Raw genomic sequence first — 115,343 nt, 5'->3', positions numbered from 1 at the left:
CTCATCAATTTCTACCATATCAACAACTTCCACACCTGGGTATCGAAGTACTTCACGAGCGGTACCACCGTCGCCACCACCGATAATTAGTACTTTTTTAATGTTTGGATTCACGGCCATTGATACATGCGTAATCATATCATGGTAGATAAATTCATCCTTTTCAGTCACCATCATATAACCATCTAGAGTAAAGAATGTTCCAAATGTTTCACTTCTAAAGAAATCGATTTGTTGAAATTCACTTTTTTCAGAATGAATATGTTCTTGAACCTTTATGGAGAACTTCGTATCCTCTTGGTGATTCTCTGTATACCATAAATCCATTAAATTTTCCTCCAAACTTCGATCGACGACCTTTATTATATAAGGATCATCATCATCGTTGATTGTGATCGTTCCTTCTGATTTTAAATAAAGATAATGCTGAATCAATTCGGTTGAAATTAGTTCACCAGGTATACAAAGAGGGATACCTGGAGGGTAAATCATGATTGATTCACCACTAATTAATCCACTAGCATCATGAATTGAAATAATACGTTTAGGATGATAGTAGGCTTCTCTAGGAGTCATGACCATTTTAGGATTTTTTAATGCAACGCTTATATCTGTTTCAAGTTTCGGAAGTTTACCGTAATATCGGTCACTAATATCTCTTAATGCATCAATTAAGGTTCGAATGGTGTCTTCATTATCACCTAGCGAGATAATTGCTAAAATGACATTAGGTTCGGCAAGTTCGATTTGAATTTTATATTCTTCTGCAAGCATGTCATATACTTTAAAACCAGACATTCCTAAATCTGAAACTTTCACAACGAGTTTTAACTCATCGTAATCGAATACCCCAACTCCATTTCGATATGAATCTTGTGTAATACATTTTAATCCTTTTATGGAGTTAATTTCTTCTTTAGCTTTTCTTGTTAAATTGAGTAATTTTTTAAAACGCTCTTGACCTTCTAAAACTAATTTCTTTCTTGCAACATCGATTGAACACATAAGTAAATAGGAAGCAGATGTTGTTTGAAATAAATTTATTGTAGATCGAACCCTATTTTTTGTAATGATCCCATCATTATGTAGTAGAACTGATGCTTGTGTTAAAGCACCACCAGTTTTATGCAAACTAAGGGTAACAAGGTCAGCACCAAGAAGGGCAGCATTAGTTGGTAAATCAGGGTGAAACGAAAAGTGAGCACCATGTGCTTGGTCTACTAAAACAGGAATCCCTCTGGAATGACCGATGTCGATAATTTGTTTTAAATCTGAAGTTGCTCCAAAATAGGTAGGATTTATAATCAGGATGGCTTTAACATCAGAATTTAAATCTAGAGCATGAAGAACAGATTTTACTGAAACGCCATTTACAATTCCATACTCATAATCGATTTCTGGTTCAATAAATACTGGTTTAGCACCTGCTAAGATTAATGCATTTATTGCGGATTTGTGTACATTCCTTGGTAGGAGAATTTTATCTCCATGTTCAAGGGCGCTCATAATCATATATTGAACTCCAGAAGTCGAACCATTTACTAACATATAAGCGTTATCTGAATGAAAGGCATCTGCTAATAAAGTTTCGGCTTCTTGGATTACACCTGTTGGATGCGATAAGTTATCAACACGCTTTGAAGAATTGACATCCATTTTAAGAGCCATATCACTCCAAAGCTCTCTTAATTCCTCCAGTGAATTACCTCTTTTATGCCCGGGTACATCAAAGCTTGTTATATCTTCCTTAGCATAACGGACTAATTCAGTTAAAAGCGGTGTTTTACTGTGATCCATCATCCATCAATATCCTCCACATCAGGACCATTCCATAAATTTTTACCGTAAAAAATTTCATCCATCTCATACTTCACTTTTTCTTCTATTTGTGAAATTTCATCCTCATCTAATTTTTCTTTTGTGTAGCCAAAAAGATAATTATCTAAATTAAATTGTTTCAACTTACATTTCGTATGAAAAATATTTTCTTGGAACACATTCACATCAATCATTTGATACATTTCCTTTATTTTTTGAGGAATGTAATTTTGGATTGAGTTTATATCATGATCAATAAATAATTTATAACCGCTAACATCACGAGTAAATCCTCGAACACGATAATCAATTGTCATAATATCGGCATCAAATTGGTGTATTAAATAGTTTAAAGCTTTTAAAGGAGAAATTTCTCCACAAGTAGATACATCAATATCTGCTCTGAACGTACTAATTCCATCATCCGGATGATATTCTGGGTAGGTATGAACAGTAATATGACTTTTATCTAAAGCTGCTACTACTAACTCTGGTAATGGGCCAGGTGATTCGGAAAAATTTTCAGATGAAGGATTATCAACCGGACCTTCTGAGACGAGAATCGTAACACTTGCTCCTTGAGGATCATAATCTTGTTTTGCAACATTTAAAATGTGGGCTCCGATTATATGCGTAACTTCAGTTAAAATTTTTGTTAAACGGTCAGCGTTATATTGTTCATCGATGTACTGAATATATGCTTCACGTTCTTCTTTCGTTTTGGTAAAGCAAATATCATACATATTGAAACTTAAAGATTTCGTTAAATTATTGAATCCATAAAGTTGAAAATTATTTGACGATGAAATATTCATCTATTGTCCTCCTAATTTTACAAAGTAAAAAAGTACGTACGAAAAGTAAAAGCGACTGTATAATAGTCGCTAGTGTAACTACTCAATATATATTGTTTGTTTTTGAATTATTCATTATTCACATAAGTTGATGATTGAGGAGTTACTGATCAATCATGTTTTTTTATTGTTTTATTTAAAATATTCAGAAAATAAAAAGCCTAAAAATTACTAAGCCTTCTTAGATATGAGGGTTGGTGGTTGTGGTGTGAAAATTAGTTCAAATTCCAGTACTAATTTATTAAAGATACTATTCCAATCCTGTGTTAATGCATAATCTCTTGCTTTTTTTGACATATGCTTTAACATCTCGTTTCCATGTAAGCAATCCTCAATTGCTTGGCAAAATGAAGAGGTATTTTGTGGCTCACAAAGGACGCCAGTTGAATAATCTCTAATTATATTTTGAACTCCGCCTGCATTTGCACCAATCACTGGTGTTCCACACGCCATTGCTTCGAGTACTACATTTCCAAATGTTTCAGTATCAGAAGGAAAGACCATTAAATCTGACACTCCGTATATCTCAACTAAGTCCTTTTTTTGAAGGTAGCCTGTATAAATAATTTGATCCGTACCAGTTTTCTTAATCATTTCTTCTTTTTTTGGACCATCTCCAACGATTATCCAAGTTAAATTTTTGTTAAAACGCTGTTTAGTGTAGTTTATTATTTTCGATAAGGTTTCTAAATCCTTTTCAGGTGCAATTCTTCCGACAAAACAAACCGTATATTTAGAAGTAATATTATATTTTTGTTTTATTTCATTATGATTCAAAGTTGGACGAAAGATTGAACAGTCAACGCCATGGGTCCAAATAGAGAGATTGTTAAAACCTTTTGTCTCTAAATGATTGAATGTATCCTTCGAAGGAACAAATATTTTTTGAGTAGGTCTATGAAACCAATCTAAATACTTCCATAAAATATTTTCTAAGAATGTTAAGTTATAGTACTGAAGATAATGATCAAAATTTGTATGGTATGAAGCAACTAAAGGAATTTTCATTTTTTTAGCAATATGGAGCCCACTTAATCCAATCGTAAATGGCGTTGCGATATGAATAATATCCGGATTAAATTCTTTAAGCGTCTTTTTCATTTTAGAAAGGTTTGGAAATGAAATTTTACATTCAGGATAAATTTTAAATGGTACAGATTTTAATCTTGTTACATCTTGCGTTGATGATAAACCGTAGTCCTCAGGAGCAAACACATGGTATGAATGGCCATAATCTTTTAAGTAATTTGTAAATCGATTTAAAGTTTTGGCAACACCATTCACTTGAGGAATATAGGTGTCTGTAAAAATAGCGACTCTCATAACTTCTCCTCCTCACAAATGATAGATAAAAAACTGTGAAATAAATGTAGTAAATATACCAAGTAATATTCCGAAAAACACATCTGATGGATAATGTAAGCCAAGATAAATTCGAGAGAAAGAGACGCACAAAACTAAAGGAAGTAAAATAAATGACGTAAATGGTATATAAATCATTATAGGAAGTGCAACAGAAATAATTGCCGTTGTATGACCAGAAGGGAAGGAATGATCTTTTAAAGGATTTTTTAGCACAAACGTACCTTCTAGTTTAAGATAAGGTCTTTTACGTGGATAAAAACGTTTAAGAAAATGAACAGGAATATGGCTAAGAGAAAGGGTACAACAACATAAGATTGATGCTTGATGCAATTCACCTTTGGAATAAAGTAATAATAATAATGCTGATGAAATTGTAAAAGTAGCTCCGCCAAGATGTGTAATATTACGAAAGAAAAAATTCAAGTAACGCTTCTGGAACAATGAATTAACGCGATAAAACAGTTGACATTCATATGTGTGTATCTTTTGAAGAATAGCGCTCATTTTTCATCCTCCATTATGCTGATCTTTTTAACTTCATTATAAAAAGGGTTTATGGATTTAAATAGAAGCTTTTGTAAATGAATAATTTAGATATGTAAATTTTTATTAAACAAAATTGGAGCGGGGATGAATAAGGTATGCTGGGATCGTCAAATCTGTCTGAGAGTGCAAATAAAATCGGGATAATAGAAATAAACGTGAAAGTGCAAATAAAAAGGCTAAAACAGCAAATAAATCCTTGAAGGTGCAAATAAAAAAGTTGAACTACAAATAAAACTATCAAACCTACCATTAAAAAAGTCAAAACAGCTAATAAAACCCGTAAAAACTGCAAATAGGACCACAAATCATAAATAACCTGGGCCAATACAAAAGTAATTACATGACATTCTCATAAAATAGATTTAGAATAGACCGAAATTACTAAATTTATCAATAAAACAAAAAGAGAAGGCTTCAATCCAGTCCTTCTCTTTTGCACTTTTATGTAAATAAATCCTCAAATTATTTTACTTGATTTTCTTCTTCTACCTTTTTATAGAATTGTCCTTTTTCAATATATTCTCTACGAATTCGATCCATATCAATGATGTCTTCCTCTGTTAATTCACGTACTACTTTAGCAGGTCTACCAAATGCTAATGTGTTAGGAGGTATTACTTTTCCTCCTGGAACTAAGCTACCTGCACCAATCATTGCTCCTTCACCGATTTCGGCACCGTCTAAAACGATTGAACCCATCCCAACTAATGCATTCTTTTTAACTATACAACTATGTAAAATAACACTATGTCCAATTGTTACGCCATCTTCTAAAATTAGAGGGCATTTTGGACTTTGGTGAAGAACAGATAAATCTTGAACATTAACATCATTTCCAATGATTGTATCATTAACGTCGCCACGGATTACTGCACCAAAAAATACACTACTATTTGCTCCAATTGTGACAGAACCGGTAACAGTTGCAGTTGAAGCGATAAAAGCTGATGGTTCGATTTTGGGTTGCTTCCCTTTGTATGGTAATATCATACTATACCGTTGCCAAGCATATAAAAAAAATACGATGATTGTTTAGTTGAAATTGTCTAAACACTCAAGGCAACATAGTTCACCTCCATAATATTTACTTCAATATGAGTATAACTTATTTTACCAATATGTAATTAATGAAAAATAGGGAGGAGTGAAAAAATGTCACTACCTAAAAATCCGATCCAATTAATGCCGAAAGTTTATAAAGCTGTTTTTCCTTTAGTGCATCAGGAATTGAACTATTGGAGAAATTTTGCAACGACAATCCCAGATCCAGAACTTAGAAAACAAGCATTAATGAGTATTGATACAAAAACATTCCATTGTGAAGGTGGTGCAATTTTAGCATTACTTTCTGAAAAGAATTTAAAACCAGTAATAGAATTTATCGTTGCATATCAAACAATTAGTGATTACTTAGATAATTTATGCGATCGTAGTACCTCGCTAGATCCAGTTGATTTTGAAGCACTACATGAGTCAATGATTGATGCAGTAAAATGCCAAAAATCCGATCAAATGTATTATCGCTTCAGAGAAGAACAAGACGATGGTGGATATTTACGTGCACTAGTTTCAAAGTGTCATAGTAGTTTAAATCAATCGAAGCATTATGAGGGAATTAAAGATTACCTAGTTCAACTTGCTGATTATTATTGTAAATTACAAATACATAAGCATGTAAAAAAAGAAGAGCGAGTGCCTAGATTAACAAATTGGTTTGAAAAATATCAACCAGAACTTTCTGACTTAGAATGGTATGAATTCTCTGCGTGCGCAGGTTCAACACTTGGGATTTTTTGTTTAGTTTCTTATTCATTTAACGAAATGATTTCTGAAAAATTATTTGAACAAGTCTATAAGAGTTATTTCCCTTATGTACAAGGACTTCATATACTACTAGATTATGTAATTGATCAAAAGGAAGATGAAGAAGGCGGAGATTTAAACTTCTGCAGTTATTACCCGTCTAAAGATGTCATGTTAAATAGGATTGAGTATTTTTCAACTAAAAGTGATCAAGCCTTAAAAGATTTAAAAGACTATCGTTTTCATCGAATGATATGCCAGGGATTACTAGGCATTTATTTGGCTGATAAAAAAATGGCAGGACCAAATGAGATGAAAAGAATTAGAAGAGGGATTGTTAAGAACGGTGGCTTAACATCATTCTTTTTCTATGGCAATGCAAAGTTATATTTTAAATTAAAAGAGTTAAAGGCGAGTAATAGAAGGGTCAGGGAGTCAGTTTAAAAAAGAATAGACAGGTAAACACGAAAAAGGATAGTAAATAAAACTATCCTTTTTCGTGTTTACACATTTACATTAAAAACTTCACTTTTTTCTGTGAAAAATAACTTCATAAGTGGTGGAGTTACAATAGTTGTGATTAGTACCACAATAACAAGGATCGCAAACATTTCCTTACTTAAAAGATTATTTGCTAAACCTGTTGATGCCATAATCAAAGCAACTTCCCCACGAGATATCATTGCTGAACCAATTCCGAGTGAATTTTTAGTTGGAAATCCAGCCAGTTTTGCTCCTAATGCTCCACCAATTAGCTTCGTTAAAATGGCGATAATACTTATGATAATAATAGTCGGAATCGAATGACTTAACCCAGTGAATTGAACTGATACTCCTATTAAAGTGAAAAACACAGGTACAAAAACAGAGTAAGCAATCGTTTCGACCTTTTCAAAAACCTCTTGTTTAAACTTAGTAACGGATATCGAAATTCCTGCGATATAAGCGCCGATTATTGCAGCAATACCTGTTTGGTCTGCAAAGGCTGAGAATAAGAAGCAAACGATTAAAGCAGCAGAGATTAATGTTTCTGAAACGTTTAACTTTATAAACTTTTTTAGGAACCAAGGTACAATCTTCCAACCGATTAATATGGCAAATGTAAAAAATATAAACTTTTTAAATAATAGAATTGGTAAACTAACGGCGCTACCACTGAAACTCATAACAAATGCTAATGCTATGATGACAACAATATCATCAATTACGGCAGCTCCTAAAATAGTTGCTCCATCTTTTGTTTTAAGTTTACCCATTTCTTTTAATGTAGCTACCGAAATACTTACACTAGTTGCAGAAAGAATCAGCCCTAAAAAAATGGCCTCAAATTGACTTAAGTTTATGGAAATACCATAAAGATAACCTGAGAATAATGGGAATAGTATTCCGAGTAACCCTACATAAGAAGAAGCTTTCCCAGTTCGTTTAAATTCATTAAGATCAGTTTCTAAACCTGCAATAAACATAAGTAAAATGACACCAATTTCGCTCATTTCATGTAATGTTTCTGTTTCAGTAATGATTCCAAGAACAGCTGGCCCTAGTATAATTCCTATTAATAGCTTTCCTAAAACTGCAGGCTGACCAAGCTTTGTACTTAAATCCCCAAAAACTTTAGAGGCAATCAATATAATTGCAAGTTGCACATAAAGCATAAATTCATCTCCCGTCTGAACGCATAAAAAAAGAACCTGCCACGATAGGGGAAGTAAATTACATACTTATCCCAATCGTGACAGGCTCCTCCGAACAATGCATTAAATTTAATCTAAGTATAAACTAAAATTGAATTAAAAACCAGCTTAAGTATTAGATTTGGACTATTTAAATAGAAACTTAGTTTAATAGAATTAAAAAAATAAGCGAAATAAAATAAGCAAAATGAAAGAGTATAAACGAAATGGCACTTTTAATTTTTCGAAAAAACAACATATATTTTAGGACGAAAGAGTGTACATAAATTAAAATCATACTCCCAAAGAATCCATAAAAATATCCATAAATTACCCAAAGGGTCATCTGATTGACTTGTGAAGATTCTGTATGAAATCCTCGATATAATGAAACAAGGTAAAAAACTGACCAGTAATTGATGAATGCAATTAGTCCAATTAATAATATTATCCAATTCGAATTCCGTAAAATGAACTGAAAAACATTACGAAGTATTCTATTCAAATTGTTTAGGTTTGCAGTCAACTCTTCACGCCCCTAGAGTTGGTTTATCTCATTCAACTACGAATTGGTTTGTATGAACAAATCAATTAAATTGGTATATCTTTACATAATATTCAATTGATTCCATGAATACGCCGTAATTAGATATTATTAATAATTTTTTGTAAATTTTTATAGGTAGATAAAGTTACTAGATATATAAATTTTATGTTTTATCAAAGGGGATATGTTCTTAATAAAAAACTTGATCGTCTGTTTACTAAACTTCATTACAAAACAAGTAATTTAAACAAAAAAAGAGGCCCCATAAGTACAATGACTTAAGGGGCGCTCTGTTTAATTTAAATTAATTTTTAGTTGGTTCAATTTGAGTAAATATATCTCGGTGAACTCTTTTCATTTCTTCAAAAAATTGCTCACGTTTAATATTATTATTATCTAATATTTCTTTAAATGAGTTTGTTTTACCTTTCTGAGCGATGATATTTTCCAAAGGTTTATTTGAAAGCTTTGATACAACTGCGATAAATATTAATTTCTTCATTTCCATTTTATGTTGCTCTACAGCTTTATTTATATTAGCTTCAGGTTGGTTTAAGTAATTAGAAATATACTTAACAACTTCTTTTTTGTGGTTTTCTAACATTTTATTTGCTTTGTGGTGATGATGTCTATGGTGTTCACCATCATCTGTTGTTACATCGTGATCATGATGTGGATGGACATAATAATTTGCTGCCGCGATGTTTTCGGCATTTACTGTAATTGTACTTAGCGTAAAAAGACTAACTACTGCACCTGCAAAAATAGCTTTTTTCATTTTGATTACCTCTTTTCTTATTTTGATTTTTTTATCTTTACCAATTTACAAAGAAAAATTTACCATTAATGAATTTTTAATGAATTTTTATGGTATTTATAATGATTTTGAGGAAATCAAACAATATGAGAAATTGGGGTCAAAATAAAAAAACTGTCTAAATTAGACAGTTTTTCTTAAGCTCTTTTTTCAATAGCTAATATAAAAGGAGGATTATTTGCTTGATTAATAAATCGATAAGTTAATACATGTGCCAAGTCTTGAGGGATGTTTTGAGCAAAGTTCATTAATTCATCTTTTTCAATTTCTCCGCCCTCATGACCATGATAAATTACAACTACGATAATTCCTTCTGGTGCCATCATTTCAAGTATTTGTCCTATTGCTGAAATGGTAGACTCGGGTACAGTTACAACTGATTTATCACTACCAGGTAAATAACCAAGATTAAAAATTGCACCTTTTAATTTCTCTTGTGATGAAGCTGGGATTAGTTTTTTTACTTCTGCATGACTTCTTTGGAATAGTGTAACTTGTTTGCTTAAATTTTCATTATCTATTCTTTCAGTCGTCTTTTGAATAGCTAGTTCTTGGATATCAAATCCGTATACATGTCCAGTTTCACCAACCAATTTTGCTAAAAATACTGTATCATGACCATTACCTATTGTGGCATCAATGGTATGATCACCTTCATTCACAGTTGATTGGAGAAGCTTTCTAGCGTACGGTAAAATGCGATCTAGAATCATGTTAATTGTACTCGATTATTTGCGTATTTACCTTGCCAACTATTTCTACGTTCAAACTCGCGATCAATTGCATTCAGTACTTCCCATTTTTTTAAGCTCCACATTGGTCCGATTAATAAGTCAGGTGGACCGTCTCCAGTAATACGATGTACGATTACATCACTTGGAATGATTTCAAGCTGATCAACGACTAAGTTAATATAAGCGTCAAAATCCATGAATTCAACTAGTCCTTTTTCATATTGCTTCATCATTGCAGTACCTTTTAGTAGGTGAAGTAAGTGAATTTTAATACCTTGGATATCAAGTTTAGCAACCTCCATCGCTGTTTCCATCATCATTTCTGGAGTTTCAAGAGGTAACCCATTAATAATATGTGAACAAATACGGATGTTGTGCTTTCTTAATTTTTCTACGCCTTCTACGTAAGTTTTATAATCGTGTGCACGATTAATAATATTTGCCGTTTTTTCGTGAACAGTTTGTAATCCTAATTCAACCCATAAATAAGTTCGTTTATTTAAATCTGCAAGATATTCAACAACATCATCTGGTAAACAATCTGGTCTTGTTGCGATTGATAAACCTACAACGCCTTCTTGCTCTAATATTGGTTCGAACTTTTGTTTTAATACTTCTACTGGTGCGTGAGTATTTGTGTAAGCTTGGAAATAGCCTAAGTATTTTCCATTTTGCCATTTCTCATGCATTTTATCTTTTATTTTATGAAATTGAGTTACAACATCTTCAGCTCGATCACCTGCAAAGTCGCCCGAACCAGATGCGCTACAAAAAGTACAACCTCCAAACGCAACTGTACCATCTCTATTTGGACAATCAAATCCAGCGTCAATTGAAACTTTAAAAACTTTTTCGCCAAATTGTTGTCGTAAATGATAATTCCATGAGTGATATCTTTTATGATCTATTGTATATGGAAAAGGATTGTTTTTTGTCATTCCTCATCCCTCCCTTAATTTAAGTCAATATTATCGATTTTATCATGCTCTAAAAAGAAAACCAAATGGAAAAACCTTTCTTATTTGTAAAGAAATAATTGTACTCTGATTGTAAGGTTCGGAAATACTATCCTTGAGGTAACCTACATAGCGGATACTTCATTAAAGTCTCAAAGGAGGTATTTTCTTGGGAATAACAGATCGCAATTTCGGACAAGACCAAGTACAACAAGCGAAACAAGCCTATGATTATGCAGTGCAACAATTAGAAATTGGCATGCGACAAGAGCATTTTAACGGAATCGAGTATTCTGAAGCACAGGCAGGGCTTGAGCAAGCAATTATGCAGTTAGAAAAAGTTGAAAACCTTGCAAATTTAGAAAATAGAGATGAATTTAATCGTTTACGTAGACAATTAACACAGCTACAACATCAAATGATTATTACTCCGCACTAAAGGAGACTAGAATATGCAAGAATATGTTCAAGAATATGCAATCCTTAGGAGGAAACCAAAAATGGTTAAAAAGAAATCAAAAAGTAGTAATCCCGAACAAACAACAAAGAATAAAACGATAACAGAATTCTCAGGTGAACTTTCAGCAGTAGATCAAGTCAAAATGAATAACGCTAAAAAAGGTCAACCACAGAGATCAAAGCAGGGGTAAGGTAGAAAAGGGAATAGGGTGTAAAGGAAAAGGAAGGTTTGCCTTCCTTTTTTCTTTTTATTTTGGTAATTTTAGGGATTATATGGTGCTTCTCTAATACCTTCTAGGTTTTTTGTCCTTCTTATCTATCTCCACTTAATGCGTGCCTCTTGAAACTAGGAAGATTCTCCTCTACAATTAATGAGTTAACGAGATAAAAATAGATAAAAAGGGACAGCTTTGAGGGGAGTAAGGGATGCCAAAAAAACTATGGTTTTTGTTAATCGGTATGATTTTAAATGTAACAGGTAATTCTTTTTTATGGCCATTCAATACAGTATACATCCATATTCATTTAGGAAAGTCCTTGTCTGTTGCGGGGCTTATTTTAATGTTTAATTCAATGGCCGGTGTATTTGGAAATATGCTGGGGGGCTTGCTTTTTGATAAATTTGGGGGATATAGGTCAATCCTTACTGGTATTAGTATTACGTTTTTGTCGATATTAGGTTTGGTTATTAATCATTCTTGGACATATTACAGTTGTTTCTTCGTAATATTAGGGTTTGGTGTTGGTATTGTATTTCCATCAATGTATGCGATGGTTGGAGCGGCATGGCCAGAGGGTGGTCGTAAAGCTTTTAACGCAATTTATGTAGCTCAAAATCTTGGTGTTGCGATTGGTACGTCTTTAGGTGGAGTTGTTGCGGCCGCTAATATTAATTATATTTTCTCCGCTAATTTGCTATTATATATTATTTTCTTCTTAGTAGCTTTATTTGGATTTAAAGATATTGGTGAACCTAAGCAATTAAAAGAAACCCATGTAGAAAAAGAAGAGAAACAAAAATTCTCATTTACTCCTTCAATGAAGGCTCTGATGATTGTTTGTATTGCGTATGTTTTATGTTGGTTAGTTTATGTTCAATGGCAAACTACGATTGCTTCAGAAATGCAAAATCTACACATTGGATTAAAAAAATATAGTCTGTTATGGACTGTAAATGGTGCACTTATTGTCTTAGCTCAACCTATCGTATCAAATGCGATACGTAAATTTGAGTTAAGTATGAGAAAGCAAATGTTGTTTGGAATTGGATTCTTTATCGCTTCGACTATTCTCGTGAGCACTGCTGATCATTTCTCAATGTTTATGACGGGTATGGTCATTTTAACAATTGGAGAAATGTTCGTCTGGCCTGCAGTACCAACTATTGCAAATATGCTTGCTCCAAAAGATCGTATAGGAATGTATCAAGGGATTGTAAATAGTGCAGCAACGGTTGGAAGAATGCTTGGACCAGTTATTGGAGGAGCACTTGTTGATACTTTTAATATGAGAGTATTATTTATCATATTAGTTGTCTTTTTAGTAATAAGCATGGCCTTTTCTGTACTTTATGAAAGATTAGCAAAAAGAGTAGTAAAAGCTGATAATCAAACTTTTGCTTCTTAAAAATAGGCAATGTATAATTGACCTTTTTCTTTGGTTATAATAAAATGGTATAAATTAAATCTAAATGATCGGCAATGATTGGGAATAGTAGTGAATATGAAGAGGTTTAGAGAGTTGACGGTTGGTGAAAGTCAATCCATTCTATTCATGAACTCGCCCATAAGCCACATTTGTGAACGGTTTTTTACCAAGTAATAAATGTCGTGTTCCACGTTACGGAAACAAGTGAATGTATTTTTACATTAATTTGGGTGGTACCGCGGGAAATCCTCTCGTCCCTTTTGGGATGGGAGGATTTTTTTATTTGTAGACCGCTAGGACCACAGCCGAGCCATTTATACATGAAAAAAGGAGGCAATAATATGAGTTTTAATCATGGTTCTATTGAACAGAAATGGCAGAAGTATTGGTTAGAAAATAAAACGTTTAAAACAACTGACGATACAAGCAAGCCGAAATTTTATGCACTTGATATGTTCCCTTATCCATCTGGGGCGGGATTACATGTAGGTCATCCAGAAGGGTACACAGCAACTGATATCCTTTCAAGAATGAAAAGAATGCAAGGCTATAATGTACTTCATCCAATGGGTTGGGATGCATTTGGTCTACCTGCAGAACAATATGCATTAGATACAGGTAATGATCCAGCTGAGTTTACTGAAAAGAATATAAATACTTTCCGTAATCAAATTCAGGCATTAGGATTTTCATATGATTGGGATCGTGAAATTAATACAACTGATCCTGATTATTACAAATGGACTCAATGGATTTTCCTAAGAATGGTTGAAAAAGGATTAGCTTATGTAGATGAGATCCCAGTTAACTGGTGCCCAGCTCTTGGTACAGTTTTAGCTAATGAAGAAGTAATCAATGGAAAAAGTGAGCGCGGAGGACATCCAGTTGAGCGTCGCCCAATGAAGCAATGGATCTTAAAAATCACAGCTTATGCTGATCGATTATTAGAAGATCTAGAAGAATTAGATTGGCCAGAAAGCTTAAAAGAAATGCAACGTAACTGGATTGGCCGTTCTGAAGGTGCTGAAGTTTACTTTAATGTTGATGGATTCGATGAAAAAGTAACAGTATTTACAACTCGTCCTGATACATTATTCGGTGCAACTTATGTAGTATTAGCTCCAGAACATGATTTAGTTAATCAAATTACAACAGCTGATCAAAAAGATGCTGTCGAAGCATACATCGATTCAGTTAAATCGAAAAGTGATCTAGAGAGAACTGATTTAGCGAAGGATAAATCAGGTGTTTTCACAGGAGCATATGCAATTAATCCTGTAAATAACGAAAAGCTTCCAATTTGGATTGCTGATTATGTACTTGCAAGCTATGGAACTGGTGCAGTTATGGCAGTACCAGGACATGATGAGCGCGATCACGAATTTGCAGTTAAATTTAAATTACCAATCGTTGAAGTTGTTGAAGGTGGAGACGTTCAAAAAGAAGCTTACGCTGGAGATGGCAAACATGTTAACTCTGATTTCTTAAACGGTTTAAATAAACAAGAAGCTCTTGAAAAAATAATTGATTGGTTAGATTCTTCAAAAGCAGGTGAGAAAAAAGTTACGTATCGTCTACGTGATTGGTTATTCTCTCGTCAAAGATATTGGGGAGAGCCAATTCCAGTAATTTTCTGGGAAGATGGTACGATGACAGTTGTTCCTGATGAGGAATTACCATTAATTCTTCCGAAAACAGAAGATATTCGCCCAAGTGGTACTGGAGAGTCACCATTAGCGAATATTTCTGATTGGGTTAATGTAGTTGATCCAGTAACAGGTAAAAAAGGAAGACGTGAAACAAATACAATGCCACAATGGGGCGGAAGCTGCTGGTATTACTTACGTTATATTGATCCAAATAATAACGAAGCAATCGCAGATACTGAATTACTAAAGCATTGGTTACCAGTTGATGTATATATTGGAGGAGCAGAGCATGCAGTTCTTCACTTACTATACGCTCGTTTCTGGCATAAATTCCTTTATGATTTAGGTGTAGTTCCTACAAAAGAGCCATTCCAAAAGTTATTCAACCAAGGAATGATCTTAGGGGAAAATAATGAAAAAATGTCTAAGTCTAAAGGAAACGTTGTAAATCCTGATGATATCGTTGCTAGCCATGGTGCTGATACGTTACGTTTATATGAAATGTTCATGGGTCCATTAGATGCATCAATCGCTTGGTCAGAAAATGGATTAGATGGTTCTCGTCGCTTCTTAGACCGAGTATGGCGTTTATTTGTTACTGATAATGAAGAGCTTTCAGATAAAATTGTAGAAGGTGTTACTTCTAGCAGTCTTGAAAAAACATATCACCAAACAGTAAAGAAAGTAACAGAGGACTTTGAAGGTTTACGCTTTAACACTGCAATTTCACAAATGATGGTGTTTATAAACGAAGCATATAAAGCTGATCAATTACCAAAAGAAATGGTTGAAGGTTTTGTAAAATTAATAGCACCAGTTGCTCCTCATATCGGTGAAGAACTTTGGAGTAAGCTAGGTCATAGTGATTCAATTGCATATGCTACATGGCCAGCATACGATGAAGCTAAGCTTGTAGAAGACGAAATTGAAATCGTAGTACAAATTAATGGTAAAGTAAAAGCAAAATTACTTGTTGCAAAAGATGCTTCTCGTGAGCAAATGGAGCAAATTGCATTATCAGATGATGCAGTTAAGGAACAAGTTGAGGGTAAAACTGTTCGAAAAATCATTGCTGTACCAGGTAAATTAGTAAATATCGTTGCTAACTAAATAGTTAATTTGAAAAAACCTCTTTTGAGGTTTTTTCTTTGTTATTTCTTATTTTTGCTTTTCTACTAACTCATCCTCCCCCTTTAAGGTGGATAGAATTAAACTTACTTTTTGCATAGAAAATAATTAGTTGTTAAGATGTTGCTATAAAGAAAGGATGAGCAATGATGAATACGATTTCTGCAAATGAAGTTAAAGAGCGTTTAGATTCAGGAGAAACGCTATTTTTAGTAGATGTGCGAGAGGACTATGAGGTTGAGTATGGGAAAATTCCTGAAGCAGTGCATATTCCAATGGGACAAATTCCGAGCAAATTAGATGTTTTTAATAAAGAATTTGAATACATTTTTATTTGTAAGGCAGGCGTTCGTAGTGAGAATGTTTGTGAGTATTTAAATGAGCTAGGCTATAAGGCGATCAACATGGAAGGTGGAATGATGGCCTGGGAAGGCGAGGTCAAATAAAAAATTTTTATCTGTATCGATATTTTGTCTACCTACTGAAATCCAACGTTTTTGTTGGATTTTTTATTTAATTGTTTTAATTTAGGCTAATGTTTTTTGTCATAAGGAATATTAACCATGGAGTTGTGACATATATTAAAGTAGAACCTCATATATTTTTTCATTGAGGTCTTTGCTTGTTAGAAAGGAGGGGGTTGATTTGCCTAAAACATTAAAAATTGACATTACCGATAAAATAATTGGTAAATTTAAAGATGGGCATATGGAGTTGTATTCTTCAAAGTATTTAATTGGAAAGTTTTACTTTAAAGACTTAAAACAATCTTTCCAATTGGCAGATGGGTATGTTGAAGAGGATGGACGATTCTATTTATTAGTGAACTTGCAACACGAACAATCGAACGCTCGCCTTTGACCTTAAATTAGGGACGGTGGATTTGTGCCAAAGAAAAATATAATAAGCGAAAAGCATAAGTTAAAACTAGAAAATCAGTTTGATTGTTTTTCGAATACAACTATGGCAATAAGTTTGTGGAATAACAGTTTAACTTTTATAAAGTTTCTTAAAAATCAATCCTTATGCTTTTCCATATGTAAACATTATAGGACCTAGCGAAACAATGTATTCGTTCGGTCCTTTGTTTATTTCTTAAAAATTCGTTTGAGAATATTCCGCAGCTGATCCTCCTGCTAATCTGCCAGTTACCAATGCAGCGGTTATGTTATAGCCACCAGTGTAACCGTGAATATCTAATATTTCTCCACAAAAATAAAGACCATTCATGATTTTAGATGACATTTCTTTTGGATGAACTTCCTTTGTTGAGACGCCCCCACCTGTAACGAATGCTTTTTCAATTGAAAGAGTTCCGTTTACTACAAATGAAAAACCTTTAAATAATTGGACAAGTTCTCTTAATTTCATCGTAGCAATTTCATTACAAGGAGTTGCCTCATCAATTCCACATTTTGAAAGCAGAAATAGTAAATATCGTTCAGGTACATAACCTTTAAGAACGTTCTTAATCGCTTTTTTAGGTTCATCTTTAAGAATATTGTTTACGTCTTGAAAAAGTGATTCCTCGTTTTGCCCCGGAAAACAATCAATCGCCATCGATACATTTTTTGTTTTAAACTTTTGTTGTACTTTGTATACAAATTGGCTACAACGTAGTGCGGCAGGGCCCGAAATTCCAAAATGAGTAAAGAGCATGTCCATTTTATGGGCTATCACTTTTTTGCCTTTCGGATTTAGTACACTTAATTCTATGTCTCTTAAAGCAAGGCCTTGTAATGATTTAGTTTGAATAAAATCTTCACTTGAAGTAATAGGTACCTCTGTAGGAAAGAGTTCAGTTATTGTATGACCAGCTTTTTTTGCCCAAGCATATCCGTCACCTGTCGAGCCTGTGTGTGGAACAGATTTACCACCTACTGCAAGGACAACACTTTTTGAGTGAATGACTGTTCGATCATCCAATATGATTCCTACTACTTTACCATCTTCATAGAGTACGTCTTTAACAGTTCGATTGGTCTGAATATCTACATGATGTTTTTTTAGTTTTTGCATTAATGCATTTAATACTGATTTTGAGTCATTTGATACAGGAAACATTCTCCCGTGATCCTCTTCTTTTAAAGCGACACCCATGTTTTCAAAAAACTGTATGATATCCTCGTTATTATAAATAGAGAATGCGCTATATAAAAATCGGCCATTTCCAGGTATATGTTTAATAACTTCCTCTATAGGTAAGCGATTTGTTACGTTACAACGACCACCACCTGATATAAGGAGTTTTTGTCCTAATTTAGTTCCTTTTTCAAGTAAAAGTACTTTAGCTTTGTTTTCAGCAGCGCTAATTGCAGCCATCAGACCAGAAGTTCCGCCACCAATTACAATCACGTCATAAACCATTATTTCACTACTTTCGTTACAAATTTCTTTTAGTAAGTTTACCATTATTTCAAGTAAGCTCCAACTTCTTATCATTTTTTAATTTTTTCTTTTTAGATGATATGGTAAGATAGATTAGTTAGTTTGATCGAGAATTGGTAGGAGGCAGTTTATGTCAGATTCAAAATTGCTACGAGGTACCTTCATATTAACTGCTGGTACATTTTTAATAAAATTTCTAGGAATGATCTATACATTCCCTTTTTATGCGTTAGTTGGTTCAAAAGGGTCTGCATTATATAACTATGGTTACGTTCCATATACATTGTTCATCAGTATAGCTACTGCAGGTGTTCCGTTAGCTGTAGCAAAGTTCGTTTCAAAGTACAATGCGATTGAAGAATATGAAACAAGTAGAAGGCTTTTTCATGCAAGTCAGCTACTCTTAATATGTACAGGTATTTTTTCGTTTTTAACGTTATATATCATTGCACCTTATATCGCACCTCTTATGATACCTAAAGATACAAAAGGTAATAGTGTAGAGGATGTAGTTTCAGTTATGCGAATAGTAAGTACTGCTTTAATATTAGTACCTTCTCAAAGTTTGTATAGAGGTTTTTTTCAGGGGCATCAATCAACAGGCCCAACTACTGTTTCACAGCTAATTGAACAAATTGTACGTATTGTATTTACATTAGTTGGAAGTTATATCATTTTAAAAGTTATGGGTGGAACAATTACTCAAGCAGTAGGGTTATCGACGTTTGCAGCTACAATTGGTGCTGTAGGTGGTATTTTAAACTTACTATGGTATTGGAGAAAGCGAAAAGTTCATTTAGATGAACTTCTTCCAAAATCAAAAGGATTAATCTATCCTACTAAATTAGAAATGTTTAAAGAATTATTTTCTTATTCAATTCCATATGTGTTTGTCGGACTTGCTATCCCGTTATATCAATTGGTGGATCAGTTTACTTACAATAGAGCAATGGAAGCAATTGGATTAAAAGATATTGCAGAGAATACTTATGTAATGTTTTCATACACAAGTCACAAGCTAGTAATGATTCCAGTTTCATTAGCAACGGCATTTGGTTTAACACTTGTTCCCGCTATAACTGAAGCATTCGTAAATAAAAATCATAAAAAGCTACAAAGTCAAATTACCCAAACCTACCAGGTTGTATTTTTCTTAACACTTCCTGCTGTAGTAGGGATATCAGTTTTGGCTGAACCGATTTATAGTGCTTTTTATCAAAAAAGTACACTTGGTGGAAGTATACTAGGTTTTTATGCTCCAGTAGCTTTATTGTATTCACTTTTCACAGTAAATGTAGCCATTTTACAAGGTTTAGATAAACAAAAATATGCGATTATTGGTTTAATAGGCGGAGTAATATTAAAAATTATATTAAATGTACCATTAATTCATCTATTCAAAACTTATGGCGCGGTATCAGCGACCGCATTAGGCTATTTATTTTCAATCGTTTACAATTTCTATTATATTCGTAAAAATGCGGAGTTCTCTTTCAATAAAGTGTTTAGAAGGATCATCTTTATGATTATCTTATCTGGCTTAATGGCCGGAGCGGTTTATGCTGTAGAATACTTATTAGGATTCTGGTGGACTTATAAAGATGGTCGAATGATTTCAATGTTCCTTGTCATCATTGGAGCAATTGTAGGGGCCATTGTTTATTTAGGTGTCGCATACAAATTAAACTTATTTGAAATTATTTTAGGAGCTCGTTTAAAGAATCGTTTTAAGTTTGGAAAAAGAGGATAAAAATATATGGTGAACCTTCTTTTGTAGTGGTTCACCTTTTTTTACACATTAAGAGTGTATAAATTGACAGCGGAGAAGAAAAACGACGTAGAAGCTCATTTAAGGAATTACCTATAAATGCAACTACGCCTTTGGCTTCGCTAAAAAAGCTCGCTAATCGGCGAGTTTTCTTAAACTTTTATTTTAGAAAGAAAAGGTGCTAATTAATGAGAATTGATAAAATTTTAGCCAATATGGGATATGGCAGTAGGAAAGAAGTAAAGTCTCTTCTAAAACAAGGTGTTGTAAAAGTTGGAGATAATATTGTAAAAAGCCCGAAAGAGCATGTTGATATTGAACAGCAAGTTGTAACGGTAAATGGTGAAGTAGTAGAGTACAAAGAGTTTGTTTATATAATGATGAACAAACCACCAGGTGTTATATCTGCTACAGAAGATTCTGAGCATGAGACTGTAATCGGATTATTAGAATATGAAGATATCATTTTCGAGCCATTTCCAGTTGGACGTTTAGATAAAGATACGGAAGGATTGTTATTAATTACAAATGATGGTCATTTGGCACATCAATTACTTTCTCCTAAAAAACACGTACCAAAGAAGTATTATGCAACGATTGATGGAGTAGTAACTGAAGCTGACATTAAAGCATTTGAAAAAGGCGTAACACTAGAGGATGGTTATTTAACGAAACCTGGTTATTTAACAATTCTTAAATCCGGTGAAGAATCTGAAATCGAACTAGTTATTATGGAAGGTAAATTCCATCAAGTTAAAAGAATGTTTGAAGCAGTAGGAAAGAAAGTTACTTACTTAAAAAGACTTGAGATGGGTCCTTTAAAGTTAGATGAAGAATTAGAGTTAGGTGAATATCGAGAATTGACTGATGAAGAGATTGACCTATTAAAGTCGGTAAACGAAGAGAAATAAAGTGTTACTTATAAATAGGTTAAGATGAATCAAAATGTAAATATAAAGTTAATCGGATCCCTAATAGAGAGCCAAAAGAAAAACAAAAACCCTTGATTAGACGTCAGACAAGACAATCATAGGTTTTTGTTTTTCTTTTTTTACGAAGAAGCTTTTACTTTTTTCCCTGTTACGGCCCATTTTCCCCTACTTGGACTATAAACTAGATTATTAAACTCTAAAATGTTTAAATCTCGTTGGATTGTTCTAGGTGTAATACCAAACTCCTCCACTAGGTCTTTTGTAGAAACGGTGCCATTTTCACTAATGTACATGTAAATGGCTTTAATTCGAGTCAGCATTCGAGAAGTTCCAGAATTCAAAAAACCACTCCTTTACCTACCGCATTGTTTCATAACAGGTTAGTTAAGTATATTACTAGTTAAGCTTATATTTTCATTTTACTCTTTTTCAGTAGTTTCATAACGAAATTTATGAAAAAAATACAAAAATTTAATGAAAATTTGCGCAAACGTAATCATTTTGCAAGTTTAAGGTAATATATTCTACAAAGAGTGTCATATTCCTTCTTTTTTCGTTCCATTAATGAATAAATTATGTTTAAATTTTAAAAGGTGATAAACTATTTATATTAAAGGAGGTATTTCTATGACACAAATTAATTGGATGGAAGAAGTTTTAAAACGTAAAGATGATTATTTAAAGCAAACGATTGAACTTCTTAATATTGAAAGCGTTTATGATGAAGCGACGATTACAAAAGAAGCACCTATGGGTAAAGGTATTAATGAAGCACTTACATACATGTTAAATTTAGGTGAAAAAGACGGGTTTATTCCAAAAAATGTTGATGGATTTGCTGGTCACTTAGAAATGGGAAGCGGCGAAGAATTAGTAGGAATTCTTTGTCACTTAGATGTTGTACCTGCTGGAGATGGCTGGTCTCATGATCCATTTGATGCAATTATTAAAGATGGAAATATTTATGCACGAGGCGCAATTGATGATAAGGGTCCTACAATGGCTGCTTATTATGCAATGAAGATTGTTAAAGAATTAGGTTTACCAATTAATAAACGTGTACGTATGATTCTCGGAACAGATGAAGAAAGCCAATGGCGTTGTGTTGATCACTACTTTGAAAAAGAAGAAATGCCAACAATGGGCTTTGCACCTGATGCAGATTTCCCAATCATTTACGCTGAAAAAGGAATATTAGATATTAATTTCAAACAAATGCAGTTAAATGAAGATAACGAGAGTGAATATAAATTAGTTTCATTCTCTTCAGGTAGAAGAGTAAATATGGTACCTGATTATGCAAAAGCAATCGTTTCAGGACCAAGCTTTGATCAAGAAGCATTTACAAAACATATTAGTGAGCTAGGATGTAAAGCTCAAGTTTCTGAAGAAAATGGACACCAAGTTTTAGCAGTAGAAGGTGTTTCAGTACATGGAATGGAACCTGATAAAGGTAAGAATGCGGGTATTGCATTAGCAAGCTTTTTAAATCAATTTGAATTTAATGTTAATGCTGATCGATTCTTAAAGTTTATCGTTGAAAACTTCAAAGGTGACTCTCGTGGTAAAAACATGGGCGTTGCGTTTAATGATGATATTACTGGAGATTTAACTATTAACTTAGGAATTATGCAATACGAAGAAAATAATGGTGGCTCATTTGGGTTAACTTTACGTTATCCAGTGACTACTGATATTGACTTTGTTATCACAACACTTACTGAACGTGGAAGTAAATATAGCTTTGAATTTAATGAAATTAAAAATTCAAAGCCTCACCATGTTCCAAAAGATCACCCATTAATTCAAACTTTACAAAAAGTATATGAAGAGCAAACAGGTGAGGAAGCAACATTGTTAACAATCGGTGGTGGCACATACGCACGTTCATTAAGTGCAGGTGTAGCTTTTGGACCATTATTCTTAGGAAAACCAGAAGTAGCTCACCAAAAAGACGAATATGCTGAAATTGATGATTTATTAAAAGCAATTGCAATTTATGCACAGTCGATTGCTGAATTAGTTAAGTAATATAGTTTTAGACTGATTAAACGACTCGATTTTTTGAGACAATAAAGTTAAGGTTAAAGCGAGCGTTTTTCGTCAGTAAGGGGAGAAAATTTCCTCCCCTTTTTTATGTATTTTTTTGGGAGTTGAGAATAATATTGAACACATTACATGCACGTAAAAATAGCATCTTACTTATTTTTAAGGGCTATTATTTTTGTTTATTTTTTGCAATAGGATCGCTAGGACCTTTACTTTCTTCTTACTTTAAAAATGTGTTGGATTTATCAACTTCACAAATTGGAATATTAATGTCTTTAACACCAATCGTTGCTATTTTTTCACAGCCTCTATGGGGAATGGTTAGTGACATGACGCTTAATCCTAAAAAAATGTTGCTTATAGCGCAAATCTCCACAATTATAATTGCACTTTTCTATTCTTCAATCACTTCGTATGGCATGCTTTTATTTGTTGTCATCATGTTATCGATGACACAAAGTGCTTTAATTCCTCTTTCAGATAGTATTGCACTGAATTATGTCCAAAAAATAGGTGGGAATTACGGGGCTATTCGATTATATGGCTCAATTGGTTTTGCATTAGCTGTATTAGTTTCAGGAAGATTAGCTGAAGTTTTTGGTTTAGTCATTATATTTTTCGTATTTGCTTTTTGTATTCTAGTCGGCTTAGGTATTTCAATTTTTATTCCTAACGCTACGACAATTAGCAAAAGGGAACCAATCTTAAAAGGAGTCCCAATTTTGCTATCTAATAAAAGATTTTTATTATTTTTAATTTGTGCCTTTTTAGTTTTTGGACCAATTAGTGCAAATAATACTTACTTCGGTTTATATATTCAATCTTTAGGTGGAACATTAACAGGTGTTGGTATTGCATTTCTAATTTCTGCAGGAAGTGAAGCACCATTTTTGCAAGTAGCTAAGAGATTAATTAATCGTTTTGGGATATATAATATATTAATTGCAACCGCTTTAGTATCGGCTTTAAGATGGTATTTTTATTTTACAAATCCTCCGATTTCGATTCTTTTTTTATCTTGTCTTACACAAGGACTATCGGTTGGATTATTTATTCCAGCAGCTCTCCAGTTTGTAAGAGATCAAGCACCGGATTCATTAAAAGCAACAGCTGTTACAATTTATTCTGGATTAGGCTTAGGATTGGGAGAGTGGTTCTGTACTTTCATAAGTGGATTTTTATCAGAGGCATTTTCAATTAAAGCAATTTATATTTTATTTGGTTCTCTAAGTATAGTTGCAGTTGGAATCATGCAATACTTAAAAAAGGATTCCAACATAAAAGATAAGAAGGAGATTGCGTAATTTGAGTGAACATTATTTTCTTGCTGTTCCTTTGCCAATACAAATAAAAGAAATTTTAGATGATTATTCAAAAAGATGGTATTCAAAATTACCATTAAAGAAATGGACATTTAAAGATGATTTTCATATTACTTTATCATTTTTAGGTCCAGTTACATATACAAAAAGTGTAGAGCTTATGGATCAACTACAAAAAGAGCTGAACAATTTTAAAAGTTTTGATTTGTCTATTCATCAGTTAGGTATTTTTGGGAGTAAAGTACAGCCACGTGTATGGTGGTTTGGTTTAGAGAATAGTGTTGAATTATTGGAGTTACAAAATAGAATTAGTAGGAAATGTGAAGAAAGCGGTTTTTCAATTGATAAACGACCATATAATCCGCATATTACAATCGCAAAGAAATATAATGATAGGTTTGATAAAGAATTTGAAATCCCACTTAGTTGGGAAGAAGAACCGTTAAAATTTAAAGTGAATGAAGTCATTTTATATAAGATTCAACCTTCCCAAAAACCAAGTTACCATATTGCTGAATCCGTTTCATTAAAGTAGAGAAAATAATATTTAAAATCTTGAACAATTTGATGGAATATAAGAAATATTTGAAGAAACTAACGAATACTTTCAGAAGAAGCATGAAAGCGTTTTGAATCCATTTTAACTCTTTGTGAATAGACTAATCATATCGATTTAATAAATAACGAAATGCGTAGTTATTATGTAAAAGTTCTAAATTTATAGTCTGGATGGTGAATAGCGTTGTTTCATATTAAAAGGGCTTTTGAAGCTTATATAGATGGATTTCAAGAAATAACAATGATTATTCCCAAATCGAACAAACATACAGTGCAGTCATATTTTGAACTAATTGAAGAGGATGGTCGGAAAACTAGGCTTCCTGTCGTATCTCGAATAGAGTTTGATAGATTTTTTAAATATACTGTTTTGACTACTGAAGTCCTTTTGTTAGAAAAAAAGTATGTGATAGAAGACGAATTTGGTATTCGCACAGATTTACAAGTAGGTGGAGTTATTCGTTCGAAGGACTTTGATGAAAAATATGCCTATGATGGGGAGGATTTAGGTACGGTTTACACAAGTAAATCTACACAATTCAAATTATGGGCACCTACTGCTTCTAAGGTTAAGTTAAGAATTTATCAAGAATACGGTGAAGAAGAAAAGTTTACTGAAATGTCTATGGTTCGAGATGGAAAAGGGACATGGAAAGCAGTAATCGATCGTGAATGTGACGGATTAGTTTATAATTTCTTAGTATGTGTGAATCTGATTTGGCGAGAAGCTGTCGATCCTTATGCAAAAGCAGTTACTGTAAATGGTAAACATAGTGTAGTAATTGATTTATCCAAGAGTAGCAAAGTTAGTAAGGTAAATAGTACACCACCAAGTAAGTATACTGATTGTATTATTTACGAGGCCAGTATTCGAGATTTTACTTCACATCCACTAAGTGGGATTCAAAAAAAGGGGTCTTTTCAAGGATTTCATGAAAAAGATACGATGTACAATGGTTTTCCAACAGGTTTGGATTATCTATGCAAGCTAGGAGCTACACATATTGAATTATTACCATTTTTTGATTTTGAAGGAATAGATGAAAATAACCCTTTCCAAAGCTATAATTGGGGCTACAATCCATTGAATTTCAATGCACCAGAAGGTAGTTATAGTTTAAAACCGGATGAACCAATCGAAAGAATAAATGAATTAAAGAAACTTATTTCAGTTTATCATGAACATGGTTTACGGATTATTATGGATGTTGTTTACAATCATGTTTATGAATTACAAACTAGCCAATTTGAAAAAATTGTACCAGGATATTATTTTAGACAAGATGAACGTGGTTTACCATCGAATGGAACAGGAGTAGGGAATGACTTTGCATCTGAAAGATTGATGGCTAGACGATTTATTCTACAATCAATAAAATATTGGACTAAAGAATATGACATCGATGGGTTTAGGTTTGATTTAATGGGAATATTGGATACGGATACAATGAATGAAATTGTAACGGAACTGACAATCTTAAAACCAGAAATAATCATTTTTGGAGAAGGTTGGGATTTAAATACATCATTAAGTCCATCTTCTCGAAAAGCAACGATAAACCAAAGTCATCAACTTTCAATGGTTGGGTTTTTTAATGATAAATTTCGCGATGGAATAAAAGGAAGTACTTTTTCATTTCAAGAAATAGGGTTTATACAAGGCAATAATATTCATAATGATTACTTGTCCGATTTACTTTTAGGAAGTGTTGGGATTAATAAACAAGTAAATTTATTTAAAGAGCCATATCAATCGATCAATTATGTTGAATCACATGATAATCACACTATGTGGGACAGATTAAAGCTTTCCAATCAGAAAGAGAATGAGGAAATACTTAAGAAAAGGCATTTACTTGGAACTAGTATTGTATTATTTTCGTTCGGTGTACCGTTTCTGCATAGTGGCCAAGAGTTTTTTCGAACAAAAAAGGGGATCGAAAACAGTTATAATTCAGGCGACACAATAAATAGTATTGATTGGGCAAGAGCAGAACGTGAAGCGTCATCGATTGAAATAGTTAAAGAATTTATCGCAATTCGAAAGCGCTTTAATAGTTTCCGTTTTTCTTTAAAAGAAGAAATAGAAAAGTATGTAACGCCAGTCAATATTCATCGAGATCTAATTGGGTACCGAATTAGCGGATTAGAAGAAATCGACCAAGTTAAAGAGATAATGGTGTTATTTCATAATGGTCTTACTGATATTTATATTGATTTAGGAAATGAAGAAGACAATTGGGAATTTATATGGGATGGTCATAATCATTATGTTAATAAAGGGATGAAAGTGGATTGTAATAAATTACCAATGCCATCGCTTTCGACAGTTGTATTAGTAAAATACTAGCAACTACTTGCAGATTCTAATTAAACAATGTAAACTTGTAAAAGATGGCTTATTACAGCTGATTGTAATAGGCTATCTTTCTTTTTGTAATAAAATAATTTTAAATACAAACATATATAACAACAAGGAACGGGACAATGGATAATCATATACAAGAAATACTCGGAAAAGAATGGACAATCTCGCCAGCCGGTGGATTTACTGGTGAAGCGTATATAGCAGAAAATAATGATAAGAGATTATTTCTAAAACGAAATTCTTCTCCTTTTTTAGCAGTTTTATCAGCAGCTGGCTTTGTTCCAAAATTAGTTTGGACTAGAAGACTAGAAAATGGTGATGTACTTACTGCTCAAGAGTGGGTGATTGCACGTAGTTTAGAACCTTATGAGCTCTCTGTGAAAGGGGTTGCGCAATTTTTACATCGTATCCATTCTTCCAAAGAATTGTTATATATGTTAACGAAGCTAGGGATTAATCCTTTAGAACCTCAGGATTTACTACAAACAATCGTAGGTAATCTTACTGAAGAGTTTACACAAAGCCAGATCATAGTAAAAGGTATCGAATATTTAGAGGAAAATATGCCATCTTTTGATTCAGAGGATTTAGTCGTTTGTCATAGTGATTTAAATCATCATAATTGGCTACTTACTGAGACAAATAATTTATATTTAATTGATTGGGATGAGGCAATCATTGCTGATAAAGCATTTGATTTGGGCATGTTTTTATTCACCTATGTAGAACAGAATGATTGGGACAAATGGCTTCGAAATTATGGAATAAAATTAACTGATGACCTATTAAATCGAATGACTTGGTATGTAGTCGCTCAAACAATTATTTGGATTAAATGGTATACTCTTCGAGAAAATGAAAAGCAGACTCAAAAAATGAAGAGCCTGCTAGAGAAGATATTAATTAAATAAAAATTTCCTCGGAAATTGTCATATAGATTAGGAATAAGTATTGAAATCAGTCACCCATTGAGAGAGTTGATTTTGGTGGTTTGTAATGTGCTGATCTAAATCAGCAGAATACTTTCCAGACTGACTATAATAATAAACGTCATTTAACATGCTTTTTACATCATCTGTTATTTGGTCGTTCGTTAATAAGGATTGAACAAGTCTTTCTAATTGCTCACATTCTGATATAGTTCCACAACAGTCAGATTGATGATTCATTAAAATATCTCGTAATATTGTTAATTGATGTTCATGATTTAAAGGCATAAATTCACATCCTTTTTTTATTAGGTACACTTGAAATAGTTTGTGTTACAAGAAATGATTTTATACTATACGTGAATAACCGAGTGCCATCGTGCTTGGTTTTTTCTTTGAGTAAATATAAATTGCAAAATCGAGAGGGAGTAAAATCTTATGAGATTAAGACATAAGCCAGGTGCGGCAGATCAAGTTAAAGAAAATGCTCATTATGTAATTCAAAATCCGTCTGAACAAAAAGGGAAATGGCAAGAAGTTTTCCAAAATGATCAACCAATTCATATCGAGGTTGGTACGGGTAGAGGTCGTTTTATGGTCGGTATGGCTAAAGCCAATCCTCATATTAACTATATTGGCATTGAGAAATATACAAGTGTAATTTCGGATGCATTAGAAATATTAATCGAAGCTGAAGTTCCAAACTTAAAGTTGTTAAATGTAGATGCTCAAAAATTAACGGATTTCTTTGAGGACGGGGAAATAGATCGAGTTTATTTAAACTTTTCTGATCCATGGCCAAAGGTTCGTCATGAAAAACGTCGATTAACATATAAAACATTTTTAAATATGTATCAACAAATCTTGAAAAATGATGGGGAAATTCATTTTAAAACAGATAATCAAGATTTATTCGAGTTTTCAATCATGAGTATGGCGAACTACGGAATGACTATGCATTTCTTAAGCTTAGATCTTCATAAAAGTGATTTTGAAGGAAATATTATGACTGAATACGAAGAAAAGTTTTCTTCAAAAGGTAACCGTATTTACCGAGTTGAAGCTGCTTATAGAAATTAATCTAATCAAAAGGACTATCGTGATATATTTATCATGATAGTTTTTTTATTTTGCTACAACACACGAAGTTTTAATATGATTGTTGATTTTTAGGCGATCTAAAACGAATTTACATTTCATATTCACTATTGTTCCCTTTCTTTTGCCTATTCCTGTTCTTAAAATATTCAGTAAATTCGTAAAAGTGGTATAATATTTAAGTCTAGTAAAAAAGAAGGGGGATAAGTATGGAACAGTTAAAAATTGGAACTTGTACAATTCAGTGGCTTACTGGAGGAAATACCCATTTAGATGGTGGAGCAATGTTTGGAGTTGTTCCAAAGGCGCTTTGGTCAAAAAAATATATTGTTAATGAGAAAAACCAAATTCCTTTACGTACTGACCCGGTATTTATTCAAACAAATGGTTTAAACATTATCATTGATAGCGGCATCGGTGTTAATAAATTAAATGAGAAACAAAAAAGAAATTTTGGCGTTACCGAGGATTCAGCGTTAGAAGAATCATTAGCGAGGCACGGATTAAAACTAGACGATATTGATTATGTCATAATGACACATCTGCATTTTGATCATGCTAGTGGATTAACTAAATTTGAAAATGATGAATTCAAATCTGTATTTTCGAATGCAAAAATTATCACATCTCAAATTGAATGGGATGAAATGAGAAATCCGAATATTCGTTCAAGTAATACATATTGGAAAGAAAATTGGGAAGCAATTCAGCACCAAGTAATAACATTTGAAAAAGAATATTCTTTAACAGATGAAATAACAATTATTCACACAGGTGGACATAGCGATGGGCACAGTATTATAAAAATTGAAACTGAAGATGAGCTATTATTGCATATGGGGGATTTAATGCCTACACATGCACATCAGTCGCCATTATGGGTTATGGCATATGATGATTACCCAATGACATCTATTTACGCAAAAGAAAAATGGGTTAATTTTGGTGTGCAAAAAAAATCTTGGTTTACGTTCTATCATGACGATGTATTTAGAGCAATAAAATGGAGCGCTGAAGGACAAGTATTACAGTCGATCGAACGCTCCAAATAAATTGGCTATTGTTTTTAAACAATTTGAGCAGAAATTAGCTCACCATTTACAGCATTAATGATGAATGAATAGTTTGTAGTGTCATTATCTGATTCTACTACTGTAAAACCACCTTCATAAACATCACCTTCATAATCAGGTAAATCTGCCCACTTTGGTTCAGAATGAATCCAAGTTCCAGTTACATTACCATATGAAAGAAATACTGGTTTAATTGTTTTTAATGCTTTTTCTGCTGGAATATATTGTGAAGATAATTTTTTTTGTAAATATAGTCCACCAGCAACACCTAAACCTAAGCCGATTAAGACGCGTTTAAGTTTCATTTGTACCACCTCTATTTATGTATTATGCGCTTGAAAAAATATTCTACTACTTATCTTAGTCAAACTGGGGCAACATTTCAACGGTTAGCATTGGTATTATGTGTTATTTTTAGATAAAATAAAAAAAGAAGATATGATTTGTACAGAGAGGAACTTTAATTATGGATCAAGACACTCTACAGCTTTTTAAATTTTTAACAGAATTACAAGGTGCACCAGGATTTGAGCATGAAGTGCGTCACTTCATGAGAAAAGAACTTGAAAAATATACAAATGAGATTGTGCAAGATCGTTTAGGAAGTATTTTTGGAGTGAAACGTGGAACTGAAGATGGACCTACTGTAATGGTGGCAGGTCATATGGATGAAGTTGGTTTCATGGTTACTCAAATTACAGAAAACGGGATGTTAAGATTTCAACCACTAGGTGGCTGGTGGAACCAAGTATTGCTTGCTCAAAGAGTTCAAGTAATGACAGATCAAGGACCAGTTATTGGTGTGATCGGTTCAATTCCACCGCATTTATTAAGCGATGAGTTAAGAGCTAGACCAATGGATATGAAAAATATGCTAATCGATATTGGTGCAGATAACAAAGAAGATGCACTAAATATTGGCGTTCGTCCTGGTCAACAAATTGTACCAGTATGTCCGTTCACTCCTATGGCTAATGAGAAAAAAATCATGGCAAAAGCATGGGATAACCGTTACGGTTGTGGACTTGCGATTGAATTATTAAAAGAAGTTCAAAACGAAACATTACCAAATATTTTATATTCAGGTGCTACTGTTCAAGAAGAAGTTGGACTAAGAGGGGCACAAACAGCTGCAAATATGATTAAACCTGATATTTTTTACGCATTAGATGCAAGCCCAGCTAATGATATGTCAGGCTCGAAATCCGAGTTTGGTCAATTAGGTAAAGGTGTTTTATTACGAATTTTAGACCGAACAATGGTTACTCATAAAGGAATCCGTGAATTTATTTTAGATACTGCAGAAACGAATAAAATTCCATACCAATATTTTGTTTCACAAGGTGGAACAGATGCTGGACGAGTACATGTTTCAAACGATGGCGTACCATCTGCTGTAATTGGTATCTGCTCTCGTTATATTCACACTGCGGCATCGATTATTCATGTTGATGATTATTTAGCTGCAAAGGAATTACTTGTTAAGCTAGTTAAAGCGACTGATAAAACAACTGTTGAAACATTACGTAATTATTAAGAAAGTAAAAAAGAAGTCTTAAAAAGAGGCTTCTTTTTTTATTGAAAATTCTTACCTTGCCTTCCCAAATCCCTACACTTCACATCTTTTCTTATCTATTACCTAGAACCTTAACTCTACTTTCAATTAATGTTATTAATAAATTCTTAACATACAGTTAATGTGGGTTTTACGATGTTGTTTTATGATAAAACCGTAATAACCAGTAACAAACATTAAACAAACCACATTAATGTGAGGAGATCTAAAATGAAAACTGAATTTAAAAAGAAAAGTTACAAGGCAGTGCAAGTTGTCGTTTTGGGTATGACAGTTCTAGGACTAACAGCATGCGGAAAAACCGTAGAAACGAAAAGTCAATCTGTATTAAATCCAAATTCATTAACACTTGAAGAAATTGAAACAAAAGCAAAAAAAGAAGGTGAAATAAATAGTGTAGGTATGCCAGATTCATGGGCTAACTGGGTTGAAACTTGGAATGAAGTTAATAAAAATTATAATTTGAAACACACTGACACAGATTTGTCTAGTGCGGAAGAGATTGCAAAAATGGAATCTGAAAAAGAGAATGCTACTGCTGATATTGGGGATGTTGGAATGTCTTTTGGTCCAATCGCTGAACAAAAGAAGTTAACTATTCCATACAAAACATCTTACTGGAACGAGATTCCTGATTGGGCAAAGGATGACAATGGTGACTGGGTAGTCGGATACCAAGGAACTATTTCTTTTCTGACAAATAAAGAACTAGTAAAAACACCTCCTAAATCTTGGGACGATATTTTAAAGGGAAATTATAAAGTAACAGTTGGAGATGTTCAACGTGGTACACAAAACCAAATGGCCGTACTTGCTGCTGCTATTGCATACGGTGGAGATGAAAAAAATATCCAACCAGGGATCGACTTTTTTAAAAAGCTTGCTAAGCAAGGGAGATTAAGCTTAACAGATGCTAAACCAGCAAATATCGAAAAAGGAGAGGTTGAAGTAGCACTTGTTTGGGACTTTAATGCGCTTGGTTATGCTGAAGCAATTAAGCGTAGTCAATTTGATGTATCTATCCCAAGTGATGGATCAGTTGTTAGTGGATACTCAACTATTATCAATAAATATGCTAAACATCCTTATGCTGCTATGGCTACAAGGGAATATATTCTAAGCGATGAAGGACAAATAAACTTAGCAAAAGGATTTGCTCGACCAATTCGTAATGTTGAACTTCCAAAGGATGTAGCTGAAAAAATGGTTCCAAAAGAGGAATACAAAAATGCAAAGCCAATTAGAGATTTTAAGGCTTGGGAAGAAACTGCAAAAACTTTACCTCAAAAATGGCAAGAAGAGGTGTTAGTAAATGTCAAATAAAGTTATAGCTATCGTTGTTGATGGAATGAGATATGACAAAGCATGCGAAGCGCTTGGATATGTTCAGCATTTAGTGGAATTAAATCAAGCAGCACTATACAAGATGAAATCAGAGCTTCCGAGTCTTTCTCGCCCATTATATGAGGTGTTATTAACTGGAACACCTTCATCTGTAAATGGAATTACTTCTAATCAAGCAGTTCGTTTATCGAATGAAAAAAGTATCTTTCATCTTACAAAGGAAAATGGTTTAAGAAATGGAGCGGTTTCGTATTATTGGGTAAGCGAGCTATATAATCGAGCACCATTTAATTTTATTGAAGATCGAGAACAAGATGATCCATCTAAAGCGATTCAATACGGAAAATTCTATTGGGATGATGACTATCCAGACAGTCACGTATTTATGGATGCAGAAGCTTTACGTAGAAAATATGATCCACACTTTTTATACATTCACCCTTTAGGTGTAGACGTTAAAGGAGAACTATTTGGATCGGAATCGAAAGAATATCGTGAACAAATTTTAAAAATAGGCAGTTTGTTAGCGCAACTTCTTCCAATTTGGATGTCAGAAGGTTATCACATTTTAATTACTTCTGATCATGGAATGAGCGAAACTGGTAATCACGGTGGAATAACAGCGGGCGAACGAGATGTACCACTTTTTATCATCAGTCCAAAAGTTGAGCCTGATGTTTATAAAGAAGTAATCCCTCAGTTAGCTTTTGCTCCACTTGTTTGTAAGCTCTTAAATATAGAGCCATCAAATAAGATGATTTCATATCAGTTACCCGGATATAAAGAAATTAATTGAAGTTTTAATGATATGAAGATTTTTATGGAAGGGGAATTGGTTTAGTGAAAATTTTACCAATTCTCTAACGTTTAAAGAATTTTAAGGAGCGAGAAGCTTTGCAAAAAATAAAAAATCATAAGATTTACTTACTAGCTCTTTTATTGCCATTTGTATTGTTTGTAATAGGATTTGAATTAGGGCCAATGATGGCAATGTTTAAGAATAGTTTTTACGCAGATGACGGAATCCATCTAACTATGAATCAATATATAACTATATTTAAAAGTAAGTTTTACTTACAAGCTATCAAAAATAGTATAGTTATTTCAATTATTTCGGCAGTGATTTCGATCCTAATAGCTGTTGTCACAGCTTATTCCTTTACAAAGTTTTCACGTAAAATACAAAATCGTCTATTAATGATTGCTAATGTGACTTCAAATTTTGAAGGAATCCCTCTTTCTTTCTCATATATTATTTTACTTGGAAACAATGGATTATTTACTTTGCTTTTTGCAAAACTCGGTTGGAATATATTTGCGGATTTTAATTTATATTCTTGGACCGGACTGATCCTTGTCTATATTTATTTTCAAATTCCATTAGCAATTTTGTTGATATATCCTTCTTTTCAAGGAATAAAGCAACAATGGAAAGAAGCGTCTGCATTATTAGGAGGATCAACAATATCATTTTGGCTAAGAATTGGAATTCCAGTACTATTACCAAGTATAGTAGGCACATTTAGTATTTTATTTGCTAACGCTATGGGTGCTTATGCAACAGCCTACGCATTAGTTGGTAGCAATTATAATTTATTGTCATTACAAATTGCTTCACTAGTCTCAAGTGACGTTACATTAAAGCCACAATTAGGAAGCGCACTAGGAGTCCTTCTAGCAGTTACCATGATTGGAGCGATGTGGATTAATGAAAGAATGATGCGTCGGATTAGGAGGGATTTACGATGAAATTACAAACAACATTTTTTAAAGTAATAGTTGGATTACTTGTAATCTATTTATTAATTCCAATAGTCGGTACATTTTATTTTCAATTGCAACTAAATGGGATCATTCAATCTTACCTGAGAGCTATACATTAAATTGGTATATTGAATTATTTCAAGATGGACGATTTTTTGAGGCCTTTCAACGAACATTATTGTTAATTATCATAACTGTCACTTTAAGTGTTTCAATCATGATTCCAACAATCTTTATTATAACTGTATATTTTAATAAATTTGAAGGAATTCTCCAAGCAATTGCGATGCTTCCGTATGGTATCCCACCTATTGTAGGAGCAGTTGGGCTAATTAAGCTTTATTCTAGTGGACCATTTCAAATTGCTGGTACTCCATGGATACTAGTTGGAGCTTACTTTATAACCATTCTACCTTTTATGTATCAAGGTATTCGTAATAGTCTTAGAACAATAAATGCCATACAACTTGTAGATGCAGCTGAATTACTTGGTGCAACTAAATTTCAAGCGTTTAGAACGGTTGTGCTTCCGAATATTTTATCTGGAATATTAGTATCAAGTTTATTGTCCGTAGCTCTTTTATTTAGTGAGTTTGCATTTGCAAATTTACTAGTAGGTGGAAGATTTGAAACCCTTCAAATCTATCTTGCGGATAAACTAAATAGTAGTGGTCATTTAACAAGTGCCATAGTTATTACTTATTATTTGGTGATTTTACTTTTAACTGGAACAGTCTTAAAACTCTCGTTTAAAACTAAAAAAAATCCTGCCGTGTTAAATAAGAGGCGGTCTAATTTAAAAAAACAAGGTCATATAAAAAATACTGCAATAGAAGGTGAAGTTAAATGAGCTACGTAAATATTGATCAAGTGACTAAAAAATATCAAAATCAAGTCGTCTTAAATAATATTTCATTAACATTAAATAAAGGAGAATTCGTAACGCTTTTAGGTCAAAGTGGATGCGGGAAAAGTACTTTATTACGTTCTATTGCAGGACTTGAAGACGTCGATATAGGAAATATATTAATCGATGGGAAGAACATAACTAATTTATCTCCGCGTCAACGCGAGGTAGGTATGGTATTTCAGTCATATGCACTTTTTCCAAATATGACAGTATTTGAAAATATTGCATATGGTCTAAAAATGAAAAAAGCAAAAAACATACATGTAAGAGTAAAAAAGATGATAGAAATAGTTGATTTAATAGGAAAAGAAGGATCTTACCCTCACCACTTATCAGGAGGGCAACAACAAAGAGTTGCTTTAGCTCGAGCGCTTGTCATGGAACCAAAAGTACTATTATTAGATGAACCGTTAAGTGCATTAGATGCAAAAATTCGAAAAAGCCTACAAAAGGAATTAAAAAGAATACAGCAAGAACTAAATATTACGACTATTTTTGTTACACATGACCAAGAAGAAGCAATGACAATGTCGGATCGAATTTTTGTTATGAATAATGGAAATGTAGTACAAGAAGGTACACCTACCGAGATCTATACAACACCAGTAAATAAATTCGTAGCAAAATTTATCGGAAATTATAATGTTTATGAGATGGAAGCTTTCCATAAACTTGTACGTAGTAATGAATTAATTGGAAATGATGTAGCAATTCGACCTGAAGTATTAAAATTAGTGGCTGTAGGAAATGACAGCATGGATTTACAACAAAACTGGGGAATAAAGGGGATTATTTCAGAAGTTACTATGACTGGTAATGTCTTAAGGTACGAAGTTGAAACCGAAGAATCTGCATTTCTTGTAGACAACCTTAACCACCGAGGTGAATTGTTCCAGCAAGGAGAACATGTGAACATTATTGTACCTAAAAAAGAATGCGTTATCTTATAAAATTTTAAAGTTTCTGGAGGATTAAAATGTCTGTTTTACCTGAGGAAAGAAAAAACGAGATTTTAAAAGAACTTAATAAAAAAGGAAAAGTTAAAGTTATCGATTTAGTTGAACAATTTAATGTATCAGAAGAAACCATTCGTCGAGATTTAATGATATTAGAGGAAAAAGGTCTTTTAAAAAAGGTGTATGGTGGAGCAATTAAAACAGTATACCAAAATGAGGAACCTCCTTTTATGCAGCGTACGACTGTGAATCAGGAAGCGAAAGTAAAAATTGGTAAAAAGGCCATGGACCAAATTTCCAATGGAGATGTCATTGCGATTGATGTAGGCACAACAATGCTTGAATTTGCTCAGTGTATTGAAAATAAAAAAGACATTACTATATTGACTAATTCATTACCGGTATCTTCCCTGTTAACAGAATCATTAAATCAAAATAAGTTTACCGGACAAATATTATTACTAGGTGGAATAGTTGATCCAAAACAACAGTCAATGAGTGGGAGTATAACAGAACAATTACTAAGTCAATTTAATGTTGATAAGGCATTTATTTCAGCGGGTGGTGTCTCAGCTCAAAATGGAGTTAGCAACTATCATTTCCATGAAACTTTAGTTTCTCGAAAAATGGTGGAAGTGTCGAAGCAAGTGATTTTATTAACAGATTACTCTAAAATTGGTGTAGATACATTTTGTAAAGTTTGTTCTCTTGAAAAGGTTGATGCAATAGTATGTGACCATTCATTTCCAGAAGAATGGAAAGAGCATTCAATATTAGAAGAAATTGAATGGATTCAAGCAAATTAAAAACGACGGAATATATTCTATAAATTCTTTTTTGTTAAGTAGACAATAACGTAATGAATGAATCGTTATTGTCCTTCTTAAGCTTGCCATTTTGGTGATGACCGATTACTGTACACTATAAAACTAGATGAAAAGCATAATAAATTAAAGGGGATATAATCAATGAGTTTCATTGCAATAGATTTAGATGGAACATTATTAAATAATGAGAATGAAATTAGTGAAGAAAATATTAATGCAATTAAATTTGCAGGGGAAAATGGAATTGAAATCGTTATTTCAACTGGTCGAGCTCATTTTGATGCCAAAAAAATTTGTGAAAGATTCAGGATTTCGCCATATGTGATCGGAACAAATGGGGCAACAATCCATTCAAAATACGGAGAATGTATCTCATCAATTACAATCTCAAAAACGAATGTTGAACAGATATTAAGGTGGCTTGATGAACGAAATTATTATTTTGAAGTTTTTACAGATAAAAGCATTTATGCTCTTAAAGAAAGAAGAGAAATTTTTCAAAATGAGATTAATAGCCTTAAAAGAGTTGAGTTAGATGAAGAAATGAAAGAATTAGTTAATGTTGCGGAAAGACAATTCAATCAGTTTGGGTATGTATTAGTTGATCATTGTCAAGAAATCATACAACGAAATGAGGAAGTTAATAATATTTTAGTATGTACGTTTGATATGAAAAAATTAGAAGAAGCCAGAAATCGGTTTAATAAATGTAAAGAGTTAATGGTTGTTTCTTCTGCGGAGCATAATCTTGAAATTACGAGTTGTTTTGCATCAAAAGGATTAGCATTAGAAAAATTAGTTTTTTTATTGAATGGTTCATTAGACCAATCCATGGCTATTGGCGACAGTAATAATGATATTTCAATGTTCGAAAAAGTCGCATATAGTGTTGCAATGGGGAATGCAAAAGAAGATATCAAAGAAATTTGTACAGCGGCAACTCTAAATAATGATGAAAATGGTGTTGCCCATGCTATTTATCGATATATTGATACTTTTGTAGTTAAATGATAACTATTTTTTAGGGCATGTAATGTTTTTATGTTAACTTAGTAAAAAATTTTAAGGCATGAATGAGGTAATAGTTGATTAAAAATGGAAATATGTCATAGATTTTATTTGGTGAGATAATTGGAAAGATGCTTTCATTTTGAAAGTGTCTTTTTTATTGTATAGTGAACCACTCCCACCTACCGTTGGACTAAAGTCCTTCACACGCTTGAGGAAGGAGATTTTTTGCCTGATTATGTTAAAATTGAATATAACTTAATAAAGCGTTTGACTAGTGAATGGAGTTAAAACAATGAAAATAACTATTGGGTCTTTAAATCCTACTAAAGTAGGTGCCGTACAAAATGTCTTTAATCAGTATAAAGTTGAGGGACTAAATGTTCCATCAAATGTTTCGAATCAACCTTTGACTGATCAAGAAACTATGCAAGGTGCTATAAATAGAGCGCATAATGCTAGAATCGCAGGTGAGTCGAAAATCGGTATTGGTTTAGAAGGTGGAGTCATTATAGAAAACGATCGGCTTTTTCTTTGTAACTGGGGAGCACTTGTATATGAAAATGAAGTAATACTAGCAAGCGGAGCAAAAATTTTATTACCTAGCGAATTTATTAATGAGCTAAGAAATGGAACTGAGCTTTCAGTATTAATGGAACAATATACGAATGAAAAAGATATACGAAGTAAAGAAGGGGCAGTAGGAGTATTTACAAATGGTCGAATTACTAGGACAGAAATCTTTGAACATATTTGTGAATTACTATTTGGACAATATGAATTCAAGAAACGAAAAGAAGAAAACAATTGAGGTCGTCCTTTTTGCATATCGATAAAAATAAGATAAAATAAAAGAAAACGAATTAAGCGAGGGAAAAAGAATGGAAAAAATTACATCAGTTGAACAATTCGAACAAGCGAAACAAGGAGAAAAAGTGGTTTTCCAATTTTCAGCAGATTGGTGTCCAGATTGCAGATTTTTAGATATGTTCTTCCAAGAAATAATTGATGAAAATAAAGATTTTACCTTTTATTATGTAGATCGTGACCAATTTATTGAGTTATGCCAAAATCTAGATATTTTTGGCATACCAAGCTTTGTAGCGTTTAATAATGGTGAAGAAATTGGTCGTTATGTAAATAAGGATCGTAAAACAAAAGAACAAGTAGAAGAGTTTCTTGAAGGATTAAGAGGCTAATAAGGTAGGTAAAACAATTGGCTAAAAAAACAACACTAGACATAAAAAAAATGATAGAAAACCGCCTTGGAAATGAAGATTGGCGTTTTATCTATGATCGTGAAAAAGAAGACCTTCGAATTGAAGGGATTGAAAGTAATAAAGGGATGAGTGTCTCTTTAAATAGTGCAGTAGCAAAGTATGAAGCTGAAGGTGAAGAGGCATTTAATGAATTAATTTATTATATAAAAGAAGCACTTTCTGCTATGCACTCTGAAACTGTATTTCTTGAAGAACAAATTCGTCCAGTTATTCGAGCTACATCGTTTCCGACTGAAAAGGAAGAAGGAAATTTATTTGTAACTGATGAGCATACTGCAGAAACTAGAATTTACTATGCTATTGATTCAGAAAAAACGTATCAACTTATCGATGAAAAATTATTAGTAAAGTCAGGTTATACAAAAGAGCAACTCCATACTATTGCTTTATTTAATTTAAGAAAAATGCCTGTTCAAGTAAAAGAAGATATTGTTGCAGAAAATACTTTTTATTTTGTACGTACAAATGATGGATACGATGCGAGTAGAGTACTAAACAGTACTTTTATAAAAGAAATTCAATCAAAAGTAAAAGGTGAATTATTAGTAGGAATTCCTCATGGAGATGTACTAATCCTTGCTGACATTCGAAATAACATAGGTTATGATATAATGGCGCAAATGAATATGAGTTTCTTTGCAAGTGGGAAAATACCAATTACATCATTGTCATTTGCTTACGAAAATGAGAAGCTAATGCCAGTATTTATTTTAGGGAAACAAAAGAAGCAATAGAGAGGAAGAAATAAGTGAATATTTTTTATAACAAAGAAGGAATCGGCGATACGCTATTAATTACATTAAAACAAATTCCATCAGAAGATCGTAAAGTTGAACGAAAAGGGAATATAGCACGCGTATATAGTATAGTTACGAATGAAACAGTTGCTATTAATGTGTTTGATGCATCTACTTATGTAGATGTTCAAGAAAATGGTATCGTTACGATTACTGAACATATTGTTACTTCGGTTAATGAATTACTTGCAAAAGAAGGGTTTGAAGATACTTTAGTATTAGACCTTTCACCTAAATTCGTTATTGGATATGTAATCGAAAAAGAAAAACATCCAAATGCTGATAAATTAAATATTTGCAAAGTTGACGTTGGAACAGATACATTACAAATTGTTTGTGGTGCTCCGAATGTTGAACAAGGACAAAAGGTAGTTGTTGCAAAAGTTGGTGCAGTAATGCCATCAGGATTAGTCATTAAGGATGCTAATTTACGTGGAGTGGATTCATTTGGTATGATTTGCTCTGCACGTGAACTTGATTTACCTGATGCTCCACAAGAAAAAGGAATCTTAGTTCTTGAAGCTGATGCTGAAGTTGGAAAAGCTTTTTTTAACTAAATAATATATATTTTCGTATAAATACTAGGCCATGAATTGGTCTAGTATTTTTTCTGTTTTTCAATAAAAGAATTATTATTTTAATATTAATTTGATTAAATTATATATTTGATATCGAAATATGATTGAACTAGCGCAATTTGTAATAATAATGTGTTTTTTGTCATTATGTCACATGGTAAAATAAAAGGTATGAAAAGAAATAGAGAGAGTGAGAAAAATGAAAAAATGGTTAAAAAGCCTTTTTAAGGCGAATAGCCTTAATGAGATTGAAGAAGAGTTTGAAGAAGGGTTTGAAGAAAAGCCTGTTGAGGAGAAAGTATATCAATCACACTCTATCGAAAAAAAGAGAAACGCTTTACAAGAGCGTCCAAAATTTAGATTTCCCATTGAATTAGATGAAGAATTACCATCACCAAAGCCAATAAAGGAAACAAAAATTGAACCAGTTTTTAAACAAGAAAAAAATGATGATATTTGGAAAAAGTCACTAAACAATTTAAATAAAGAATATAAACCTACATATAACCAGAGTAATAAATTTGTAAGCAATACTTTTCAAAGTAATCAATTCGATAAAAGTAATTTATCTAGTCGCCTTGAAAAAAATCAGGTCTCAAAAAGTGAAGAAGAACCAGCAAAAGTGGAAAAAGAAGAAAAGGTTGATATTGTATTTCGTCCAAAAAGAAAAACACCATTTCGACCAAGTGAATATATTTCACCAATTTATGGTTATCAAAAGCCTCCGATAAAGGGAGAAAATGCTACTGATTATGACATTTCATCAACTATAGAAGAAATGAGAGTTGAATCTTCTAATGTACTTGAAAATTTGTTTGAAAAAGTTGAAAGCAACATTTTCGAAAAAGGAAGTTTCGGCAATCAAAATCAAGAAATAATTGATGTGTTTAATCTAGTAGAAAAAGAAGGACTTCAAACTTCAGCTAGTCAATTTGAAAATGAAGATTCACAAGCCGAAGTACATCAAAATGAAATACAAACTGCGTTGAAAGATGAAGAAGTACAACTTGAAACTCCAGAGATTGAAGCTGAAGTTCTTCAATTAGAAACTGAGGTTGAAGAGACGAATGAAGTTGTACAGGATGATGCGCATCAAGTTGAAACAGCAATGGAAGTGAAAGATGAAGAAGTACAACTTGAAACTCCAATTGAAGTTGAAGCTGAAGAGAAAAATGAAGATTTAGAAGCTGAAGTTTTTCAATTAGAAGATGAGGTTGAAGAGACGAATGAAGTTGTAAAGCAAGGTGCCCATCAAATTGAAACAGTAGTAGATGTGAAAGATGAAGTACAACTCGAAACCCTTAAAATCGAAGTAGAGGCTGAAGTTGAGATTGAAGAAGCACAGCCTGAAGTATCTATTCATGAGTCGAATGATCACAAAGTTGATACTTTGGTCCAATTTAATGAAAACGAAGACAAAGGTATTGATCTCGTTCAAAATAATGAAGAGAATGATGTTGAGTCGGGATTAACAAACGAGTCAGATGTGAATCTAAAAGAGATTAAGGAAGAAGAAGTACAGCATGAAAATTCAATTGTAGAAGCAAAAGTAGAAGAATCCGTTGAAATAAATCAACATGCTGTTACCAATTCAAATGAACAGATAAAGATTGAAAATGAAGTTAATAAAGAAGAATCTGACCCTAAACCAATCGAGAAACGTCAGAAAAAACGCCATTTTCCTTTTAATGTAATGATGCTTCGAAGTGATGTAGAGGCTTCAAGAAAAGCAAATATAATGAGACAACTTCGTGAATTACAAAATGAATCTGCTGCAACAGTAGAAAAGGTAAATGAAGAAGTTGAGATAAAACAAAATGAACAGTTGATCGAGAATGCTAGTTTATCTGAACAAAGTGAAATTTTATCTTCAAAGAAAGTTCAGCCAAGTGAAATAATTGCTGAACCAATCACAAATGACAAGACTCCTGAAGGAATTCAAGATCAGAAGGTTCTTGAACCTGAAGAAAGTAAAATAGAAACGAATTTAACTATGGAGACTAAAAATCAGATTGATCAAACTAATGAACCTGAAAGTTTAGTTGAACAACCACCAGTACTTTATGAATTACCAGAATTAGATTTATTAGTTGAACCCCCAATTGAACAATTTAATGATGGGGATTGGGTTGAAGATCAAAAGCAACTACTACAAGAAACATTACATAATTTTAATGTAGGAGCTAAAGTAATTGCTGCAACTCAAGGTCCAACAGTAACTCGTTTCGAAGTACAGCCTGATCCTGGCGTGAAAGTAAATAAAATAACGAACTTACAAGACGATATTAAATTGAGCTTAGCTGCTAGAGATATTCGTATTGAAGCTCCGATTCCTGGTCGAAGTGCAATAGGCATAGAAGTACCAAATAAAGAAAGTAAGCCTGTTTACTTAAGAGAATTAGTTAGCCAGGATAAATTTTTGCAAAGTGAATCACCTTTGACTGTTGCTCTTGGTCTTGATATAGGTGGAGAGCCTGTCTATGCAGATATTTCAAAAATGCCACACGGCTTAATTGCCGGGGCAACAGGATCTGGTAAGAGTGTGTGTATTAATTCAATTTTAGTTAGCATTTTATATAAAGCGAAGCCTCATGAAGTGAAATTAATTTTAATCGATCCTAAGATGGTTGAGCTGGCACCGTATAATCATATTCCACATCTTATTTCGCCAGTTATTACTGACGCTAGAGCCGCGACTGCTGCTTTAAAGTGGGCATGTGAAGAGATGGATCGACGTTATGATTTATTTGCTCATGCTGGAGCAAGAGATATTAAGCGATTCAATGATTTAGCGAAGAAAAAAGGTGCTTATAATGATGAGTTACCTTACTTAGTCATTATTATTGATGAATTAGCGGATTTAATGATGGTATCTCCAGGGGATGTAGAAACTTATATTTGTCGTATTGCCCAAAAAGCAAGAGCATGTGGAATCCATTTATTAGTTGCAACCCAAAGACCTTCAGTTGATGTCATTACAGGTATTATTAAATCAAATATACCGACGCGTATTGCGTTTACAGTATCTTCACAAGTAGATTCTAGAACAATTATTGATATTGGCGGAGCTGAAAAGTTACTTGGACGAGGAGATATGTTATTCTTAGATAATGGAAAATCTCAAGCAATTCGATTACAAGGCGTTTATGTTTCGGATGATGAAATCGAACATGTTGTAGAGATTGTTAAAGACCAACAAAAACCGAATTACTTATTTAACCAAGAGGAACTTGTAGCAAAAGCGGATGCACAGGATGTTGATGATGAACTGTTTGAAGAAGCAGTGGAGTTTGTCATTGATCAAAAAGGTGCTTCTGTTTCAATGTTACAAAGACGTTTTCGAATTGGATACAACCGTGCAGCTAGATTAATTGACCTAATGTTTGATCACGGGATTGTATCGAATCAAAATGGAAGTAAACCTCGTGATGTTCTGATTACGTCATTAGAGGAGATTCGTTCTGAGTGATATATTAGAAATTCGATAAAAATTAAGTAACGAATGTTAAAGTTTTTTTAACCCATACTAGAAAAAAAAGAACGATACTTTTCAGCAGGTGAAGATTCATGGAAAAAGAATTAGATTTAAAATTACAAGGTAAAATAAGCCGATTAACGAACCAAACATTTAAATTTGATGAGAGAATCGGAGAAGGCTGGTTTTCAGCTGTATATTTTTTAAAAACTAGAGAAATCATTCGAAAAAAGAAGCCAGATACTGAAGTAACTATGCAATTTTTCCAAAGAGAAAGTGCAGTATTATGTGGAACGGATGAAGCAATTGCGATTTTACAAACTTTTGCCGATCATCCAGAAAATCTTATTGTTCATTCATTAAAGGATGGAGATATGATTGAACCATTTGAAACTGTCTTAACAATTAAAGGTAAATATGCTGATTTTGGCTATTTAGAAGGAATTATTGATGGTATTTTAGCTAGACGTACTTCTGTTGCTACAAATGTATACAATGTAAAACATTCTGCAAAATCCGCAGGCATTAAAAAGCCTGTTATTTTCATGGGAGATCGTGATGATCATTTCACGACTCAAGCAGGTGACGGTTATGCTGCATTTATTGGTGGTGCAACTGCACAAGCAACTCATGCAATGAATGAGTGGTGGGGCAATGAAGGTATGGGTACAATGCCTCATGCACTAATTCAAATGTATAATGGCGATGTTGTGGAAGCTGCGCGTGCATATACAGAAGTTTATCCACAAGATGATTTAATTGTCTTAGTAGATTATAATAATGATGTCATAAACGACGCTTTAAAGGTTGCACGAGAATACGGTAGCAAATTAAAGGCTGTACGTGTAGATACATCGAAAACAATGATTGATCAGTATTTTATTGGTAATCCAGAATTATTAGGAAGTTTTGACCCTAGGGGTGTAAATCCTCCTTTAATTTTTGCTTTACGAAATGCACTAGATCAAGAAGGGTATCAGCATGTGCAAATTGTAGTAAGTGGTGGATTTACTGTAGAAAGAATCTTAGCTTTTGAGAAGCAAGGTGTACCAGTAGATTTATATGGTGTAGGCGGAAGTTTATTAAAAGTTAATATAGGCTTTACAGGTGATAATGTCGAGTTAAATGGTGTGCAACAAGCGAAAGTTGGAAGAAAGCTTCGTGAAAATCCTCGATTAGAAAAAGTAGAAATGAGCCCTAGACGATAAAGGGACAAAAAATCAATTTAAGATTGATAGTATTTTAATATAAACAGATGACATAAAGTATTTACTTTTCCATCTATTACCTCATAGTGGGATTTAAAATAAATAGTCCTATGGGAGTTTAAGTGATATAATACTAATTGCGTAAAAATTTAAGTTAGTTATCATTAAAAAAATAACTAGACTCGGCAAAGTAACAATGCATCAAATTTATAAAATATTGATGCCATTTCTTTTATTCACACATATACTGTCTAAGAGATAGGCCGTTGTATTAGTGATCGATTTTGGAGGTTCTTTTAATATGACAGTTTACCATTTTGTAGGGATTAAAGGTACTGGAATGAGTGCTTTGGCACAAATTTTACATGATTCTGGTTTGACCGTTCAGGGATCAGATTATGAAAAGCACTTTTTCACTGAAAATGAATTACGAAAAAAAAATATTACGATTTTACCATTTGATAAAGCAAATATTAAAGAAGGCCAATTCGTTATAGCGGGTAATGCATTTCCTGATACTCATGAAGAAATTGCAGCTGCTATTGAAAAAGGAATTCCGATGGCACGCTATCATAAATTCCTAGGGGAATATATGAATAAATTTACTAGCGTTGCAATTACTGGAGCACATGGTAAAACCTCTACGACAGGTTTATTAGCCCATGTAGTTTCTGGTGCTCGTCCAACTTCTTTTCTAATTGGAGATGGTACTGGTAAAGGTGAAAAAGACAGCGAGTATTTCGTGTTTGAAGCTTGTGAATACCGTCGTCATTTTCTTTCATACTTTCCAGACTATTGCATCATGACTAATATTGATTTTGATCATCCGGATTATTATAAGAGTGTAGATGATGTATTCGATGCTTTCCAACAAATGGCTGATCAAGTAAAGAAAGGTATTATTGCATGTGGAGATGACGAACATCTTCAACGAATTTATGCAAAAGTACCTGTAATGTATTATGGATTTAACGAGGACAATGATTTCCAAGCTCGAAATATCGAAAAACATACAAATGGTACAACATTTGATGTATTCGTCCGTAATACGTATTACGCTACTTTTGATATTACTGGATATGGTGATCATAGTATTTTAAATGCTTTAGCAGTAATTGCGCTTTGCCATTATGAAGAAATCGATGTTAATATTATTAAAGCTAGATTATTAACATACGGTGGCGTAAAGCGTCGTTTCAGTGAAAAACGCTTCGGAGATCAAATGTTAATTGATGATTATGCTCATCATCCAACCGAGATCCAAGCAACGATTCAAGCAGCACGTCAAAAATATCCTGACCGTGAAATCGTAGCAGTTTTCCAACCGCATACATTTACACGAACAAGTAAATTTTTAGATGAATTTGCTGGTACATTAGAAAAAGCAGATAAAGTTTACTTATGTGATATTTTTGGTTCTGCACGAGAAGATAAAGGTACTTTAACAATTGAAGATCTTTCTTGTAAAATTGCAGGTGCTGAACTATTGAATGATGACAATATCAGCAATTTACAAAACCATAAAAATAGCGTATTAATTTTTATGGGTGCTGGTGATATTCAAAAATATCAAGCAGCATACGAAAAACTATAAAAACTATTGAACCCGTTTATGAATGATCATAAACGGGTTTTTTGTTATTTTGAAAAAGCTTGTTTTACAAAAATTGCTTATAAAGAAGGTAAATTGTAAAGACAAAAAGAATATGTCATACGAATGAACAGGGTAAGGAGTGAAATGATTGAATAATCACTTTGATGTAATTATTGTTGGAGCAGGCGCTATGGGAATGGCAGCAGGATATTATTTATCAAAAGGAAATCAGAAAATATTATTAATAGATTCTTTTGATCCACCACATAGTTTTGGTAGCCATCACGGCGATACTAGAATCATTCGTCATGCATATGGAGAAAGTAGAGAATACGTACCTTTAGCATTACGGGCACAAAAATTATGGGAAGAGTTAGAACAATTGTCTGGAAAACAATTATTCTCGAGAACAGGCGTTTTATGTGCTGGTGCACCTGGCTCGACTTTTACGAATGAAGTAATAAATAGTGCAAAAGAATTTTCGTTGCCGCTTGAAATAATGGATTGTAACGCGATCAATGCAAGATGGCCCGGTTTACGTTTACCGAAAGGATTTATAGGTTGTTTAGAAACGTCTTCCGGCATTCTTTTTAGCGAAGAATGTGTTCGGGCGTATAAAGAACTATATATCAAGAAAGGAAATAGTCTTCAAACAAACTCACCTGTTGTGGATATTGAGGTAGGTACTAATAAGACGCAAGTGCGTACAGAGAATGCTGTTTACACAGCGGATAAACTTGTAGTATGTGCAGGCGCATGGTCTGGCAAAATTCTTGAAAAGACAGGTATTCATATACCTGTAAAACCTACGCGTAAAACTGTTGCTTGGTTTGAATGTGATCATCAACTATATGATTCTAGTTCGCTACCAGCTTTTACGATTGATCTAATTGATCGACATTATTACGGCTTTCCAAGTATTCATAATAGCGGACTAAAAATTGGTCGACATGATGGAGGGCAAATTGTAGACCCTGATCAATTTAATCGAGAATTTGGAGAGTTTATTGAAGATGAAACGGATTTGAGAAATTTCTTAAGTGAATATATGCCACTTGCAAATGGTAGATTAGTAAAAGGGAAAACATGCTTATATACAATGACTCCGGACGAACACTTCATCATTGACCAACATCCAGAATACAATAATTTAATCATTGCCACAGGTTTCTCAGGCCATGGCTTTAAGTTTGCAAGCGTTGTAGGCGAGATTATTGCTGACCTAGTAACAAATCAGAAATCTGCTTTTGATTTGAGTATGTTTTCATTAAACCGATTTTTAAACTGCAAATAAAACAGGCAAATCTACAAATAAAATTATGAAAACTGCAAATAAGACATCCGAATCATGTAGAAACGCTGTGAATGGATCAAAAAATAAATGGAATAACACTAAAACAGATTGAGTTACGGTCAAATCAAATGAAAATGGATAAAAACTATAAAAAATCTTTTAAATTAATCTTAAAATAATGATTCGCAAATATTTCACCTAAGTTCAACTTTAATACGAAGTTCACTTTGTGTTCGTCTTTCTCGATGTTGAGTATGTTAGAGTGATTATGATCGATTTCTGAGAGATAGCCAATAAGCTATCTCTTTTATTTTCTACTTACCTTCATCATACTCATCATTCCGTCATCCCCTACACTTAATATTTCAGCAATATTGTGCTAGTAATCCGAAACTTTATCTAGAGATAATTTAAGGTGTAATAATTATAATTTATTAAAAATACTGAAAATTTTGGAAGCGCTTTAGAAACGGTTAAGTAAGTAGTTATTTGATTACTTACTATTTTTTACAATTTTTATATCTGAAAAGTAAAAAAAGGGGGTATTCTTTTGAAGGAAAAAAAATTTATGATGGATGATGCACCGCTTAATAAGTTCCATATTCGTATTACTGGACTTACTTTTGGATCGAATTTTTCGGATGGCTATGCTTTAGGAATTATAGGTATGGCACTTTCGCTACTAGGTCCTCAAATGAAATTAAATTCTGTATGGGAAGGATTAATCGGTAGTTCCGCATTAATCGGACTTTTTTTCGGTAGTCTGTTTCTTGGTGGATTGTCAGATCGCATTGGGAGGCAGAAAATCTATTTAGCAAACTTTATTATTATTACAATCGCATCTGCCCTGCAGTTTTTTGTTCACGATCCATATACGCTTTTTGCATTAAGGATTTTAATCGGTATTGCACTAGGAGGAGATTATGCAGTAGGATCTACTTTACTTGCGGAGTTTGCACCTAGAAAGTATAGAGGTATGTTATTATCATCATTAAACGTTTTATGGACAGTTGGATATGTAGCTTCAAATCTAGTTGGTTATTATTTAGAAAAAACAGGTCCAGATGCATGGCGTTGGATGTTAGTGAGTGCTGCACTTCCTGGTTTAATTGTCTTACTTTTACGTTTTGGCACACCGGAGTCTCCACGTTGGTTATTAAAGATGGGCCGTGTTGAAGAAGCACGTGCTATTGTAAGAAAGTATATTGGTGAAAATGCTGTAATGGATGAAACAGTTGACGTTCATTCTACACATGCATACAAAATGACTGATTTATTCAATAAGCAGCTTTGGAAACGTACAACATTCGGATCACTTTTTTATATGTGTCAAGTAGTTCCATATTTCGCAATCTATACATTCCTACCAACTATTTTAAGTAAATTGGGATTTGAAGAAACATTTGGTGTAGACATGGTTCTAAACCTGTTCCTTCTAGTAGGAGCGTTAGCTGGTGTATGGTGTACTGAAAAGTTAACTCGTAGAGGGTTTACAATTAATACATTTATTATTTTAACGATTTCATTGTTCGCATTAACAGTTTTACCACAAGGTCTCCATACAATCGCAATTATCGTGTTTGCAATCTTTACATTTGTCATGTCAGCAGCTTCTAATTTAACATTAGTGTATCCTGCTGAACTATTTCCTACCGAGGTACGTGGAACTGGAGTTGGCTTGACAACAGCAGTTAGTCGAATTGGTTCAGCTGTTGGTACATTCCTATTACCGATAAGTGTTAGTTCAATGGGAATGGCACCTTCTATGATCGGAATGTCTATTATTCTATTCATTGGTACAATTGTTTCGATCGCTTGGGCACCGGAAACAAAATCACTTTCATTAAATGAAGCTAGTAATCCATTACTTGAAGGCGATCAGCCTGAACCAAATAAACGATCAGTATCAAGTCACTAAACTTAAGATATTCAATGTTAGAGGTGTTTTGATGACAAGGAACGATTTTTTTCAACCAAAAAATATAAAAGAGGTTATTCTTGGAGACCATGAGTTATCAGTTAATGAAGTAATTGCTGTTGCACGATATGGTGCAAAAGTATCATTTACAGAAAACTATTATCTTAGAATAAATAAGTCTCGTAATCTAATTGAAAAGTTTCTTGAAGAAGAAAGAGCGGTTTATGGGGTAACTACAGGATTTGGAAGCAATGTAACTGAAGTTATTTCAAAGGAAGATGCTCATACTCTTCAACGAAATATTGTCCGTTCTCATGCCGTTTCTGTAGGGGAACCACTTGAAAAAGAAGTGGTAAGAGCCATTCAATTAATGGTTTTAAATAATATAGGTCAAGGTTATTCAGGCGTTAGAATAGAAGTGTTAGAGCTAATAGCATCCATACTTAATCATGATATATTGCCGTTTGTACCTGGCGAGGGATCTGTAGCATATTTATCACCTGAGGCTCATATGGCGCTAGTGTTAATGGGAGAGGGAAAAGCTTGGTATAAGGATGATTTATTAAGCGGCCACGAGGCGTTGGAACGGGCCGGTCTAAAACCAGTAACCTTCGAATGTAAAGAAGGACTTGCACTATTAAGCGGTACTACATCAGCCACAGCATTTGCTGTACTCTCGATATATAATGCTATTCAAGCTGTTAAAACAGCAGATATTGCTGGTGCTATGTCACTAGAAGCATTGAAGGGAACGATAAAAGCTTTAGATCCTCGACTGCACTCGGTAAAAAAACATGTGGAACAAGCAAAGACAGCTCGAATCGTTTCAAAAATTCTAGATGGAAGTGAGATTGCGGAACAGTATAAAGACTATCGATTACAAGATGCACTTAGTCTTAGATGTATACCGCAAGTTCATGGGGCGGTTAAGAAGGTATTTAAAAATGCATTGGAAAATATTCATAATGAAATGATGTCTTCTAGTGATAATCCGATTATTTGGCCGGAGGAAGAAGACGGTTTTGCATTAATGGGTGGAAATTTTGATGCTTCCTATGTGGGAATTGATGCAGATACAATTTGTATAGGTATGGCAAACTTAGCAAAAATAACAGAACGTCGTATTGATCGATTAGTAAATTATCATGTAAGTGAACTCCCTAGTTTCTTAGTTGTCAATCCTGGTTTAAATAGCGGCTATATGATTCCGCAATATACCGCAGCAGGATTACTCAATGAAATAAGGGTTCTGTCGCATCCAGCAACGATTGATAATACATCTACATGTGCTAATCAAGAGGATGTTGTTAGCTTTGCTTATTTCGCTGCTAGGAAAGCCTATCAGATTTCAAAAAAACTTGAACATATTTTAGCAATCGAACTAATGGTTGCCACTCAAGCACTAGAATTCCATGATACACTAAAACCGTCACCGGTAACGGAAAGTGTATATCAGTTAATTAGAAATCAAGTTCCAGCAGTTGAAGAGGATCGCTATTTTTATCATGATATTGAAACAATTCGTAATCAAATTCATGATGGAGATATTGTTGAACTTGTTGAAGAGAAAATAGGCGCTATGGAATTATGAAAATTATAAGGGAGCAGTTATACTCTAAGAGTAGGACAGCTTCTTTTTTTATTGTTCAATCATTTTGATACTTACTACCAAACGTTCAACTAAGAAAAATCATAAGCTAAAAAGGGGAAATTAAGATGAATCGAGTTGCTACTCAATCAGCTTTTTCAAATTTGTTACTTTCTGGTACACTCGTCCATATAGGAAATTTTGATGAAGTTCAAAAAACATGTGGCATTAATACTTTTCCAAATATTGTAATGGTGATTTCGATTGATCGCTATCCTGATTTAGCAGTAGAAAACCCAAAGCAGTGGAAACAAGAAATTGGCCATGAACTAATCAATCAAATTGATCAGACGATCGGAGTTTCTTATTTATGGAACTGGGTAGAAGAGGGTGTGCTTGCTCTTCTAATTGAACTAGATGAAGTAGATAGTGAAATCGAGTTCAATAAAAAGATTTATAGTATGGCAGAAGAAATTCAAAATTCATTGGATAAGGTTCAGATTTCAGTTTCAATTGGAATAGGTAAAAAATATAGTGATCCTTATTTGTTATATCACTCTTTTGAAGAGGCTAGAAAGTCAATGTCAGGTCGTTTTTTTCAAGGGAACAAACTGATATTTCATAGCGGTATTAAACCAGTGGAAGAAACTACACTAAGAGCATTATCAACCGAAGACCGTATTGAATTATTAGCACTTGTTCGAATTGGTGATGAAGAAGGTGTAGTCAAGCGATTAAAAAGTTTCCTTGATAAGGTAGCAAATGCATGCCGATTAAATGAAGACGTATTTAAGACTGAAGTAGTCGATTTAATTATGTTAATCTCTAGGGTTGTAGTCGAGTCAGGCGTGAATGCGACACTCATCATGTCAAAAAATGCTCAAATAATTCAAGAACTATATCATATTATTCGCTATGATAAATTCGAAAAAAAGGTTTGTGAATATGCTTACTGGTTAACGCTTCAAATAGCCAATTCATTTATTAATCAGATGACTCCTGTTATTCGTAAAGCAACTAAGTATATTCAAGAAAATCATCAAACTAGTATAACACTAGAAGAAATCGCTCAATATTGTTGCGTAAGTAAATATCATTTCAGTCATCTATTCAAAAAAGAAATGGGTACTAGTGTGATCGATTTTTTAAATAGAATAAGGATTGAAAAATCAATGTTTTATTTAGAAATGACTGATTTAAGTATGCAAGAAATTGCTACACGAATTGGTTTTCAAGATTCAAATTATTTTAGTCGTATATTTAAAAAATACATAAAAAGTAGCCCTTCTGAATATAGGGCTACTAAATATCCACAATTAAATTTAGTGTTAGAAAATTAAAATGTGGATGCAGGGTTTAAGGTTAAGGAGAAGGTTCTAAAAGACGCTTCTTATCCTTAATCCTGCCTTTCTAATCTTGTTGCATAAGGGTAAAGTGGATCTAATAATTGGAATTCATAAGTAATTCCATCGACTTTTCCTACCACCTTTTCACTGTCATAAAGCTCCAACATGAAACCGGCCATTTCTTTTGCAGTATGATATTTTGGTAGAACGCCTTCGAATTTAATGTTTTCTTCTAAATCATAGGATACTTTTGCAAATTCTGTTTCAGTTGCAGCTGGTGCTAATACTTTCGCTTGCATTTTTGCACCTTTTTCTTTTAATTCATGAGCTAGCCCTTCTGTAAAGGCACTTACATAGAATTTTGTCGCACAATATGTGATGGCATTACCAATAATTGTATACCCTCCACCAGATGACACATTGATAACTTGTGTACCTTCGACTGTTGAATAATCGCGTACGTATAGTGAAGTTAAAATCGTTAAAGCTTCAATATTCAAATTAAGCATACTTTCAATTTTTGCTAAATTTTGTTCACCAACAGAAGCGAAATTACCAAAACCTGCATTATTAATCCAAGTTTCAATCTCATATTCTTTAAGTCCTTCATATAAATTATAAGCATTTTTAACAAGAGATAAATCAGCTGCTTTTATAATCACATCAAGATCTGAATTCAATTTACCGATTTCTGATTTTAATTTTTCAAGTTCTTCCGTTCTACGAGCAACGATGATTAAGTTCTTTCCACGTGCGGCAAACGCAAGAGCTGATTCATAACCAATTCCAGAACTAGCACCTGTAATGACAGTATATTTTTTCATCTAAATTCCTCCCAATAATTTGGTTTATACTAAAATTATATTAATTGTGTATCAGTTACGGATTCATTATACTGGTTAGAGTAAACTCTAAGTCAAACTGTTTTTATTTTAGACTAAAAACTGGAGGTACTTATGTATTCAATTGGTGAAGTCGCTCAGATGTTAGGAATAAGCACACATACATTACGTTATTATGAAAAAGAACAAATCATTCTTCCTGATCGAAATGCAAATGGTGAGAGGCTGTATTCTGAATCACACATTCAGTGGTTAAGATTTGTCCTTAAGCTAAAAGAAACGCAAATGCCAGTTAATAAGATTAAAGAGTATGCACATTTATATACAGAAGGTGAGCACACTTCATTGGCTAGGTTGGATTTATTAGTTGAACATAAACAGTCCATTGAACATCAGCTTAAAACATTAGAAGAAACGAATAAAATGTTAGAGCAAAAAATCAATTTTTATAAAGAGGTAATTCAAAATAAAAACATAGTCCATAAATAAAACCTTATTGGGAAAATCCAATAAGGTTATTATTTTTATTCGACTCTTTCCTTTTTTCGAAGACCCGCAAATCCTAATAATCCAAGAAGCCCAAGCCATCCATAATTGAAATGATTATTATTGGTATTGTCAGTAGTATTTAATGTGTTAGTAACAGGTGTAGGCGTTACACTTACATTTCGTCGATAATAATTCCCATCATTATTTACTGGATTATTTACTCCATTATTGGTATTTAACATGTCATTTGTTGTATTTTTTATATTATTTTTAGTATTATAATACCCTTCTTTAACCGTATTTTTTGTGTCATTTACAACGTGGTTTGGATCATTAAAATTATTGTTGAAATCTCTTTTGATATGTTTACCATTATGATCATAGCTTGGTTCTAATTGTGTAGCGTCAGGTCCAGTTGAAGCAGCATGAACATTGGCTGAAATGATAAATGATAATGAAACTGTGCATAATGTAAGACAAATTTTATTCATCTTTAACCCTCCTTCTTTATGCAGTAATATTTTGTGCATCTTTAGAAGGAATATATGTGGGAAAAAAGTCCATTAAATAATTGCGCTAGTTTTATTCGAATTTGCTGAATGATACCAGAAATAACAAAGCGTGGTAATCAATAACAAATCAACAAAGTCCCCTCCATAATACATTAAGACCGCACCATTTTGAACATCATTAAAACCGAAACGGTCTAATGGATTTGAAAAAAGAAACTTCGATAAAATATCATGACCTGCTAATGCGAGTATCATAATTAATGAGCGAAACAAATAGCTGAATTTATGGGAAAACGGTTCAATCGCAATAATTGAGATTGTAAAAAGATATCCGGAAAAAAACAAATGAAGATGAACAAAGTATAACAAAAAGGTACTCTCATGAATTAAGTTAAACACTGTGGAGGTATATAATACCCAAAGTCCTCCGATATTTAAAAGCATTGTTGTAATAGGATGAGTTAATAGTCGAACTGGAGCACTTCTTAAAATACGTGTCACACGCCTTGCATGTTGAGTTTTTAATGTTGTTAATAATAATGTAATCGGTCTAGATAAAGCGATAAAAAATGGAGCGAGCATACCTAGTAACAAATGCATAATCATATGGAAAACAAAAAGGTGATGGCTTAGTTTTGCAATTGGTCCAATAACCGAAACGAATATACAAACAAAACCAGTTACCCATAATATAGAGCGTAATTTTGGCCAGGGCTTTTTTTTATGTTTTTTCGAAGCAACCAAATATCCAACAATAAAAATTAAAATTAATAAAATAATGAGTAGATCAAACGAATAATTATCTCTCAAATTGACAACCTTTATTTCGAGTTTTAAAAATTAGAATGCAACCGATCAATGTCATAATAGAAGCAGTAATATTCCAAGTTAAATCATAGGGCATAATATCGACGTTATATCTAATTTGATGAAGCTTCATCCATTTATGCTGAACTGTTCCGTCATAAAGTTGAAACAAACCTGCTCCGAGTAAAACTCCGCCGATCCATCTTTTAATAAAGAGTGACTTTTTTCTCCTTAAATTCGCAAACATAAATAAGGAGCCAATCGTTGCGAACCAACTAAAAGCATGAAACAGACCATCAGAGATCAGCCCCAAACTTGTTGTTGATTTATCGTAAAAATGATGCCAATGGAGAAGTTGATGGAAAACTGCTTCATCAAAAAATGCCACCAATCCAAGGCCAAATAAAATTCCAGACCATAAATTTAAATAAGAATAATTAGCTGAATTCTCTTGAGTAGTCATAAAGACATCTCCTTTCGAAATGGTATATTTTTCATTTTGCCCCAATTTTATCTGTCAAATCGTAATTAGTAAAAATTACAATTCAACCAAAAACGTTACATGGGAAATATAAAGATTGTGATTGTTTTTAGTTATACAAAACACGGAGGTTATATGGATAAAAAACAAACGCGGAGTTTATGGGCGCTATCTACAGTACCTCTTGTAATGACTTTAGGTAATTCAATGTTGATCCCCGTACTTCCACAATTAGAACAACAATTAAATATATCTGGCCTTAAAGTTTCGATGATTATTACTGTTTATTCAGTTTTTGCAATCATTCTTATCCCTATAGCTGGTTATTTGTCGGATTTATTTGGAAGGAAAAGAGTAATCATTCCAAGTTTAATTATTGCGGGAATTGGAGGAGCCTTAGCCGGCTTTGTTTGTTGGAAATTAGAAAATCCTTACGCTTGGTTAATTGTTGGGAGAATCATTCAGGGGATTGGTTCTGCTGGGGCAATGCCCGTTGTTATTCCGTGTGTGGGAGATATGTTTAAGGATGAAAATGAAGTGAGTAAAGGATTAGGCTTAGTTGAGACATCGAATACTTTTGGAAAAGTACTAAGTCCAATACTTGGTTCAGTATTAGCAGCGGTTGTTTGGTATTTACCATTTTTATCAATACCGTTCCTTTGCTTAATTTCAATTATTTTAATATTAATTTTTGTAAAACCACCAAAACAACCTATGAGGTCAAAAAGAAAAGATAAAAGAAAGAAAAAATTTAAAATGTTTATTAGATCAATTCGAAAAATATTTCGAAATAATGGCAAATGGCTTTATACGATATTTATACTAGGTGCGATTATCATGTTCATATTATTTGGTATGCTTTTTTATTTATCAAAAATATTAGAAAAACGCTATCACATAATTGGCATATGGAAAGGATGTGTGTTAGCGATCCCACTCGCTGCTTTATCATACACATCTTATAAGACTGGTAAAAAAATTGGAAATCAAAAAAATGCAATGAAAAAATACATTGTCATCGGATTTATCTTAATAAGTATTTCTTTTATCCTGCCGATAATCAATAAAGATATATATATGATTATCACGAGTTTATTGATTAGTGGGATTGGAATCGGAATGTCTTTACCAAGCTTAGATGCATTAATAACAGAGGGGATTGAGAAGGAACAAAGAGGGACTATTACTTCTCTTTATAGTTCTTTACGGTTTGTGGGGGTAGCAGCGGGACCTCCAGCTTTTGCCTATTTAATGAGTAAACCAGATAATTATATGATGTATTTTTCCATAATTTTAGGAGTTCTTGGTCTTATATTGTCAATTAAATATATTAAGCCTAACGAAGATTCAGAAACCGCTAAATCCACTTAAAACAAATCTAGAAATGGCGGAGACTTAAACATAACCGAAACTACAAAATGTTTTCCAGTTCCAGAATTTCCTAATATGCCGAATGAACATAGCCCAGGTTTATATGATTTAAATAATTAAATTTAAAAACTCCTTACAAAGTAGGGAGTTTTAAATTTACCTGTATATTTGCTGACTAAGTAACGCTATTTTTTAAACATATCGTCCATAATCAGGTTTGGCGATTGTGTTGAAGTTTTTAACTAAGTAGTCTAATTTCTCATTTAAATCGTCTTCTAGCAATGGAAAGCCGTGACCTGTTATTGCTCTTTTAGGGTGTAAAGCCTGCAGTTTTTTTACAGAATTCAATGCTGCCTCCCAATCTGTCGTCAAATATCTAGGTGGACCATTTATTTCTCTTGGTTGAGTTAGAACGGAATAAATAGAGTCCTGTTTAACATTAACAAAGGCGTCTCCAGCAATCAATAATTGATCATCATTTCTAAAAAGTGAAATATGTCCAGGTGAATGACCCGGTGTGTGGATCCATTGCCAATTTGGCATTTCAGGTACAGAACCATCTGCAGGAAGAACATGGATATATTCTCCTAAATTAATTCCTTCGTTTGGGAACAATGGAGATAACTTTGCTATTAATCCACCTTCAACAGTGCCATCTGGTTCTGGGTAATTCTTTTCTCCTGTTAAATATGGTAACTCTTTTTCATGTGCATAAACAGGAATATTGAATTTTTTTATTAAGTCAAAGATTGCCCCGATATGATCAAAATGTCCATGAGTAAGGATGATTGCTTTTAATTTGTGTTTTTCACCGAATCGTTTTTTAGCTAATTCCATAATATTATCAAATGATTTTGGCATACCGGCATCAATTAATACCCACTCATTTGATAAATTAGGATTACCGTATAAGCAAAAATTCACAATTTGATTTGTTTCATAAAATAAATCATTCGCTAATTCCATCCCATTACCACTCGATATCGATGTAATAGGCATATAATGAAATTCCTTATTCATTTTTTGTAAATCATCTGAGTTATTCATACGATCCTCCATTTAAGACTTATGTTGATTAACTTTTTTAGTCTTCTTTTCTAAGAGTTTTTTATTCTGATGGAGATAAAAAGCAAATTGAATTAAACCCATTCATTTAACAAAAGCTAATTATAAAAATAAAAAAGGTAGTGAATATATGCATACAGTTTGGAAAGGTACAATCAGCATGGGACTAGTTACAATCCCTGTAAAGTTGTTTTCAGCAGTTGAGGATAAGGATTTAAAGTTTCGTCAATATCATAAGGATTGTAAAACACCGATCTCTTATAAAAAAGTGGCTAGTTGTGACGATGAAGTTACTCCCGAAGAAATTATTAAAGTATTTGAAACACCAAATGGTAGAGTTGTGGAAATTACAGAAGAGGAAATGAATAAATTAAAAGAAGAATTTGAACTAAAAACTGTATCAATCATTGATTTTGTCAAACTAGCAGAAATTGATCCAGTGTATTTTGATCGAACTTATTATATTGGTCCGGATTCTGGTGGAACAAAGGCATATGCTTTACTTTCGGAAATATTGAAGAAAAGTAAGAAAATCGGTCTTGCAAAAATTACAATTCGTAGCAAACAGCATTTAGCTGCTATTCGTCCATATAAAAATGCGATTATTCTTGAAACATTACATTTTCCAGATGAGATTAGAGCAATTGAAAATCTGCCAGGTGGTGTTCCTGAAAAGGCTGGATTGGCGGAGCGTGAACTACAGGCTGGTATGATGCTAGTTGAACAGCTAACGACAACGTTTAATCCAGAAAACTATACCGATACTTATCGTACAGCTTTAGAGCAATTAATTTCGGAAAAAGTTAATAAAAATGATTATATCGCGACAGGGCAGGAGAAACCGGCAGAACAAAAAAATGTTGTTGATTTAATGTCTGCACTACAAGCGAGTATCGATCGAACAAAAGGACAAGCAACACCTCCGAAAAAGCCTAAAACTAAAGCGCCTAAAAAAGCAACGAGTTAAATAGGAGGTAGTAATGGAGCTAGATCCAATTTTTCCTTTTGAGCCTATTTCTTCAGATATTGTACCAAATGGTCCTGAATGGATTTCGCAAATAAAATGGGACGGTGTTAGAATCCTAACCTATTTTGATGGGAAAGAAGTTAAATTATTTAACCGGAAATTAAATGATCGTACAAATATTTTTCCAGAGCTAACAAATATAAAATCCTATTCGACTGCTCAATCAATCATTTTAGACGGGGAGGTCATCGCTCTCGATCAAAATGGCAATCCATCGTTTCATGAGGTAATGCGAAGGGATGGAATTAGACGCATGGATCGGGTTGATTCCGCTATAGAAGCTGTACCTATTTACTATATGATTTTTGATATTCTTTTTTACAATGGAAAATGGGTTACGCAATTATCTCTCCAAGAGAGACAAAATTTATTAGTAGAAGAAATCCAACCTAATAATCAAATTCAGTTAGTTCCAAATAATACTGATGGAGTTGCTTTATTTGAAGTTGCGAAACAACATAACTTAGAAGGTATCGTATGTAAAAATTTAAAAAGTAAATACTTGGTCAATGGTAAGCACAATGCGTGGCAAAAAGTAAAAAATTATAAGGACGTTATTGCTGTAATCGGTGGGGTAACGTATCGTTCTGGAATTGTTAATTCTATTTTAGTAGGACTTTATAACGAAAATAATCAACTCGTGTTTATTGGACATGTTGGAACAGGAAAATTAACGAAAACAGAATGGAAAGACCTAACTACAGTCATTAATACGATAAAAATAGAAAACAATCCATTCAGTAGCCAACCAAAAAGAATAAAGGAAATTCAATGGATTCAACCATTGTTAACTGTAAAAGTTCAATTCATTGAATGGACAGAAGGTCATTCATTAAGACAACCAAGTATCCAAGCTTTTATCGAAAAAGATCCTAAAGAATGTACTCTTACAGATTAGGGGATTTTGATATGAATCATTATTTTTTTCAAAAACGTAATAAAATTTATACAGGCAATTTCTTTATTTTAGGTTTCAATATAAAAGAAGAATCCTTTTTAGTAGGACTTAAAAAAGAAAATGATATTTTGCAAATGGGGTCCTTCTCAAATGGACTTAGTGAGGAAGAAAAGGGGATATTGATTAAAGCAATCGAAGCAAATAAAAAAAGCAAAAAAGGTAATATAAAATTTGTAGAGCCTGGGATTTGTATTGAACTTGAGTTTCAAAGTATAGAAGACAAAGACAATCAATTAACAAATGCAAAATTTATATCCTTTCAATTAAAGCATGCATGGAATGAATGTACTTGGGATGGCTTACTATTAGGTAATCTTGATTTGGAGGAAGAATTAACGCTTACCAGTCCTGAAAAAGTAATATGGAAGGATCCATATATAAATAAAGAGAGCTTTGTTTCGTATTTAGCTCAAATATCAACATATATGCTTCCATTTCTAAAAAATCGTTTATTAACATCGATTCGTTTTCCAAATGGAATAGACGGTGAATCTTTTTTTCAAAAAAACTGTCCAGATTATGCTCCGGGTTTTATTAAAACCGAAGAACATGAGGGAAATAATTTTATTATCTGTAATGATGTATCTACATTGCTATGGTTAGGAAATCAATTAGCGATCGAATACCATATTCCTTTTCAAACATATAAAGCCAATAACCCGATTGAAATCGTATTCGATTTAGATCCACCTAATACAGATGCATTTCCTTTAGCAATAAAAGCCGCATTGGAAATGAAATTAATCTTTGATTCTTTTCAAATAAAAAGCTACCCAAAGGTATCAGGAAGTAAAGGAATTCAAATTCATATTCCGATTAAAGAAAATTCTCTTACCTATGATGAAACAAGAGTATTTACATCTTTTATTGCACATTATTTAATTGAAAAGTTTCCAGATGATTTTACGATTGAAAGATTTAAAAAAAATCGAGGGAATCGTCTTTATATTGATTATGTACAACATGCAAAAGGAAAAACCATTATTTCCCCATACTCTACAAGGGGAAAGGAAAAACCAACAGTTGCAACGCCTCTATTTTGGGATGAGGTAGATGATCAATTAAAAATTGAAACTTTTACAATCCCGTTTGTACTAAAGCGGTTAGAAAATAGTTCTTGTCCAATGAATGATTATTTTGATCAAGAAAACAATTCTTTAATTGACTTAATTTCAAAAATTAAGGAAAACGAATCAAAGTAAAAACTCCCTAATTATATTGAATAAGGGAGTTTTTTTATTTTCTATATTTCAATGATTATTGGTAAAATCATCGGTTTTCTCTTTGTTTTCGTAAATAAAAATTGTCCAAGAGACCTTTTAATATTTTGCTTCATAACTCCCCATTGGAGTTTGTTTTCATCAAGTAATTCGTTTATGGATGATGTGACGATTTGGTTTACTTCCTTCAATAAACTTTCTGAATCACGCGCATAGACAAATCCTCTTGAAATTGTATCAGGACCTGATATTATTTTTCTTTCCATTTTATTAATGGTGATGACGATTACAAGCATGCCATCTTCAGCAAGTTGTTTTCGATCTCTAAGAACAATGTTACCAACATCTCCTATACCCATTCCATCAACATAAATATTTCCTGCTGGAATTCTTCGGCTTTGAATTGCTTCTGATTGTAGTATATCGACTACATCACCATTTTTAATAATAAAAATATTATTTCGTTTAACACCAACAGATTCAGCAAGTGAACGATGATGGTGAAGCATTCTGTACTCACCATGAATCGGAATGAAATATTTTGGCTTCATTAATGTAAGCATGAGCTTAAGCTCCTCTTGATAAGCATGACCAGAAACATGCATTCCAGTCGAGCTTCCTGACCCATAAATGACATTTGCTCCGAGATTGTAAAAATTATCGATAATTTTAGAAACGCCGCGTTCATTACCAGGAATAGGTGAAGCAGCTAAAATTACAGTATCACCAGGATAAATGTCAACTCCTCTAAAGGTGGAGCTAGCTAGTCGAGCAAGTGCTGCAAGGGGTTCACCTTGACTACCTGTGCATAAAATTGTAATTGCTTCAGGTGCGAAATTATTAATTTCATCTTTATCAATTAACATACCTTCAGGGATTGATAAATATCCTTGCTCCATCGCAACCTGAACAACATTCACCATGCTTCTACCTAGTAGAGCTAATTTCCGATTTGTGATAATCGATGCATCAACTATTTGTTGAACGCGATGTACATTCGAAGCAAATGTTGAAATAATGACCCTTTGTTTTGCCTTCATAAAAGCATCTACTATATGCTCTCCAACAATCCGTTCGGATGGTGTAGAACCTGGCCGTTCAGCGTTTGTGCTCTCTGATAAAAGTAATAAAACACCTTTGCTACCTATTTCGGCCATTTTATGAATATCTGGATATTGATTGTTAACAGGAGTTAAATCAAATTTAAAATCTCCAGTATGTACTACAGTGCCTTCCGGCGTTTCAAATACGATACCTAAACAATCAGGTATACTATGATTTGTCTTGAAAAATGAAATCGAAAAATGTTCAAATTTAATAACTGAATCGGAATCGATTAAAATTAGTTCAGTTTCCCCTAATAATCCATGCTCTTTTAATTTAAGCTCAATTAGTCCAAGCGTTAATCTCGTTGCATAGACTGGAATATTTAATTGTTTCAAGAGATAAGGGATTCCACCAATATGGTCTTCATGACCGTGCGTAACAAATAAGCCTTTAATCTTTTCTTGATTTTCCTTTAGATACGTAATATCTGGAATGATTAAATCAACACCTAATAAACTCTCATCAGGAAACTTAGAACCGCAGTCTATTAGAATAATTTCTTTTAAGTATTGAATAGCATACATATTTTTTCCAATTTCATTAATACCACCTAAGGCAAAGACCGATAGCATACTTTTTGTTGGACTCAAAATCGTATTCCTCCTAGTACATTGAAAAGTATAAACATTTCCCTTAAAGAAATTGCCATATATTTCTTAGTATGTACGTATGCATTAAAATCATTCAATCGTGGTTTTGTATAAAAAAATGAGCCGCGGTATTAACCGAGCTCATTTTTGGATCATTCTTCGAAATAATTTTTAAATGGTTTTTTAGGTGTATGTGTTTCGTTACGATAATAAGGATTATCCACAATAGAATCTTTAGGATCCAAATTTGTTTTTATAACTAATGACGGTCCCGTTGTACCATGTTCAGCAATAATCCGATCGTTTAATTCATTAAAATCAGGAAGTTTTTTATTCCCTGGTTGTAATGGTTCAGACATAAAACCACCTCCTGACAATAGGATGGTTTCTCCAAGGAAAATTATGTATTTGAGTAAGAAAAAAGAAGAACTTAAATAAGAATCAAAGGATGTGTACTTAATTTTGCAATGTACATACTGATTAAAGAGTTAGGTCAACTAAAAAGGGTGGAATTAGGAATGACAGTAATAGAGAAATTAGCAAGTTCTTTAGGTCGTAGAGATGAGGAGCCTAATATTGAATTAGCGATTCAAATTGTGGATCATAATGATGAAAATGCTGTAAAAGAGCTGATCGAAAATCTTACCAACAAAAATAAAAACATCCAGAATGATTGCATAAAAGTTTTATATGAAATCGGTGATCGCAAACCATCTTTAATATCTGATTATACTAATGAATTGTTTTCTCTTTTAGAAAGTAGAAATAATAGGATTCAATGGGGAGCAATGACTGCTTTAAACAGTATTACAAGTGACGTTCCTGAAATAATCTATTCAAATATCCAAAAAATCATTGTTGCAGGTGACAATGGTTCAGTCATTACTAAAGATCAAGTTGTAAATATCCTTATAAAATTATGTTCCATTAAGCCATATGCTGAAGAGTCATTTAATTTGCTTATTAATCAATTAGTTAAAAGTCCAACTAACCAACTCCCGATGTATGCGGAAAGATCGATGTCTATTATTAATGAAGAAAATAAAAATTTATTTATTGAGACACTAACTTCTAGGTTGGAAGAAATTGAAAAAGAAACAAAAAGAAAACGAATCGAAATGGTCATAAAAAAAATTAGGTAAGAATGATGAATTTGAATCAAACAAAATGTGTACTTTTGGTAAAAGTTCTAGAATGAAAGAAAATTACCTTTAATCAAAGTATTAGAGTAGGACTAAATGAATTTAACAGTTTCACAAGATTATAGTTTTAATAAGTCAATGGAGAAAGTATGGCATGCACTTACGGATGAGAAAACTCTTTCGAAATGGGTACTACCTAATGATATTAAACTTGTCATTAGACATAAATTTAACTTTCGATTGGAGCAAAGTTTTTAGATAACATCGATAAAAGCGAACGGATCAGTTTAGAGCTGGTCCGTTTTTTTAGATTGATTATTAGGATATTGTAATAGGAAAGAAAATCACTTGCGATAAAAATCGACAGGATTTCTAGTTTTATTTTTGTTTCCCTATCTTTTTTTGAAGAAAATGTTCGAATTATAAAAAAACTTTTATTTGATAAAATTTATGAAATCTAAAATTCTGTCAAATCTCATTATAATAAAACTATCAAAAGAGAGAGGAAGATGGGGGAAATGAAAAAGAGAATCAAAAAAAATGTTACGACCCTAGCAGTAACAACTGGTCTTGTAACTAGCGTATTTAATCCAATTTCTATTCAACACAGCGTACATGCACAATCAACGTCAAAAGTTGAACAAGTTTTATCGGCTCTTACACCAGCACAACGTGAGGCGATTAAACAATTAAAAGTTAGTGACAAAGAAGGACTTCAAGTATCTCCTGATTTGGATTTAACAAGTGAAAAGTCAACTTCTGTAATTGTTGAATTTAAAGACAAGCCAGCAAATACAGCAGTTATGGTTGCAGAAGCTGATGGAACAACGCTATCAAAAGCAGATGCACAAGCGAAAGTAGACGCTTCACATGACACATTCCAATCAGATTTAAAAACGATTTTTAGTAAAGAGTTAAAAGAAAAGAAAAATCCTTATAATATTAAGCGTTCTTACAAAAAAGCTTTTAATGGGGTTTCAATGACACTCCCAGCTAATAAAGTAAAATCATTGCTTAAATCAAGTGCAGTACAAGCTGTATGGAGTGATTTACAAGTTCAGCTAGATGATCCAACTACTAAAGAACTAGGGGCTACTGAACAACAATCTTCAACTCATACGATGGTAACATTCCCTGGTGTTGAAAAGCTTCATGCAGAAGGCTTCACAGGAAAAGGTGTAAAAGTTGGTATTATTGATACTGGTATTGATTATAATCACCCAGATTTAAAAGGTGCTTTTAAAGGCGGATACGATTTCGTTGATAATGACAATGCCCCCATGGAAACAACGTATGCGGATTGGAAGAAATCTGGTCAACCTGAATCTAATGGTGAAGCTTATTATACTGAGCATGGAACGCATGTAGCTGGGATTATTGCTGGACAAGGTAAGAATAATGCAGACTACTCAGTAACAGGAGTTGCCCCAGACGCTGATATATACGCTTATCGTGTTCTTGGTCCATATGGATCTGGTCAAACTTCAGCAATTTTAGCTGGAATTGACAAAGCAGTTTCAGACGGAATGGATATCATTAGTATGTCACTTGGAGCAAACTACAACGATCCATTATATCCAACAGCAATAGCGGTTAATAATGCGGTACTTTCTGGAGCAACAGCAGTTGTTGCAGCAGGAAACTCAGGAAATAAAATGTATACATTAGGTACTCCAGGGAATTCACCTTTGGCAATTACAGTTGGAGCAAGTGATACTGCGAATACGATTCCAAGCTATTCAGCAACAGTGAAATCATCAACTGGTGATTTACCAGCTAATCTGAAAGTTGCAGCACAAGGACTTTCTGATAATATTGCGGATTTCCAAGGAAAAACGTATCAAATGGTAAATGTTGCAACCGGGGCTGAAACTGCATACTTTAAAAGAGATTCAAACGGTAACTATACAATTCCAATCGACGTTAAAGGAAAAATTGTCATTGCACAACGCGGTAGCTTAGGTATTGAAGAGATTGCTAAACGAGCGAAATCTCACGGAGCAATTGCTGTTGTATTAGTGAATACATCTGGAGATTCATTACAAGATGTATTTTTAGGAAACGTATATGGATATATTCCAACATTTTTAATAGGCAGCGTACAAGGTACGAATATACAAATTAAAATTCCTTCAAATGAAGCAAATAAAGGAAAGACAGTCGATTTTACATTTGGCAATATGAGCCAAACTGTGACGACAGGTAATAAATTAGCTAACTTTAGTTCAAGAGGTCCTTCTCGTGTGTTATACGATATTAAACCAGAAGTAACAGCACCAGGAGTGTCTGTATTCTCAACTGTACCTTCTTTTATGCATAAAGATGATAATGGTAATCCATTAACTGATTATCAATATGCGTATGAACGTTTGTCTGGCACATCGATGGCAACACCGAATGTATCAGGTGTTGCAGCATTATTAAAACAAGCTCACCCAGATATGACGCCTGCAGATATTAAGGCGACACTTATGAATACAGCAGATCCATTAAATGATAAATATAGTGTATATGAAGTTGGTGCAGGTCTAGTAAATCCTTACAAAGCTGTTCATGCTGGGACAGAAATTCAAGTGAAAGACAAGACGAAAACATTAAGCAGTGATGCTAAAGATGCGGGTAGTGCTACTCTTGCAAGTAAAGGAATTAAAACAATTAAAAACATTACTGGAGCTTTAAGCTTTGGCGAACAAGCTGTTGATGGTAAGGATCTATCAGATTCTCGTTCAATGACTTTATTTAATAAAGGCTCTGAAGATAAAACATTTGATGTAAAAGTTCAATTCCAAACATTGGATGCACGTTTTACAAATGACTCTAGAGCAGACCAAGATGCTACTGCGAATGGAGTTACATTAGATGTTAAATCATCTATAAAAGTAAAACGATATAGCAGTGCGAATATGGATGCAACAATCAACGTTCCTAAGAGTGCTAAACTGGGTACTTATGAAGGGTATGTAGTGTACACAAATCAAAAGAACCCTGATGAAACGTATAAAGTACCGTTTGCCATTCATACAGTTGATGAAGGAATTGATTATGTGAAAGGAGATCCAGCTGCTTTCACTTTACCGTATGAAGCAGGAAGCAATGCAACAAAGTGGTCAATTGGCGTGGACTTTAAATTAAAATCTCACATGCGTACGTTTGATTTCTTCCTTGTCGATCCAAAAACAAACGAAGAAATCGGTTACTTAGGCACAGCGGATGGAATGGGTGCAGATGAGGGAATACAGTATTATTTCCGAGGTGTATTAAACAATGGTCAATATTATCCATTAACAGGAAACCCGGATAGCCCAATTACATTTGATTATAAGGAAATTGACCCAGGATTATGGAAAATACGAATGGTTGGTACAAATGATAAAGGTGTAACCTTTACTAATGACGCTCCAGTTTATTATGGAGTAAAAGAGCCAAAGGTTACAATGAACTACGAGGCAGGTCAAATCGTTGAAACTGCTAATGCAACTGACAAAACAGTTACAGTAACAGGTGCTGCATTTGATAAAGACATAGCTGAAATGCAAGCAGCAGGTATTGATGCTTCACAAGGCGAAAATAAAATGTATTATTACAATCCAAATAATTCGAATGAAATTAATATTCCTGTAGACCAAAACGGAAACTTTAATTCGACGATTCCATTAGCTACAGCTGGCCCAATATCGTTACCAATTACAGAGTATGATTTCTATGACAGAGATAAATCAACTGTAGAAAATTATGGAAGTTTTAAAGACGTATACTTTGTGAAAAAAGGTACTGCTTATTCTACAGCAATTGCCGAACAACAAAGAATCAACATGGGAGATTCAACTACAGTTACGTTCTCAACAAAAAACATCGCAACGAAAGTGAAAAAAGCTGAATACTCATTCTTATATCCAGTTCAGTTCCTAGATGTTGTGAATGTTAAGCCGCATGGAACTTATAATGGAAACTTAGATGTTCAATATACAACTACATCCTTTAACAGTTCATACAATAAAATGACGATCACAGCAACAGCGCTTGGTGATCTTGCGACTACGGGAATTACTGGAGATACTTCTTTAGTAGACCTAACGTTTAAAGCAAAAGACAAATATTACAAAGGTCCAATGCAGTTTGAAGATCCTGCAGGTGCAACTAGATTCTTTAAAGCAGTTTATACAAATGTAGATAATAGTACAGTAACAACGCAAGGTATTCAACCGTATTTCTATATTACTCCTACTTATTCCCTTATGAGAGGAGCGGTTCTGGCAGAAGGATTAGTTTCTGGAATTGGCACTGCTGGAGAAATTCTTGCGAAAAATATTGATTATAATAAAGCGGGAACAAAAATTAGTGTGAAAGATTCCGATGGAAAAGAGTATGGAGTATCTGATCCTTTAGGATATAGTAATATCGGACCAAATGCTTTTAATACTAGACTACCGATTACAGATGAGCCATTTACATTGTCAATTGACGTACCAGGACATTTCACATTCAAGAAGGACTTTACAGTTGGTATTAAAGAAGACGGTAAAGTTACTGCAGGATCTAAACCAGTTGATTATAGTTATATCCCTGGTGGAGATGTTAATAAAGATAATGTAATTGATGTGAAGGATGCTCTATATATCCAAACATATTGGGGTACAAATAAACGTGATGCAGATATCAACTATGATGGTGTAGTTGATGAGAAAGATATGCAGTACGTAATTAATAACAACTTAATGCAAAACCCATGGGATGACAATGCTGGTAAACCTGTTAAGAAATATAAAGGTGAAACTTTAGATGATGTTTTAACGGACCTTGGATTAGAGTAATTGAATAATAGTTTTATAGTAATATCGGTAACGACAATAGTTGTTACCGATTTTTTTATTCCCTTTTAGAAAGGAGAGTTTTAAATTAATTAAGCATTTAGCCACTAATTAAAAAGAGTTTTTTTATGTGAAACTTATTTTTTATTATTAGGCACATAATCAATCCTTCATTCATAATACTACGATAAAGGCTTTTTTATCGGGTTGGTGGTTTATATGGGAGGCGAATCAAAAGCAATAGTGGGCTCTGTGATTGTATCAATTGGAACAATTATAGCTGCAATTGGTTCTACGCCGTCCAATTATATAAAAAGTAGTGTTCGAGATGACTTATCTCTAATCGGAAACGTTTTGCAGGCTACAGGAAATGGTATTGATGCTGAAGCAGAGGGGACAGTACTTAGAGCAGTTGGAAAAGAAACTACAGCAAGTGGGAATATTACTGTTACCTCAGGACTTGTATTTGACATTCCAAAAGAAGCATCCTACAAATTATTCATTGCAGGTAACTTGTTACAAGCTTTAGGGTTAGGCGTTAATGTTGGAGAAGCGATAGAGCTTGAACCATTTCCTGGTCAATCCGAAAGTATTGTAGGAAGCATAACACAAATTATAGGAAACACCTTACAAGCATTTGGATGGTCAGAGGCACTATTTGAACTTAAAGAAGAAAATAAACAAAAAAATATTGGCTTTTATGAAGGCTATCTTAGAAAAAGTAATGGCCAATCAGAATCCGAAACAATAGTAGCGACGGGAAGCTGGATCCAAGCAATTGGTTCTGTTATTTCAGTGATTGGAGCAATAAAAGAAGTAGAAGAGGCCACTTAAGTGGGAAGAGAGCATGACGAATTTAAATATAGACTAAAAGCGGGGAGAAAGTATTCCCGCTATTTTGTTTCTAGAGATTTCCGTAATTATGTTAAAATGCATTAAAAGTAGCAAACTAAGGATATTTATAGAAGAGTTTTTATATAAATTACATAAATTAAATAAAAAATCTTTTTGACCCGTATCTTTTTATACTGATTGAACGTTTATAGGTTAGAGAGTGTTTATAAAGGAGTGAACATGAATGTCTAGTAAGCTTAGTCTACACAGTGTCGAAAAGGGAAATCCGGATAAAAAGTCTGATGAATTCTATTGGAAGGAGTACTATCCTAAACTGCAACGCTATTGTCGTTTTCTAGCCCAAAATGAATGGGACGGTGACGATATCGCTCAGGAAGCTTTTTTAAAAGCAATAAAATACTATACGAATGAAAAAATGAACTCGGCTTTATTAAATAAAATAGCTTACAATCATTGGATCGATACTTTAAGAAAAAGAAAAGAAGAAACAGCAATTCCTGATTTTGAGCTTTCCCAATTTGCAGCTAATCATCCAGTTGATCATAAAATCACTAGTGTGGAACTCTTACTAAAACATTTTACTCCAAAACAAGCAATTATCTTTTTTCTAAAAGAGGCATTTCAATTTAAATCTAAGGAAATTGCAGATATCTTAGGAACAACAGAAATAGCCATAAAATCTAGCCTGCATCGAGCGAAAAAGCGTTTAGATAAAACGAACAGTGAAGGGGAATCCTTTTCTGTTGAAGATTTTTGGAATGAGGAAGAACGCGAGAAGCTTGAAGAAATTTTTCATATCGCTTTAGAAGCGCAAGATCCTACGGTATTAATTCAAGCGATTCCTTCCTTAGAGCGTATTGTTGAAAGTCCTAAAATGGTATTCCGTAATTTCGAGTCAACTCGAACTCAATCTCCTTCAAGCACTCTCTGTATGGCTGCATAGCCAATTATCGCTTTTAAGGAGGATTTTAAATGACAACTGTTCCTTATGTAATTGAACAATCAAATCGTGGCGAACGTTCATATGATATTTATTCCCGTTTGTTAAAAGATCGGATCATTATTATCGGTGATGAAATAAATGACCATGTAGCAAATAGTGTAGTTGCACAATTATTATTTTTAGCGGCAGATGCACCTGATAAAGAAATTTCACTTTATATTAATAGCCCTGGTGGATCGACTTCAGCTGGATTTGCCATTTATGACACAATGCAGTATATCAAGCCTGATGTTAGAACGATTTGTACAGGAATGGCAGCATCCTTTGGTGCGATGCTATTGTTGGCGGGAACAAAGGGTAAACGTTTTGCTCTTCCGAACAGTGAAATCATGATTCATCAACCATTAGGTGGGGCAAGAGGCCAGGCAACAGAAATCGAAATATCTGCTCGCCGAATCTTAAAATTACGTGAGCATATTAACCAAATAATTTCTGACCGAACAGGACAGTCAGTCGAAAAGGTTGCTAAGGATACAGATCGAGATTATTTTATGAGTGCAGAAGAAGCGAAAGAATATGGAATAATTGATGAGATTCTGTATCCTAATAATTAAAAAAACTATCTAATGAAAAAGGTTAGCGATGCTAGCCTTTTTTTGCATTTAGACGAATTTCGGTAATACGATAAATTTTTATGAATAGCATTAATTAGTACGTTAAAAGTTCAAAATCAACCTACTTATGTCTAAGTAGAGGGGGTTAAAAATGACATTCGAACAAAAGAGTATAGCTGGCTTTATGCACCGAGGTATAACAGAGGAGAATACTTACTTCTTTTTGAATGACTTTACTTCCATCTTAGTAAGCGGGGAAGAGACAAACGGAGCTTTTTGCGTCTTACATTGCAACGGTAAGAAAGATGGTGGCCCCCCTCTTCATGTACATGAATTAGAAGATGAAACTTTTTATGTATTAGAAGGGGAAATCACTTTTTTTGTTGGTAATCATAAAATTTTGGCAAAGGCAGGAGATTATGTATTTGCTCCTCGTGGAGTTCCTCATACATTTAAAGTTCACTCTGAAGAAACACAGTTCATTGTTACTGCTTATCCATCAGGTTTTGACCAATTTGTAAAAGAACTATCTGTACCATTTCAAAAGGGATTCATAAAGCCTGAAGGACCTCCCTCAACTGAGAAAATTCAAAAGTTGATTGAGATATCAAAAAAATATAAAATTTCTTACCCTCATTTATAAATTTAATTGAAGACTATGTTCTCCTTGGAATCTCATGTATTCTTAATTAAATGGTTTTCTTAGGAAAAGAGGATACGATCATGAATTACTTAAATAAGCTAAATCCAATTGAAGTAGCACACCACTTTGTAAATAAATATTTTCCAAGCTGTCTGGGAGCATTATTAGCAGGTAGCGTAGTCCGCAACGAGGCAACAGAAACATCTGATTTAGATATCGTTATTTTTGAGAAAAGCCTTAGTTCTTCATATAGAGAGTCATTAAAAGAATATGATTGGGATATAGAAGTTTTTGTGCACAACTTAACATCTTATAAACATTTTTTTGAAAGTGATTATGAGAGAGCTAGACCTTCACTGCCAAGGATGGTTTCAGAAGGAATCATCTTAAAGGATGAAGGAGTAATTGAAGTGATAAAAAAAGAAGCAAATGATTTATTAGATAAAGGTCCAAAAAAATGGTCAGAGGAAACAATTAGGATAAAGCGATATTTTATCACAGATACACTAAAGGATTTTATAGGTTCTTCTAAAAGAGTGGAAGAATTATTTATCGCAAATACATTAGCTGAACTAGTAAGTGAATTTGTTTTAAGAACAAATCGTAAATGGATTGGTTCTTCGAAATGGATTATACGTTCATTAAAACAAAATAACGAAGACTTTGCAGAATGTTTTGTAGAAGCTTTTGATGTGTTTTATAAGACTGGGGAAAAGAAACGTATAATCGAAATAGTTGATGAAGTTTTGCAACCATTTGGAGGACGATTATTTGAAGGTTTTTCTTTAGGAAAAAATGTAGATTTTTAATTTAAGCATAAGTTTGTTAAAGGAAAGGAGTCATCTTTTTGGCTCTTTTTGTATTTTAGAAAGGATTATGCTCCGGAATATTAAAATTTTCCAATAAAATAACAAAACGTTCGGCAAAATACATAATTTTTAGATATTTACCTTGCGATTAGATAGGACATTTTTCCTGTCTTTTCGTCAAGGATATAGAATTTCAGATAAAAAACACCTTGTTTTGTTTGAATTTACCCAATTTTCAATATATTTTTTTTTACCAAAAAATAGAAAATCCGACAAAAAAATATGTTTTTTTTCATGATATAACATTTTTCTATATATATTTGACATTGTTTTGTAAGAATTTTATAAAAAAATTGTTAATCAACAAAGTAGAATTCCCCCAATACACGTTTATTTATGTCAGATGTATGATTTAAATGTATTTAATTAACAGCCACGAAAACCAGGTGAATAGATAAACTTAAGTTTGTCATTATATTTAACTATTACTCTATAGATCCAAGGTGGATTTAAGCAAATACAGAATAAAATTGTAGGAGTGTTGTTATGAAAAACGGAAAATTTAAAGCGTTTAAAGTTATGTCTACAACTGCTTTAGTATCATTACTTTTTACATCATTAGCTTTTGCGGACAATGATAACGTTACACCTCCAACTGACTCAACTGAAGGAATGGTTGAACAAGGAGCCTTTACTAAGAATAATTTAGATTTATCTCAAGAAAATTCAATGTATAAAGAAAACAACAATCAAGAAGTTACAAACACGTTTAAACCAGATGATGAAGTGCATTTAATTGTTCAGGTAGACGAGCCAGCTAATAGCGAGCAAGCGACACCTGAGCATAAAAAAGCAATGTTTAAAGAAAAGCAAGACAATGTAATTGATGAAATTTCAAAAGAAAAAAATTCTAAATCAAATGCAGATTTTAAAGTGAAGCACCGCTACTTTGAAGGTTTTAATGGTTTCAGTATTGAAACAGAATATAAAAATTTAAAAGATATCCAGTCGATTCCTGGCGTTAAGCATGTTTCAGTTGCTAGAACATTCCACGAAACGATGGCAGCAAGTAAAGAATTAGTACAAGCTCAAAAGGTATGGGAGCAATACGGTTATAAAGGGGAAGGCTTATTAGTAGGAGTTGTAGATTCTGGTATTGATTGGAAACATAAAGATATGACACTATCAGATGCAGCTAAAGCGAAAGAAAAATGGACTAAAGATAAATTCGATCAGTTTGCAGGAACAACAGATGTAAATGAAACTTGGTATTCAGATAAAGTACCGTCTGGATTTGACTGGGCAGACAACGATACAAATGTTATTCCTGGACCAAAGGGTAGCCCTCATGGTACTCACGTTTCAGGAACAATAGGAGCAAATGGTGATGATGCAAATGGCGGAGTAGCTGGTATTGCACCTGGAGTTCAACTTTTAGCAGAAAAAGTATTTTCTGATAATGGCGGTGGGGCTGCAGAGGATGATATTATCGCAGGAATCGAGCATGCTGTTACAATGGGCGCAGATGTAATTAACATGAGTTTAGGTAGCGATGCAGGTTATGTAGACGAAAGTTATGATCCAATCCAAAAAGCAATCAGAAACGCGACAGAACAAGGTACACTAGTTGTAGTTGCTGCTGGAAATTCAGCATTCAGTTCAGAAGCTTTCCTAACGCCAGCAACAGTAAAACCATTTGCAGAAAATCCTGATATTGGAACAGTTGGATCACCTGGAGTCAGTCCATTTGCAATTTCAGTTGCTTCCTATGAAAATACTAAAATTCATATGAATGCAATTTCGGATGGAAGTCTAGCGGTACCATTTAAAGACCATAGTTATGGGCCAACATATAATTTTGAAGTATCTAAGAATTTATTACCAAATACAAACTATGATTTGGTATATGTAAATGAAGGTAAAAAAGCTACTGATTTTCCAAAGGGCAAAACAAATTACATTGCGGTAGTTAAACTATTAAATTCATATAGTACTGTTTCAAGTATTCAATTCAATGCAAAAGCTGCAGGAGCAAAGGCAATTATTATGATTCCTCCTACTAATCAACCAGATTTTGCATCGCAACCAGTAACACCAACAGCAACACCAACAGCTGAAACAAGTAAATCGATCGGTCAAGCATTATTAGATAAAATGAGTCAAATGCCTACTGGTCAATATTTAAGTATGAAAAATATCGGCGATTATTGGGTAGATAATCCAAGTAAAGACACAATGTCTTATTTCTCATCAATGGGTACAACACCTACATTAGACTTTAAACCAGAAATGTCAGCTCCGGGTGGAAATATTTATTCAACAGTTCCTGGAAATGGTTACCAAGTGATGAGCGGTACATCAATGGCTACACCACATGTTGCAGGTGGTTCAACATTAGTATTACAGTCACTTTATGAAAAGGGATTAAAACACTCAGAAGATACAGTTTTAAAAGCGAAAGTTGCATTAATGAATACATCTAAAGTCATTATGGATCCAAGAACAAATAGTGAAGTACCATATTCACCAAGAATCCAAGGGTCCGGTTTAATGCAAATTCAAAATGCTATTAATACACCAGTTGTTGTAACAAATCGAAACGCTCCTTTAGAACAGGCTGGTTCAGTAGCATTAAAAGAAATCGGACAAAATACAAGCTTTAAATTAAACGTAGATGCTTTTGATGCACCTAAAGGGAAAAATAATAGTGCAGATATTGAATACAATGTATATGTTGATTTATTAAAAGATAAGACAGAAACAAAGCAATTTGATTTTGATCATGATGGCCAATTAGATTCAAAAGATTATTTAACTTTATCAAGTGAACAAATTAAAGGAGCAAAAATCACTGTAAATGATAATATCGTAACAGATAAAATCGGATCTACATTAAAAATCAAACCTGGTCAATCAAAAATGTTAACAGTTAATATATCATTACCAGATTCATTAAAGAAAAATGGTTTTGTAGAAGGTTATGTACGTCTTGTACCAGTAGCAAAAAATCAAGATAAAGCTGTACCACTAACTATGCCTTATATGGGCTTCTATGGAAAATGGGATGAGCCACGAAACATTGATGCTCCAGCTTGGGAAAAAGATTCATTTGCAGGTCATACAGCACTTTGGAATGATAATACAGAGGGCGGCGCACCATTAGGATACAATGGAGTAGGCTTTAATATGAACCATATTGCTTTCTCGCCAAACGCTATTGATAAAGGTATCTTTGGAGGAATGTCGGTTTTACGTAACTTAGATAAAGCTGAGGTCTCTATTGAAGATTCTGCTGGAAAACAACTCAGATACTTAGGTGACTTCAGTGAGTATACTGGAACTGGTGAGCCTTGGAAATTTAATAAAAACATTATGTTTAATGGCGATTATAATGTTAATTTATATCAATGGGATATGAAAGACGTAGACGGAAACTTTGTTCCAGACGGTACTTATTATTACGTAATTAAAACAACTTTAGCATATCCAAACGCTAGACCACAAACAGTAAAAATGCCAATGATCGTAGATTCAGTTGCACCAAAAATTTCTGATATTAAAGTAACACCAAACAACGGTAAATATGATATTACATTTAATGCGACTGATAATGCAACTGACTTCAACTATGTTGATGTTTATGTAAATGGAACATTTTATGAACTAAAACCAGGCGTAACGAAACTAACGGTTAATACAGAACCAAAAGGTATGGTAATCCGATCTTGTGATTATGCAGGAAACAATGCTTGGACAACATGGGGAGACCAAAGTTATAATAAACAAAGTATGGCGATGGTAACTTGGGGTATTTCTCCATCTACTGGTGTAAGCGCAATTAAGCCTGCGAGAATTTCTCTATATGGTTATAGCAGAGTAGACTGGACGATTAATATTAAAGATGCTAAAGGAAATCTTGTAGATTCATCTACATTCGAAAATGAGCATACTTTTAGTACACAATGGGCTCCAGAAAAAGATCTTCCAAGTGGCACATATACAGTAACAGTAGATGTTGTCACGAAAGATGGTTTTAAAGTAACAACAACACCTAAAACGATAACGGTTGTTCAATAATACTAAATTACAAAAATACAACAAAGGCTCAGTTGAAAACTGAAGCCTTTTGTTTTTTTGTTTTTAATTTTCGTTAATTGTAATTCAAGTCTTCTTTATTACTTTTTAGTTTCCCTTGGATTAGGAGAACTAGTAATAAACTAACCGGAATAATGATTTGAAGTGGTATGTGAAGTAAATACGGCACTAAATGGATTCCTTCTAAATGATGCTCAAGAAAACTAGAAGCTACCCATAAAGAAGTAAGAACAGTAATAATGCCGATAGGATAGACTAGCTTTTCACTTTTCTTTACATTAAATAAATCTGCAGCCCCAGATACAGCACAATAAAAGTAAATTGTAAGTTTTACAAAGGCATTGCATACAGCAATTACAACAATGAAAGTATCCAATCTTTGGATGAAGTCGGCAATATTAATATAGCTAACTGAAGTTAGAAGTGGGTAGGTTGTTCTTTCAATAACGGAAGCTCCTAATATTGCTGTATTTAAAACTGCAAATAAAGTTAAGATCAGTCCCGAAAATAATAAGGCTGGTATTCCTACTTTTATTGCTAAATTTTGTTTAGGTAAATGTGGCATAATCATTGTAAATGTAAGGATTTCACCAAAAGGAATGGTTAAAGAGATTGGGAAAGCCTTTAATACTGGCGTCCATCCGTTTTCTAAAACGGGTCTTAAATTATCAATCTTTATTAATTTTGAAATGATTTCAAATCCTATAAAGATAACAACAAGAAACATGATCATGATAAAAATAAATTCACATGAACGAGCGAATGTTTCTAGTCCTTTAGACATTGCATACATGATTAATAACATCATAATTAGCCCAATTGAAATTAGAGAAGAAGCATTATAAAGTGTAATTGTTAATAAATCCTCAAAATCACGTAAAACACGTGCAGCAATATAAAGAAAATATAAGATATAGATTAATGCAAAAATTTTCCCTACATATTTCCCTAAAATAATTTGAATATATTTTGTTAAGGGAAGTTCAGGAAATATTGAATATAACTTAATATACACAGCAAAGACAATACAAGCTGAAATGAGTCCGATCAATAAACTAATCCATCCATCTTGTTTAGCTCTTGCAAAAATTTCAACTGGTGGAGAAGCACCGACCCCAAACATAAAAATCATACAAAAGAATTGAAAACCACTTATATTTAATTTACGATTCATTTGAATTCCTTCTTTTGACTTCTAATTTTTCTTCTAGATGATTATTTTTTCCATAAAATTCTATTTTATTTAAGAGTTATTAAGTTAATTTTTTTGACTAAAAAACTAGCTAGAAGTTTATCCAAATTTAGTATAATAATAGCAATCATAAAAAAGGAATGAGGTGGTCATTTCGTGGATATTAAGGTTGATGATTTAACTGGGACTGAAGTTGCTAATTTAATTAGTGAGCACCTACAAGGTATGACACAACATTCTCCACTTGAAAGCATACATGCTTTAAATCTTGAAGGATTAAAGAAATCAGAAATTACGTTTTGGAGTGTATGGGAACAAAATGAATTAGTTGGATGTGGAGCGCTAAAAGAACTTGACCCATTACATGGGGAAGTAAAATCAATGAGAACTTCTTCAGCTCATTTAAGAAAAGGTGTGGCAAGGCGCATGCTAAAGCACATCATCGAAGAGGCGAAAAGTAGAGGCTATAAGAGAATAAGTTTGGAAACAGGTTCTATGGAAGCATTCGATCCAGCAAAAAAACTATATGAACGCTTTGGATTCAAGTATTGTAAGCCTTTTGCTGATTATAAAGATGACACTAATAGTGTTTTTATGACACTAGAATTGTAATATTTTTTTAGTAAAGTTGCTGTTTTAGCAACTTTATTTAATTTAATCCCCCATAAATTAAAAGAATGAAAAAATATTAAAATAAAATTAGTACCTAGTATTAATATCTGGTGATATAATATGAAAAAGATATAAAAAAATATGACTGAGGTGACCAGAATGCAAAATTCGAAAGCACGTATCACTGCAATAGGTTCATATGTACCAGAAAAAGTATTAACAAATAAGGATTTAGAAAAAATAGTTGAAACAAATGATGAATGGATTGTAAAACGAACTGGCATAAAAGAGAGAAGAATTGCAAATGGAAATGAATATACAAGCGACTTAAGCTTTAAGGCAATAAAAGACTTGATGGAAAAATACAATAAGTCTGTTGAAGATGTTGATATGATTATCGTTTGTACGTTAACACCCGACTTCAAAACGCCGAGTGTTGCATCAATTATTCAAGCAAAGCTTGGAATAAAAAATGCTGGGGCATTTGATTTAAATACTGCTTGCGCAGGTTTTACTTACGGCTTGTATATGGCAAATGGATTAATTACATCAGGTTTAAATCGAAAAATTCTAGTAGTTGGGGCAGAAACTTTATCTAAAATAACCGATTATGAAGATCGCACTACTTGCATTTTATTTGGTGATGGCGCTGGTGCAGCTCTAGTAGAATATGATGAAGAACAACCTAGCTTCATTTCCTCATACTTAGGATCAGAAGGTGAAAAAGGGAAACATTTATATTGTTCAAATTTATCAAATCAAATGTTCGGTGAAGAAATAATTAATAACAATAATATCATTCAAAATGGACGCGAAGTATACAAATGGGCAGTTACCACAGTACCAAAAGGAATGCAAGCTGTACTAAACAATGGATCCACTTTATTAAATGAAGTCGATTGGTTTGTTCCACATAGTGCAAATTTAAGAATGATTGAATCAATCTGCGAAAGAAGCGAATTTCCAATCGAAAAAACATTATATAGCCTAGTAGATTGCGGAAATACATCATCAGCCACGATTCCATTATCTTTAGTTAAAGGAGTAAAAGAAGGAAAACTTAAATATGGAGACAAGGTTTTACTGTATGGATTTGGTGGTGGGTTAACTCATGCAGGATTACTAATTAATTGGACTTTGTAAATAGCAATAGGTTCCTCATGAAGGGTTATGAGTAAGTAAAAATTCATAAAGAAGAAAAAGGTTCCTCATGAGAGGTTCATGAGGAAGTAAGAATGCAAAAAGAAGAGAAAAGGTTCCTCATGAGGGGTTCATGAGGAAGTAAGAATGCAAAAAGAAGAGAAAAGGTTCCTCATGAGGGGTTCATGAGGAAATAAAACAGCAAAAAGAAGCAAAATGGTTCCTCATAAGAGGTTCATGAGGAAGTAAAAAAGCAAGATGAAGAAAGTTAGTTCCTCATAACAGGCTCCAGTAACAACCGACTTTAATTAAGAGGCCAATTGACAAACTAATTTTTCAACAATCCGAAGAAGTCTAATAGGTAACTAATTAGACTTCTTGTTTGTTTTTTGTTTAGTCCAGTTACTCGATAATAAATTTTGGAAGGAAGAGCAATGTATGAATGTATCTGTCTTAGGCTGCGGTAGATGGGGAACTTTTTTAGCTTGGTACGCTAATCGAGTTGGCCACGATGTAATTTTATGGGGAAGAGAAAGCTCTAGAAATTTCATAGGCTTAAATCAGACAAGAAAAAATGACTATTTAAGCCTATCAGATGGAATTGAGTTAACGAGCTCTTTAGAAGGTGCATTATCATTTGCAGAAATCATTATTATATCAATAAGCGCCCAAGAGCTAAGAACATTTGCAAACCGCTTAAGTCAATATAATGAAATACAAGGTAAAACTTTTATCCTCTGTATGAAGGGCATAGAATCTACTACTGGAAAAAGGCTTACACAAGTCTTTTGTGAAGAGGTTGGGAAATATAGCAATGTAGCGGTTTGGGTAGGACCTGGCCATGTACAGGATTTTGTAAGAAATATACCAAATTGCATGGTTATTGGTTCGGAGAATATTGAAGTAACAAAACAGATTGCTAAAGCATTTAACAGCGAGTTAATACGATTTTATTACGGACAAGATTTAATTGGTAATGAACTTGGAGCTGCAACAAAAAATGTCATGGGAATAGCTGCAGGAATGCTGGATGGATTGAAATATAGTAGTTTAAAAGGCTCACTGATGGCTAGAGGCACAAGAGAAATTTCTCGTTTAATAAGAGCAATGGGTGGAAATGATTTAACAATTTACGGTTTAAGTCATTTAGGAGACTACGAGGCAACACTTTTTTCAATGCATAGTCATAATCGAAAGTTTGGACAGGTATTTGTTGAAGGAAAACCTTTTGATAAATTAGCGGAAGGGATTTCTACAATTAAAGCTTTAAAGGAACTTTCTGATCAGTATGATGTTGAACTACCGATTTGTAAAGCATTATTTGAAATTATTTATGAACATAAAAATGCGAAAGACACTTTAGAGGAATTATTTTTAAGACCAATAAAATTCGAATTCTAAAAATTGAAATTTCATTTCAGTTTTTTTAGAAAAAGATAATGGAAACATTGTTTTACACAAGTTAAATCTTATTTTTTGCTGTAAAACACGAACAATATTATATGTTTTTTAAAAAAAGTTCATATTTTGTATTGAAAATATATTTCGAGTTTGATATATTAGCAGTGTAATCATTCATAAACATTACTCGTATATGCTCAGTAATATGGTCTGAGCGTTTCTACCTGGTTCCCAATGAAAGAACTAGACTACGGGTTAAAGTATACTTGGTTTCGTTTTTTGTAACCAATAATGATGGTTGGCATTTATTGCTGATCGATACTTTAACTTTTGTAGGTCTAGAAGGTAGAGATTGTTCTACTTTTTCTAGACCATTTTTTTTTGACTAAAACATCGAGTGTGATCATCATCAAGGGGGAAAAGACATTGTTAAAAAAATACGGTTTATTAGGTATCATTTCGGCATTATTAATATCAGTATCTGTAGGTTATAACTCTAAATCGAACACTGCAGAAGCAAAAACTAAACATCTAAAACCAATTATTATTGAGGGGCCAATGCCAATTGAGGCTGAAAAGTTTGCAAGTCAGCTAAAAAATGTAAAAATTGAAAAATCAGGTAGTTTCGTATTTTACAAAGGTACTTTAGATAATTATCCAGTTATTGTAGCAAAAACAGGTAAAGGTATGGAAAACACTGCTGCTGCTACAGCGATTGCAATTGAAAAATATAAACCAATCGCAATTATTAACCAAGGGACATCTGGTGGTCATGATCCAAAGTTAAATGTTTTTGATATCGTATTAGGTAAAAATACAACTAATATTGGTTCTTTAAAAACAGAAACGAAGGACGAAAACCAAGGAATTGATGCAACTCAATGGAAACCAATGGACTTAATGGCTTCAGAAGGTAGTGCAGGTGAAGATCCAAATGCTGAAAAACCACGTTTTTACGAAGGTAATAAAGATTTATTAGCAGCTGCAAATGCTGTGAAAAACAAATACACTAAAGGTAAGGTTGTAGAAGGTACAATCGGATCTGCAGACGTTTGGAACAATGAAGTTGATCGCATTAAATGGTTCAATACTAAATACGGAACTTCAGTAGAAGAAATGGAAGGTGCAGCTGCAGCTCAAATCTCTCAAGCATATAATGTAGCTTTCTTAGGAATTCGCGTATTATCAAACAATAAAACAAATGGCGGTAAATATGATCCAACTACAGCTGATGCTTGTCAGGGGTATGTAATGGAAGTAGTTAAGAAATATATTTCTACAAATCCAAGTAAATAATTAGTTAGAAAAAGAGATATTTTAAAGTATCTCTTTTTCTTTTTTTAGATTCTGTCAATAGATTTTATTTTACTTAAATGCTAGTTTTTCTCTTCTTTTTTACCCAATTATTTTAACCACCATAATTCAACTGGATTTAATTCATACTGATTATTTTCGCGATACATGTATTGACACATAATGAGCTCTCGTCTCAAAGTAGCGTAATCTTCATGATATTCCTTCAAATATTCATTGATTTCTTTTTCTTGATAAACTCTACCAAATTCTAAACCTTTAATCATATGCTCTAAAACTACAAGCTTTTTCTTTCGCTGAGCAGGATAAATTTTAAGTTTGCCTTCCTTAGTAAAGAAATTATTGATAATGCTTGAACGTTCACTATCAGTAACTGACATTTCCATATTGGAATCTCCTCCTGTTCCTACTGTAAAAATTGCTTTCGCATTCATTTCTAAAATTTTTGTATTTAGAGAGAAATAGATTGTATTTTTATCTCGGCGCTCTTTAATCAGACCAACCTCTCTAAGCTTTGACATATGATGGGTAATTGTTGAGGGTTTAAGACTTAATTTACTGGCAATTTCTTGCCCACTTAAATGACCTTGCTGGAGTAAAGCAATAATGCGTACACGAGTAAGATCACCTAAAGCTTTATGAAAATCGACAATTTTACTTAATTGCACTTAATATACACCTACTTTCATACTTATCTAATTAGATGATAGTCTAATTGCAACTTCTTTTCAATAAGTAGTACTCACGATACGTAAATTTAGTTATTTTTTACTAAATTAGATACGAAATTTTGTTGGACTGTATGTGAAAGATCAGGAATCTTACTATTTTACTTCGAAGGCACTAAAGTAAAGAAATGTGGTGAAAATAGTGAGGCTGCCATCATATCTGAACTGTGGCATTACAAAATGATACTCAACAATTTTTTAAAACAAGTCAAATTAGTTTGCTTTAGGTATTCCAAATTTTCTCATTTATATAGGGAAAAAGTATTAGGTTTGCTTATTGGCATAAATGAAAATAACTGCTATGCTAATTAAGTGAAAAGTTTAAAAAGGGGGAATTTTCATGCAAATAATGGGTTTATTTGGCACTAGTTTAAACGAAGGGGATTTAATAGATAAAGAGAGGTAGATAGAGCGTGGGGATACTAAAGTTTCACAAAAATATTAAAATTCGATTACTAGAATCGTTCTTGAGTTCGTCAATTGGAAGTATGATATTTCCATTTATGGCGATTTATTTATCTAAGCATTTTGGGGTAAAACAAGCAGGATTACTTTTGCTTGTAAATGTATTTATAGGCATTATTATGAACTTTTTTGGGGGATATTTTTCGGATCAGTTTGGTCGGAAAAAGGCGATTGTGTTTGCCGAAACACTTCGATTACTTGCGTTTATTACGATGATGCTTTCTAATTCACCTTGGTTTACATCACCTCTTATTACATTCTTTATGATGACTTTGAATAGTATTTGTTGGGGACTAGCAGGGCCAGCTAACCAGGCAATGTTAATAGATGTGAGTAAGCCAGAGGAACGAAAGCTTATGTACTCAATCATGTACTGGTCGAACAATTTATCAATTGCGATTGGTGGCATGCTTGGAGGATTTTTATTTAAATCATATTTATTTGAACTATTATTAGCACTATCAGTTGCTTCACTTGTTACATGGGTCTTAATTACGTTCTTTGTTGAAGAAAGTTTAGTTACTGAAAAGACGGAAACAAAGACGATTGCTCATCATGCTCAAAAAATGATTTCAAATTATCGTGACGTTTTTCAAGATAAGCTCTTTATTCTTTATGTACTGGCAGGTTTGCTAGTACTTTCAATGGAATTCCAATTAACAAATTATATAAGTATTCGATTAGCAAATGATTTCCACACACAACATTTATTGAACTGGACATTTGGTGGAATCGAGATGAATGGTTTTCTGCGTACAGAAAATACGTTATTAGTAGTTGTAATGGCACTTTTCGCTTCTAAAATAGTAGGAAAATTGGATGATAGAAAAACGTTAATTTGGAGTTGTATTGCATTTGTTGGTGGATATGCAGTGATTTCATATAGTAACTCTATTTGGCTATTATTTATAGCAATGTTCATCGCAACAGTTGCGGAAGTATTAAGAGTACCGGTTCAACAAAACTATATGGCTAACTTACCAGCTGACGAAACAAGGAGTTCCTATATGGCGGTTGCAGGTTTAACATTTAATTTAGCGATGTTTATCTGCTCGATAACCGTTTCTCTAAGTGCATACTTATCGAATTTCGCGACCTCTTTCTTTTTAACAAGTTTAGGTGTAATCGGTATTCTTATATTTGTACGAATTACTCCTGCATTAGAAAGAAGAATTAAGGGAGAAATAGTGCAGGATCAGGGACAGACTGCTGGAATAAATTCTTAAGTTACAGGGAGTTGCCTTTTGCAGCTCTCTTTTTTTTGTGGAGAAGGTGAATAGGCATAGCCTTTAGCTTGAGGTTATATTTTCCATATTAGGACAACTTAATGGTAAAGGTGGTGTTTTTATGAACCGACGTTTAATCGTTGTTTTAATCAGTACTTTTACATTTTTTACTTGTTCTTCCGTAAGTGCGAGACAAGCTGAACGAGTGGTAATGAATGGGATTCCAAGTGATGTGTGGCAGGAAAATATCTATTTAATCGCTGACCGAATTGATCAGAAAGAATACCGAAATTTTGATGTTCAAATTGGAAATGAAGGTTTTTTATATCACTTCCCAACATGGAAAAGTGGGAAGTATGGTACGAAAATGTTTAGTGAAGATTTAAATAAAGATAAACAAAATGAAGTAATGATCGTATTGGATAATTTTAATGATCCGATTCATTTATTGCAAATTAGTACTAACGATGACCAAAGCGAAGAATATAAGGAAGTTCCAACTGAATCGGTGCCTGAAGCCGTTAAACGTCTTGTGGAAATGGAGAAAAAAGGGGATATTGTAACGATATCAACTAAACAAAAAACTTATAAAGTTAATTTGAAATCGTTAGGGTTTAAAGATACGTCTTCTGACGATAGCGTATATACCCACGTACCAGTTGACTATATGGTGGAGAAGAAAAAACTAGTTGCCGATGCTGTCGTAATGATTTCAACCGATGGTGGAGGAGCAATTGGAAATTTGAAGCTTTTATATGATTGGAATGGAAAGAAATATGAGGTTCAGACGATTACTTTTGAGAAGTATAATCGGAAAAGGTAGTAAATAGCATCTGTTGAGGTGCTTTTTTTTGTTAAAAACAAAGAATCGCAAATAAAAAAGAGTAATCGCAATTAAAAATGGCAAACCCACAATTAAATCCTCGAAATGCTCTTATAAGTAGCTAGTTTAATTAGGAGATTACTACTTTTTAGGTCAATACAAGGAAAACTCAAGAAAAATTGAAGGACTTTTCATCACTATGAAGGTATATATATTTTAAAAAGAGTGGTGCGAGGTGGAAGATTTGATTATTAGGAAAGCTACAATGTCAGATGCGAAAGGCATTGCTAAAGTTCATGTTGATAGTTGGAAAACTACTTATCGAAATATAATACCTAACGAGTTTTTAGAGAAGTTGTCATATGAGCAAAGAGAAAAATTGTGGAATCATAATCTTTCAAAAGAGGGGGATTATGTAGTTGTTGCTGAAATTGATGGAGGGGAAATTATAGGTTTTGCGGATTGTGGAAAAAGAGAGAGGAATCAAGTCGAACACTCTGGTGACTTAACATCTATTTATCTTCTTGAGGAATATCAAGGTAAAGGAGTAGGAAAGCAATTAATGAAACAGCTGTTTCTTCAGTTTCAAAAATGGGGGTATAATCGGGTATTCGTCGAGGTTTTAGAAGACAATAAAACACGATATTTCTATGAATATTATGGTGCTGAGTTGTTGAAAACAGATAAGATTACATTTTCTGGAACTGAATTGAAATTACTAACTTATGAGTGGGGAAATGTAAATCAAGTATTAGCTAAATTGTAATAAACTCTAATTTTACTATTCAATAAAACACAATAAAACTACCAACTATTCAATAAGAATAGTTGGTAGTTTTTATGTTATTTTGGCCCTAATTGGCTCATAAGAGTGGGTGTATCAAATAATCCACGATGAGATAAAATTTTACCATTTTCTACTTTGAATTCTCTAAATAAAGATACATTTACCGAATTTCCGGTTGGGGCATTTCCTCTAAAAAATCCTGAGTTTGTTCCTGTGAATTCCAGTCTTGTGATAACAGTTTCTCCTTGGGAGACAATTTCTTCAATCGTGTAATGGCTATCTGGGAAGCCTGTGAAAATTACGTTAGCGAATTGTTTTAATCCTTCTGTTGAACCGTAAGAGTAATCTTTGTAATCAAGTGATAAATAATTTGTGGTACTGTCTAGTTTGTTCTGATTCCAGAAAACCTCAATAAACTCTTTTACTAATTCTTTATTATTCTGTTCGATTGATTGCATAGCATGATTCTCCTTATTGTTTGGCTTAACACATATGATAAATTATAATAGTGACAAAAACTGTCATAGTTATAAAATAAGGTGAGAATATGTCTGCGAAATCAAAACGATTAATTGAACTATTGATGCTCGTCAATCGGAAGCGTAAGTTTACAGTTAAGGAATTAGCTTATGAATTTAACGTTTCTACTAGAACAATCTTAAGAGATTTAATGGAATTAAGTGAATTAGGGGTTCCTTTATATTCTGAGGTTGGTCCTCACGGTGGATATCAGGTGCTGAACGAAAGAGTTTTACCTCCAATTACTTTTACAGAAGAAGAAGCAGTTTCAATATTTTTTGCTAGTCATGCATTACGACACTTTTCCACACTTCCTTTTGAAGCGCAATCTAAATCCGCTTTGAAGAAATTTTATGCCTACTTACCTACTGACGTTAAAGATCATATTGATGAAATGAAAAATCGGTTTGATTTTTTCATACCAACAAAACAAGCAAAATCCCCATTTCTGCCAATACTATTAGAGACCTCAATTCGTCAAAATGTACTTAGTATTGGATACGAGTCGTATAAAGGAAAGTCAATTAGAGAAATTCAGCCACTTGGAATTTATGCGAGCAATGGTTTATGGTATTGTCCTGCATATTGTTTTACTAGTCATGACTATCGATTATTTAGATGCGATAAAATTGTTTCGATAAGTCATGAAGTGGAAAATGAGCCGCTTGATTTGCCGGAAATACCACTTGGAAAGAAATTGAAAAGTATGAAAGAAGAAAAATTAATTATGTTTTACGTGGAGCTTAGTAGGGAAGGGGTACAAAGATGTGAAACAATAATTGATCCGAGGTTTAAGGTACAGACCCGGGAGGACGGAACTGGGTGGATTAAAGATTGGATTACACAAAATGAAATACCTTTTTTAGTTCAAATATTCATTGCCATTGGAAAAGATGCGTCTGTGAAGGAACCGACCGAGCTAATCCAAAGTATAAGGGAGAAGCTTTCTGAAGTTTTGGAGTGGTATAAAATTGAATCATAAAGTCTTATATAAATATCAAAAAAACTGTAATAAAGCTATCGCCTTATTACAGTTTTTTAATCATGTTATACCATTTTACTCCACCATGTGTTGAGCTAGAAATACCGTTATTGATGAAACCATGGTTTTCGTAAAAATGAATTAAGTTTTCTTTACATGTAAGAGTAATTGAATCACGTTTATTTTCTTTTGAAACTTTTTCGATATGAGAAAGCAATTTTGATGCGATCCCTTTATTTTGGTTTTGTGGAGCAACTGCTATGCCTAAGATACTTTGATGGCCACCAGTAGATGGATTTTTTTTAATTTCGCTAAATAAATCATCTGTAATGAAAGTCTCATTTATAACAGGACCATTTACTAAACCAACTAATTTACCATTTTCCTCAGCTACAAAAAAACTATCGGGAATTAATTTAATGCGTTTTTCGAATGCCTGTTTTGTTGCTGCCTCTTCTTTTGAAAAACAAAGATGCTCAATTTCTACCAGTTCAGTTAAATCTTCCAATCTTACATTTCGTATGTTTAGCATGATTTGATTCCCTCCATTTTTCTTAATTATATTATATTAATTTCACAGCTTACAATCTATTTAAACTAGCATTTTGTATAGTGATTGAACAAAATGAAATAAAAAGATGTTGACAGAATTATGAAATAACCCCTATAATACAAAACATATTAAAAAAAGAAACAAGCTACTAATGATAGATTAATATAGTTTTAAGCAATGAAGGGAATTTAAGTAGTACTTATCTCAATGTAATAGAGAGCTGATGGTTGGTGGAAATCAGTACAAAGATAAGGATGAATTTCGGTCCTAGAGCTATTTTTTTCGAAGTAAAGTTTAATCTTTACTGAGGGAAAAACGGTCAAATTTGATCGTTATCAAATTCTTAAGAGGCAGAATATTTCTGCAACTAGGGTGGTACCGCGAATAATTCGTCCCTACTGATACAATCAGTAGGGACTTTTTTATTAGTTTAAAACTGAATATAGAAAATGCAATGAAGGGAATACAGTAATGTTTGTTTCACTGTTTAAGAGAGCTGGTGGATGGTGTGAATCAGTACATAAACAAACATGAATTACAATCCTGGAGCATCTTTTTTAAAAGTAAAGGTCGACATTTGCTTTGAAAAAGACGGTCATCGATCGTTAAATAAAACAAGTGGCAGATTTAATTCTGCAATTAGGGTGGTACCACGGTGAAAATCGTCCCTGTCGTTAGTGGCAGGGGCGATTTTTTTTTATAAAATTACAAGCTAGAAAGAGGAGATAGAAAATGGAATTACAAAAAAATTTACTACCAAGACATATCCGTTTCATGGCACTCGGTGGAGCAATTGGCACTGGTATTTTTAAAGGAACATCAGAAACTGTATCGATTGCAGGACCTGCAGTTATTTTTTCATATTTGTTTGCTGGATTATTACTTCTTGTTGTGATGAGTGCGATTGCGGAAATGGCTATTGCGTTTCCAGGTTTGAATATGAAAGGGTTTATTCGTAAAGCATTTGGTACAAGAGTGTCTTTCGTAATTGGTTGGTTGTACTGTTTTATGTGGTTAGTTGTTTGTGTTATTGAAGTAATCGCAGCCGGTAGCTTTCTACAATATTGGTTTCCTTCAATGTCGTTATGGTCTTTAAGTTTTATTAGTGCAATTTTTATTGTGGCCGTTAATTTTATGAATGTGAAACGATATGGTGAAATAGAATTCTGGTTTGCAGGAATTAAAATTACAATGATTGTTTTATTTATCGCGTTAGGCGCTGGAATTTTATTTGGAATTATTCCAAGTGATCATAGTGGTTATGTACAAAATTATGTTCAGCATAAAGGATTTTTCCCACAAGGCTGGTCAGGTGTATTTTCTGCTTTATTAATAGTCATTTTTTCTTACGGTGGTTCAGAACTAATTGGATTGACTTTAACAGAAACAAAAGATGCTGAAAAAGTAATACCAAAAGTTATAAAAGGGGTTATTTGGAGAATTGTTTTATTCTACACGCTTCCAATTCTGATTATTTGTGGATTAATTCCATGGAATGAAATTGGTAATCAAGAAAGTCCATTTGTTCAAGTTTTATCAACAGTAGGTTTTCAAGGTTCAGCTCATATTATGAACTTTGTATTAATTACGGCGGTATTATCTGCTGCAAATTCAGGTATTTACGGCTGTACTCGTATGATGTATTCGTTAGCAACTGAGGGAGAAGCGCCAAAGGTTTTTGCAAAAATTTCTAAAAATGGTGTACCTGTTTATGCGGTTATTGTAAGTGCAATTATTTTAATTGGGGGCACTTTTGTAGCTTATTTTTCTCCAGATCGCGTATTCGGTTATTTAATGGCGATACCTGGATTTACAGTATCATTAGTATGGATCAGCATTTGTTTAGCACAATTAAAGCTCCGTAAAACTTATACTAAGCTGCCACACTATAAAGTATGGGGATTTCCGTACGTAACATCATTTACAGTAATTGCATTAGGTGTGAGCTGTATAGCTTTTGCATTCAGTGAACAAAACAGGTTAAGTATTTTCGTATGTTTAGGAATGTTAGTTGTATTAATTTTATGTTCATTTATTAATAGAAAAAAAACAGAATCAGTCTGAAACTTAAGTTTTTTGTACTTTGTCACACATACACTAAAGGGCACCTTATTTGGTGCCCAAATATACTGCATTAAATTATTGATTGTTAGCCAATGCTAAAAGCTGTTCATTTACATTTTCATTTACAACTCCGCCATGGTAACAAATGATTGTTTCGATATCATATTTTGTTAATTGTTTAATGGATAAAAGAGCTGTTTCCATATCAGGTGTGGCATTTGGATTTGGCCCCATAATTACGCCATCAGCCGCGACAACAGCATCACCTGCGATTAAAGTTTTGCTTTGTTGATGATATAAACAAATGTGACCAGGAGTATGTCCAGGTGTAAAAATCACAGTGATTCCACCAGCATATGGTAAAACTTCTTCGTCAGATAAAGTTGTATTAACTTTAGCATTTAGTGGTGTATTATAGATTGCTTTTATTTTTTTTCCTATTTCTTCAGGAACAGATTCCATCATTTTTGCGATTCGCTCTGGATTTACTTTGATTAAAGCTTTATCGCCTTCAATATATGGCTTGTCTTCTTTATGTGCTAGCACTTCAATTTCTTGATCAGCAGTTTTTAAAAGCTCAGCAAGGCTCCCGATATGATCAATATCTTGATGTGTAAGGATGATTTTAGACAGCTTGTTAAATTTCAATCCCGCTTTTTCAATCGCTTCACGAATATCCCCAGTTTGCCCTGGCATTCCTGTATCTACCAAGATCACTTCTTGTTCATCCCAAAGTAATGTTGGGTGAATAATATTTACCTGTCCTGTAAAGTTCATTTCTAATTCAATTGTTTCAATACCTTTAGCTATTTTCATTTAAGTGGTAAAAGCATTTATTGCCTTTACTACACCTCCCCTTGTTATATGTGAGCACTAAACTAGACATCTAAGGAAAGTTGCCTAATTTAGTGTTCACATTTTTTTTGCTAAAAACTTATTTTACTTTTGCGTTTTTGAAACAGAAGAAATAAAGTCATCAATCATAACGTCAAAGCTGTCATCTACATTTACTGGATGTTGGAAATATCCAAGGAAATTCATCGAGACAAATCCGTGTAAAATGCTTCTTAATGCTCGGCCTTGATGAATTAATAAAGTAGGGTCCGTAATATAAAATTTTAGAATTTGATGAATAATTCCAGTTGTTTCTCTAGCAAGTCGTTTAACATCATCATTTTCTGTACTCGGGATATTCATAAAAAGTCCATAACCAGTTCTATTATCAAATGCAAAATCACGGTATACATAAGCAATTTCTCTAATCGCTTGTTCTCCACTTTTACCGACTAATCGTTGCATTAAAGTCGAATTTAATTTATTTAAAAGTGAAATCGTCATTTTCAATTTTAAATCGTCCATATTCGCAAAATGGTTATATAAAGATGGATATTTAATATCTAGCTTCTCTGCAATTTTTGGAAAAGTAACTTGATTAAGTCCGATTTCATTAGCCAATGAAAAAGCTACTTCAATAATTTTTTCTTTTGTTAAATTTCTTTTTTGAACCATTTTTTTGCTCCCGTCTCATGTTTAGGTAAATTGTTTTTTTAAAGAATATATAGGCAGATTTCTACTGCCAATCAACTAATGTCCTTAAAGATACAATACCTAAATACAAAGTATTTTTAAAGAGAGACTATATTTACTGAAAATAGTTTAACACTTCTAATGATAGTTAGTAAACTATATAATGTAATTTACAAACTATAAAATATAGTTTAGTGTTATATGTATACTAGAAACTTATTGTTATTTTTATTTGTCTCATTCTCGAGATTTTTTTATAGTGATTTTATTTTTATCAAAAAGGAGGGGGAAGCGATGTTATTGTGGAAAAGAAATTTGATTGTTTGCTGGTTCGGAATGTTTGTAACAAGTATTGGAATGAGCCAACTTGGTCCGGTATTACCCCTATATATTGATAAACTTGGTGTTCATAATTCTGCATTAATTAGTCAATTTTCAGGTATTGCTTTTGGGGTAACTTTTATTATTTCAGCCATTTTTTCCCCTATTTGGGGTTTGGCAGCCGATAAGTTTGGACGAAAACCAATGCTGCTAAGAGCAAGTCTTGGTATGTCAATTATCATTTTTTGTATGGGTTTTGCACATAATGTCTATGTTTTAATTGGTTTAAGACTTTTACAAGGTGTCATTACCGGTTACGGTACAGCTTGTACAACTTTAATCGCAACGCAAACAGATAAAGAGCATGCGGGATCGGCATTAGGTACACTTTCAACTGCAAGTATAGCAGGTTCATTACTTGGTCCGATGATTGGAGGTTATATTGGAGAGACTGTAGGCTTACAAAATGTGTTTTTTCTAACTGGTGGACTCATGATGGTTGCGTTTGTTACAACTGCATTATTTGTAAAAGAATCATTTACTCGCCAAGATAAAAAAGTGCTCAAGTTTAAGGAAATATGGAGTATTATTCCAGATAAAAGCTTAATGATTACTATGTTCATTACTTTTTTTGTTTTAACAATAGCGCTTTATTCGATTGAACCGGTAATTACTGTCTATATTTCTCAGCTATCTGCTCATTCTACACATGTTGCATTGTTAGCGGGTATGGCTTTTTCAGCATCAGGCTTGGCCAGCATTATTGCCGCTCCGAGATTAGGTAAGATTTCAGATCGAATTGGTCCACATAAAGTTATATTCGTTGCACTAATTGTTTCAGGTCTGATGGTTATTCCCCAAGCATTTGTAAAAAACGCTTGGGAATTGATGGGACTACGATTTATTTTAGGTTTGGCAACGGCGGGCTTAACTCCAGCTGTTAATACATTAGTTAAACGAATTACACCCGATGCCATTACCGGCCGAGTATTTGGATTTAATATGTCAGCAGGATATTTAGGTGTATTTGTCGGTTCCATTTTAGGTGGGCAAATTGGAGCATATTTAGGTGTAAAATACGTATTTTTTGTTACAAGTGCATTATTGCTACTTAATGCAATTTTGGTTTATGTTAAGGTTAATAAGAAATTGAAAGTAAAAGAAGATTTTAAATTATCGATCTAAAAAGTTATAATTTTGGGGGAGCTACTTAATGTTGCTCCCTTTAATAATAGTACCCTACATAACTTAGCAAGAAATGTCGGATTGGTTAATTTCGTTCCTGTTATTCTATTGATGAAGGAGGTTATAAAATGGATTTGTTAAAGAATATGAATGATGCTCTAGTATATATTGAAGAAAATCTGACAAGTGAGATCGACTATAAAGAGCTTTCTAGACGGGCTTTTTGTTCTGAGTATCACTTTAAAAGAATGTTTTCGTTTCTTGCTGGAATTTCCCTTTCAGAATATATACGCCGCCGCCGTCTTACCGCCTCTGCATTTGAACTTAAAGATCATAACAAGAAAGTAATTGATATTGCTTTAAAATACGGATACAATTCTCCGGATTCCTTTACGAGAGCCTTTCAAAACTTGCATGGAATTACGCCGTCAGAAGCTAGAAATAACGGCAATTCGCTCAAAGCATTTCCACGAATGACCTTCCAATTATCAATTAAAGGGGGAAATGAAATGAACTATCGTATTGAAGAAAAAGAGGAATTTCGAATCGTAGGGATAAAAAAGAGAGTTCCGATTATTTTTAATGGAGTTAATCCGGAAATTGCATCCATGTGGAAAACTTTAACGATGGAAAAGATAACGAAACTAAAAGAACTCTCCAATGTTGAACCGAATGGCATAATTAGTGCATCAACAAATTTTTCTGAAGGTAGAATGGAAGAAAAAGGAGAGCTTGATCATTATATTGGTGTTGCCACTACAAATGACTGTCCAAATGAGTTCATTCAACTTGAAGTTCCTGCATTTACATGGGCAGTATTCGAAGCAATTGGAAAATTTCCAGATGCATTGCAAGAAGTCTGGGGAAGAATTTATTCGGAATGGTTTCCATCTTCTAATTACCATCAAGTAGAAGGTCCCGAAATATTGTGGAATGAACAGAAAGACGTCACATCACCAACTTTTAAGAGCGAAATATGGATTCCAGTCTCTAAAAAATAAAAAAAGAAAGAGACATATGCTCTTTCAGGTTTCTGAATGATTGTTATTAAAGTGATCTAGTTTATCTGAAATACTTTTAAGTATTTGATTCTTCTCTTGTTGAATTTTTAGGAATTTTAAAAGAAACCAAATCATAAAAACAAATGGTGCTATGTAAAATAAAATCGGTATGATTGAAAATAGAGAAAAAAGCATGTTATGCATATTAATTTCACTCCTTTTGGAAGATTATACCATAAGATTTAGATTAAAACCTTCTTATTATTGAAGGTTTTTTTGTTTATAACTTATTCAGTTAGATTCTTGGTTAAGAATGAATTTAAAAGGAAAATAGCGTTATTTAGAGAATGTACTATTAATTAAGAGATGCTATAAGTCGAATACTAAAGTAGGAGAATTAAAAATGAAAATAGTAAAACAATGGGTACAAGAGGATAGTGATTTTATTAGAAAAAAAGTAATTGAATTTAATGCTAAAAACCTTCCTGATGAGAGGAAAGCACCGTCGGAAAATATAAGCTTTGTCGTTAGAAATGATCAAGAGGAAATAGTAGGTGGAATTACAGGGAGGATGTATTGGCACCATTTATCGATAGACTTCTTATGGGTGTCAGAGGAATATAGACATGCAGGTTTTGGTAGTCAGCTAATCAATCAAATGGAAGAATTTGCAATCGAAAATGGATGTCGCTTTATTAAAGTAGATACTTTTAGTTTTCAAGCTCCAAAATTTTATAAGAAACATGGTTTTAAAGTATTTGGATTAATTGAGAATCATCCAAAAGGGTATAATCAATATTATTTTGAAAAAAAATTATAAGAGACAATCTAAACTTTTAACAACATGAAGTTGCTTTTGCAGCTTATTTTTTTTAGCTAATAAACTTAAATGGTATGATTAATTAAAAGTTTGATGTGACTGGAGGAATCAATAATGAGCGAGCTTAATTTATTGTTTCGAAAAAGAATCGGATTACGTGATAATGAAGTGATTAACTTTAATAATGTAAATGACGTTCTTGAAAAAACTGCTAAAAATATCCCTTTTGAAAATCTTTGTATTATAGGAAATAAAACGAATGAGATCAACCGAGAAAATTTAATTAGTAAATTATTAGTGAAAAATGAAGGTGGTCTCTGTTATGAATTGAATTCAATACTTTATTTATTTCTTCTTGAAAATGGGTTTAACGTGAGGTTAGTAAGAGGAGTTGTTTATGACAATATAGCTCAAAAATATCCTACTTTTGGAAGAACACATGTCACAATCCTATTAACACAAAATGAAGAAACATACTTAATTGATACTGGATTTGGGGCGAATCTTCCTTTAAAAGCAGTTCCCTTATCCGGTGAGATAATTACTTCTAGTAATGGTGAGTTTCGAATTAAAGAAGAAGACACAGAATTCGGGGATTATGTATTAATGTTAAAACTAAAACATAAAGATCCCGATTGGAGAATTGGTTATGCATTTGATTCACGCGATATCATTTCAGATGTCTCCGAATTTAATGAGATTCAAACAATTATTGCTGAGCACAAGGAGTCTCCATTTAATAAAAACCCTTTAATGACTCAACTGACAAATGAGGGGAATAAAACTTTAACGAATACTTCTTTTACACAATGGGTTAACGGTGTAGTTACGAAAGAGGATCTTGATGAAATGAAATATAAGGAATTAGCTAAGCAACATTTTGGTCTCTAATAAAAAAATAGATTTACGATTTATTAGTAAACATCTAAATAATCTAACCATTCTATTGCCTATGAAAATTTAATGTTCTATCATTTGCTTAATAAGTAATCAACCAAGTAATTTTAGGAGTGAAAAGCAATGAGTAGTGCAAACAGAGGTGTCAATATTGGTCCACCTCGTTTTAAAATAGCAGTTCATGCAATAGTTTAGTTGGCAAATAGTGCTGGAATGTTATCAAGCGCAATGATTGCAGAGCAAGTGGATTCTCATGCGACATTCATGCGAAGAGTAATGCAATCTTTAACCTCAGCAGGTATTGTAGAATCCAAAGGTGGCCGTGAAGGTGGTTATATTTTAAAAAAGGCGATTGATTCAATTACCTTAGGTGAAATCTATACTGCTGTTAATAGAGGTCCCATAGAACAAGAAATGTCAGTTGACTGTGGTGAAGCTGCAGAACAGCTAGATTTAGAAATAGAAAGAATACTATTTGAAGCGGAACGCCAGGCTTTAGATTATTTAAAGCAATTTACAATTGAAGATGTTATGAATCGAATTGATTTTTTTAAATGATTAAATTTAGTTTACTAACTTAATAAGGAATTAAAAGTACTAAATAAGCAGGTAACACTGCTTTTTTATTTTGGGTAGACTAAAGACCCAGCAGAAAGGTGGAAGCCCAGCTCATGCTATAGCGAGTATCCTTAGTTGAAATCAACAAGACATGACTTATTTAATAAAACATTCTAATCAAAATTTAGATTGAATAGTTACTTTTGTAGTAATATGTGCTTTTTTCAATTGCATATATATTAGTAAAGGGGTGATAAAAAAATGGATATTTTATCAATTATCTTGCAAATTTTATTAGCTCTTATGTTTTTAATTGCTGGTTTAGGTAAAGTTTTTGGTTCAAAAACGAGTGTTGAAAGTTTTAATCACTTGAAATTAGCACAATGGTTCAGAGTAATTACTGGATTAGTAGAATTGGTTGGTGCTGTTTCACTTATTATTGGATTTTGGGAAGAAAGTTGGGTTCCAGCGGGTGGTTTATTATTAGGAGTTGTGGCAATCGGTGGAATAATATCACATATCCGTGTTAAGGATTCGTTTAAACAAACTTTTACAATATTATTATTAGGTATTATTGCGTTTGTACTATTATGGATTAATTATTCCGATCTCTCAAGTTTCCCGGGATTTAATTAATTTGCAATCAATATATGCAGGGATTAATAAGGCGACGACAGAATAATAATGACAGTACTTAAATCAATCTTATATGTAAAAAGGAGCGATTTTAATAATGTATGATATCGTAATTATCGGCGCCGGACCGGCGGGAGCAAGTGCTGCTTTATTTGCAGCAAAAGCTGGTAAAAAAACTCTAGTTTTAGACAACGACAAGAGTATAACGAAAAAAGCTTGGATTGAAAATCATTATGGGGTTTCAGAAATTACAGGTCCAGATTTAATAGAAACAGGAAAAAATCAGTTTAGAAAATTTGGAGCTGAAATGATCCAAGGTACTGTAGGTAACATTGTAAGTACAGAAAATGGCTTCAATATTGAAACCGAAACAGCAACTTATGAAGCTAATCAAGTGATTTTAGCTACAGGCTTAAGTGTGGATTTAGCTGAAAATGTGGGACTAAAAACAAAAGCTGGAACAGAACCTCGCATAAAGACCATACTTGATGTAGATTCGACTGGTAAAACAAATATAGAAGGAGTATGGGCAGCGGGAACTGTTGCAGGAACAAGTGTTCATACGATTATTACAGCGGGTGATGGAGCAAAAGTTGCGATTAATGTTATTAGTCAATTAGATGGGAAACGATATGTTGATCACGATGTTTTGAAATCATAGTCTATGATTAAATAAATAATTTAGCATTACTTCTATCAAAGAGCATTACTTCTATCGAAGTAATGCTTTTTTTATAAACTAATATTAAATTTTAGTAGACTTATAGCTAATCTACTTAATAAAGATGTATCTGTAATAATTCATTTTTTCATCAATATATTAGAAAGTGAAATGAATCATGTTAGGAGGGGGCCGATTGTCGGATGCATTTATAGCACGTTCTTTAGATGAAATTCTGTTTTGGTCAAGGATTATGAAAGAGCATTCACTCTTTCTTAAATTAGGCTTTAATTGTGATGATACTGAGTTAATTCAAGAGGCAGACCAATTTTATCAAGTTTTTGAAGCAATAGGAAATAAAGCCCAATCATTTTCGCTTCAAACGGATCCTCAGCAAATTAAACAGTTTAACAATGAGGTTCATCAAGCAGCTTCCATGATTTGGGCCTATAAGCGGAAAATCCTTAACTTACTCCTTACTTGTAAAATAACGGGCAATAACTTTCCATTATTAGTTGACCATACAAGTAGAGAAGCAGCCTATTTTGCAAATCGCTTGACTGAATTAAATAATGGTCAACTCCAACCGCTACCTGCTGCAATTATCCAGGAAAATGTTTTCTTTTTAAGAATTATGGCAGACCATGCAAAATTTATCGGACATTTATTAGATCCATCAGAAAGAAAACTAGTAGATCAAGCGAGGGAATTTAGCCATGATTTTGATCAACTTCTATACCAAGCCGTAGATTTAGAATCAATGAGGCCACAATCGGAAACAGTTCCGATTCTTGACCAATTCCTTGATGAAAACCGTGTATCGGTAAAATCACTTAGAGATTTTAAGAAGACAGCTCGCGACCTAATAGAAGCTTGTAGAATTAAAAGTATCATTCACCCACTGCTTGCAGATCATGTATTTAGAGAAGCAGAGCGATTTTTGCATATAATTGACGCGTTTGAAGCACAGTTAACAGGAACAGGGAATAGGAATATTGTACTGGACGACCACTAAGAACAACGCAAGTTACCAAAATAGACACGAAAAAAGAATCTGATTAAAGATTCTTTTTTTATAGCGCATTGAAATGGGTAGCATAAGTACATAGGTAGAAAAGGGTTTAAATAATTGATAACATACTTTTTATGTAGAAATTATTTCCTCTCACTATAACTCTTTAACAAATCTTCAACTAAAATGCCATTAATTTTCAATCCTGATAAATTGCAATTTATGATTTCGACATGACTTAAATCACAGTCCGTAAACTGACTATTTGTTAAATAGCAATTCTCAAATTTAATAGAATTAGCGTGATCGTCAATATTTAAATCATCCGGAATGACAATATTGCGGAAGCTTGTTCCAGCTAAATGAACATGATCAATTATTAAGTCTCTTAAATTACCATTTGTTATTTTTGTATTAGACAAATTAACATCTGAAATTCGAGTTCCGAATAAATTCACGTCATTTAATTCCAGATTTCTCATGTTTGCATTTGTAAATTTCGAATTTGCCAAGCTTACATTATTAAAGTCTAAATTATCAGCTCTTACTTCATTAAAAGTTGAAAAAGACATATCTGTTTTTTGTAACTCAAATAATGCAGTCTTCCAATTTGACATTACATCTCCTCCTAAAGCTTTGATAATTGAATATATTTAACTTAGTTCCTGAGAATCCCTTCACTCTTATTCATTTTTAATTTCGACAAATAGTTGAATCAACTTTTATTTTGTAATCATACTATATAAAAATCTATAATCGTTTTGAAATAGTTTGACTTTTCAATATCTTTTTTATAAAATCTTTTTAACATTTGAATAAAAGCAATGAAGAGGAAAAGTAGAATAATGTTATTTTTTACAGAGAGCTTCGGTAGCTGAAAAGAAGCATGAATACTTATTTGAACAATGGCCTCGGAGCTTCGTACTGAACGTATATTTCATATTAGTAGGCTACGACAAGAGTTGGCACTTGTTACCAAAGTCACAGTATATAAGCATTTTTATGCTTTTCGTACTTGCAAAGACAAATGTATGCAAATACTTTGTGAACTAAGGTGGTACCACGTGGATATTAAACCTCGTCCTTATCTTTTATAGATAGGGGCGAGGTTTTTTGCATTTATAAATTAGGAGGAATTGGAATGGATATTTTTATTGGAGGAGCTTGGCCTTATGCAAATGGTTCATTACATTTGGGGCATATTGCAGCTTTACTGCCAGGTGATATTCTAGCTCGATATTTTCGTTTGAAAAAAGCGAATGTATTATACGTTTCAGGAAGTGACTGTAATGGGACACCTATTGCTATTAAAGCAAAACAAGAAAATGTAACTTATAAAGAAATTGCAGATCGTTACCACCTTGAATTTGAGGATAACTTTAAGAAATTAGGATTTACCTATGATTTTTATACAAGGACAGACGCACAGCATCATCATCATACTGTACAAGAAATTTTCTTAACTTTATTACAAAATGGGTTAATTTATAAAAAAGAAATTGAACAATGTTATTGTGAAGAATTTGAACAATTTTTACCAGATCGTTATGTAGAAGGAAATTGTCCAAATTGTGGTCAACATGCGCGTGGAGATCAGTGTGATTATTGCTCTGCTATTTTAGATCCTTTAGATTTATTAAATAAAACATGTAAGTTATGTGGAAATCCTCCATCCGTAAAAAACACAGAGCACTTTTATTTTTCATTAAGCAAGTTACAAGATGAGCTAAAGGAATATGTTGATTTTGCTAAAATGAGTGGATGCTGGCGTTCGAATGCGATCCAATTAACAGAACGATATTTAAATGAAGGGCTACATGACCGAGCAGTATCAAGGGATTTGCCAAATGGAGTAAGCGTGCCAGTAAAAGGGTACGAAAAGAAGAAAATTTATGTGTGGATTGAAGCAGTATCTGGTTATTATTCGGCAAGTAAACAATGGGCACTTAGCACGAATCAAGATGTCACCAGCTTTTGGCAAAAAGAAACAATTTCATATTATATTCATGGTAAAGACAATATACCGTTTCATTCAATTATTTGGCCATCTATTTTAATTGGTTTAAAAAAAGAGGCACTTCCAACTCATATTGTTTCAAATGAATATTTGACGCTTGAGAAGAAAAAACTGTCCACTAGTAAAAACTGGGCTGTATGGGTACCATATTTAATCGAAAAATATCATCCTGATTCAATCCGATATTTTTTAACAATAAATGCTCCAGAAAATAGGGATACTGATTTTTCTTGGAGGGAATTTATTTTTAGTCATAATAGTGAGCTATTAGGCGCATATGGGAATTTTGTAAACCGCACATTAAAGTTTCTTGAAAAGTACTATTATGGTGTAGTCCCAGAAGGGGAAATTGAACAATCAATTAGATTTGATATTAAAGGGCTTTATAAGTCTGTTGGTTCACAGATTGAATCGGCTAATTTCAAAAAGGCCGTGGAGGAAGTATTTGAATTTATTCGTTCTGCAAATAAATATTTTGATGAAGCAGCGCCTTGGAAACAAGTTAAGGAGAATTTGATCGAATGTCATAACACGATGGTGAGTTGTGTCTATGCTATTGCCAACCTGGCGCAAATCTTACATCCAATCCTGCCTTTTTCGAGTAATGAAATAAAAGAAATGCTAAATTTACCAAACTTTGAATGGAAGGAAATATATCCAGTTTTAGTAAAAATCAACGAAGTAAAGCCTCTTTTTGAAAGAATTGATGTAGGTAGAATAGAGGAAGAATTAGAGCAGTTAACTAACCAATCGAAAAATTAATAAAAGAAAGCATTAATAATCAGTCTGATCATTAATGCTTTTCTTATTAAAAAATATAAAATAATTGCTAAAGATTTTAATATAGAACGCTTATAAATTCAAAGGCTGTAAAGATAAAAGATCCAAAAATAATGGTTGCTCCTGTTGAAGTGAAATATTCATCAGGATCGATGATTACAGATGTTGTATGCCATCCACCAATATCAGGTGTTGCTTCACCTGTTGTACGTGGGGCAAATTTAATATAAAGCATGAGTAATAGAGCAAATAGACCGACAAACGGTGCAGTAGATGAAAATGACATATTAAAATAAAGTGCAATTAAAAATGATATAAAATATAAAACTATTATTGATACACTTAATTTTAAGAATTGTTTAAGCCAGTAATTGCGTCGATTGATTGGTTGGTCGCGTAATACTTCTTTCATTTTCTGTGCATCCTTGTATCGGAAATATAATCCGACTGGCCATGCAATTAAGAAACAGATTAAGGTAAAGGCCAAGCATAGTAAAAGTTTTCCTCCCAAAGCTGTTATGAATAATGACATATTTTCCTCCAAAATTTTAATGATAATTATTATTTTATCAAACTTTCAAATTAAAAATATTGGAAAAATGTAAAATCATATGAAAATGTAATCGTTTTATTTAACCTGTTTAATAATGTATATTGTAAAATGATTGAATATAAGCACTATTCTAGCAATCTCATAAAAATTAGAGTAGATATAAAAAACTAAATGAGGTGAGAAAATGAAAAATATTACTGTTTACCATTACGATGCTTTTAGTAAAGAACCCAATAAAGGAAATCCAGCTGGAGTCGTTTTAGATAGCGATTCTTTGACTGATTATGAAATGCAGGATATTGCGAAACAAGTGGGATTTAATGAAACTTCATTTCTATTAAATTCAAAGATTGCTGATCATAAAATTCGTTATTTTACACCAGGACATGAAATGGATTTATGTGGTCACGGGACAATGGCAGTAATATATGCTTTGGTCACTAGAGGGGAATTTGAGTTTAAAAGTGAGTTAACAATTGAAACAAAGGCTGGGATTTTGCCAATCAAAATTCATAATTCAAATAATGAAATCTTCATAACGATGAAACAAAAAACACCAGAATTTGTAGAGTTTAAGGGCTCAGTTGATGATGTAGCGTCCGCAATTGGTCTTAGTGTAGAAGAAATCGATAAAAGTCTACCAACTCTTTATGGAAGTACAGGTGCCTGGAATTTACTTTTACCGATAAAAAAAATATCTTCATTTGAAAAGATGAAACCTAATAATCTACTTTTTCCCAGTATTTTGATGGAAATACCAAAAGCATCCGTTCATCCATTTTGCTTAGAAACATACGATTCGAGTGCAGATTTTCATGCTCGCCATTTTTCCTCGGCATTTTCTGGAACGGTTGAAGATCCGGTTACAGGCACTGCCTCTGGGATTTTAGGAGCTTATTATGCTAAGTATATTAATAATGATGTTAATGATGCAATTGAATTAGTTGTTGAGCAAGGAACTGAAATTCAAAAAGATGGACGTGTAAAAGTAAATGTAAAAAGAGTAAATTCGACTTATGATATAGAAATTACTGGAAATGCTGTTTATGTTAAGGAAATGGAAATTCAAATATAAAGTGAAATGGAGTACACTATGTTTTTGAGCGATAGGCTATACGGACAATACAATATTGATCAAGTTCTTGTTGAATTAATCGATACAAAACCAATTCAACGGTTAAAAAGAATTCATCAAGCTGGTGCTACCTTTTTAGTGGATCAGCATTTTAATGGTACCCGATATGACCATTCTATTGGCGTTATGTTGTTAATAAAAAGGTTAGGGGGTTCGGTCAAGGAACAAATAGCTGGTTTATTACATGATGTTTCTCACACGGCATTTTCCCATGTTATTGATTTTGTTTTTGATAATAGGGAAGAAAATTACCATGAAACAATCTTTGAAAAAGTAATTTTAGATTCGGAGATTCCTTCTATACTTAAAAAATATCATATCGATATGAAAGAAATTTTTGATATAGATAAATGGAATATACTTGAAAAAGAGCTTCCGAAGCTATGTGCAGATCGAATAGATTATACATTAAGAGATATGCATACATATTTTGGAACACCTAAAAAAGAAATTGAAGCATTTTTAAATTCATTAGTTATTGTAAATGGAGAAATCTGTGTAAACTCTATTGAAATAGCGGAGTGGTTTACAGTGATTTATTATAAACTTACTATTGATTATTTTTTAGGTCCGATCAGTATTTATTCATATGATTCACTTGCAAAGATTATTAAACTGGCATTACAAAAAGATATTATTAAGTTAAACGATTTATTATTAGACGATATGCAGTTAATGACATTAATTCAAGAAAGCAATGATCAAGAAATACAAGAGTTAGTAAACAGTTTATATGCAAAAGTTGTGCTCGAAGAAAATGATCAGGATTATGATATTCATCGAAAAGCTAAAAGAAGGATTATCGATGTGCCTGTATCATTAGACGAAACAACTGTCCAACAAGCATCTCTTTTATCAGACAATATAGCTAAAATGAATAAGATTGCAATAGAAAAGTCTGAAAAAGGAACATTTGTAAAAATTAAAAGATAGAGTATAAAGAAATTTGAAGTATGTAAATTAACAAGTTTGGAGCCAGGGGGAGTCTTTTTGAAATCAGAGATAGAACTTATGGAAATGCATATTAACGTATTATTTAAACACGATGAAGTTGGAAAAATAACACAAATAAATGAACCACCATATACAAAAGCACCACGGTTTTATATAGGAAGCACCAAAATGGGAAATGAGAAAAGGTTTTTAGATAGTCTTAAAAATGAAGAAGTAATTGAATTAGAGAATGCCTTAGATTCGAACTATAGTATACCTATAGTAAATATCATGCAGATTTTAAGTAAAACTCATCAGATTGAAAGTTTATGGATGGGGCCGGCATATGTATTTCAAACAGTTGGCAAAGCATCATCGAAAGCAATAAAAATTACCCAGGCAAATAAACAATTTTTATTACCAAACTTCCCTTATACATATGAGGAGCTAGAATTTAAAGAACCATGTTATGCAATTATTGAAAATGACATAGCTGTGTCGATTTGCTGTAGTGCCAGACAATCAGCTGAAGCTGCCGAAGCAAGTGTATATACACTCGAGGATTTTCGTGGAAAAGAGTATGGATTAATCGTTTCAAATGCTTGGGCTGCGGACATCCAAAGCCAAGGACGAACTGCTTTTTACAGTACATCTTGGGATAATTATGCATCGCAGGGAATCGCACGAAAATTAAAATTAGTTCAATATGGAACGGATTTACATTTTAGTTAAAAGCATCAGTATTTTAGTGCAAAAGCATTACTTCTTATATTGAAGTAGTGCTTTTTAATTGAAATATAAGTGTATTATTAATTGAAAGCTAATATAATTATGAATGATATTTAATCAATTTAATGTAATAAATCTGTTTGAAAGAAGGGGAATAGATGGATCAATTTTCAGTTAAACAGGCAAGTTTCCTAATATTAGTAACTTTGACTGGAATTATTAGTTCCGTCATATTACATATCTCTCTCGTATTTGGAATTTTACCAGGATTAATTTTTTTAATCGTATTAAGTTTAAAAAGAGGATATGAAGTTAGAAATATTATGAAGTTAAGCTATCAAGGGATGGGAAAAGTTAAAATTGTTCTCTTTATCTTATTTTTAATTAGCTTTTTACTTCCATCTTGGTATTTATCAGGAACGATAACATCGATGGTTTCGATTACTTTACAGGCAATAAATCCACATCATTTTTTTGTGTTTTGTTTTCTAACCACGATGATTTTTTCAATGATTTTGGGTTCGTCGATTGGAACATTAAGTGCCTTAGGAGTTCCTCTTATTAGTAGTGCCATATTACTACATATACCTGTGGAAATATCGGCTGGAGCGGTTATTTCGGGTGCATTTGTTGGTGATCGAACATCACCTTTTTCAAGCGCACATCAACTTTTAGCTAATATTCTTGAAACAACTGTCAAAAAACAAGGTAAAGCGATGCTTTTTACATCCATTACTGCTGTAATCGTAACAATCATATTTTTTAGCGTAATGGATTTACAGTTTGCGCAAGGAATTACCCAGACACATCATGAAATCGTGAGCAATAAGGATATTTCATTCATTCAATTTATTCCTCCGATTTTATTAGTTGTACTTGTTTTATTTCGAATCAATATTATTTACTCGTATGTCATTAGTATTTTGTCTGGAAGTTTAATAGCTTTGTTTAATGGCACTTCTTTTAGTAAAATTGTAAATTCTTTTTGGCACGGAATTAATGGACTTGGTGGAGGGCTAAGTCATATGTATAGCTTGTTATTGTTTATTGCTGTAGCAGGAATTTATAATGCGTTATTGGAGGAGCTTAATATCATTCAGCCGATGTTGGATAAATGGCTTCAAACTTCAACTTCAATGCTATCGGATTCTTTAAAAACAATTGGTGCAACAGCTGTTATATGCGTAATAGCAGGTAACCAAACGATGCCTATTATTTTAACAGGGCGATCTTTTTTAGTGCATTGGTCAAATAAATATAACAAAGAAGAATTGGCTCGGTTAATGGCGGATACAACTTTATTATTTCCAGCAATGATCCCTTGGAATGTTCTTGCAATCATGAGTAGTACAGTCATTAATATGAAGTTACACGAGTATTTACCTTATGCAATATTCTTATGGCTTCTTCCGTGCTTAACGATTTTCATCAATGTATTTAAAAAAGTTAAGACTTACGAAACGAAGTATGAGGTCAGTTCTTAATGCAAGGGTAAAAAATTAGAAAAAGAGATAAATAGCTAATATGCTATTTATCTCTTTTTTTCATACAGCACTAGCAGACTGTATTTCCTTTAATTGTCTAACAGTTATACTGTATTTTGTTCGTATAGCTTCTAATTCCATAATAGCAACATCAATGTATTCGGGATCGGCATAAATAAAATTAATTTCTTTTAGCTCTAAAAGTTTTTGTAAGCTTCTTAACTCATTATGTAAAAGTTGTGATGGCGTTTCATCAATTATTTGGTTTTTAGTAAAACGTTGAAAGAATGATTTAAAATTGAAAGTTTTTCTTCTAGATTGTTCTTGACCCGTTATTAATTTTGACATTCAGTAATCCTCCCTAAATATAGAAAATATCTACTATTTGAAGACATAGGCTTGTCCAACTTAATAAACTTGAAAGAAACTTAAGAATTGGTTGTTCTAAATCTTATTACAGCGTTGGTAAAAATATTCATGTAAATTTTTTAAAAAAAATTTTTCGCTAAAATTGATTCTCACAAAAAAGATGGTTTAAAAATAGAACGATTTAGAAAAGCTTTAAGTGTATTTATAATTTAACGTTTTGCATCATTCTGTTACACTAAAGGAACATAAAGGTTTTTCTTTATGCAAAATTAATTTGAAATAAGTGAGGTCAAGATTTATGGAAAAAATTGAAGTAGGCGAAATTCTTACACTTAGCTATGATGAAGGAGACGAGCAAGATTACGAAGTACTAGGCTCAATTACAATTGAAGGTCATGAATACATAGCAGTAGGTTTACTAGAAGAAGTAGAAAAAGAAAGTGAAGAGGATATTGACGTTTTCTTCTTAAGAGTCGAAGAAGATGGCGAGTTTTATGATATTGAAACAGAAGAAGAGTTTGAAAAAGTTTCAGCTGCTTTTGATGAAGTCTTAAAATAATAAGAACAAAAAAGTAGGATTAAAGCATTGGTATACGGTCAAAGTTATAGGAAGTATTTCGTAATTTTTATAAAGGTAGAACACTTGTAGATAATACAAAGTGTTCTTTTTTGTATGTTTATGTAGAGATATGTAGGTTTTATTGGAAAATTGGAGTACAAACTATTAAATTTTCGGTATACTACAAATAGCAATTATATTAGGAGGAAGCTTATGAAATTTTCATTTAGAAATTACGCTTTTCCTTTGATTTTACTTAGTTGTATCATCATAGGTTCAGTCATCGGATATACTCATGAAAGCGTAGGACTTGCCCTTAAGCCAATAGGGGATTTATTTTTAAATTTATTATTCGTAGTAGTTGTACCACTTGTATTTTTCTCTGTAGCTTCAAGCTTTGCAAATGGCGGGGGAGAAAAATTCGGTAAGATTATGCGAAATATGTCAGGGGTATTTTTATTTACAGGTATTATTGCAGCGATCATAATGCTTGTTGTTATGAAAGTTTATCCACCTGCACATGGGGTTCATATCCCGATTGTTAAACCAGATGCAACTGATAAAGTATCAGTAGCGGAGCAAATTGTAAATACATTTACGGTGAATGATTTCTCAGGCTTGTTTACTAGAAGTAATATGTTAGCAATTATCGTTTTTGCTGTATTAGTTGGTTTAGCAACGAGTAAAGCTGGCGATAAAGCAGACATTGTTAAAAAATTATTATCAAGTGGTAATGTAGTGATCATGAATATGGTTAACTATATTATGTATCTTGCACCTGTTGGACTTGGAGCTTATTTTGCTTATCTTGTTCCGACATATGGTAAAGAATTAATAGGTTCATATGAGCGAGTTTTTGTTTTATATTATGTAACTGCTATTCTATTTTATTTTATCGTTTATAGTATTATTGCTTATATGGCTGGTGGTAGTTATGGATTTAGAATTTATTGGAAAAATGTATTACCTTCAACGTTAACATCTCTAGGAACTTGTAGTAGTGCAGCAACGATTCCAACAAATTTTGAATCAGCTGAAAAAATGGGTGTATCTAAAAATATTAGAGAGACTGTTATTCCTTTAGCTAGTGCACTACACAAAGATGGATCTGTTATGGGTGGAGTCGTAAAAATTGCTTTTGCATTTGGTGTATTTGGAATGAATTTCTCTGGTTTGAATATTTATCTTGTAACAATCGGTATTGCATTACTAGTTGGTATGGTAATGGGAGCAATTCCAAATGGTGGAATGATCGGGGAAATGTTAATTCTTTCTCTGTTTGGGTTACCAGTAGAATCTTTACCAATTCTTGCAGCAATTAGTACGTTAATTGATCCGCCTGCAACAATGTTAAATGCAACAGGTGATTTATCTGTGAGTATGTTAGTTGAGAGATTGACTAACGGGAAAAAGGCTGCATAAAAACGAAGACTGGGAATCTCCCAGTCTTTTATTTTTGTATTAGAATTGTTGTTTCTTATTTTTTAAGTTTTCCCTCCATTTACAATAAGTACTTGGCCTGTTACAAAAGAGGAATCGTCAGAAGCAAGAGATATGTAGGTTGAGGCAAGTTCGAATGGTTGACCGGGACGTAGAAAAAAGAACACATAGCCTAGTATGTGTTCTTTTTACTAAAAATTATTTTAAGTTTTCAGGGTTTAATCCTTTTAATTCTTCGATTACGAAAAGACCATCTTTACGGATTAAAACGTCATCGAAATAGATTTCTCCTCCACCGTATTCAGGACGTTGGATACAAACCATATCCCAGTGGATATTTGAGTTGTTACCGTTGTAAGCTTCATCATAAGCTTGACCTGGTGTAAAGTGGAAGCTTCCATCGATTTTTTCATCGAATAAGATGTCCCCCATTGGATGTAAGATGTATGGATTTACTCCAATTGCGAATTCACCGATAAAGCGTGCACCTTCATCTGTATCAAAGATTTTGTTGATACGCTCAGTGTCGTTAGCAGTTGCTTCAACAATTTTACCTTCTTTGAATTTAAGTTGAACATTTTCAAAAGTAAATCCATTGTTAGGAGATGGCGTGTTGTAAGAAAGTGTACCATTTACTGAATTACGAACAGGTGCTGTAAATACTTCACCATCTGGAATATTCATTTCACCAGCACATTTAATAGCTGGGATATCTTTAATTGAGAATGTAAGATCAGTTCCAGGACCTTTAATTTGAACTTTATCTGTACGGTTCATTAATTCAACAAGAGCATCCATTGCTTTGTCCATTTTACCGTAATCTAAATTACATACATTAAAATAGAAATCTTCAAATGCTTCAGTGCTCATTTTTGCTGATTGAGCCATTGAATCAGTTGGGTAACGTAGTACAACCCATTTAGTTTTTGGAACACGAATTGCTCTATGTACTTTTTGGCCTACAGTTTTACCATGGATTTTAGTTTTTTCGTCTGGTACATCAGAAAGTTCATTAATATTAACACCTGAACGTAAACCGATATAAGCATCCATATCTTTCATTACATTTGCTTCGTATTCTGCTACTTTATTAAAGTGTTCTTCAGTAGCACCCATTAATAATGCGCGATCTACTTTATGATCCTTGATTGATACGAAAGGAAAACCACCAGCAGCATATGCTTCTTTAACTAAAGCTGTTACTAATTCAGTTTCTAGCTTAAAGTTTTCAATTAAGATTTTTTCTCCTGGTTGTAATTTTACTGAGTAATTGATTAAGTTTTTAGCTAATTTTGAAATACGTGGATCTTTCATTGAAAATTCCCTCCAATAATTATAACTATATACCTATTGTAAACTATTTAGTCAGTTTTGTTTACTAAAGGATTCTTTTTTTACTAAAGAATTTGAAAACTTGTTTTACGACTAGTTTAGTGTTTGGTAAAATTTGTAGTATAATACGAAATAAGTGATTAAATTTGTGGAAGGCTAGAATGAAAGGGGTTTTTTCGAATGGATTTAATTTCTATTAGTGCATTAATCGCAGCAGTTGCATTTGTGATCTTAGTTGTATTTATTAGTCGTACTTTATTCCGACTAGAAAGGGTATTTAGAGGTGTAGAGTCTACTATTGCTGAAACACAAAAAGATTTACATAATGTTTGTGTTGAAGCCGTTCAATTAGTACATACTTCGAATCATTTAGCAAATGAAGCTAAAATTTTTGTGAATAATTCGAATGAACTTACGAAAGATATGCGTGAACGAGCAAAATCCCTTGATGTATTAGCTAAATCAGTCGAAGAAGTCGGAGTTACAATCTCAGAAATGAATGAAAAAGTACGAGATACTGCTAATAATGTATCGAATACTGTAAAAGTTAGTACTGAGAAAATGTCCCAAGTAGTAAATTGGGGAAATACAGCAATGGATTTATGGGAAAAGTACAAAACGAAGCGTGAGGGAAAAAAGAAAAATGGTAAATCGAATATCAACGATTCAACAGTTTGATGAACTAATTAACAACGATGAGAAATTTGTGTTTTTAAAGCATAGTACAACATGCCCAATTAGTCATGCAGCTTATACTGAATTTTTAGCATTTGCATCTGCGTATGAGAATGTACCATTGTATTTTTTACAAGTTCAAGATGACAGAGAATTGTCTAACTATATTGCTGAGAAAACGGCAATCAAACATGAATCTCCTCAATTATTTATTTTTGAAAATGGAGAAGCAGTTTATAATACTTCTCATTTTTCAATTAAGAAAGATGAAATTGAAAATGCTTTACTAAAAAAATAAAAAAACTGCACCTTAAATCGTAACTTAAGGTGCAGTTTTTTTATGTTGTTTGAAAAATACACAAAAAATTTGATACTCAGACTGATTGAAACCGTTTGCCTTTCGAGGCGCGAAGACTGATGAGGAGTGGAGTTACTTTTGTCAGTAATTAGCACCGCTTTAGCAGGTGAAGCAACGAAGAAAGCGAGCGTTTGGTGGGCAGTCTGAGTTTTATTCTACGTCAAAGCCAGCAGCTTTCCACGCAGCAGTACCACCATCGATATATGCAACATCAGTGAATCCCATTTTTTTAAGTAAATATGCTCCTAAAGATGCTTGGCCACCAGCACCACATGTAACAAGAACAGGGCGATTTCGATCTGCTAATTTCGGCTCACGTAAATGTTCTGGTAATTCTAAATCAGCACGGATTGGTAGCATTCCAAGTGAGATATTCAAACTGCTTGGTATTAATCCGCATGCACCTGCATCAGCTGCGTCTTGAACATCAATTACTAATGTTTCAGGGTTAGCATTAATTTTTTCACGAGCATCAGCTGAGCTGATCCCTTGTACATTGTCGCGTGCTTCTGCAACCATTTGTTTAAAAGTAATTGCCATTATTACTCCTCCAGTATAATGAATTTAGATATCCCTAAATTTGGAAATCTAATCTATACATTACACCGAAAGTCTTATCCAATTCAAATTGGTGGAGCAAATCATAGGATTTATAGGAAAAAAGTAATAAAAATTTAAAATTAAAACAAGGGAAATGAAGTTAAGTGCAGAAATTATTTATAGTTAAATTATTTTTACATATTAAAATTGAGTGTTGAAAGAAGGAGTAATTATGCCAGAAACATATAAATTTAAAACATCAGATCAGCATTTGCATGCATCTTTTAATAAGGAATATGAACCAATTCAAATCATCCGTTCTGGTGATTCGATTGAATTTGATACGATAGATATCGGTTGGGGTTATTCGAGTAAAAATGGAGAAAGAGTAAGATTCGAGTCAAGAGAGAAGGAAAAAGAATGGGGTCATCCTATGATTGGTCCAATTTTCGTTGAAGGTGCTAAACCGGGGATGACACTTGAAATTAAAATAAACGAATTGAAAGCTGGCTGGTATGGCTGGAATTGTGCAGGTGGTAAAGAGAATTGGCAAAATAATGCATTAGGTATTTCTGAAGAATTAGAAGTAACTTTAAATTGGCTAATCAATGAAGAAAACAATATAGCGAAGACTAAAATAAGAGATATGGAAGTTTCGGTACCATTAGTACCATTTTTAGGAGTTCTAGGTACAGCGCCTTCTGAATCAGGTGTTCATTCAACTATACCACCGAGATATTGTGGGGGAAATATCGACTGTAAGGAGTTGGTTGTAGGTAGTACTTTGTATTTACCGATAGCTGTTGAAGGAGCACTTTTTTCTGCGGGTGATGGACACGCTGCACAAGGAGATGGGGAAGTATCTGGTCAAGCGATCGAATCTCCATTTGATAAAGCGAATTTAACACTTACAGTAAAAGAGGACATAAAGATTAATATGCCACGAGCTAACACACCAGCAGGGTGGCTTACTTTTGGCTTTGATGAAGACTTAAATATAGCAACTAAAACTGCATTAAATGGCATGGTCGAGTTAATTCAAGAGCTATATGCTATTGAAAAAACAGAAGCGGTTGCTTTAGCTAGTGTTTGTGTTGATTTGAAAATAACTCAAATTGTTAACCATGTTAAGGGTGTCCATGCTGTTTTGCCTCATAATATTAATATCACTTCAATTTATAAAAATGAATAGATTTGAAAATTGGAGGTTAATTAAATGCCGTTTTGTACTATAAATAATGTTGATATAAACTATCAAATAATGGGTGAAGGAAAACCAATTGTTATGATTCATGGGTTTACTCCAGACTCTAGGTTAATGCTAGGTTGCATGGAACCGATTTTTACTAAGAAAAACGGTTATAAAAGAATTTACTTTGACCTTCCAGGTATGGGTAAAACTAAGGGTGGAACAAATATTAATACGACAGATGATATGCTAAACATCGTCTTAAAATTTATTGATACGATCATACCGGATCAATCATTTTTATTAGCCGGAGAATCTTACGGGGGATATTTAGCAAGAGGGATAATTGCTAATAGACCTGAAAAAGTCAAAGGTGCTGCATTTATTTGCCCAATGATTATTCCACAATTTGAGAAAAGATCGTTACCAAGACATACCATAATAGTTGAAGATAATACTTTTTTAAATCAATTAAATGAACTTGAAGAAACTGATTTTCGTTCA

Annotated in this window: 109 protein-coding genes, 2 pseudogenes, 1 riboswitch and 4 other annotated features (2 of these 116 cut by a window edge); of the genes and pseudogenes, 79 read left to right on the top strand and 32 right to left on the bottom strand. The window is 33.1% G+C overall.

Features of this window, described 5'->3' with window-relative positions; translation table 11 throughout:
• The 5 genes from speE to ACFVRR_RS11180 form a co-directional block, all read right to left on the bottom strand.
• Nucleotides 1-1,800, bottom strand: partial view of a polyamine aminopropyltransferase gene (gene speE / locus ACFVRR_RS11200; RefSeq protein WP_387328218.1) — the 5' portion only. It extends 531 nt beyond the left edge of the window; the window shows 1,800 of its 2,331 coding nt (coding positions 1-1,800); its start codon is at nt 1,798-1,800; the stop codon falls past the left edge of the window.
• Nucleotides 1,797-2,633, bottom strand: coding sequence for an adenosylmethionine decarboxylase (speD, locus tag ACFVRR_RS11195; protein ID WP_387328215.1), 837 nt, complete (start codon nt 2,631-2,633; stop codon nt 1,797-1,799). Before speD ends, speE begins: the two co-directional genes overlap by 4 nt.
• Before the next feature lie 210 nt (nt 2,634-2,843).
• On the bottom strand, nt 2,844-3,995 hold the full coding sequence (locus tag ACFVRR_RS11190; RefSeq protein ID WP_387328212.1) for a glycosyltransferase family 4 protein: 1,152 nt from the start codon (nt 3,993-3,995) through the stop codon (nt 2,844-2,846).
• Nucleotides 3,996-4,007: 12 nt separating this feature from the next.
• On the bottom strand, nt 4,008-4,541 hold the full coding sequence (locus ACFVRR_RS11185) for a phosphatase PAP2 family protein (protein ID WP_387328209.1): 534 nt from the start codon (nt 4,539-4,541) through the stop codon (nt 4,008-4,010).
• Between the two features lie 504 nt (nt 4,542-5,045).
• A complete protein-coding gene (locus ACFVRR_RS11180; protein ID WP_387328206.1) occupies nt 5,046-5,573 on the bottom strand; it encodes a gamma carbonic anhydrase in 528 nt (175 codons plus the stop codon).
• A gap of 162 nt (nt 5,574-5,735) precedes the next feature.
• On the opposite strand from ACFVRR_RS11180, the gene ACFVRR_RS11175 reads away from it, so the two are divergent.
• Entirely contained in the window at nt 5,736-6,830 is a 1,095-nt protein-coding gene (locus ACFVRR_RS11175; RefSeq protein WP_387328203.1) for a tetraprenyl-beta-curcumene synthase family protein, read from the top strand.
• Between the two features lie 59 nt (nt 6,831-6,889).
• Here the strand turns inward: ACFVRR_RS11175 and ACFVRR_RS11170 are convergent, their stop codons facing one another.
• The 4 genes from ACFVRR_RS11170 to mnmL form a co-directional block, all read right to left on the bottom strand.
• On the bottom strand, nt 6,890-8,041 hold the full coding sequence (locus ACFVRR_RS11170) for a cation:proton antiporter (protein ID WP_387328200.1): 1,152 nt from the start codon (nt 8,039-8,041) through the stop codon (nt 6,890-6,892).
• Nucleotides 8,042-8,910: 869 nt separating this feature from the next.
• On the bottom strand, nt 8,911-9,384 hold the full coding sequence (locus tag ACFVRR_RS11165) for a hypothetical protein (RefSeq protein WP_097979225.1): 474 nt from the start codon (nt 9,382-9,384) through the stop codon (nt 8,911-8,913).
• Nucleotides 9,385-9,560: 176 nt separating this feature from the next.
• A complete protein-coding gene (gene mnmM / locus ACFVRR_RS11160; protein WP_387328197.1) occupies nt 9,561-10,136 on the bottom strand; it encodes a tRNA 5-(aminomethyl)-2-thiouridylate-methyltransferase MnmM in 576 nt (191 codons plus the stop codon).
• A complete protein-coding gene (gene mnmL, locus ACFVRR_RS11155; protein WP_248268038.1) occupies nt 10,133-11,095 on the bottom strand; it encodes a tRNA modification radical SAM protein MnmL/YtqA in 963 nt (320 codons plus the stop codon). Before mnmL ends, mnmM begins: the two co-directional genes overlap by 4 nt.
• 193 nt (nt 11,096-11,288) lie before the next feature.
• Between mnmL and ACFVRR_RS11150 the strand changes: the two genes are divergently transcribed.
• The 6 genes from ACFVRR_RS11150 to ACFVRR_RS11125 all read left to right on the top strand — a co-directional run bounded on the left by ACFVRR_RS11150 (nt 11,289) and on the right by ACFVRR_RS11125 (nt 16,857).
• Nucleotides 11,289-11,552, top strand: a complete 264-nt coding sequence (locus ACFVRR_RS11150; protein WP_387328342.1) for a DUF2524 family protein — start codon at nt 11,289-11,291, stop codon at nt 11,550-11,552.
• Nucleotides 11,553-11,613: 61 nt separating this feature from the next.
• Nucleotides 11,614-11,763, top strand: coding sequence for a glycogen biosynthesis protein GlgD (locus ACFVRR_RS11145; protein WP_097979244.1), 150 nt, complete (start codon nt 11,614-11,616; stop codon nt 11,761-11,763).
• A gap of 235 nt (nt 11,764-11,998) precedes the next feature.
• A complete protein-coding gene (locus tag ACFVRR_RS11140) occupies nt 11,999-13,198 on the top strand; it encodes an MDR family MFS transporter (protein ID WP_387328193.1) in 1,200 nt (399 codons plus the stop codon).
• A 65-nt stretch (nt 13,199-13,263) separates the two neighbouring features.
• Nucleotides 13,264-13,481, top strand: a binding site (T-box leader).
• A gap of 79 nt (nt 13,482-13,560) precedes the next feature.
• Nucleotides 13,561-15,978 (top strand): leucine--tRNA ligase, encoded by a 2,418-nt coding sequence (gene leuS, locus ACFVRR_RS11135; protein ID WP_387328190.1) that lies wholly within the window; start codon nt 13,561-13,563, stop codon nt 15,976-15,978.
• Nucleotides 15,979-16,145: 167 nt separating this feature from the next.
• Nucleotides 16,146-16,442, top strand: coding sequence for a rhodanese-like domain-containing protein (locus tag ACFVRR_RS11130; RefSeq protein WP_286133694.1), 297 nt, complete (start codon nt 16,146-16,148; stop codon nt 16,440-16,442).
• 199 nt (nt 16,443-16,641) lie between these two features.
• Nucleotides 16,642-16,857 carry a DUF2553 family protein gene (locus tag ACFVRR_RS11125; RefSeq protein WP_069034724.1) on the top strand — a complete coding sequence of 72 codons (216 nt, stop codon included), beginning with the start codon at nt 16,642-16,644 and terminating at the stop codon, nt 16,855-16,857.
• Nucleotides 16,858-17,091: 234 nt separating this feature from the next.
• Here the strand turns inward: ACFVRR_RS11125 and ACFVRR_RS11120 are convergent, their stop codons facing one another.
• Nucleotides 17,092-18,363, bottom strand: coding sequence for a BaiN/RdsA family NAD(P)/FAD-dependent oxidoreductase (locus ACFVRR_RS11120; RefSeq protein ID WP_387328339.1), 1,272 nt, complete (start codon nt 18,361-18,363; stop codon nt 17,092-17,094).
• 151 nt (nt 18,364-18,514) lie between these two features.
• Here ACFVRR_RS11120 and ACFVRR_RS11115 point away from each other — a divergent pair, with 151 nt between their 5' ends.
• Together ACFVRR_RS11115 and ACFVRR_RS11110 are read left to right on the top strand one after the other, a co-directional pair.
• Complete coding sequence (locus tag ACFVRR_RS11115; protein ID WP_097979219.1) at nt 18,515-20,134, top strand: putative polysaccharide biosynthesis protein; 1,620 nt, start codon at nt 18,515-18,517, stop codon at nt 20,132-20,134.
• 206 nt (nt 20,135-20,340) lie between these two features.
• Nucleotides 20,341-21,063: a pseudouridine synthase gene (locus ACFVRR_RS11110; RefSeq protein ID WP_387328184.1), complete on the top strand. Its 723-nt coding sequence runs from the start codon at nt 20,341-20,343 to the stop codon at nt 21,061-21,063.
• Nucleotides 21,064-21,203: 140 nt separating this feature from the next.
• On the opposite strand, the gene ACFVRR_RS11105 is transcribed toward ACFVRR_RS11110, so the two are convergent.
• Nucleotides 21,204-21,404, bottom strand: a complete 201-nt coding sequence (locus ACFVRR_RS11105) for a DeoR family transcriptional regulator (RefSeq protein WP_056473526.1) — start codon at nt 21,402-21,404, stop codon at nt 21,204-21,206.
• Nucleotides 21,405-21,711: 307 nt separating this feature from the next.
• Here ACFVRR_RS11105 and pepV point away from each other — a divergent pair, with 307 nt between their 5' ends.
• The 5 genes from pepV (at nt 21,712) to ACFVRR_RS11080 (ending at nt 28,292) form a co-directional block, all read left to right on the top strand.
• Nucleotides 21,712-23,115: a dipeptidase PepV gene (gene pepV, locus ACFVRR_RS11100; RefSeq protein WP_387328181.1), complete on the top strand. Its 1,404-nt coding sequence runs from the start codon at nt 21,712-21,714 to the stop codon at nt 23,113-23,115.
• Between the two features lie 134 nt (nt 23,116-23,249).
• On the top strand, nt 23,250-24,437 hold the full coding sequence (locus ACFVRR_RS11095) for an MFS transporter (RefSeq protein WP_387328178.1): 1,188 nt from the start codon (nt 23,250-23,252) through the stop codon (nt 24,435-24,437).
• Between the two features lies 1 nt (nt 24,438).
• Nucleotides 24,439-24,990 carry an RNA 2',3'-cyclic phosphodiesterase gene (thpR, locus tag ACFVRR_RS11090; protein WP_387328175.1) on the top strand — a complete coding sequence of 184 codons (552 nt, stop codon included), beginning with the start codon at nt 24,439-24,441 and terminating at the stop codon, nt 24,988-24,990.
• Nucleotides 24,991-25,197: 207 nt separating this feature from the next.
• On the top strand, nt 25,198-27,363 hold the full coding sequence (pulA, locus tag ACFVRR_RS11085; RefSeq protein WP_387328172.1) for a type I pullulanase: 2,166 nt from the start codon (nt 25,198-25,200) through the stop codon (nt 27,361-27,363).
• Between the two features lie 137 nt (nt 27,364-27,500).
• A complete protein-coding gene (locus tag ACFVRR_RS11080) occupies nt 27,501-28,292 on the top strand; it encodes a phosphotransferase family protein (RefSeq protein WP_387328169.1) in 792 nt (263 codons plus the stop codon).
• A 27-nt stretch (nt 28,293-28,319) separates the two neighbouring features.
• Here ACFVRR_RS11080 and ACFVRR_RS11075 read toward each other — a convergent pair whose 3' ends face one another.
• Nucleotides 28,320-28,598 carry a YtzH-like family protein gene (locus ACFVRR_RS11075; protein WP_056473344.1) on the bottom strand — a complete coding sequence of 93 codons (279 nt, stop codon included), beginning with the start codon at nt 28,596-28,598 and terminating at the stop codon, nt 28,320-28,322.
• Between the two features lie 150 nt (nt 28,599-28,748).
• Between ACFVRR_RS11075 and trmB the strand changes: the two genes are divergently transcribed.
• Nucleotides 28,749-29,390, top strand: coding sequence for a tRNA (guanosine(46)-N7)-methyltransferase TrmB (gene trmB / locus ACFVRR_RS11070; protein ID WP_387328165.1), 642 nt, complete (start codon nt 28,749-28,751; stop codon nt 29,388-29,390).
• 227 nt (nt 29,391-29,617) lie between these two features.
• The gene (locus ACFVRR_RS11065; protein WP_387328162.1) at nt 29,618-30,460 is read left to right on the top strand and encodes a YtnP family quorum-quenching lactonase; all 843 of its coding nucleotides are present in this window, start codon (nt 29,618-29,620) and stop codon (nt 30,458-30,460) included.
• Nucleotides 30,461-30,474: 14 nt separating this feature from the next.
• On the opposite strand, the gene ACFVRR_RS11060 is transcribed toward ACFVRR_RS11065, so the two are convergent.
• Nucleotides 30,475-30,786 (bottom strand): PepSY domain-containing protein, encoded by a 312-nt coding sequence (locus tag ACFVRR_RS11060; RefSeq protein ID WP_056473349.1) that lies wholly within the window; start codon nt 30,784-30,786, stop codon nt 30,475-30,477.
• Between the two features lie 161 nt (nt 30,787-30,947).
• Between ACFVRR_RS11060 and ACFVRR_RS11055 the strand changes: the two genes are divergently transcribed.
• From ACFVRR_RS11055 to ACFVRR_RS10960, 20 genes are all read left to right on the top strand, one after another.
• Entirely contained in the window at nt 30,948-32,018 is a 1,071-nt protein-coding gene (locus tag ACFVRR_RS11055; RefSeq protein ID WP_387328158.1) for a M42 family metallopeptidase, read from the top strand.
• Between the two features lie 249 nt (nt 32,019-32,267).
• Nucleotides 32,268-33,380 (top strand): ABC transporter substrate-binding protein, encoded by a 1,113-nt coding sequence (locus ACFVRR_RS11050; protein WP_387328155.1) that lies wholly within the window; start codon nt 32,268-32,270, stop codon nt 33,378-33,380.
• On the top strand, nt 33,370-34,197 hold the full coding sequence (locus tag ACFVRR_RS11045) for an alkaline phosphatase family protein (RefSeq protein ID WP_387328152.1): 828 nt from the start codon (nt 33,370-33,372) through the stop codon (nt 34,195-34,197). Before ACFVRR_RS11050 ends, ACFVRR_RS11045 begins: the two co-directional genes overlap by 11 nt.
• 98 nt (nt 34,198-34,295) lie before the next feature.
• Nucleotides 34,296-35,150, top strand: a complete 855-nt coding sequence (locus ACFVRR_RS11040) for an ABC transporter permease (protein ID WP_387328149.1) — start codon at nt 34,296-34,298, stop codon at nt 35,148-35,150.
• Nucleotides 35,147-35,284, top strand: coding sequence for a hypothetical protein (locus ACFVRR_RS11035; RefSeq protein ID WP_387328146.1), 138 nt, complete (start codon nt 35,147-35,149; stop codon nt 35,282-35,284). Before ACFVRR_RS11040 ends, ACFVRR_RS11035 begins: the two co-directional genes overlap by 4 nt.
• 98 nt (nt 35,285-35,382) lie before the next feature.
• Nucleotides 35,383-36,015, top strand: a complete 633-nt coding sequence (locus tag ACFVRR_RS11030; RefSeq protein WP_387328143.1) for an ABC transporter permease — start codon at nt 35,383-35,385, stop codon at nt 36,013-36,015.
• Nucleotides 36,012-37,025 carry an ABC transporter ATP-binding protein gene (locus tag ACFVRR_RS11025; RefSeq protein WP_387328141.1) on the top strand — a complete coding sequence of 338 codons (1,014 nt, stop codon included), beginning with the start codon at nt 36,012-36,014 and terminating at the stop codon, nt 37,023-37,025. The genes ACFVRR_RS11030 and ACFVRR_RS11025 overlap by 4 nt, the downstream gene beginning before the upstream one ends.
• Nucleotides 37,026-37,051: 26 nt before the next feature.
• The gene (locus tag ACFVRR_RS11020; RefSeq protein WP_387328138.1) at nt 37,052-37,837 is read left to right on the top strand and encodes a DeoR/GlpR family DNA-binding transcription regulator; all 786 of its coding nucleotides are present in this window, start codon (nt 37,052-37,054) and stop codon (nt 37,835-37,837) included.
• 162 nt (nt 37,838-37,999) lie between these two features.
• On the top strand, nt 38,000-38,869 hold the full coding sequence (locus ACFVRR_RS11015; protein ID WP_387328135.1) for a Cof-type HAD-IIB family hydrolase: 870 nt from the start codon (nt 38,000-38,002) through the stop codon (nt 38,867-38,869).
• Between the two features lie 292 nt (nt 38,870-39,161).
• Entirely contained in the window at nt 39,162-39,677 is a 516-nt protein-coding gene (locus tag ACFVRR_RS11010) for a DUF84 family protein (protein ID WP_387328132.1), read from the top strand.
• Nucleotides 39,678-39,747: 70 nt separating this feature from the next.
• Nucleotides 39,748-40,065: a thioredoxin family protein gene (locus ACFVRR_RS11005; protein ID WP_069034704.1), complete on the top strand. Its 318-nt coding sequence runs from the start codon at nt 39,748-39,750 to the stop codon at nt 40,063-40,065.
• Between the two features lie 17 nt (nt 40,066-40,082).
• Nucleotides 40,083-40,880, top strand: a complete 798-nt coding sequence (locus ACFVRR_RS11000; protein ID WP_387328128.1) for a DUF1444 family protein — start codon at nt 40,083-40,085, stop codon at nt 40,878-40,880.
• Between the two features lie 14 nt (nt 40,881-40,894).
• Nucleotides 40,895-41,500 (top strand): YtpR family tRNA-binding protein, encoded by a 606-nt coding sequence (gene ytpR / locus ACFVRR_RS10995; protein WP_387328125.1) that lies wholly within the window; start codon nt 40,895-40,897, stop codon nt 41,498-41,500.
• Between the two features lie 220 nt (nt 41,501-41,720).
• Nucleotides 41,721-44,990, top strand: a complete 3,270-nt coding sequence (locus ACFVRR_RS10990; protein WP_387328122.1) for a DNA translocase FtsK — start codon at nt 41,721-41,723, stop codon at nt 44,988-44,990.
• 98 nt (nt 44,991-45,088) lie between these two features.
• On the top strand, nt 45,089-46,204 hold the full coding sequence (locus ACFVRR_RS10985; protein WP_097979200.1) for a nicotinate phosphoribosyltransferase: 1,116 nt from the start codon (nt 45,089-45,091) through the stop codon (nt 46,202-46,204).
• Nucleotides 46,205-46,505: 301 nt separating this feature from the next.
• On the top strand, nt 46,506-47,798 hold the full coding sequence (gene murC, locus ACFVRR_RS10980; protein ID WP_387328119.1) for a UDP-N-acetylmuramate--L-alanine ligase: 1,293 nt from the start codon (nt 46,506-46,508) through the stop codon (nt 47,796-47,798).
• A 148-nt stretch (nt 47,799-47,946) separates the two neighbouring features.
• On the top strand, nt 47,947-49,092 hold the full coding sequence (solA, locus tag ACFVRR_RS10975) for an N-methyl-L-tryptophan oxidase (RefSeq protein WP_387328116.1): 1,146 nt from the start codon (nt 47,947-47,949) through the stop codon (nt 49,090-49,092).
• A 550-nt stretch (nt 49,093-49,642) separates the two neighbouring features.
• Nucleotides 49,643-51,010 carry an MFS transporter gene (locus ACFVRR_RS10970; protein WP_387328113.1) on the top strand — a complete coding sequence of 456 codons (1,368 nt, stop codon included), beginning with the start codon at nt 49,643-49,645 and terminating at the stop codon, nt 51,008-51,010.
• A gap of 31 nt (nt 51,011-51,041) precedes the next feature.
• Nucleotides 51,042-52,601, top strand: coding sequence for a histidine ammonia-lyase (gene hutH / locus ACFVRR_RS10965; protein ID WP_387328110.1), 1,560 nt, complete (start codon nt 51,042-51,044; stop codon nt 52,599-52,601).
• A 125-nt stretch (nt 52,602-52,726) separates the two neighbouring features.
• Nucleotides 52,727-53,938 carry a helix-turn-helix domain-containing protein gene (locus ACFVRR_RS10960; protein WP_387328107.1) on the top strand — a complete coding sequence of 404 codons (1,212 nt, stop codon included), beginning with the start codon at nt 52,727-52,729 and terminating at the stop codon, nt 53,936-53,938.
• A 56-nt stretch (nt 53,939-53,994) separates the two neighbouring features.
• Here the strand turns inward: ACFVRR_RS10960 and ACFVRR_RS10955 are convergent, their stop codons facing one another.
• Nucleotides 53,995-54,768, bottom strand: coding sequence for an SDR family NAD(P)-dependent oxidoreductase (locus ACFVRR_RS10955; protein ID WP_387328104.1), 774 nt, complete (start codon nt 54,766-54,768; stop codon nt 53,995-53,997).
• Nucleotides 54,769-54,900: 132 nt separating this feature from the next.
• On the opposite strand from ACFVRR_RS10955, the gene ACFVRR_RS10950 reads away from it, so the two are divergent.
• Nucleotides 54,901-55,275, top strand: coding sequence for a MerR family transcriptional regulator (locus ACFVRR_RS10950; RefSeq protein WP_387328101.1), 375 nt, complete (start codon nt 54,901-54,903; stop codon nt 55,273-55,275).
• A gap of 35 nt (nt 55,276-55,310) precedes the next feature.
• On the opposite strand, the gene ACFVRR_RS10945 is transcribed toward ACFVRR_RS10950, so the two are convergent.
• From ACFVRR_RS10945 to ACFVRR_RS10935, 3 genes are all read right to left on the bottom strand, one after another.
• Complete coding sequence (locus ACFVRR_RS10945; RefSeq protein WP_387328098.1) at nt 55,311-55,766, bottom strand: WGxxGxxG family protein; 456 nt, start codon at nt 55,764-55,766, stop codon at nt 55,311-55,313.
• 72 nt (nt 55,767-55,838) lie between these two features.
• Nucleotides 55,839-56,597 (bottom strand): cytochrome c oxidase assembly protein, encoded by a 759-nt coding sequence (locus ACFVRR_RS10940; RefSeq protein WP_387328095.1) that lies wholly within the window; start codon nt 56,595-56,597, stop codon nt 55,839-55,841.
• On the bottom strand, nt 56,587-57,057 hold the full coding sequence (locus ACFVRR_RS10935) for a DUF2243 domain-containing protein (RefSeq protein ID WP_387328093.1): 471 nt from the start codon (nt 57,055-57,057) through the stop codon (nt 56,587-56,589). Before ACFVRR_RS10935 ends, ACFVRR_RS10940 begins: the two co-directional genes overlap by 11 nt.
• A gap of 153 nt (nt 57,058-57,210) precedes the next feature.
• Here ACFVRR_RS10935 and ACFVRR_RS10930 point away from each other — a divergent pair, with 153 nt between their 5' ends.
• Both ACFVRR_RS10930 and ACFVRR_RS10925 read left to right on the top strand, forming a co-directional pair.
• Entirely contained in the window at nt 57,211-58,446 is a 1,236-nt protein-coding gene (locus ACFVRR_RS10930; RefSeq protein WP_387328090.1) for an MFS transporter, read from the top strand.
• A gap of 6 nt (nt 58,447-58,452) precedes the next feature.
• Nucleotides 58,453-58,566, top strand: a pseudogene (locus tag ACFVRR_RS10925) (manganese catalase family protein); the annotation flags it as partial.
• A gap of 72 nt (nt 58,567-58,638) precedes the next feature.
• Here the strand turns inward: ACFVRR_RS10925 and ACFVRR_RS10920 are convergent.
• Complete coding sequence (locus ACFVRR_RS10920) at nt 58,639-59,493, bottom strand: MBL fold metallo-hydrolase (protein WP_387328087.1); 855 nt, start codon at nt 59,491-59,493, stop codon at nt 58,639-58,641.
• 148 nt (nt 59,494-59,641) lie between these two features.
• Between ACFVRR_RS10920 and ku the strand changes: the two genes are divergently transcribed.
• Genes ku through ligD (ACFVRR_RS10905) form a run of 3 tightly spaced genes read left to right on the top strand, consistent with a single transcriptional unit; the run spans nt 59,642 to nt 62,698 of the window.
• Complete coding sequence (ku, locus tag ACFVRR_RS10915) at nt 59,642-60,478, top strand: non-homologous end joining protein Ku (RefSeq protein ID WP_387328083.1); 837 nt, start codon at nt 59,642-59,644, stop codon at nt 60,476-60,478.
• 13 nt (nt 60,479-60,491) lie between these two features.
• Nucleotides 60,492-61,436 carry a non-homologous end-joining DNA ligase gene (ligD, locus tag ACFVRR_RS10910; RefSeq protein ID WP_387328080.1) on the top strand — a complete coding sequence of 315 codons (945 nt, stop codon included), beginning with the start codon at nt 60,492-60,494 and terminating at the stop codon, nt 61,434-61,436.
• Between the two features lie 11 nt (nt 61,437-61,447).
• Nucleotides 61,448-62,698 carry a DNA ligase D gene (gene ligD / locus ACFVRR_RS10905; RefSeq protein WP_387328075.1) on the top strand — a complete coding sequence of 417 codons (1,251 nt, stop codon included), beginning with the start codon at nt 61,448-61,450 and terminating at the stop codon, nt 62,696-62,698.
• A 41-nt stretch (nt 62,699-62,739) separates the two neighbouring features.
• On the opposite strand, the gene ACFVRR_RS10900 is transcribed toward ligD (ACFVRR_RS10905), so the two are convergent.
• Nucleotides 62,740-64,413 carry a ribonuclease J gene (locus ACFVRR_RS10900; RefSeq protein ID WP_387328072.1) on the bottom strand — a complete coding sequence of 558 codons (1,674 nt, stop codon included), beginning with the start codon at nt 64,411-64,413 and terminating at the stop codon, nt 62,740-62,742.
• Nucleotides 64,414-64,565: 152 nt separating this feature from the next.
• Entirely contained in the window at nt 64,566-64,772 is a 207-nt protein-coding gene (locus tag ACFVRR_RS10895) for a hypothetical protein (RefSeq protein ID WP_387328069.1), read from the bottom strand.
• Nucleotides 64,773-64,931: 159 nt separating this feature from the next.
• Here ACFVRR_RS10895 and ACFVRR_RS10890 point away from each other — a divergent pair, with 159 nt between their 5' ends.
• The 9 genes from ACFVRR_RS10890 to ACFVRR_RS10850 all read left to right on the top strand — a co-directional run bounded on the left by ACFVRR_RS10890 (nt 64,932) and on the right by ACFVRR_RS10850 (nt 78,304).
• Entirely contained in the window at nt 64,932-65,555 is a 624-nt protein-coding gene (locus ACFVRR_RS10890; RefSeq protein ID WP_387328066.1) for a HEAT repeat domain-containing protein, read from the top strand.
• A 96-nt stretch (nt 65,556-65,651) separates the two neighbouring features.
• Complete coding sequence (locus ACFVRR_RS10885) at nt 65,652-65,813, top strand: hypothetical protein (RefSeq protein WP_387328063.1); 162 nt, start codon at nt 65,652-65,654, stop codon at nt 65,811-65,813.
• 260 nt (nt 65,814-66,073) lie between these two features.
• Nucleotides 66,074-70,366 (top strand): S8 family serine peptidase, encoded by a 4,293-nt coding sequence (locus ACFVRR_RS10880; protein ID WP_387328060.1) that lies wholly within the window; start codon nt 66,074-66,076, stop codon nt 70,364-70,366.
• Nucleotides 70,367-70,582: 216 nt separating this feature from the next.
• The gene (locus ACFVRR_RS10875) at nt 70,583-71,197 is read left to right on the top strand and encodes a DUF6944 family repetitive protein (protein WP_387328057.1); all 615 of its coding nucleotides are present in this window, start codon (nt 70,583-70,585) and stop codon (nt 71,195-71,197) included.
• Between the two features lie 244 nt (nt 71,198-71,441).
• Complete coding sequence (locus ACFVRR_RS10870; RefSeq protein ID WP_387328054.1) at nt 71,442-72,161, top strand: sigma-70 family RNA polymerase sigma factor; 720 nt, start codon at nt 71,442-71,444, stop codon at nt 72,159-72,161.
• 29 nt (nt 72,162-72,190) lie between these two features.
• On the top strand, nt 72,191-72,775 hold the full coding sequence (clpP, locus tag ACFVRR_RS10865; RefSeq protein WP_069034684.1) for an ATP-dependent Clp endopeptidase proteolytic subunit ClpP: 585 nt from the start codon (nt 72,191-72,193) through the stop codon (nt 72,773-72,775).
• Between the two features lie 151 nt (nt 72,776-72,926).
• Entirely contained in the window at nt 72,927-73,418 is a 492-nt protein-coding gene (locus ACFVRR_RS10860) for a quercetin 2,3-dioxygenase (protein WP_387328051.1), read from the top strand.
• 80 nt (nt 73,419-73,498) lie between these two features.
• Nucleotides 73,499-74,227, top strand: a complete 729-nt coding sequence (locus ACFVRR_RS10855) for a nucleotidyltransferase domain-containing protein (RefSeq protein WP_387328048.1) — start codon at nt 73,499-73,501, stop codon at nt 74,225-74,227.
• A gap of 546 nt (nt 74,228-74,773) precedes the next feature.
• The gene (locus ACFVRR_RS10850) at nt 74,774-78,304 is read left to right on the top strand and encodes a S8 family serine peptidase (RefSeq protein ID WP_387328042.1); all 3,531 of its coding nucleotides are present in this window, start codon (nt 74,774-74,776) and stop codon (nt 78,302-78,304) included.
• Nucleotides 78,305-78,377: 73 nt separating this feature from the next.
• On the opposite strand, the gene ACFVRR_RS10845 is transcribed toward ACFVRR_RS10850, so the two are convergent.
• The gene (locus ACFVRR_RS10845) at nt 78,378-79,496 is read right to left on the bottom strand and encodes a GerAB/ArcD/ProY family transporter (protein WP_387328039.1); all 1,119 of its coding nucleotides are present in this window, start codon (nt 79,494-79,496) and stop codon (nt 78,378-78,380) included.
• 174 nt (nt 79,497-79,670) lie between these two features.
• On the opposite strand from ACFVRR_RS10845, the gene ACFVRR_RS10840 reads away from it, so the two are divergent.
• The 4 genes from ACFVRR_RS10840 to ACFVRR_RS10825 all read left to right on the top strand — a co-directional run bounded on the left by ACFVRR_RS10840 (nt 79,671) and on the right by ACFVRR_RS10825 (nt 83,963).
• Nucleotides 79,671-80,126: a GNAT family N-acetyltransferase gene (locus tag ACFVRR_RS10840; RefSeq protein WP_387328036.1), complete on the top strand. Its 456-nt coding sequence runs from the start codon at nt 79,671-79,673 to the stop codon at nt 80,124-80,126.
• Nucleotides 80,127-80,285: 159 nt separating this feature from the next.
• Complete coding sequence (locus ACFVRR_RS10835) at nt 80,286-81,269, top strand: ketoacyl-ACP synthase III (RefSeq protein ID WP_387328034.1); 984 nt, start codon at nt 80,286-80,288, stop codon at nt 81,267-81,269.
• Nucleotides 81,270-81,704: 435 nt separating this feature from the next.
• Complete coding sequence (locus ACFVRR_RS10830) at nt 81,705-82,667, top strand: NAD(P)H-dependent glycerol-3-phosphate dehydrogenase (RefSeq protein WP_387328032.1); 963 nt, start codon at nt 81,705-81,707, stop codon at nt 82,665-82,667.
• A 167-nt stretch (nt 82,668-82,834) separates the two neighbouring features.
• Nucleotides 82,835-82,938: riboswitch (purine riboswitch) on the top strand.
• A gap of 182 nt (nt 82,939-83,120) precedes the next feature.
• Nucleotides 83,121-83,963, top strand: a complete 843-nt coding sequence (locus ACFVRR_RS10825) for a 5'-methylthioadenosine/S-adenosylhomocysteine nucleosidase (RefSeq protein ID WP_387328336.1) — start codon at nt 83,121-83,123, stop codon at nt 83,961-83,963.
• Nucleotides 83,964-84,070: 107 nt separating this feature from the next.
• On the opposite strand, the gene ACFVRR_RS10820 is transcribed toward ACFVRR_RS10825, so the two are convergent.
• Nucleotides 84,071-84,649, bottom strand: a complete 579-nt coding sequence (locus tag ACFVRR_RS10820; protein ID WP_387328030.1) for a DUF2087 domain-containing protein — start codon at nt 84,647-84,649, stop codon at nt 84,071-84,073.
• A 473-nt stretch (nt 84,650-85,122) separates the two neighbouring features.
• Between ACFVRR_RS10820 and ACFVRR_RS10815 the strand changes: the two genes are divergently transcribed.
• The 3 genes from ACFVRR_RS10815 to ACFVRR_RS10805 all read left to right on the top strand — a co-directional run bounded on the left by ACFVRR_RS10815 (nt 85,123) and on the right by ACFVRR_RS10805 (nt 87,989).
• Nucleotides 85,123-86,400: an MDR family MFS transporter gene (locus ACFVRR_RS10815; protein WP_387328027.1), complete on the top strand. Its 1,278-nt coding sequence runs from the start codon at nt 85,123-85,125 to the stop codon at nt 86,398-86,400.
• Nucleotides 86,401-86,521: 121 nt separating this feature from the next.
• Nucleotides 86,522-87,223 (top strand): hypothetical protein, encoded by a 702-nt coding sequence (locus ACFVRR_RS10810; RefSeq protein ID WP_387328025.1) that lies wholly within the window; start codon nt 86,522-86,524, stop codon nt 87,221-87,223.
• 244 nt (nt 87,224-87,467) lie between these two features.
• Complete coding sequence (locus tag ACFVRR_RS10805; RefSeq protein WP_387328022.1) at nt 87,468-87,989, top strand: GNAT family N-acetyltransferase; 522 nt, start codon at nt 87,468-87,470, stop codon at nt 87,987-87,989.
• A gap of 77 nt (nt 87,990-88,066) precedes the next feature.
• Here the strand turns inward: ACFVRR_RS10805 and ACFVRR_RS10800 are convergent, their stop codons facing one another.
• On the bottom strand, nt 88,067-88,468 hold the full coding sequence (locus tag ACFVRR_RS10800) for an ester cyclase (RefSeq protein ID WP_387328020.1): 402 nt from the start codon (nt 88,466-88,468) through the stop codon (nt 88,067-88,069).
• 89 nt (nt 88,469-88,557) lie between these two features.
• Between ACFVRR_RS10800 and ACFVRR_RS10795 the strand changes: the two genes are divergently transcribed.
• Nucleotides 88,558-89,511 carry a helix-turn-helix transcriptional regulator gene (locus tag ACFVRR_RS10795; protein WP_387328018.1) on the top strand — a complete coding sequence of 318 codons (954 nt, stop codon included), beginning with the start codon at nt 88,558-88,560 and terminating at the stop codon, nt 89,509-89,511.
• Between the two features lie 46 nt (nt 89,512-89,557).
• Here ACFVRR_RS10795 and ACFVRR_RS10790 read toward each other — a convergent pair whose 3' ends face one another.
• Nucleotides 89,558-90,043, bottom strand: a complete 486-nt coding sequence (locus tag ACFVRR_RS10790) for a GNAT family N-acetyltransferase (protein ID WP_335487549.1) — start codon at nt 90,041-90,043, stop codon at nt 89,558-89,560.
• A 189-nt stretch (nt 90,044-90,232) separates the two neighbouring features.
• Nucleotides 90,233-90,464 (top strand) — a binding site (T-box leader).
• Nucleotides 90,465-90,509: 45 nt separating this feature from the next.
• Nucleotides 90,510-90,737: a binding site (T-box leader), on the top strand.
• Between the two features lie 59 nt (nt 90,738-90,796).
• On the opposite strand from ACFVRR_RS10790, the gene ACFVRR_RS10785 reads away from it, so the two are divergent.
• Nucleotides 90,797-92,128, top strand: a complete 1,332-nt coding sequence (locus tag ACFVRR_RS10785) for an amino acid permease (RefSeq protein ID WP_387328016.1) — start codon at nt 90,797-90,799, stop codon at nt 92,126-92,128.
• Between the two features lie 75 nt (nt 92,129-92,203).
• On the opposite strand, the gene ACFVRR_RS10780 is transcribed toward ACFVRR_RS10785, so the two are convergent.
• Both ACFVRR_RS10780 and ACFVRR_RS10775 read right to left on the bottom strand, forming a co-directional pair.
• A complete protein-coding gene (locus ACFVRR_RS10780) occupies nt 92,204-92,944 on the bottom strand; it encodes an MBL fold metallo-hydrolase (RefSeq protein ID WP_387328014.1) in 741 nt (246 codons plus the stop codon).
• A 123-nt stretch (nt 92,945-93,067) separates the two neighbouring features.
• The gene (locus tag ACFVRR_RS10775; RefSeq protein ID WP_097979166.1) at nt 93,068-93,637 is read right to left on the bottom strand and encodes a TetR/AcrR family transcriptional regulator; all 570 of its coding nucleotides are present in this window, start codon (nt 93,635-93,637) and stop codon (nt 93,068-93,070) included.
• A gap of 312 nt (nt 93,638-93,949) precedes the next feature.
• On the opposite strand from ACFVRR_RS10775, the gene ACFVRR_RS10770 reads away from it, so the two are divergent.
• From ACFVRR_RS10770 to ACFVRR_RS10735, 8 genes are all read left to right on the top strand, one after another.
• Complete coding sequence (locus ACFVRR_RS10770; protein ID WP_387328011.1) at nt 93,950-95,161, top strand: multidrug efflux MFS transporter; 1,212 nt, start codon at nt 93,950-93,952, stop codon at nt 95,159-95,161.
• A gap of 128 nt (nt 95,162-95,289) precedes the next feature.
• Nucleotides 95,290-96,162 carry an AraC family transcriptional regulator gene (locus ACFVRR_RS10765; RefSeq protein ID WP_387328008.1) on the top strand — a complete coding sequence of 291 codons (873 nt, stop codon included), beginning with the start codon at nt 95,290-95,292 and terminating at the stop codon, nt 96,160-96,162.
• Nucleotides 96,163-96,565: 403 nt separating this feature from the next.
• On the top strand, nt 96,566-96,982 hold the full coding sequence (locus ACFVRR_RS10760; protein ID WP_387328005.1) for a GNAT family N-acetyltransferase: 417 nt from the start codon (nt 96,566-96,568) through the stop codon (nt 96,980-96,982).
• Nucleotides 96,983-97,096: 114 nt separating this feature from the next.
• Nucleotides 97,097-97,873 (top strand): arylamine N-acetyltransferase family protein, encoded by a 777-nt coding sequence (locus tag ACFVRR_RS10755; protein ID WP_387328003.1) that lies wholly within the window; start codon nt 97,097-97,099, stop codon nt 97,871-97,873.
• A 201-nt stretch (nt 97,874-98,074) separates the two neighbouring features.
• Complete coding sequence (locus ACFVRR_RS10750) at nt 98,075-98,437, top strand: RrF2 family transcriptional regulator (protein WP_387328001.1); 363 nt, start codon at nt 98,075-98,077, stop codon at nt 98,435-98,437.
• Between the two features lie 261 nt (nt 98,438-98,698).
• Nucleotides 98,699-99,073, top strand: a complete 375-nt coding sequence (locus ACFVRR_RS10745; RefSeq protein ID WP_387327998.1) for a DoxX family protein — start codon at nt 98,699-98,701, stop codon at nt 99,071-99,073.
• A 97-nt stretch (nt 99,074-99,170) separates the two neighbouring features.
• Complete coding sequence (locus ACFVRR_RS10740) at nt 99,171-99,734, top strand: FAD-dependent oxidoreductase (protein ID WP_387327996.1); 564 nt, start codon at nt 99,171-99,173, stop codon at nt 99,732-99,734.
• 196 nt (nt 99,735-99,930) lie between these two features.
• Nucleotides 99,931-100,749 carry a DUF2935 domain-containing protein gene (locus ACFVRR_RS10735; protein WP_387327994.1) on the top strand — a complete coding sequence of 273 codons (819 nt, stop codon included), beginning with the start codon at nt 99,931-99,933 and terminating at the stop codon, nt 100,747-100,749.
• A 140-nt stretch (nt 100,750-100,889) separates the two neighbouring features.
• Here ACFVRR_RS10735 and ACFVRR_RS10730 read toward each other — a convergent pair whose 3' ends face one another.
• Nucleotides 100,890-101,363, bottom strand: coding sequence for a pentapeptide repeat-containing protein (locus ACFVRR_RS10730; RefSeq protein WP_387327991.1), 474 nt, complete (start codon nt 101,361-101,363; stop codon nt 100,890-100,892).
• Nucleotides 101,364-101,561: 198 nt separating this feature from the next.
• Nucleotides 101,562-101,835: a binding site (T-box leader), on the top strand.
• A 52-nt stretch (nt 101,836-101,887) separates the two neighbouring features.
• Between ACFVRR_RS10730 and metG the strand changes: the two genes are divergently transcribed.
• On the top strand, nt 101,888-103,525 hold the full coding sequence (gene metG / locus ACFVRR_RS10725) for a methionine--tRNA ligase (RefSeq protein WP_387327988.1): 1,638 nt from the start codon (nt 101,888-101,890) through the stop codon (nt 103,523-103,525).
• A gap of 76 nt (nt 103,526-103,601) precedes the next feature.
• Here metG and ACFVRR_RS10720 read toward each other — a convergent pair whose 3' ends face one another.
• Nucleotides 103,602-104,075, bottom strand: coding sequence for a hypothetical protein (locus ACFVRR_RS10720; RefSeq protein WP_387327985.1), 474 nt, complete (start codon nt 104,073-104,075; stop codon nt 103,602-103,604).
• A 205-nt stretch (nt 104,076-104,280) separates the two neighbouring features.
• On the opposite strand from ACFVRR_RS10720, the gene ACFVRR_RS10715 reads away from it, so the two are divergent.
• The 4 genes from ACFVRR_RS10715 to ACFVRR_RS10700 all read left to right on the top strand — a co-directional run bounded on the left by ACFVRR_RS10715 (nt 104,281) and on the right by ACFVRR_RS10700 (nt 108,377).
• A complete protein-coding gene (locus tag ACFVRR_RS10715; RefSeq protein ID WP_387327983.1) occupies nt 104,281-105,171 on the top strand; it encodes a PhzF family phenazine biosynthesis protein in 891 nt (296 codons plus the stop codon).
• A gap of 18 nt (nt 105,172-105,189) precedes the next feature.
• Nucleotides 105,190-106,164 (top strand): HD domain-containing protein, encoded by a 975-nt coding sequence (locus ACFVRR_RS10710; protein WP_387327981.1) that lies wholly within the window; start codon nt 105,190-105,192, stop codon nt 106,162-106,164.
• A gap of 57 nt (nt 106,165-106,221) precedes the next feature.
• On the top strand, nt 106,222-106,896 hold the full coding sequence (locus ACFVRR_RS10705) for a GNAT family N-acetyltransferase (protein ID WP_387327978.1): 675 nt from the start codon (nt 106,222-106,224) through the stop codon (nt 106,894-106,896).
• A 155-nt stretch (nt 106,897-107,051) separates the two neighbouring features.
• Nucleotides 107,052-108,377: a Na+/H+ antiporter NhaC family protein gene (locus tag ACFVRR_RS10700; RefSeq protein WP_387327975.1), complete on the top strand. Its 1,326-nt coding sequence runs from the start codon at nt 107,052-107,054 to the stop codon at nt 108,375-108,377.
• 60 nt (nt 108,378-108,437) lie between these two features.
• On the opposite strand, the gene ACFVRR_RS10695 is transcribed toward ACFVRR_RS10700, so the two are convergent.
• Nucleotides 108,438-108,725 carry a hypothetical protein gene (locus ACFVRR_RS10695; RefSeq protein WP_387327973.1) on the bottom strand — a complete coding sequence of 96 codons (288 nt, stop codon included), beginning with the start codon at nt 108,723-108,725 and terminating at the stop codon, nt 108,438-108,440.
• A gap of 319 nt (nt 108,726-109,044) precedes the next feature.
• Between ACFVRR_RS10695 and ACFVRR_RS10690 the strand changes: the two genes are divergently transcribed.
• Complete coding sequence (locus tag ACFVRR_RS10690) at nt 109,045-109,305, top strand: DUF1292 domain-containing protein (RefSeq protein WP_387327970.1); 261 nt, start codon at nt 109,045-109,047, stop codon at nt 109,303-109,305.
• Between the two features lie 213 nt (nt 109,306-109,518).
• Entirely contained in the window at nt 109,519-110,727 is a 1,209-nt protein-coding gene (locus tag ACFVRR_RS10685) for a dicarboxylate/amino acid:cation symporter (RefSeq protein ID WP_387327968.1), read from the top strand.
• Between the two features lie 62 nt (nt 110,728-110,789).
• On the opposite strand, the pseudogene ACFVRR_RS10680 reads toward ACFVRR_RS10685, so the two are convergent.
• Nucleotides 110,790-110,897, bottom strand: a pseudogene (locus ACFVRR_RS10680) (SDR family oxidoreductase); the annotation flags it as partial.
• Nucleotides 110,898-110,943: 46 nt separating this feature from the next.
• Nucleotides 110,944-112,059, bottom strand: coding sequence for an aminopeptidase (locus ACFVRR_RS10675; protein WP_025671369.1), 1,116 nt, complete (start codon nt 112,057-112,059; stop codon nt 110,944-110,946).
• A 198-nt stretch (nt 112,060-112,257) separates the two neighbouring features.
• Here ACFVRR_RS10675 and ACFVRR_RS10670 point away from each other — a divergent pair, with 198 nt between their 5' ends.
• Together ACFVRR_RS10670 and ytxJ are read left to right on the top strand one after the other, a co-directional pair.
• Nucleotides 112,258-112,755, top strand: coding sequence for a DUF948 domain-containing protein (locus ACFVRR_RS10670; protein ID WP_387327966.1), 498 nt, complete (start codon nt 112,258-112,260; stop codon nt 112,753-112,755).
• Nucleotides 112,721-113,050 carry a bacillithiol system redox-active protein YtxJ gene (gene ytxJ, locus ACFVRR_RS10665; RefSeq protein WP_387327964.1) on the top strand — a complete coding sequence of 110 codons (330 nt, stop codon included), beginning with the start codon at nt 112,721-112,723 and terminating at the stop codon, nt 113,048-113,050. Before ACFVRR_RS10670 ends, ytxJ begins: the two co-directional genes overlap by 35 nt.
• A 210-nt stretch (nt 113,051-113,260) precedes the next feature.
• On the opposite strand, the gene ACFVRR_RS10660 is transcribed toward ytxJ, so the two are convergent.
• On the bottom strand, nt 113,261-113,650 hold the full coding sequence (locus ACFVRR_RS10660) for a rhodanese-like domain-containing protein (protein WP_025671366.1): 390 nt from the start codon (nt 113,648-113,650) through the stop codon (nt 113,261-113,263).
• A gap of 232 nt (nt 113,651-113,882) precedes the next feature.
• On the opposite strand from ACFVRR_RS10660, the gene ACFVRR_RS10655 reads away from it, so the two are divergent.
• Together ACFVRR_RS10655 and ACFVRR_RS10650 are read left to right on the top strand one after the other, a co-directional pair.
• Nucleotides 113,883-114,842 (top strand): acetamidase/formamidase family protein, encoded by a 960-nt coding sequence (locus ACFVRR_RS10655; protein WP_387327961.1) that lies wholly within the window; start codon nt 113,883-113,885, stop codon nt 114,840-114,842.
• Between the two features lie 24 nt (nt 114,843-114,866).
• Nucleotides 114,867-115,343: the 5' portion of an alpha/beta fold hydrolase gene (locus ACFVRR_RS10650; RefSeq protein WP_387327959.1), read on the top strand. 357 nt of this gene lie beyond the right edge of the window; 477 of the gene's 834 nt are visible here — the first part of the coding sequence; its start codon is at nt 114,867-114,869; the stop codon falls past the right edge of the window.

Source organism: Gottfriedia sp. NPDC057948 (genome assembly GCF_042887255.1).
Classification (GTDB): domain Bacteria; phylum Bacillota; class Bacilli; order Bacillales; family Bacillaceae_G; genus Gottfriedia.
Note: the sequence above shows the minus strand (reverse complement) of the source record. Positions and strands in the feature narration are given on the sequence as shown.

Excerpts from the sequence above, each read along its gene's own strand:
- speD (WP_387328215.1), bottom strand. The coding sequence starts at position 2,633 with ATGAATATTTCATCGTCAAATAATTTTCAACTTTATGGATTCAATAAT.
- ACFVRR_RS11190 (WP_387328212.1), bottom strand. The coding sequence starts at position 3,995 with ATGAGAGTCGCTATTTTTACAGACACCTATATTCCTCAAGTGAATGGT.
- ACFVRR_RS11185 (WP_387328209.1), bottom strand. The coding sequence starts at position 4,541 with ATGAGCGCTATTCTTCAAAAGATACACACATATGAATGTCAACTGTTT.
- ACFVRR_RS11180 (WP_387328206.1), bottom strand. The coding sequence starts at position 5,573 with ATGATATTACCATACAAAGGGAAGCAACCCAAAATCGAACCATCAGCT.
- ACFVRR_RS11175 (WP_387328203.1), top strand. The coding sequence starts at position 5,736 with ATGTCACTACCTAAAAATCCGATCCAATTAATGCCGAAAGTTTATAAA.
- ACFVRR_RS11170 (WP_387328200.1), bottom strand. The coding sequence starts at position 8,041 with ATGCTTTATGTGCAACTTGCAATTATATTGATTGCCTCTAAAGTTTTT.
- ACFVRR_RS11165 (WP_097979225.1), bottom strand. The coding sequence starts at position 9,384 with ATGAAAAAAGCTATTTTTGCAGGTGCAGTAGTTAGTCTTTTTACGCTA.
- mnmM (WP_387328197.1), bottom strand. The coding sequence starts at position 10,136 with ATGATTCTAGATCGCATTTTACCGTACGCTAGAAAGCTTCTCCAATCA.
- mnmL (WP_248268038.1), bottom strand. The coding sequence starts at position 11,095 with ATGACAAAAAACAATCCTTTTCCATATACAATAGATCATAAAAGATAT.
- ACFVRR_RS11145 (WP_097979244.1), top strand. The coding sequence starts at position 11,614 with ATGGTTAAAAAGAAATCAAAAAGTAGTAATCCCGAACAAACAACAAAG.
- ACFVRR_RS11140 (WP_387328193.1), top strand. The coding sequence starts at position 11,999 with ATGCCAAAAAAACTATGGTTTTTGTTAATCGGTATGATTTTAAATGTA.
- leuS (WP_387328190.1), top strand. The coding sequence starts at position 13,561 with ATGAGTTTTAATCATGGTTCTATTGAACAGAAATGGCAGAAGTATTGG.
- ACFVRR_RS11130 (WP_286133694.1), top strand. The coding sequence starts at position 16,146 with ATGAATACGATTTCTGCAAATGAAGTTAAAGAGCGTTTAGATTCAGGA.
- ACFVRR_RS11120 (WP_387328339.1), bottom strand. The coding sequence starts at position 18,363 with ATGGTTTATGACGTGATTGTAATTGGTGGCGGAACTTCTGGTCTGATG.
- ACFVRR_RS11115 (WP_097979219.1), top strand. The coding sequence starts at position 18,515 with ATGTCAGATTCAAAATTGCTACGAGGTACCTTCATATTAACTGCTGGT.
- ACFVRR_RS11110 (WP_387328184.1), top strand. The coding sequence starts at position 20,341 with ATGAGAATTGATAAAATTTTAGCCAATATGGGATATGGCAGTAGGAAA.
- ACFVRR_RS11105 (WP_056473526.1), bottom strand. The coding sequence starts at position 21,404 with ATGCTGACTCGAATTAAAGCCATTTACATGTACATTAGTGAAAATGGC.
- pepV (WP_387328181.1), top strand. The coding sequence starts at position 21,712 with ATGACACAAATTAATTGGATGGAAGAAGTTTTAAAACGTAAAGATGAT.
- ACFVRR_RS11080 (WP_387328169.1), top strand. The coding sequence starts at position 27,501 with ATGGATAATCATATACAAGAAATACTCGGAAAAGAATGGACAATCTCG.
- ACFVRR_RS11075 (WP_056473344.1), bottom strand. The coding sequence starts at position 28,598 with ATGCCTTTAAATCATGAACATCAATTAACAATATTACGAGATATTTTA.
- trmB (WP_387328165.1), top strand. The coding sequence starts at position 28,749 with ATGAGATTAAGACATAAGCCAGGTGCGGCAGATCAAGTTAAAGAAAAT.
- ACFVRR_RS11065 (WP_387328162.1), top strand. The coding sequence starts at position 29,618 with ATGGAACAGTTAAAAATTGGAACTTGTACAATTCAGTGGCTTACTGGA.
- ACFVRR_RS11060 (WP_056473349.1), bottom strand. The coding sequence starts at position 30,786 with ATGAAACTTAAACGCGTCTTAATCGGCTTAGGTTTAGGTGTTGCTGGT.
- ACFVRR_RS11055 (WP_387328158.1), top strand. The coding sequence starts at position 30,948 with ATGGATCAAGACACTCTACAGCTTTTTAAATTTTTAACAGAATTACAA.
- ACFVRR_RS11050 (WP_387328155.1), top strand. The coding sequence starts at position 32,268 with ATGAAAACTGAATTTAAAAAGAAAAGTTACAAGGCAGTGCAAGTTGTC.
- ACFVRR_RS11045 (WP_387328152.1), top strand. The coding sequence starts at position 33,370 with ATGTCAAATAAAGTTATAGCTATCGTTGTTGATGGAATGAGATATGAC.
- ACFVRR_RS11035 (WP_387328146.1), top strand. The coding sequence starts at position 35,147 with ATGAAATTACAAACAACATTTTTTAAAGTAATAGTTGGATTACTTGTA.
- ACFVRR_RS11030 (WP_387328143.1), top strand. The coding sequence starts at position 35,383 with ATGATTCCAACAATCTTTATTATAACTGTATATTTTAATAAATTTGAA.
- ACFVRR_RS11025 (WP_387328141.1), top strand. The coding sequence starts at position 36,012 with ATGAGCTACGTAAATATTGATCAAGTGACTAAAAAATATCAAAATCAA.
- ACFVRR_RS11020 (WP_387328138.1), top strand. The coding sequence starts at position 37,052 with ATGTCTGTTTTACCTGAGGAAAGAAAAAACGAGATTTTAAAAGAACTT.
- ACFVRR_RS11015 (WP_387328135.1), top strand. The coding sequence starts at position 38,000 with ATGAGTTTCATTGCAATAGATTTAGATGGAACATTATTAAATAATGAG.
- ACFVRR_RS11010 (WP_387328132.1), top strand. The coding sequence starts at position 39,162 with ATGAAAATAACTATTGGGTCTTTAAATCCTACTAAAGTAGGTGCCGTA.
- ACFVRR_RS11005 (WP_069034704.1), top strand. The coding sequence starts at position 39,748 with ATGGAAAAAATTACATCAGTTGAACAATTCGAACAAGCGAAACAAGGA.
- ACFVRR_RS10990 (WP_387328122.1), top strand. The coding sequence starts at position 41,721 with ATGAAAAAATGGTTAAAAAGCCTTTTTAAGGCGAATAGCCTTAATGAG.
- ACFVRR_RS10985 (WP_097979200.1), top strand. The coding sequence starts at position 45,089 with ATGGAAAAAGAATTAGATTTAAAATTACAAGGTAAAATAAGCCGATTA.
- murC (WP_387328119.1), top strand. The coding sequence starts at position 46,506 with ATGACAGTTTACCATTTTGTAGGGATTAAAGGTACTGGAATGAGTGCT.
- hutH (WP_387328110.1), top strand. The coding sequence starts at position 51,042 with ATGACAAGGAACGATTTTTTTCAACCAAAAAATATAAAAGAGGTTATT.
- ACFVRR_RS10960 (WP_387328107.1), top strand. The coding sequence starts at position 52,727 with ATGAATCGAGTTGCTACTCAATCAGCTTTTTCAAATTTGTTACTTTCT.
- ACFVRR_RS10955 (WP_387328104.1), bottom strand. The coding sequence starts at position 54,768 with ATGAAAAAATATACTGTCATTACAGGTGCTAGTTCTGGAATTGGTTAT.
- ACFVRR_RS10950 (WP_387328101.1), top strand. The coding sequence starts at position 54,901 with ATGTATTCAATTGGTGAAGTCGCTCAGATGTTAGGAATAAGCACACAT.
- ACFVRR_RS10945 (WP_387328098.1), bottom strand. The coding sequence starts at position 55,766 with ATGAATAAAATTTGTCTTACATTATGCACAGTTTCATTATCATTTATC.
- ACFVRR_RS10935 (WP_387328093.1), bottom strand. The coding sequence starts at position 57,057 with ATGACTACTCAAGAGAATTCAGCTAATTATTCTTATTTAAATTTATGG.
- ACFVRR_RS10930 (WP_387328090.1), top strand. The coding sequence starts at position 57,211 with ATGGATAAAAAACAAACGCGGAGTTTATGGGCGCTATCTACAGTACCT.
- ACFVRR_RS10920 (WP_387328087.1), bottom strand. The coding sequence starts at position 59,493 with ATGAATAACTCAGATGATTTACAAAAAATGAATAAGGAATTTCATTAT.
- ku (WP_387328083.1), top strand. The coding sequence starts at position 59,642 with ATGCATACAGTTTGGAAAGGTACAATCAGCATGGGACTAGTTACAATC.
- ligD (WP_387328080.1), top strand. The coding sequence starts at position 60,492 with ATGGAGCTAGATCCAATTTTTCCTTTTGAGCCTATTTCTTCAGATATT.
- ligD (WP_387328075.1), top strand. The coding sequence starts at position 61,448 with ATGAATCATTATTTTTTTCAAAAACGTAATAAAATTTATACAGGCAAT.
- ACFVRR_RS10895 (WP_387328069.1), bottom strand. The coding sequence starts at position 64,772 with ATGTCTGAACCATTACAACCAGGGAATAAAAAACTTCCTGATTTTAAT.
- ACFVRR_RS10890 (WP_387328066.1), top strand. The coding sequence starts at position 64,932 with ATGACAGTAATAGAGAAATTAGCAAGTTCTTTAGGTCGTAGAGATGAG.
- ACFVRR_RS10885 (WP_387328063.1), top strand. The coding sequence starts at position 65,652 with ATGAATTTAACAGTTTCACAAGATTATAGTTTTAATAAGTCAATGGAG.
- ACFVRR_RS10880 (WP_387328060.1), top strand. The coding sequence starts at position 66,074 with ATGAAAAAGAGAATCAAAAAAAATGTTACGACCCTAGCAGTAACAACT.
- ACFVRR_RS10875 (WP_387328057.1), top strand. The coding sequence starts at position 70,583 with ATGGGAGGCGAATCAAAAGCAATAGTGGGCTCTGTGATTGTATCAATT.
- ACFVRR_RS10870 (WP_387328054.1), top strand. The coding sequence starts at position 71,442 with ATGTCTAGTAAGCTTAGTCTACACAGTGTCGAAAAGGGAAATCCGGAT.
- clpP (WP_069034684.1), top strand. The coding sequence starts at position 72,191 with ATGACAACTGTTCCTTATGTAATTGAACAATCAAATCGTGGCGAACGT.
- ACFVRR_RS10860 (WP_387328051.1), top strand. The coding sequence starts at position 72,927 with ATGACATTCGAACAAAAGAGTATAGCTGGCTTTATGCACCGAGGTATA.
- ACFVRR_RS10855 (WP_387328048.1), top strand. The coding sequence starts at position 73,499 with ATGAATTACTTAAATAAGCTAAATCCAATTGAAGTAGCACACCACTTT.
- ACFVRR_RS10850 (WP_387328042.1), top strand. The coding sequence starts at position 74,774 with ATGAAAAACGGAAAATTTAAAGCGTTTAAAGTTATGTCTACAACTGCT.
- ACFVRR_RS10845 (WP_387328039.1), bottom strand. The coding sequence starts at position 79,496 with ATGAATCGTAAATTAAATATAAGTGGTTTTCAATTCTTTTGTATGATT.
- ACFVRR_RS10835 (WP_387328034.1), top strand. The coding sequence starts at position 80,286 with ATGCAAAATTCGAAAGCACGTATCACTGCAATAGGTTCATATGTACCA.
- ACFVRR_RS10830 (WP_387328032.1), top strand. The coding sequence starts at position 81,705 with ATGAATGTATCTGTCTTAGGCTGCGGTAGATGGGGAACTTTTTTAGCT.
- ACFVRR_RS10810 (WP_387328025.1), top strand. The coding sequence starts at position 86,522 with ATGAACCGACGTTTAATCGTTGTTTTAATCAGTACTTTTACATTTTTT.
- ACFVRR_RS10800 (WP_387328020.1), bottom strand. The coding sequence starts at position 88,468 with ATGCAATCAATCGAACAGAATAATAAAGAATTAGTAAAAGAGTTTATT.
- ACFVRR_RS10795 (WP_387328018.1), top strand. The coding sequence starts at position 88,558 with ATGTCTGCGAAATCAAAACGATTAATTGAACTATTGATGCTCGTCAAT.
- ACFVRR_RS10790 (WP_335487549.1), bottom strand. The coding sequence starts at position 90,043 with ATGCTAAACATACGAAATGTAAGATTGGAAGATTTAACTGAACTGGTA.
- ACFVRR_RS10785 (WP_387328016.1), top strand. The coding sequence starts at position 90,797 with ATGGAATTACAAAAAAATTTACTACCAAGACATATCCGTTTCATGGCA.
- ACFVRR_RS10780 (WP_387328014.1), bottom strand. The coding sequence starts at position 92,944 with ATGAAAATAGCTAAAGGTATTGAAACAATTGAATTAGAAATGAACTTT.
- ACFVRR_RS10775 (WP_097979166.1), bottom strand. The coding sequence starts at position 93,637 with ATGGTTCAAAAAAGAAATTTAACAAAAGAAAAAATTATTGAAGTAGCT.
- ACFVRR_RS10770 (WP_387328011.1), top strand. The coding sequence starts at position 93,950 with ATGTTATTGTGGAAAAGAAATTTGATTGTTTGCTGGTTCGGAATGTTT.
- ACFVRR_RS10765 (WP_387328008.1), top strand. The coding sequence starts at position 95,290 with ATGGATTTGTTAAAGAATATGAATGATGCTCTAGTATATATTGAAGAA.
- ACFVRR_RS10760 (WP_387328005.1), top strand. The coding sequence starts at position 96,566 with ATGAAAATAGTAAAACAATGGGTACAAGAGGATAGTGATTTTATTAGA.
- ACFVRR_RS10755 (WP_387328003.1), top strand. The coding sequence starts at position 97,097 with ATGAGCGAGCTTAATTTATTGTTTCGAAAAAGAATCGGATTACGTGAT.
- ACFVRR_RS10745 (WP_387327998.1), top strand. The coding sequence starts at position 98,699 with ATGGATATTTTATCAATTATCTTGCAAATTTTATTAGCTCTTATGTTT.
- ACFVRR_RS10740 (WP_387327996.1), top strand. The coding sequence starts at position 99,171 with ATGTATGATATCGTAATTATCGGCGCCGGACCGGCGGGAGCAAGTGCT.
- ACFVRR_RS10730 (WP_387327991.1), bottom strand. The coding sequence starts at position 101,363 with ATGTCAAATTGGAAGACTGCATTATTTGAGTTACAAAAAACAGATATG.
- metG (WP_387327988.1), top strand. The coding sequence starts at position 101,888 with ATGGATATTTTTATTGGAGGAGCTTGGCCTTATGCAAATGGTTCATTA.
- ACFVRR_RS10720 (WP_387327985.1), bottom strand. The coding sequence starts at position 104,075 with ATGTCATTATTCATAACAGCTTTGGGAGGAAAACTTTTACTATGCTTG.
- ACFVRR_RS10715 (WP_387327983.1), top strand. The coding sequence starts at position 104,281 with ATGAAAAATATTACTGTTTACCATTACGATGCTTTTAGTAAAGAACCC.
- ACFVRR_RS10710 (WP_387327981.1), top strand. The coding sequence starts at position 105,190 with ATGTTTTTGAGCGATAGGCTATACGGACAATACAATATTGATCAAGTT.
- ACFVRR_RS10700 (WP_387327975.1), top strand. The coding sequence starts at position 107,052 with ATGGATCAATTTTCAGTTAAACAGGCAAGTTTCCTAATATTAGTAACT.
- ACFVRR_RS10695 (WP_387327973.1), bottom strand. The coding sequence starts at position 108,725 with ATGTCAAAATTAATAACGGGTCAAGAACAATCTAGAAGAAAAACTTTC.
- ACFVRR_RS10690 (WP_387327970.1), top strand. The coding sequence starts at position 109,045 with ATGGAAAAAATTGAAGTAGGCGAAATTCTTACACTTAGCTATGATGAA.
- ACFVRR_RS10685 (WP_387327968.1), top strand. The coding sequence starts at position 109,519 with ATGAAATTTTCATTTAGAAATTACGCTTTTCCTTTGATTTTACTTAGT.
- ACFVRR_RS10675 (WP_025671369.1), bottom strand. The coding sequence starts at position 112,059 with ATGAAAGATCCACGTATTTCAAAATTAGCTAAAAACTTAATCAATTAC.
- ACFVRR_RS10670 (WP_387327966.1), top strand. The coding sequence starts at position 112,258 with ATGGATTTAATTTCTATTAGTGCATTAATCGCAGCAGTTGCATTTGTG.
- ytxJ (WP_387327964.1), top strand. The coding sequence starts at position 112,721 with ATGGTAAATCGAATATCAACGATTCAACAGTTTGATGAACTAATTAAC.
- ACFVRR_RS10660 (WP_025671366.1), bottom strand. The coding sequence starts at position 113,650 with ATGGCAATTACTTTTAAACAAATGGTTGCAGAAGCACGCGACAATGTA.
- ACFVRR_RS10655 (WP_387327961.1), top strand. The coding sequence starts at position 113,883 with ATGCCAGAAACATATAAATTTAAAACATCAGATCAGCATTTGCATGCA.